This window comes from Propionicicella superfundia DSM 22317 (assembly GCF_000423465.1).
Lineage (GTDB): Bacteria > Actinomycetota > Actinomycetes > Propionibacteriales > Propionibacteriaceae > Propionicicella > Propionicicella superfundia.
Genome location: NZ_AUIA01000017.1, coordinates 1 through 115343, shown reverse-complemented (window position 1 = coordinate 115343; position 115343 = coordinate 1). Strand labels below are relative to the sequence as shown.

At 69.8% G+C, this 115343-nt stretch carries 89 protein-coding genes, 3 tRNA genes and 1 pseudogene; 56 read left to right on the top strand and 37 right to left on the bottom strand.

Annotated elements, in window-relative coordinates; translation table 11 throughout:
• Positions 1-347: 347 nt before the first annotated feature.
• The gene (locus G555_RS22140) at positions 348-863 is read right to left on the bottom strand and encodes a hypothetical protein (protein WP_156887403.1); all 516 of its coding nucleotides are present in this window, start codon (positions 861-863) and stop codon (positions 348-350) included.
• Between the two features lie 285 nt (positions 864-1148).
• Between G555_RS22140 and G555_RS22755 the strand changes: the two genes are divergently transcribed.
• The 8 genes from G555_RS22755 to pglX all read left to right on the top strand — a co-directional run bounded on the left by G555_RS22755 (position 1149) and on the right by pglX (position 17309).
• Entirely contained in the window at positions 1149-1547 is a 399-nt protein-coding gene (locus G555_RS22755; protein WP_156887402.1) for a hypothetical protein, read from the top strand.
• A 30-nt stretch (positions 1548-1577) separates the two neighbouring features.
• The gene (locus G555_RS0102930; RefSeq protein WP_028707706.1) at positions 1578-1874 is read left to right on the top strand and encodes a hypothetical protein; all 297 of its coding nucleotides are present in this window, start codon (positions 1578-1580) and stop codon (positions 1872-1874) included.
• A 16-nt stretch (positions 1875-1890) separates the two neighbouring features.
• Positions 1891-2940, top strand: a complete 1050-nt coding sequence (locus G555_RS21000; RefSeq protein WP_028707705.1) for a zeta toxin family protein — start codon at positions 1891-1893, stop codon at positions 2938-2940.
• A gap of 603 nt (positions 2941-3543) precedes the next feature.
• Positions 3544-9531, top strand: a complete 5988-nt coding sequence (locus tag G555_RS17610; protein ID WP_156887401.1) for a prealbumin-like fold domain-containing protein — start codon at positions 3544-3546, stop codon at positions 9529-9531.
• A 516-nt stretch (positions 9532-10047) separates the two neighbouring features.
• Positions 10048-10656: a DUF1819 family protein gene (locus tag G555_RS0102915; protein WP_028707704.1), complete on the top strand. Its 609-nt coding sequence runs from the start codon at positions 10048-10050 to the stop codon at positions 10654-10656.
• On the top strand, positions 10656-11267 hold the full coding sequence (locus G555_RS0102910; RefSeq protein ID WP_036920888.1) for a DUF1788 domain-containing protein: 612 nt from the start codon (positions 10656-10658) through the stop codon (positions 11265-11267). The genes G555_RS0102915 and G555_RS0102910 overlap by 1 nt, the downstream gene beginning before the upstream one ends.
• 4 nt (positions 11268-11271) lie before the next feature.
• Positions 11272-14751, top strand: coding sequence for a BREX system P-loop protein BrxC (gene brxC, locus G555_RS0102905; protein WP_028707702.1), 3480 nt, complete (start codon positions 11272-11274; stop codon positions 14749-14751).
• On the top strand, positions 14751-17309 hold the full coding sequence (pglX, locus tag G555_RS17605; protein ID WP_036920964.1) for a BREX-1 system adenine-specific DNA-methyltransferase PglX: 2559 nt from the start codon (positions 14751-14753) through the stop codon (positions 17307-17309). The genes brxC and pglX overlap by 1 nt, the downstream gene beginning before the upstream one ends.
• 8 nt (positions 17310-17317) lie before the next feature.
• On the opposite strand, the gene G555_RS0102895 is transcribed toward pglX, so the two are convergent.
• Positions 17318-18106 (bottom strand): hypothetical protein, encoded by a 789-nt coding sequence (locus tag G555_RS0102895; RefSeq protein ID WP_156887400.1) that lies wholly within the window; start codon positions 18104-18106, stop codon positions 17318-17320.
• Entirely contained in the window at positions 18024-18440 is a 417-nt protein-coding gene (locus G555_RS0102890; protein ID WP_028707700.1) for an Eco57I restriction-modification methylase domain-containing protein, read from the bottom strand. The genes G555_RS0102895 and G555_RS0102890 overlap by 83 nt, the downstream gene beginning before the upstream one ends.
• A gap of 144 nt (positions 18441-18584) precedes the next feature.
• Here G555_RS0102890 and G555_RS0102885 point away from each other — a divergent pair, with 144 nt between their 5' ends.
• The 5 genes from G555_RS0102885 to brxL all read left to right on the top strand — a co-directional run bounded on the left by G555_RS0102885 (position 18585) and on the right by brxL (position 27031).
• Complete coding sequence (locus G555_RS0102885; RefSeq protein WP_028707699.1) at positions 18585-19796, top strand: tyrosine-type recombinase/integrase; 1212 nt, start codon at positions 18585-18587, stop codon at positions 19794-19796.
• A gap of 103 nt (positions 19797-19899) precedes the next feature.
• Positions 19900-20844, top strand: a complete 945-nt coding sequence (locus G555_RS0102880) for a BREX-1 system adenine-specific DNA-methyltransferase PglX (RefSeq protein ID WP_028707698.1) — start codon at positions 19900-19902, stop codon at positions 20842-20844.
• Positions 20845-20860: 16 nt separating this feature from the next.
• Positions 20861-22303, top strand: coding sequence for an AlbA family DNA-binding domain-containing protein (locus tag G555_RS0102875; RefSeq protein ID WP_036920885.1), 1443 nt, complete (start codon positions 20861-20863; stop codon positions 22301-22303).
• Complete coding sequence (gene pglZ, locus G555_RS0102870; RefSeq protein WP_028707696.1) at positions 22300-24792, top strand: BREX-1 system phosphatase PglZ type A; 2493 nt, start codon at positions 22300-22302, stop codon at positions 24790-24792. Before G555_RS0102875 ends, pglZ begins: the two co-directional genes overlap by 4 nt.
• Before the next feature lie 7 nt (positions 24793-24799).
• Positions 24800-27031, top strand: coding sequence for a BREX system Lon protease-like protein BrxL (gene brxL, locus G555_RS17600; protein WP_084634624.1), 2232 nt, complete (start codon positions 24800-24802; stop codon positions 27029-27031).
• Positions 27032-27267: 236 nt separating this feature from the next.
• Here brxL and G555_RS0102860 read toward each other — a convergent pair whose 3' ends face one another.
• The 3 genes from G555_RS0102860 to G555_RS17590 are packed head-to-tail and all read right to left on the bottom strand — an operon-like array spanning position 27268 to position 29201.
• Positions 27268-27759, bottom strand: coding sequence for a HEPN domain-containing protein (locus tag G555_RS0102860; RefSeq protein ID WP_028707695.1), 492 nt, complete (start codon positions 27757-27759; stop codon positions 27268-27270).
• Entirely contained in the window at positions 27756-28880 is a 1125-nt protein-coding gene (locus G555_RS17595; RefSeq protein ID WP_028707694.1) for a DUF262 domain-containing protein, read from the bottom strand. The genes G555_RS0102860 and G555_RS17595 overlap by 4 nt, the downstream gene beginning before the upstream one ends.
• 9 nt (positions 28881-28889) lie before the next feature.
• A complete protein-coding gene (locus tag G555_RS17590; RefSeq protein WP_245581180.1) occupies positions 28890-29201 on the bottom strand; it encodes a DUF1275 family protein in 312 nt (103 codons plus the stop codon).
• A gap of 119 nt (positions 29202-29320) precedes the next feature.
• Here G555_RS17590 and G555_RS22525 point away from each other — a divergent pair, with 119 nt between their 5' ends.
• Positions 29321-29710 carry a RipA family octameric membrane protein gene (locus G555_RS22525; RefSeq protein ID WP_028707692.1) on the top strand — a complete coding sequence of 130 codons (390 nt, stop codon included), beginning with the start codon at positions 29321-29323 and terminating at the stop codon, positions 29708-29710.
• Positions 29707-30669 carry an aminoglycoside phosphotransferase family protein gene (locus G555_RS0102840; RefSeq protein WP_028707691.1) on the top strand — a complete coding sequence of 321 codons (963 nt, stop codon included), beginning with the start codon at positions 29707-29709 and terminating at the stop codon, positions 30667-30669. The genes G555_RS22525 and G555_RS0102840 overlap by 4 nt, the downstream gene beginning before the upstream one ends.
• On the opposite strand, the gene G555_RS0102835 is transcribed toward G555_RS0102840, so the two are convergent.
• Positions 30653-31288: an HAD hydrolase-like protein gene (locus G555_RS0102835; RefSeq protein WP_245581181.1), complete on the bottom strand. Its 636-nt coding sequence runs from the start codon at positions 31286-31288 to the stop codon at positions 30653-30655. The two genes, G555_RS0102840 and G555_RS0102835, sit on opposite strands and share 17 nt — an antisense overlap.
• A 268-nt stretch (positions 31289-31556) precedes the next feature.
• Positions 31557-33023, bottom strand: coding sequence for a DHA2 family efflux MFS transporter permease subunit (locus G555_RS17585; RefSeq protein ID WP_051208317.1), 1467 nt, complete (start codon positions 33021-33023; stop codon positions 31557-31559).
• A gap of 91 nt (positions 33024-33114) precedes the next feature.
• On the opposite strand from G555_RS17585, the gene G555_RS0102825 reads away from it, so the two are divergent.
• Both G555_RS0102825 and G555_RS0102820 read left to right on the top strand, forming a co-directional pair.
• Complete coding sequence (locus G555_RS0102825; protein ID WP_028707689.1) at positions 33115-33828, top strand: TetR/AcrR family transcriptional regulator; 714 nt, start codon at positions 33115-33117, stop codon at positions 33826-33828.
• 254 nt (positions 33829-34082) lie between these two features.
• Positions 34083-36911, top strand: coding sequence for a cation-translocating P-type ATPase (locus tag G555_RS0102820; RefSeq protein ID WP_051208315.1), 2829 nt, complete (start codon positions 34083-34085; stop codon positions 36909-36911).
• A gap of 296 nt (positions 36912-37207) precedes the next feature.
• On the opposite strand, the gene G555_RS17580 is transcribed toward G555_RS0102820, so the two are convergent.
• Entirely contained in the window at positions 37208-37489 is a 282-nt protein-coding gene (locus tag G555_RS17580) for a DUF4342 domain-containing protein (RefSeq protein WP_051208313.1), read from the bottom strand.
• A gap of 209 nt (positions 37490-37698) precedes the next feature.
• Here G555_RS17580 and G555_RS23005 point away from each other — a divergent pair, with 209 nt between their 5' ends.
• Both G555_RS23005 and G555_RS17575 read left to right on the top strand, forming a co-directional pair.
• Complete coding sequence (locus G555_RS23005) at positions 37699-37938, top strand: FAD-dependent oxidoreductase (RefSeq protein WP_245581179.1); 240 nt, start codon at positions 37699-37701, stop codon at positions 37936-37938.
• Positions 37939-37956: 18 nt separating this feature from the next.
• Positions 37957-38775: pseudogene (locus G555_RS17575) on the top strand (NAD(P)-binding domain-containing protein); the annotation flags it as partial.
• Here G555_RS17575 and G555_RS0102805 read toward each other — a convergent pair.
• The gene (locus G555_RS0102805) at positions 38770-39975 is read right to left on the bottom strand and encodes an ROK family transcriptional regulator (protein WP_245581177.1); all 1206 of its coding nucleotides are present in this window, start codon (positions 39973-39975) and stop codon (positions 38770-38772) included. The pseudogene G555_RS17575 and the gene G555_RS0102805 overlap by 6 nt on opposite strands.
• 68 nt (positions 39976-40043) lie before the next feature.
• Here G555_RS0102805 and G555_RS0102800 point away from each other — a divergent pair, with 68 nt between their 5' ends.
• Positions 40044-41237, top strand: coding sequence for an MFS transporter (locus tag G555_RS0102800; RefSeq protein WP_028707686.1), 1194 nt, complete (start codon positions 40044-40046; stop codon positions 41235-41237).
• Positions 41238-41265: 28 nt separating this feature from the next.
• Here the strand turns inward: G555_RS0102800 and G555_RS0102795 are convergent, their stop codons facing one another.
• On the bottom strand, positions 41266-41565 hold the full coding sequence (locus G555_RS0102795) for a metal-sensitive transcriptional regulator (protein WP_028707685.1): 300 nt from the start codon (positions 41563-41565) through the stop codon (positions 41266-41268).
• Complete coding sequence (locus G555_RS0102790) at positions 41562-43736, bottom strand: heavy metal translocating P-type ATPase (RefSeq protein ID WP_028707684.1); 2175 nt, start codon at positions 43734-43736, stop codon at positions 41562-41564. Before G555_RS0102790 ends, G555_RS0102795 begins: the two co-directional genes overlap by 4 nt.
• A gap of 193 nt (positions 43737-43929) precedes the next feature.
• On the opposite strand from G555_RS0102790, the gene G555_RS0102785 reads away from it, so the two are divergent.
• The 3 genes from G555_RS0102785 (at position 43930) to G555_RS0102775 (ending at position 46294) form a co-directional block, all read left to right on the top strand.
• The gene (locus G555_RS0102785) at positions 43930-44571 is read left to right on the top strand and encodes a dihydrofolate reductase family protein (protein WP_028707683.1); all 642 of its coding nucleotides are present in this window, start codon (positions 43930-43932) and stop codon (positions 44569-44571) included.
• Positions 44572-44670: 99 nt separating this feature from the next.
• Positions 44671-45165 carry a GNAT family N-acetyltransferase gene (locus G555_RS0102780; protein WP_084634618.1) on the top strand — a complete coding sequence of 165 codons (495 nt, stop codon included), beginning with the start codon at positions 44671-44673 and terminating at the stop codon, positions 45163-45165.
• Positions 45166-45322: 157 nt separating this feature from the next.
• On the top strand, positions 45323-46294 hold the full coding sequence (locus G555_RS0102775; protein ID WP_028707681.1) for an ERCC4 domain-containing protein: 972 nt from the start codon (positions 45323-45325) through the stop codon (positions 46292-46294).
• Between the two features lie 14 nt (positions 46295-46308).
• Here the strand turns inward: G555_RS0102775 and G555_RS0102770 are convergent, their stop codons facing one another.
• Positions 46309-47343 carry an alcohol dehydrogenase catalytic domain-containing protein gene (locus G555_RS0102770; protein WP_028707680.1) on the bottom strand — a complete coding sequence of 345 codons (1035 nt, stop codon included), beginning with the start codon at positions 47341-47343 and terminating at the stop codon, positions 46309-46311.
• Positions 47344-47450: 107 nt separating this feature from the next.
• Positions 47451-49601, bottom strand: a complete 2151-nt coding sequence (helR, locus tag G555_RS0102765; RefSeq protein WP_028707679.1) for an RNA polymerase recycling motor ATPase HelR — start codon at positions 49599-49601, stop codon at positions 47451-47453.
• A gap of 323 nt (positions 49602-49924) precedes the next feature.
• Here helR and G555_RS0102760 point away from each other — a divergent pair, with 323 nt between their 5' ends.
• Positions 49925-50845: a ribokinase gene (locus G555_RS0102760; protein WP_028707678.1), complete on the top strand. Its 921-nt coding sequence runs from the start codon at positions 49925-49927 to the stop codon at positions 50843-50845.
• A gap of 68 nt (positions 50846-50913) precedes the next feature.
• Here the strand turns inward: G555_RS0102760 and G555_RS0102755 are convergent, their stop codons facing one another.
• Positions 50914-53268 (bottom strand): hypothetical protein, encoded by a 2355-nt coding sequence (locus G555_RS0102755; protein ID WP_028707677.1) that lies wholly within the window; start codon positions 53266-53268, stop codon positions 50914-50916.
• Positions 53255-53941 (bottom strand): ABC transporter ATP-binding protein, encoded by a 687-nt coding sequence (locus G555_RS17570; protein ID WP_036920879.1) that lies wholly within the window; start codon positions 53939-53941, stop codon positions 53255-53257. Before G555_RS17570 ends, G555_RS0102755 begins: the two co-directional genes overlap by 14 nt.
• A 607-nt stretch (positions 53942-54548) precedes the next feature.
• On the opposite strand from G555_RS17570, the gene G555_RS17565 reads away from it, so the two are divergent.
• From G555_RS17565 to G555_RS0102720, 6 genes are all read left to right on the top strand, one after another.
• Positions 54549-55874: an efflux RND transporter periplasmic adaptor subunit gene (locus G555_RS17565; RefSeq protein WP_084634616.1), complete on the top strand. Its 1326-nt coding sequence runs from the start codon at positions 54549-54551 to the stop codon at positions 55872-55874.
• Position 55875: 1 nt separating this feature from the next.
• A complete protein-coding gene (locus tag G555_RS17560; protein ID WP_036920876.1) occupies positions 55876-56577 on the top strand; it encodes an ATP-binding cassette domain-containing protein in 702 nt (233 codons plus the stop codon).
• The gene (locus G555_RS0102735; RefSeq protein ID WP_028707676.1) at positions 56574-57836 is read left to right on the top strand and encodes an ABC transporter permease; all 1263 of its coding nucleotides are present in this window, start codon (positions 56574-56576) and stop codon (positions 57834-57836) included. The genes G555_RS17560 and G555_RS0102735 overlap by 4 nt, the downstream gene beginning before the upstream one ends.
• Positions 57837-57838: 2 nt before the next feature.
• Positions 57839-59884: an efflux RND transporter periplasmic adaptor subunit gene (locus G555_RS0102730; protein ID WP_036920873.1), complete on the top strand. Its 2046-nt coding sequence runs from the start codon at positions 57839-57841 to the stop codon at positions 59882-59884.
• A 197-nt stretch (positions 59885-60081) separates the two neighbouring features.
• Positions 60082-61221, top strand: coding sequence for an FAD-dependent oxidoreductase (locus G555_RS0102725; protein ID WP_036920945.1), 1140 nt, complete (start codon positions 60082-60084; stop codon positions 61219-61221).
• A 57-nt stretch (positions 61222-61278) separates the two neighbouring features.
• Entirely contained in the window at positions 61279-62352 is a 1074-nt protein-coding gene (locus tag G555_RS0102720) for a CobW family GTP-binding protein (protein WP_156887398.1), read from the top strand.
• Between the two features lie 40 nt (positions 62353-62392).
• Here G555_RS0102720 and nhaA read toward each other — a convergent pair whose 3' ends face one another.
• On the bottom strand, positions 62393-63757 hold the full coding sequence (nhaA, locus tag G555_RS17555; protein ID WP_156887397.1) for a Na+/H+ antiporter NhaA: 1365 nt from the start codon (positions 63755-63757) through the stop codon (positions 62393-62395).
• A 257-nt stretch (positions 63758-64014) separates the two neighbouring features.
• On the opposite strand from nhaA, the gene G555_RS17550 reads away from it, so the two are divergent.
• The 4 genes from G555_RS17550 (at position 64015) to G555_RS0102695 (ending at position 68660) form a co-directional block, all read left to right on the top strand.
• The gene (locus tag G555_RS17550) at positions 64015-64266 is read left to right on the top strand and encodes a hypothetical protein (protein ID WP_036920871.1); all 252 of its coding nucleotides are present in this window, start codon (positions 64015-64017) and stop codon (positions 64264-64266) included.
• Between the two features lie 148 nt (positions 64267-64414).
• The gene (locus G555_RS0102705; RefSeq protein ID WP_028707671.1) at positions 64415-65269 is read left to right on the top strand and encodes a Cof-type HAD-IIB family hydrolase; all 855 of its coding nucleotides are present in this window, start codon (positions 64415-64417) and stop codon (positions 65267-65269) included.
• Between the two features lie 188 nt (positions 65270-65457).
• Entirely contained in the window at positions 65458-66207 is a 750-nt protein-coding gene (locus tag G555_RS0102700; protein ID WP_028707670.1) for an ABC transporter ATP-binding protein, read from the top strand.
• Positions 66204-68660, top strand: a complete 2457-nt coding sequence (locus tag G555_RS0102695) for an FtsX-like permease family protein (RefSeq protein ID WP_028707669.1) — start codon at positions 66204-66206, stop codon at positions 68658-68660. Before G555_RS0102700 ends, G555_RS0102695 begins: the two co-directional genes overlap by 4 nt.
• A gap of 63 nt (positions 68661-68723) precedes the next feature.
• Here the strand turns inward: G555_RS0102695 and G555_RS0102690 are convergent, their stop codons facing one another.
• Complete coding sequence (locus G555_RS0102690) at positions 68724-70070, bottom strand: chloride channel protein (RefSeq protein WP_028707668.1); 1347 nt, start codon at positions 70068-70070, stop codon at positions 68724-68726.
• A gap of 7 nt (positions 70071-70077) precedes the next feature.
• Positions 70078-71046 (bottom strand): NAD(P)H-quinone oxidoreductase, encoded by a 969-nt coding sequence (locus tag G555_RS0102685; RefSeq protein WP_028707667.1) that lies wholly within the window; start codon positions 71044-71046, stop codon positions 70078-70080.
• 115 nt (positions 71047-71161) lie between these two features.
• Between G555_RS0102685 and G555_RS0102680 the strand changes: the two genes are divergently transcribed.
• Positions 71162-71248 (top strand) — tRNA-Ser (locus tag G555_RS0102680).
• Positions 71249-71275: 27 nt separating this feature from the next.
• On the opposite strand, the gene G555_RS17545 is transcribed toward G555_RS0102680, so the two are convergent.
• The gene (locus G555_RS17545) at positions 71276-72091 is read right to left on the bottom strand and encodes a GNAT family N-acetyltransferase (protein WP_051208305.1); all 816 of its coding nucleotides are present in this window, start codon (positions 72089-72091) and stop codon (positions 71276-71278) included.
• 249 nt (positions 72092-72340) lie between these two features.
• On the opposite strand from G555_RS17545, the gene G555_RS17540 reads away from it, so the two are divergent.
• Together G555_RS17540 and G555_RS17535 are read left to right on the top strand one after the other, a co-directional pair.
• Positions 72341-72724: an ArsR/SmtB family transcription factor gene (locus G555_RS17540; RefSeq protein WP_036920868.1), complete on the top strand. Its 384-nt coding sequence runs from the start codon at positions 72341-72343 to the stop codon at positions 72722-72724.
• Positions 72724-73662: a cation diffusion facilitator family transporter gene (locus G555_RS17535; protein ID WP_051208303.1), complete on the top strand. Its 939-nt coding sequence runs from the start codon at positions 72724-72726 to the stop codon at positions 73660-73662. The genes G555_RS17540 and G555_RS17535 overlap by 1 nt, the downstream gene beginning before the upstream one ends.
• A 33-nt stretch (positions 73663-73695) precedes the next feature.
• On the opposite strand, the gene G555_RS0102660 is transcribed toward G555_RS17535, so the two are convergent.
• The 3 genes from G555_RS0102660 to G555_RS17530 all read right to left on the bottom strand — a co-directional run bounded on the left by G555_RS0102660 (position 73696) and on the right by G555_RS17530 (position 76951).
• Positions 73696-74658, bottom strand: a complete 963-nt coding sequence (locus tag G555_RS0102660) for a Gfo/Idh/MocA family protein (RefSeq protein ID WP_028707666.1) — start codon at positions 74656-74658, stop codon at positions 73696-73698.
• A 140-nt stretch (positions 74659-74798) separates the two neighbouring features.
• On the bottom strand, positions 74799-76145 hold the full coding sequence (locus tag G555_RS0102655; RefSeq protein WP_051208301.1) for a hypothetical protein: 1347 nt from the start codon (positions 76143-76145) through the stop codon (positions 74799-74801).
• The gene (locus tag G555_RS17530; protein ID WP_084634612.1) at positions 76142-76951 is read right to left on the bottom strand and encodes an ABC transporter ATP-binding protein; all 810 of its coding nucleotides are present in this window, start codon (positions 76949-76951) and stop codon (positions 76142-76144) included. Before G555_RS17530 ends, G555_RS0102655 begins: the two co-directional genes overlap by 4 nt.
• A gap of 297 nt (positions 76952-77248) precedes the next feature.
• On the opposite strand from G555_RS17530, the gene G555_RS0102645 reads away from it, so the two are divergent.
• Positions 77249-77707, top strand: coding sequence for a hypothetical protein (locus G555_RS0102645; protein ID WP_156887396.1), 459 nt, complete (start codon positions 77249-77251; stop codon positions 77705-77707).
• Positions 77708-77715: 8 nt separating this feature from the next.
• On the opposite strand, the gene G555_RS17525 is transcribed toward G555_RS0102645, so the two are convergent.
• Positions 77716-79347, bottom strand: coding sequence for an LCP family protein (locus G555_RS17525; protein WP_051208299.1), 1632 nt, complete (start codon positions 79345-79347; stop codon positions 77716-77718).
• 337 nt (positions 79348-79684) lie between these two features.
• On the opposite strand from G555_RS17525, the gene G555_RS0102635 reads away from it, so the two are divergent.
• Positions 79685-79778, top strand: a tRNA-Ser gene (locus tag G555_RS0102635).
• Between the two features lie 164 nt (positions 79779-79942).
• Here G555_RS0102635 and G555_RS0102630 read toward each other — a convergent pair.
• Genes G555_RS0102630 through G555_RS0102620 form a run of 3 tightly spaced genes read right to left on the bottom strand, consistent with a single transcriptional unit; the run spans position 79943 to position 81857 of the window.
• Positions 79943-80545: an energy-coupling factor transporter transmembrane component T family protein gene (locus G555_RS0102630; protein WP_028707663.1), complete on the bottom strand. Its 603-nt coding sequence runs from the start codon at positions 80543-80545 to the stop codon at positions 79943-79945.
• Positions 80542-81246, bottom strand: a complete 705-nt coding sequence (locus G555_RS0102625) for an energy-coupling factor ABC transporter ATP-binding protein (RefSeq protein WP_028707662.1) — start codon at positions 81244-81246, stop codon at positions 80542-80544. Before G555_RS0102625 ends, G555_RS0102630 begins: the two co-directional genes overlap by 4 nt.
• Entirely contained in the window at positions 81243-81857 is a 615-nt protein-coding gene (locus tag G555_RS0102620; RefSeq protein WP_028707661.1) for a biotin transporter BioY, read from the bottom strand. Before G555_RS0102620 ends, G555_RS0102625 begins: the two co-directional genes overlap by 4 nt.
• A gap of 91 nt (positions 81858-81948) precedes the next feature.
• Here G555_RS0102620 and G555_RS0102615 point away from each other — a divergent pair, with 91 nt between their 5' ends.
• The 7 genes from G555_RS0102615 (at position 81949) to G555_RS0102585 (ending at position 91398) form a co-directional block, all read left to right on the top strand.
• Complete coding sequence (locus G555_RS0102615) at positions 81949-82431, top strand: TetR family transcriptional regulator (protein WP_028707660.1); 483 nt, start codon at positions 81949-81951, stop codon at positions 82429-82431.
• Between the two features lie 433 nt (positions 82432-82864).
• Positions 82865-83968 (top strand): ABC transporter permease, encoded by a 1104-nt coding sequence (locus G555_RS17520; protein ID WP_084634610.1) that lies wholly within the window; start codon positions 82865-82867, stop codon positions 83966-83968.
• The gene (locus G555_RS0102605) at positions 83965-84750 is read left to right on the top strand and encodes an ABC transporter ATP-binding protein (RefSeq protein WP_028707659.1); all 786 of its coding nucleotides are present in this window, start codon (positions 83965-83967) and stop codon (positions 84748-84750) included. Before G555_RS17520 ends, G555_RS0102605 begins: the two co-directional genes overlap by 4 nt.
• Positions 84751-84956: 206 nt before the next feature.
• On the top strand, positions 84957-86024 hold the full coding sequence (locus G555_RS17515) for an ABC transporter substrate-binding protein (RefSeq protein ID WP_036920865.1): 1068 nt from the start codon (positions 84957-84959) through the stop codon (positions 86022-86024).
• A gap of 191 nt (positions 86025-86215) precedes the next feature.
• Positions 86216-88711 (top strand): malto-oligosyltrehalose synthase, encoded by a 2496-nt coding sequence (treY, locus tag G555_RS17510; protein ID WP_051208295.1) that lies wholly within the window; start codon positions 86216-86218, stop codon positions 88709-88711.
• A gap of 1 nt (position 88712) precedes the next feature.
• Entirely contained in the window at positions 88713-90440 is a 1728-nt protein-coding gene (gene treZ, locus G555_RS0102590; RefSeq protein WP_028707658.1) for a malto-oligosyltrehalose trehalohydrolase, read from the top strand.
• A gap of 67 nt (positions 90441-90507) precedes the next feature.
• Positions 90508-91398 carry a TIGR01777 family oxidoreductase gene (locus tag G555_RS0102585; protein WP_028707657.1) on the top strand — a complete coding sequence of 297 codons (891 nt, stop codon included), beginning with the start codon at positions 90508-90510 and terminating at the stop codon, positions 91396-91398.
• 877 nt (positions 91399-92275) lie between these two features.
• On the opposite strand, the gene G555_RS20990 is transcribed toward G555_RS0102585, so the two are convergent.
• The 3 genes from G555_RS20990 to G555_RS17495 are packed head-to-tail and all read right to left on the bottom strand — an operon-like array spanning position 92276 to position 94949.
• Entirely contained in the window at positions 92276-93100 is an 825-nt protein-coding gene (locus G555_RS20990; protein ID WP_028707656.1) for an alpha/beta hydrolase, read from the bottom strand.
• Positions 93097-94140, bottom strand: a complete 1044-nt coding sequence (locus tag G555_RS17500; RefSeq protein WP_051208292.1) for a glycosyltransferase family 2 protein — start codon at positions 94138-94140, stop codon at positions 93097-93099. The genes G555_RS20990 and G555_RS17500 overlap by 4 nt, the downstream gene beginning before the upstream one ends.
• The gene (locus tag G555_RS17495) at positions 94137-94949 is read right to left on the bottom strand and encodes a glycosyltransferase family 2 protein (protein WP_281168166.1); all 813 of its coding nucleotides are present in this window, start codon (positions 94947-94949) and stop codon (positions 94137-94139) included. The genes G555_RS17500 and G555_RS17495 overlap by 4 nt, the downstream gene beginning before the upstream one ends.
• 341 nt (positions 94950-95290) lie before the next feature.
• Here G555_RS17495 and G555_RS20985 point away from each other — a divergent pair, with 341 nt between their 5' ends.
• Genes G555_RS20985 through G555_RS0102550 form a run of 4 tightly spaced genes read left to right on the top strand, consistent with a single transcriptional unit; the run spans position 95291 to position 102436 of the window.
• Entirely contained in the window at positions 95291-96427 is a 1137-nt protein-coding gene (locus G555_RS20985; RefSeq protein ID WP_169337848.1) for a glycosyltransferase family 4 protein, read from the top strand.
• A complete protein-coding gene (locus G555_RS0102560) occupies positions 96424-97722 on the top strand; it encodes a lipopolysaccharide biosynthesis protein (protein WP_028707655.1) in 1299 nt (432 codons plus the stop codon). The genes G555_RS20985 and G555_RS0102560 overlap by 4 nt, the downstream gene beginning before the upstream one ends.
• On the top strand, positions 97719-101156 hold the full coding sequence (locus G555_RS21680; protein WP_211223153.1) for a glycosyltransferase: 3438 nt from the start codon (positions 97719-97721) through the stop codon (positions 101154-101156). Before G555_RS0102560 ends, G555_RS21680 begins: the two co-directional genes overlap by 4 nt.
• On the top strand, positions 101153-102436 hold the full coding sequence (locus G555_RS0102550; protein ID WP_028707654.1) for a hypothetical protein: 1284 nt from the start codon (positions 101153-101155) through the stop codon (positions 102434-102436). Before G555_RS21680 ends, G555_RS0102550 begins: the two co-directional genes overlap by 4 nt.
• Positions 102437-102502: 66 nt before the next feature.
• Here the strand turns inward: G555_RS0102550 and G555_RS0102545 are convergent, their stop codons facing one another.
• Both G555_RS0102545 and G555_RS0102540 read right to left on the bottom strand, forming a co-directional pair.
• On the bottom strand, positions 102503-102979 hold the full coding sequence (locus G555_RS0102545) for an aminoacyl-tRNA deacylase (protein WP_028707653.1): 477 nt from the start codon (positions 102977-102979) through the stop codon (positions 102503-102505).
• 92 nt (positions 102980-103071) lie between these two features.
• Positions 103072-103980, bottom strand: a complete 909-nt coding sequence (locus G555_RS0102540; RefSeq protein ID WP_036920861.1) for a DMT family transporter — start codon at positions 103978-103980, stop codon at positions 103072-103074.
• A 91-nt stretch (positions 103981-104071) separates the two neighbouring features.
• Here G555_RS0102540 and G555_RS0102535 point away from each other — a divergent pair.
• A tRNA-Ser gene (locus G555_RS0102535) sits at positions 104072-104159 on the top strand.
• Between the two features lie 161 nt (positions 104160-104320).
• On the top strand, positions 104321-104560 hold the full coding sequence (locus tag G555_RS0102530) for an addiction module protein (protein WP_028707651.1): 240 nt from the start codon (positions 104321-104323) through the stop codon (positions 104558-104560).
• 235 nt (positions 104561-104795) lie between these two features.
• Here G555_RS0102530 and G555_RS0102525 read toward each other — a convergent pair whose 3' ends face one another.
• From G555_RS0102525 to mobF, 4 genes are all read right to left on the bottom strand, one after another.
• Positions 104796-105530 (bottom strand): nucleotidyl transferase AbiEii/AbiGii toxin family protein, encoded by a 735-nt coding sequence (locus G555_RS0102525; protein ID WP_169337847.1) that lies wholly within the window; start codon positions 105528-105530, stop codon positions 104796-104798.
• Positions 105531-105616: 86 nt separating this feature from the next.
• Positions 105617-106252, bottom strand: a complete 636-nt coding sequence (locus tag G555_RS0102520; RefSeq protein ID WP_156887395.1) for a type IV toxin-antitoxin system AbiEi family antitoxin domain-containing protein — start codon at positions 106250-106252, stop codon at positions 105617-105619.
• Positions 106253-106468: 216 nt separating this feature from the next.
• Positions 106469-106726, bottom strand: coding sequence for a helix-turn-helix domain-containing protein (locus tag G555_RS17480; RefSeq protein WP_036920854.1), 258 nt, complete (start codon positions 106724-106726; stop codon positions 106469-106471).
• 60 nt (positions 106727-106786) lie between these two features.
• Positions 106787-110734 carry a MobF family relaxase gene (mobF, locus tag G555_RS17475; RefSeq protein ID WP_051208290.1) on the bottom strand — a complete coding sequence of 1316 codons (3948 nt, stop codon included), beginning with the start codon at positions 110732-110734 and terminating at the stop codon, positions 106787-106789.
• Between the two features lie 654 nt (positions 110735-111388).
• Between mobF and G555_RS0102505 the strand changes: the two genes are divergently transcribed.
• The 4 genes from G555_RS0102505 (at position 111389) to G555_RS17465 (ending at position 114593) form a co-directional block, all read left to right on the top strand.
• The gene (locus tag G555_RS0102505) at positions 111389-112069 is read left to right on the top strand and encodes a hypothetical protein (protein WP_028707648.1); all 681 of its coding nucleotides are present in this window, start codon (positions 111389-111391) and stop codon (positions 112067-112069) included.
• Positions 112051-112809 (top strand): hypothetical protein, encoded by a 759-nt coding sequence (locus G555_RS17470; RefSeq protein WP_156887393.1) that lies wholly within the window; start codon positions 112051-112053, stop codon positions 112807-112809. Before G555_RS0102505 ends, G555_RS17470 begins: the two co-directional genes overlap by 19 nt.
• Positions 112810-112875: 66 nt before the next feature.
• Positions 112876-113700, top strand: a complete 825-nt coding sequence (locus G555_RS0102495) for a hypothetical protein (protein ID WP_028707647.1) — start codon at positions 112876-112878, stop codon at positions 113698-113700.
• Between the two features lie 41 nt (positions 113701-113741).
• The gene (locus tag G555_RS17465) at positions 113742-114593 is read left to right on the top strand and encodes a TIGR02391 family protein (protein ID WP_051208286.1); all 852 of its coding nucleotides are present in this window, start codon (positions 113742-113744) and stop codon (positions 114591-114593) included.
• A 432-nt stretch (positions 114594-115025) separates the two neighbouring features.
• Here G555_RS17465 and G555_RS0102485 read toward each other — a convergent pair.
• Positions 115026-115343 (bottom strand): integrase core domain-containing protein (locus G555_RS0102485; protein WP_028707646.1); only part of this gene is annotated, 318 nt, incomplete at its 5' end.

The window sequence follows — 115343 nt, the reverse complement described above, 5'->3', positions numbered from 1 at the left end:
AGGACAGGACTCGGCCTCAGGTGCCTCAGTCACTGGGTTGAGGCTGTAGCCGTCGATACCTGGGAGGACAGCGCAGCATGTACGCCGCGACCGCGCACAGTGTCGCGCGAAGGGAGGAACATGCTCGACGACGAACAGCTCGCAGCGATCATCGAAGTCGGGTATGAGCAGCGTGGAGTCGAGTTCAAGAGTGCGGGCGATCGCACTGACCGAGCCTTCCTGGCGAACGTTGCACGCGTGTCCTCGCGCGCTCTAACCAGCGTGACGGCGGTCACCTCATCGTCGGCCTCAGCGAGGACGGTATCGACGCCGCCGAAACCGCCGTTTCAGGCGGCGTGCTGCAGGAGCTACCAAAGCTTGATGGGACGATTCTCTGCGGCCGCAGCGAGGTAGTCTCCGCAGGCTCGCACGAGATACTTGAGGTTATGCGGCTGTAAAGCATCCCATCTTCCAACGAGCGGGTCACCTGCACCGGGGCGGCCGTCGAGCGCATGGAGAGCGGCCCTGTGGGGTGACCCCTTGGGCTGTGCCGCGAACTCTTTGAGATACGTACTTGAAAGGGCGCGGCCATCGGTAGTAACCACTTTGGCGAAGCCGAAGCTGGAGTCCTCGTATCTGTGGATCTCAACCAGCCACCCTTGCCCCACAGGCTCAAGCGTTTCCCAGGACTTCGTACGCAAGAGGCCCTCTTTTGCGTGCCCTACCGTTTCAAGTAGTTGGCGTGGAGGAATCTTCTCTTGCGTGACTGCGGCCAGGAACTCTCGACAGAACTCTTGGAGCCTGTTCGACTCCTCGTCAATGGCCTCGGTTCTCGCGCGGTGTTCCGCTTCTGCATTGCGGCGCGCATCGTCGAGTAGTCCCATGCGTTTGATCCTACTCACCGTCGCAGTCGTGTAGCCCGCCTCGTCGACGATGATCAGTCCGTCGCGCCGCAGTCTGGCGAGCTCTTCCGGGAGCCGTCCGGCGCGGTGGTCACAACGACGGCCGCGACGGGGGCTGGCTCCTGATCCAGCACGTCCAGTCGTCCACCCGTGTGCTGTTGCGGCTGCAACGCCAGTACCTGTCCGACATCGAACCCAAGGGCGAGGCGCAAACCACCCGGGATCGTCTACCTGCTCGAGTGGGCGAGTGCCCCGGTGGCAAGCCCCATGCTCCGCAACCTCCCGACCTCGCGGATCGAGGCGGCGATCAACCGCAGCCAGTTCGCCGTCACCGGGGCCACCCGGTTCGAGGGCGGCACGATGACGATGCCCTCCGGGCGTATCCTCCGCTCCGAGGACGTGATGAAGCCGCTGGGGGGCCCGAAGCGCACCCCGGACTTCTACGAGGTCGGCGCCCTCCAACACACCCGCCTCGTGGACGACGGCGACCGAACCCCACCGCGCGAATGGCGGGAATCAGCCGCGTACCCCTCTCGACCGCGCAAGGCTGGGTCGCCCGCGTTCGCAGCAAAGGCGTGCTCCCGCCCGGACGGCGTGGGCGCACCGGATAGCCGTTGGAGACGGCCACGGCTGGCTTCCCGGCCGGTGTCGGAGGTGGCCGGGTAACATGAAGGCTCAGAGCGAGAGGAGCAGGCCATGAGTAACACGATCCTGACCGCTGGCGCTCCGGCGGCGCGGACGAGGCCGGACTTCACACATGTCTCGGATGTGATGCTCTACGACATCGCCCGCCACACCGCCTCGCTGCTGACGTCGATTCTGCTGGGTCGTCAGCGTGCCGCGACTGACGATGCCGACCGAGAGCACTGGGTGGCCCGTGAGCGGTTGGTCATGCAGCAGGTTCGGGCGCTTGACCCCGACGACCGGGCCGGGCTGATCGCGCAGAACGAGGCCTGGGAGGACGAGGCCAGCGCCCTGCGCGACGGGCAGTAGGGCAAGCGGCTCGGGGGTGAGTGACCTGGACGACGAGCCACAGCTCGGCAGCGAGGCGTGGCTCGCTCACGTCTTCACTGACGAGGCCCGCGACCTGCTGTTCGCGGGGCACCGGCCGGATCGTGAGCGCCCGGTGCTGGTGCTCTTGGGTGGTCAGCCCGCGGCGGGCAAGACGCAGGCGCAACGGACGATCCTGGCCGAGCACCCCGATGATGATCTGGTCGAGGTCACCGGGGATGACCTGCGCCGGTACCACCCCGACTATGACCGGCTCGCCCGTGAAGCGCCGTTCCTGATGCCGAACGAGACCGCCCCGGTCTCGGGCGGTCTCGTCCGCCTCGCCGTCGAGCACGCTCATGAGCGCAGGTTCTCGCTGCTTCTGGAGGGCACGTTCCGCGATGCGGCGATGGTCACCGGCACCGCGACCCGGTTCGCCGATGCCGGGTATCGGGTCGAAGTCGTCGCGGTCGCCACCCCGGCGGTCGTGTCACGCCTGTCGGCGGAGATGCGCTCCCTTGCCGGTGGTCTGCCCGCCGTGGGACGGTGGACGCCACCGAGTGCGCACGAGTCCGCACTGAAGCACTCGCCCGGGGTGGTCGCCGCGCTCGAAGCGCTCCCGCACGTCGCCCGGCTGCAGGTGTTCTCCCGTGAACGACGCCTCTACGACAACACCCGCACCGCCACCGGGCAGTGGGAGCACCCGGCGAAAGCAGCGTCGGTGCTGCGCGCCGAACAGCACCGCAGGCTCGCCGACTCGGAAGCGTTCGCGTGGCTGCGCGACTACCAGGGCGTGTTCGCTCTGGCCGCCGCCCGGCCCGGCTACCTTGGCTCCGAGACCGCGCCCGCCTACCTGCGCCTGCAAGCCGACGCGGACACGATGATCCGATCCCTGATGCTCACCCCCGGCGCGCCGGTGGGCGAGCTGCGCGCCGAGCACCGCAAACGCCACACCCACCTACGCCGGGTGCTCCCGCCCGAGGTCATGCCACGCCGCTCCACACCAGCGCCGCTACCGGAGAACCGCCCACAGCCCCCACGCCGGGAACCCCCGACACTCGGACGCTGACCCCGCCCCGACCGCTATTGGATACCGCCCTCGGCACGCTCGTCCTGCTTGCCGAGCACCGTCCGCTATCACACACCTGGGCGGGATCGTCACGGCGATCGCCCGCGCCTGGGGTAGTGACGCCACAGCGTCGAAACGTGCTGGGTCGCCTCGCCGTCGATGCAGCTCACACGGCAGCCCCTGGTGCGCCCGTCGCTCGACAACCCCACCGCGTAGAGCGGGACGTCTACAGGCCACGTGCTGGCCCCTCGCGACCGGTGTTCGAGCCGAGTATGCGGTCGTTGCTGGCGGAGTTCCCGGACATGTCTGCTCGACCCGACCTCTCCAGTGCAGGCGCGCCGCTGTGGTGCACCCGCGCGGGAGGCGGGGCAGACCTGAACACGGCGGTGCTGTCGGCACCTTTCGACGGTGCCTGGGTCCGAGGAGCGCTCCGCCCGTCAACCGGCCATCGACAAGCCAAAGCGATGAGATTTCCGCCGTCGTGACCGGCTCTTTCCTGGGCCAGATCTTGCCCGAGCCAGACGCCGATATCTGAGGTAAGCTCCGGCGCAAAGTAACCCTGCCGCGGGAGGTCTCTGCTCGGGGCTGGTGAGCGGAGGCGGCATGAACCTTCGAAGTACGCGTCGCTGGGTGGCGCTGGTGTGCGTCGGCGCCCTTGTATCAGCGGGCTTGACCCTGGGCACGGTCGTCGAGCCGGCGGCTGCTGCCGGGAACGGAACCCTGTCGCTGTACAAGGCGATCGAGAACCTCGCGACCGGTGCCAGCGAGGGCGATCGCGGCAAGTGGGACGTCCAGGCGGTCAATACCGACACGGCCGAGACCATCCGTGCCAACGGCCTCAACGGTTTCCAGACCAGGGTCATCCCCTCCGGCCAGTATCGGATCTCCGAGCTGGCCACCGCCAACACCCCCGCGGGCTACCGGTTCCGGGACTGGAACTGCGGTGGCACGGTCTACACCGACCCGACCCCGGTCATCACCCTCGCAGAAGGCCAGAGCCTCACCTGCACCATCACCAACGAGGCCGTTCAGTCGACGCTCACACTGCGCAAGGTGGTCGACGGCGGTTCGGCTCCCGCATCCATGTGGACGCTGCAGGCACTGGACGGCCCGACCGGCGTCGGGGGTACCGCAAACACACCGCCGGTCACGAACCAGTCGGTGCGCATCGGCACCTACCGGCTCCAGGAGTCCGGCGGTCCGTCCGGCGGCGGCTACACGGCAGGGCCGTGGCAGTGTACGTATGTCGACCATCTCGGCAATACCGGGGAGGTCGCGGTAAACGGCAACAACCAGATCACGATCGTGCTCGACAGAGCGGTCACCTGCACCATCGTGAACACGGCCGAGGCGAGCGGCGCTCAACTCACATTGGTCAAGCAGATCGAGTCACCGGATGGAGAAGCCCACGCGCCCGAGGACTTCACGCTGACTGCCACGCCGGGCAGCGGTGGCGATGTGATCACCGGAACGACAGGGTCGCCGCAGGTCTCCCACGTCGAGGCGGAGGTCGGCGTCGGCTATACCCTGTCCGAGACCGGCCCGGCCGGATACACGGCCGGTTCCTGGGCCTGCACCGACCCGGCCGGCGCGACGTTCACCCTCACCGGTGACGCGCTCACCCTCCAAGAGGGCGCCGACGTCACCTGCACGATCGTCAACGAGTTCACCGGCGGCTGGCTCACTCTCACCAAGCAAGTGGTGGACAGCGCTCAGCCTGCGTCCGCCTGGACCTTGACCGCAACCGGCACCGGCGCTGCGGCAGGAACCACCGTCGAGGGCACGACCGGCTCGACCGCCGTCACCCGGGTGCCGGTTCCGTCGGGCGACTACGACCTGTCCGAGGACGGGCCGATCGAGGGCTACACCACCGATGGCTTCTCGTGCGACGGCGGCAGCACCCACGTGTCCAGCGTCGAGGTCACGGCAGGTGCCGAGATCACCTGCGCGATCGTGAACGTTCGCAACCGCAACGTCACGCAGTTGACCCTGGTCAAGGAGGTCGACAACGCCGGCGGCGGCACGCTCGATGAGTTGGACTGGGGGCTGCGTGCCCAGGGAGGAAGCCCGCCGCGGGCAATCTCGGGCCGTTCGGGCTTGAACACGGTGACCTACGTGATCGTGAGTCCGGGTGCCTACACCCTCACCGAGGGCCCCTTCGGCGGTGCCGACGTCTCCGGATACCAGTCCGAGGGCTGGACCTGCGTGGACTCGGCGGCGGGAGAGCTGCCCCTCACCGGCGCCGCGCAGAACGTCGTCGACCTCGCCGCGGGCGCGCAGGTCACCTGCACGGTCCGGAACGTCTGGCAGGGTTCGACGATCACCTTCCGCAAACAGGTCATCAACACCCCCTTCGGCAGTCACGCCCCCAGTGAGTGGGACCTCGCCGTCGAGTCGCAGGACGGTGCGACCACCGTGCTCAGCGGCAACGGTGCGAACGGCATCGACCGAGCGTCGATCACGCCAGGCACCTACCGGCTCACCGAGACCGACGGCCCGGGCGGTTACCAGTTCCAGTCCTACCAATGCCTCGGAGACGGCGACTCCGACGCGGACCCGAATGACGACCTGGTCACGATCCCGCCGTCATCGGACGTGGTCTGCACCGTGACGAACCGCTCCGTCCCGCCGACGCTCACGCTCGTCAAGGAGATCGACAACACCGGCGGCGGCACCGCGAGCGTCGCCGACTTCACGCTGAAGGCGCGTGGCCCCGGGAATGCGGCGATCTCCGGCCCCAGCGGCAGTTCGTCTGTCACGCAGGTCGTGCTGCCGCCCGGTGACTATGTGTTCAGCGAGGACGGCCCCGCCGGCTACACAGCCGAGTGGGAATGCACCGGCGGGGAGAGCTGGAACGCGGCCACCGGGGTTGCGGTGCTGGATGTCGGCGACGACATGATCTGTACCGCCGTCAACACCGTCCAGCGTCCCACCCTCACGCTCGTGAAGGACGTCGTCGGCGGGCCGGCGACCGCCGCCGACTGGCAGCTCACCGCCGACGGTCCCGGCGCGCCTCATACGGGCGTCACCGGGGACGCGACCGTGACGGGCGTCGAGGTGGATGCCGGCGCGTACGACCTCAGCGAGGCTGCGGTGGATTCCACCGACCCGCTCGCGGCCGGCTACACCGCCGGCGCCTGGTCGTGTGACGCAGGCGCGCTGACCGGGAGCCGGCTCACCCTCGCGCCAGGCGATGACGTCACCTGCACGATCACGAACACCTGGACGGGCGGCACGCTCACCTTGGTCAAGGTGGTGGACGACGGCCAGGTCTCTCCGCCCGGAGGGGCCACCCCCGGGGCGTGGACGCTGACCGCCGCCGGTCCGGTGTCCGTGACCGGCTCCGGCGGTAGTTCCGCGATCGTCTCGCAGCCCGTGCCGGCCGGCGACTACGACCTGTCCGAGGCGCTCACCGCCGGTCCGGTCGACGACGACTACCACCCGGGCGCATGGGTCTGCACCGGCACCGGCGGCACTCTTGTGCCCGGCGATCCGGGCGAGGGCGTGCTCACCATCGCCGCGGGGGTCGACGCCGACGTCACCTGCACCTTGGTGAACCTCTTCCAGCCCCCGCACCTCACCCTGCGCAAGGTGGTCTCCGGCGGTGGCCCGCTGTCCGACACCGATGACTGGACCCTGGCGTTCACCGGGGGCTCCTCCGGATCCGGCGTCACCGGCGACGACCCGATCACCGCGATCGCCGTCGGCTCGGGCACGTACCAGTTGAGCGAGACACCCAGTGACACCGCGGCAGCCGAGGGCTACGCCACCGGCGCGTGGAGCTGCACGGGCGGTGTCGTGGTGGACGGTGGTGGCGGCACCGCCGAGCTCACGCTGACCTCCGACGACCTCGACGTCGTCTGCACCATCACCAACACGTGGACCGGAAGCAGACTCACCCTGGTCAAACAGGTCGACGACGGCGGCGAAACCTCGAACCCCAGCGGCGAGGCCACCGACTGGACACTGACCGCCCAGAGCGACGACGACGTCCTGCAAGGACTCGGAGGCGGAACCGACTTCGTCCTGCCGGGCGACTACACCCTTTCGGAGGAACTGACCGGCTCGGCCGACGCCGACTACCGACCGGGCAACTGGGAGTGCACGACCGCGACCGGCACCACGTTCACTCCCGGCGACCCCGGGAGGGCGGAGCTGACGATCGACGCGGGCGCGAACGCCGACATCACCTGCACCTTGCGGAACCTGCTGCGTCCGCCGCACCTGACCCTGGTGAAGCACGTGACCGGAGGCCCGCTCGACGCGCTGGCCGACTGGACGCTGACCGCGAACGGTGGGGACGACCCGATCGTCGTGTCCGCTCCCGCGGATGATCCCTCCCTGGTCGGGCGCTCCGTCGGCGGTGGAAGCTTCGCGCTCTCCGAGGTGCCCACCGACTCCACCGCGACCACGGCCGGCTACACCACCACCGGCTGGTCCTGCGACGGCGGTGATCTCACGGCCTCCGGCGACAGCACGGCAACCCTTGTGCTCGACGCCGACAGCGACCTCGACGTCACCTGCGAGATCACGAACACCTGGACCGGCGGCAGTCTCACCCTGGTCAAGCAGGTCGCCGACGGCAGCAACGGCCCGGGGAACACCCCCGCCAACTGGACGCTGACCGCCACCGGCCTCACCACGGTGACCGGCGTGGGCGGCAGCAGTGAAGTCATCGACCAGTTCGTTCCCGCCGGCGACTACACCTTGACCGAGCAGGCCACCGCGGGCGACGGGCCGGATCGAGCCGGCGAGTACCAGGCGTCGGCGTGGTCGTGTGAGGGCGGATCGCTCGTTGGCGGTACCGTCACGGTGGCGTCGGGCGCCGACGTGACCTGCACCATCACCAACCAGTTCCTGCCTCCGCACCTGACCCTGGTCAAACAGGTCACGGGCGGCGGGCCCGCATCCTCACCCGACGACTGGCCGCTGTCGTGGGACAACCCCGATCTGGGCCACCCTGGCCAGGGCACCGGCGTCACCGGCGAACCGGAGGTCACCGACGTCGCCGTCGGCTCCGGCACCGTCACACTGACCGAGCAGCCCGTCGAAGGCTACCGGGCAGGACTCTGGACCTGCGTCGGAGCGCAGGAGGCTCCCGTCCAGGTGGAGGGCACCGGCACGGCGACCCTCACGCTGACCGTGGGGGACGCCAACGTGACCTGCACGATCACCAATGAGTGGACGGGCGCCCAGCTCACCTTGACCAAGGTCGTCGACGACGGCCAGGAGGAGCCCGATATCCCAGGCCGCCCGGTCGACTGGAGACTGAGCGCCATCGGCGGAGACGACCGGCTCGATGTCGACGGCACCGGCAGCGACTACGTGCTGTCCGGAGAATACGCGCTGTCGGAGACCGTCAACACCACGGTCGACCCGGAGTACCGCCCCGGTGAGTGGCGGTGCACGGGGTCGGGCTTCACGTTCACCCCGGGCCAGCCCGGCCTCGGGGTCCTCGACCTGGAACCGGGAGCGGTCGTCACCTGCACCTTGTCGAACCTCTACGACCCGCCGCATCTCACGCTCCGCAAGGTCGTGGACGGCGGACCTTTGCCCGACACCGTCGACTGGACGCTGCAGTTCGTCGAAGACGGCGGCGACGCCGGCTGGGGCCGCACAGGAGACAGCGAGATCACCGGTGTCGCGGTCGGTGCCGGCACCTACACGCTCTCGGAACGGCCCACCGCCGCGTCGGCGTCATCGGACGGGTACGTCAGCTCGGGCTGGTCATGCGACAGCGCGTCGCCTGCGGTGCCCGGCCCGAACGGCACCGCGACGGTCACTCTGAGTGACGACGATCTGGACGTGACGTGCACGATCACCAACACCTGGTCCGGGGGGACCCTGACCCTGGTCAAGCAGGTGGAAGGCGGCACCGCGGCTCCGGGGGACTGGACGCTGTCCGCGACCGACAGCAGTGGCGCGATCGCCGCCGAGGGCACGAGCGGGCAGTCCGCGGTGACGAACCTGCCCGTGCTGGCGGGTGCCTACTCTCTCAGCGAGACGGCGAACTCGACCGCTGCCCCTCTCAACCAGTACGCAGCGGGAACCTGGTCATGCACCGGCGGGGCTCTGAACGGGTCGGTCGTCCAGGTGGGGGTCGGCGCCGATGTGCACTGCACGGTGATCAACGTCTTCGATCCACCTCGACTCACACTGGTGAAAGAGGTGCAGGGCGGATCGGCGAGTCCCACTGACTGGACCCTGACCGCCAGGGGCCCCGTCACGGTCTCGGGCGTGACCGGAGACCCGCTCGTGACTGCCGCGGCGGTGGAGCCCGGCACGTATGTGCTGGCCGAGGAGCCTGTGGCGGGCAGTCCCACCGAGGGCTACGTGGCCGAGGGCTGGAATTGTGGCGATGCGCAGGTCAATGACGGCGTGCTGGTGCTCGGCGTCGGTGACGACGTCACGTGTGTCGCGACCAATCGCATCCAGGATGGAGGCACCGCGCCACCCGACGGCGACAAGGGTGGGAACGAGGACCTCGCCGCGACGGGCGCAGGCTCACTGTGGTGGCTCATCGGTGGCGTCGTCGTCATGGCGGTCGGAACCGTGCTGCTTACCGGAACTGCGCCGAGGAGGCGGCGGTAGCACCCCGCGTTCACCGGATGCGCACGACAACGGAACACGGTCGAGTGCGCCGCGCTGATGGAGAAGCACGTTCGTCGAAGTCGAAGTAGCGCAGGTAGGGGTCGTCGAAATTGCGCGGGAGCGTGCCGACGCCGAGGGGAGTGGAATCCCGGCCCCAGTTGATCGTGCGCAGTTCGAGAAGCGTCCGGGCTCGAGTCGCTGACCGATCAGGCGAGCCCATCGAGTCGAGCGAAGGCTGTCACGCCAGGCCGGCCCAAGCCGACCGGCGGTAGCGTCAAGCACGTCGAGGGCTTCCAGATGGCGAGTGTGAGAACCTCCATCCTCGCAAGACCTCGACACCACGTGCGGGGCTGACGCGCCGGCCCGACTCGCACCCCCGACTGGGAAGAGCGGTGAAACCGCTTCTGACCGGGTGATGCGGAGCGTCACGGGTGACAGCCGGGTTTCGACGCCGATAGGGTGAGATGCGCACGCATCGCGCATCCAAACTCGGAGGTCATCGGCGTGGGTGTCCCCGTGAGCAGCGACTCTGCCGCAGCGCTGCGCTACGCGCTCTCGTTCACGACCGGCGGCCTCCTGGAGCGCGAGGCCACCAACTTGGCGCCTGTCTACGTCGAGTACCGCGACTGGGCGAACGTCCGAGACGTTGCTGTCGGGCAGAACCTCCTGAAGGCGCGCACCCACCAGACGGGCGTGCGGCTCGTTCGTGAGACGGTCCAGAGGATGTCGGCGCTCTCCGACCACGAGGTCGAGATCCTCGCGGACCTCACCGCCTCGGAGCGCGGCCACCTCATGTGGGCGGCCGCATGCCGCCGCTACGACCTCGTCGGGGAGTTCGCCGAAGAGGTGCTCCGTGAGCGCTACCTCACCTTGGCTGGCGCGGTTTCATACGAGGACTATGACTCGTTCTACCGCGCTAAGGCCATGTGGCACGACGAGCTCGACGCCGTCTCGCCCGCAACCTACAAGAAGCTCCGGCAGGTGCTCTTCAAGATGATGGTCGAGGCAGAGTTGCTGACGCCGCAGGGTGCGATCGAGCCCGCTCTCCTCTCGGCTCGCGTCACCGATTGCCTTGCCCAGCGCACGCCGAGCGACATCCGCTTCTTTCCGACGAGGGTGGCCTGATGCCCCTACAGCCCAAGCCCACACTGGCTCAGCAAGAGGAGCACCTGTTCAAGGTCCTCAGTAGCCAGCGCTTCCTGAAGATGGAGGGCCTCGGCAACGAGGTCGCCCACTTCATCTACGACTACGACCCGACGTGGGCGCTCGATGTCGCCCAAGCCAAGAAGCGCATCAAGACGAAGCTCGACACCGAGTTGGGTATCAAGGTCTTCGAGGTCAACCTCTACGACCTGTGCGTCGAACTGCTCAAGAGGCGCAACGTATGGGAGCGCGTCCTCGCCGCCGAGCCGACGATGGACAAGCCTGACTTTCTCAAGACGCTGCAGAACATGCTCGACCCCCAGATGCACCTCGCCCCAGCCATTAGGGAGCGCATTGCAGCCGAGTCGTTCCAGATCCTCTTCCTCACCGGCATCGGCGAAGTGTTTCCGTTCGTGCGCTCCCACACAGTGCTCAACAACCTTCAAACCGTCGTCTCCGACAAGCCGATGCTGATGTTCTTCCCCGGGCGGTACGAGGTGTCGGCTACGCAAGGCTCAGCGCTGGTCCTGTTCGGTCAACTCAAGGACGACTCTTTCTACCGCGCCAAGCGCATCCTCGACCAGGAAGCATGATCCGATGAAACTCAGCGAGATCTTCCTCAAGGACGTCACCCGCTCGATCGAGGGCGTCGTCAAGGCCGACGACGTCGACCACCTTGGCATCGAGGTCGAGGAGTACGTCTTCACCAATGACGCCGCGAAGGGCGTCGCGCCGCTGCTGGAGGAGTACACCAACTACGCGAACGCCAACGGCGTGTGGATATCCGGTTTCTTCGGCTCTGGTAAGTCCCACCTACTCAAGATGCTCGCGCACCTCCTCGGTGATGTCGAGGGCCAGGCGTTCCCCCGCGAGAAGGTCAGCGAGAGCTTCCTCAGCAAGACCGACGACGCGATGCTCATCGCCTCGCTCAAGAAAGCCGCCTCGATTCCGGCGAAGAGTCTGCTGTTCAATATCGACCAGAAGGCGACCCTCATCGTCAAGGACCAGACCGATGCCCTGCTCAAGGTCTTCGTCAAGGTCTTCGACGAGAGCCGCGGCTACTTCGGCAATGACGGCGCCGTCGCCCGCTTCGAGGAGGACCTCGACAAACGCGGTCAGTACGAGGCGTTCAAGGCCGCCTTCGCCAAGCACGCCGGCATCGACTGGTCGCAAGGGCGCGAGCAGACCGCACTCGAAGGTCACAACATCGACAAGGCGTTCACTGAGGTCAACGGTGAGGCGAACTCCGGGATCATCGCCCAGTACCAGAAGTCCTATGCCGTCTCGATCGAGGACTTCGCTGCATCGGTCAAGGCGTGGATCGACCAGCAGGAGCCTGGATTCCGGCTCAATTTCTTCGTCGACGAGGTCGGGCAGTTCATCGCCGACGACGTCAAGCTGATGCTCAACCTCCAGACCATCGCCGAGTCCCTCAACACCAAGTGCAAGGGACATTCGTGGGTGTTCGTCACCTCGCAAGAGGACATGGACAAGGTCATCGGCGACCGCTCCAGGCAGCAGGGCAACGACTTCTCCAAGATCCAGGCGCGGTTCAGCGCCAAGGTGAAGCTCACCAGTCAGGACGTCGAAGAGGTCATCAGCAAGCGCCTGCTGGAGAAGAACGCCGCGGGCACTGCCGCACTCGCGTTGATCTACTCCACGGAAGCGGGCAACTTCCCGACGATCTTCAACTTCGTCGACGGCGCGAAAACCTACCGCAACTACATCGACGAAGCCCGGTTCATCAACACCTACCCGTTCGTCACCTACCAGATCCCGATGTTCCAGGCCGCCATCGAGGGTCTGTCGGACCACAACATGTTCGAGGGCAAGAACAGCTCGGTCGGCGAACGTTCCATGCTCGGCGTGGTCCAGGAGGTCGCCAAGCGTATCGGCACCGAACAGGTCGGCGGCCTCGCAACCTTCGACCAGATGTTCGCGGGCATCAGCGCCGCGCTGAAGTCGGCCGCCCAGAGCGCCATCCTTCAGGCCGAGAGGCACCTGCCCGACCCCGGCTCCGATGTCACGATCGTCGCTAACCGCCTGCTCAAGGCGCTGTTCCTGGTCAAGTACGTCGACACCTTCAAGGCCACGCCCCGCAACCTCACCGTGCTCGTCTACGACCGCTTCGGCCTCGACCTCACAGGCCTGGGCAAGCAGGTGCAGGAGGCACTCAACCTGCTGGAGACCCAGTCGTACGTCCAGCGCAACGGCAACGTCTACGAGTACCTCACCAACGAGGAACAAGAGATCGAGAAGGAGATCAAGGCGGTCGACATCGACTCGTCCGAGGTCTCCAGCAAGCTCTTCCGCTACCTCTCGTCCGACATCCTGAAGACCAACAAGCTCAAGTACCTCAAGAACGGCCAGGACTTTTCATTCGGTTACAAGCTCGACGACATCGTCCAGGGAAACCAGCGTGAGTTGACCATCCACTTCATCACGCCCGAGACGAGCTACAGCGACTCCGAGATCGCGACTCAGAGCATGGGCCGAGACGAACTGCGGGTCTTCCTCGGCCGCGACAAGCGCCTGCTCGCAGACCTGCGCCTGCTCCTCAAGACCGAGAAGTACACCAAGCAGCGCACCAATTCCGGCGCCACCCCCTCGACGCAGGCGATCCTGCAGTCCAAGCAGATCCTCAACGCCGACCGCGAGAAGGAACTCGTCGAGCGCCTGCGCCAGGCCGTTGGCAAGGCGCAGTTGATCATCAACGCCGCGGAGATCCCCTCCAGCTCTCAGGATGCAGTGACTCGGCTGACGGACGGGTTCCAGGAACTGGTGAGCCGGACTTACACGAACCTCGGCCTGCTCGGCGGCAAGGTGTACCCCGAACAGCAGGTCGCCGGAGCGGTGCAGAACGACCATGGGCTGTTCAGCGCTGGAAGCTCTAGTGTCCTCGTCTCTCCGGGCGCCGAGGTGGAGTCCTGGATCATCACCCAGACGGGCCTGGGCGAACAGGTGACCATCAAGAAGATCGTGAACCGCTTCGAGACCAAGCCTTACGGCTGGGATCTCGGCTCCATCGAGGTTGTCCTGGGCTGGCTCGTCGGCAACGGGAAGGTCTCGCTGAGCGTCGACTCCAACCCGGTCGTTCGAACCGAGGCGGTGGCCCTCATCCGGAACACGACCAAGCAGCAACACGTCGTCGTCGCCCCGCAGAAGGCCTATGACCAGGCGAAGGTCTCCTCTTTCAAGAGATTCTGCGCCGACTTCTTCGATGAGGGCGCCGTGCCGAGCGACCCTGCCGAGCTGGCCAGGTTCGGCAAGGACCAGCTCACGTCCCGGCGTGACGAGCTCAACGGCCTCGTGAGCAGCAGCCGGTACCCGTTCGTCGCCCAGCTCTCCGGCGTCGTCGCCGTGCTCGACGAGGTCGTCGGCAAGCAGGTCGACTGGTACCTCACCGACTTCGACAAGGCCGACGAACTGCTCGAAGCCAAGGAAGACCTCGTCGACCCGATCAAGTCCTTCCTCCACGGCCAGCAAGCCAAGATCTTCGATGACGCGCAAACCCTGCTGAACGCCAACACCGGGAACCTCAGCTACCTCCCCGCAGGCAGCGCCGACGCCATCAAGACCCTGCTCGGCGACGCCAACGCCTTCCGCGGCAACAAGATGAACCAGCTCAAGGCCTCGGCCGACGCGTTGCGGGGTCAGATCGACGACGTCATCGCCGACAAGCGCTCCGACGTGACCGACGCGATCGAGGGACGCAAGGCTGAGATCCTCGGCAGCGCGTACTACGCCAACGCCACCCCCGCCGCGCAGAGCACTGTGATTCGCAGTATCGACGCGATTCTCGCGCGGCTCGACGGTGAGAGCCAGATCGCGCTCGTCCTCCAGGCAGGGGCGACCTTCGAGCAGAACGACTACCCGGAGCTCCTGAGCCAGCTCGTTGCGTCGCAGCAGAGCGGTGGAGATGACGCTCCGTCGCCGTCGATGGTCTCGGTCAAGACGATCCAGGTCACGGGCGTCTCCGGCGTCCTCGAATCCGAGAACGACGTCGACAACTACCTCGCCGCGCTGCGCAACGCGCTCGTCGAGACCCTCAACGACGGCAAGCGAATAACGCTCTGATGGATACCGCACCGCTCAGGTCCTTCGCCACGTGGGCGCGCACGGAACTCATCCGCGAGGTGGGCGCGCGCATTACCGCCGTACTTGCTCAGGCGTCACCCGAGCGCGTCGAGCAGTCGCGAGCCGTATCCGCTCTGGAACGGGCCATCGCCGCCGGGGGAGGGGGCGTCAAAGGCAGGGCGCATGTCGCCGACAAGGTCGCCTACACCTGGTTCAACCGCATCATCGCCCTGCGCTTCATGGACGCCAACGGCTACACCAGTATCGGCGTCGTCTCACCCGCGGCTGACCAGGTCGGCCAGCCCGAGGCACTGGCCGCGGCCAAGCGCGGACAGCTCGACGGCGATGTGGTCAAGGGCGCGAGCGCCGCGACCGTCACAGGACTGCTCAACGGCACCCGCAAGCCCCGGCCGGGTGTCGACGCCCAGGCCGAGGCATACGCGCTCCTCCTCGCGGACTACTGCCGCTTCTGGAACAGAGCCATGCCCTTCATGTTCGAACGCGAAGGCGACTTCACGGAACTGCTCATCCCGGCCAACGTGCTCGCCGAGGACTCCGTCCTGAGCCGCTCCGTCAGGGTGCTCACCGAGGAGGTCTGCCAGGACGTCGAGGCCATCGGTTGGCTCTACCAGTTCTACGTCGCCGAGCGGAAGGACGAGGTCTTCGCCGGGTTCAAGAAGAACAAGAAGGCCGGTGCCGACGAGATCCCCGCAGCCACCCAGCTCTTCACCCCGCACTGGATCGTTCGCTACCTCGTCGAGAACTCCCTGGGGCGACTGTGGATGCTCAACCACCCAGAGTCCAGTCTGGTCGACCGCATGGACTACTACATCGCCCCGGTCGACGAGGAGACCGACTTCCTCACGATCACCAAGCCCGAGGAACTCACGGTGATCGACCCGGCGTGCGGTTCGGGTCACATGCTCACCTACGCGTTCGATCTCCTTTACGCGATCTACGAGGAGGAGGGCTACACCCCCTCGCAGATCCCCGGACTGATCCTCACGAACAACCTCTACGGCACAGAGATCGACCCCCGTGCCGGAGTGCTCGCGGCATTCGCCCTCACGATGAAAGCTGCGGCCAAGCGCAAGCTCTTCCTCAAGAACCCGGTCGAGCCGAACGTCTGCGTGCTCGACCCGATCTCCTTCAGCGCCGACGAGCTGAGCTACCTCGTCACCAAGGACGGCGACCGGCACGCGGAGGAAGCGTTCTGGAACCAGTTCGTGAACGCCGACACATTCGGCTCCCTCATCCAGCCGGATCCCGCGCTGACCGCCCGTCTTGCAGACCACCTCGCGACGCTCGACGCGGACGGCGACATCCTCCGCGCTGATGCACTCGACTGGGCTCAGCGCGTCATCGACCAAGCCACGTACCTGACGGGCGGCTACGCGGTCGTGGTGGCAAACCCGCCCTACATGGGCAGCAAGCAGATGAACGCCCTGCTTTCACAGTTCATGAAGGACGAGTACCCGACCGGCAAGTCCGATCTCATGACGGCGTTCATGGTTCGGGCTCAGGTGTTGTCAGCACCCCGCGGCGTCTGGGCGATGATCAACCTCCCGTCGTGGATGTCGCTGAAGTCGTTCGAAGACCTCCGGCACGACCTGCTCCAGGACCAGCGGATCGCGTCAATGGCACACCTAGGACGCGGGATCTTTGGATCGGACTTCGGCACTGTCGCGTTCGTCGTTGACAACGTGCGCCCTGCGACGGCGCGGGGCGTCTACCGACGGCTCTTCGAACAGCACGTCGATGTCAGGTCCGTGGCCGCGATCGAGGCGCTGTTCCGTGACAGCACGTACAACCGATACGAGGTGTCGCAGGCTGACTTTTCGGCCATCCCCGGCTCGCCGATCGTTTACTGGCTCAGTGAAAAGATGCGCGCGGCCTTCTCGACGGGGAAGCCTTTGAGCGAGGTCGCGAACCTTCGCCAGGGGCTGGCGACTGCCGACAACGGCCAGTTCCTGCGCCAGTGGTGGGAGGTCTCGGGGAGCCGTGCGGCGTTCGCTTGCACGTCGCGTGAAGAGGCCGCAGCCAGCGGTGTGCGTTGGTTTCCGTACAACAAGGGAGGTGACTTCCGGAAGTGGTACGGGAACCAGGCACACGTCGTCAACTGGGAGAACGACGGCGCAGAGATCCGGGTGTTCGGAGCGGGGCGCGGCGGGCGCCCCCGATCAAGGGCGCAGAACACGGACACCTACTTTTCACCGTCCGTGTCATGGTCCGACATCTCATCCGGGGAGGCCGCGTTCCGCCGCTACCCGTCGGGATACATCTACGCGAACACAGGGCATTCCGGGTTTGGCGAGGAGGCGCTTCTTGACCGGCTAGCACTTCTTCTGAACTCGACGCTTGTCACGCGGATGCTACGGGTGCTCGCCCCGACCATGCACTTCGATATCGGGTATGTCGGGTTGGTACCGGTCGCGCCTGGGGTTGAGGATTTCCCAGCGGACCTTCTTGCTGACCTCGCTGAGTCGGCACAAGCAGACTGGGATATCGCCGAGACGTCGTGGGGGTTCACGAAGAACCCTCTGGTCTCAGGTACATGACGCTTGGATCAAGTCAACGTCGACAACTCGACCAGCGAGTTCTTCGTGAACCCCCACGACGTCTCCGCAACGTTCCAGTCCTCTCGCGAAGTCTCAACGAGGCGGTTGATACTGTCCGTCGGAAGTTCTCTGATCTCCTCGGCGACCGGGACGAGCCCCACATACCCGATGTGGAAGTGAAGCGTGGGTGCCACCACCTTCATGACGCCCATCACGAAACTGGAGTTCAGCAGCAGGGTGATCTGGTCCAGCATCGTCGGATCACCAAAACCCGAGTGACCTGTCGAGTCATGGATGAAGCCCTGGGGGTAGCGGCGGAACGCGGCCTCCCCGGATGAGATGTCGGACCATGACACGGACGGTGAAAAGTACCGGTCACGGCCTTGCCCCCGGACCAGCTTCTTGCCCTTCGGCACCATGTACGGGTATCGCTCGGCGAGCCCCTCCTCGATCTCCCGGCCATCGTGCTCCCAGTTGATGACGTGTTCCTGGTTGCCGTACCACCTCCGGAACGCGCCGCCCTTGTTGTAGGGGAACCAACGCCGCCCACTTGAACCGGCACTCTCCAGCGACTCGCAGTCGAACATCGTGCGATCCTGCGACACCTCCCACCACTGCCGCATGAAGCGGCCGTTGTCGCCCGTCCGTAGACCCACCAACAGCTCAGCGAGCTCGCCAAGCGGCTTCCCGACCTTGAACGCGGTCCGCATCTTTTCACTGAGCCAGTAAACGATCGGCGAGCCGGGGATGGCCGTTTTTTTTGTAGAAGAACCCTGCTTGCCCGGTTCGTTCAGCAAGAGCGACGCGCAGGTCCTTGTCCTTGGGCTCGGACCCGAGGGGTGTGAGGCGGACGAACGGCGCGTGCCGGCTGCGGTTTCCGGTCATCGACAGCACGAAGGCGGTGTTCGCGCCGAAGGTATCCGCGTGGTAGGCGGTATCCCGGAGGTGCAGGAAAGACTCGAAGGAGTGACCGTCCAGCAGCCGCCGCCGTAGCTCCTCGAATGACTTGAGGGACATCCAAGCGTCCCCGACCACGATGGCGAGCAACGCGGCGCCATCGGCGAGTTCGATGCCGCGCAGGATAAAGGCGCCGTAGAGATCCTGCTTGGCGTCCGGGTACTCGTCCTTCATGAACTGTGTTGCGGTCAGTGGGCTTCTCGGCCGCAGACGGTCTCTCGCGGCCCAACGCCGGTACCGGTGCCGCCGGGAGCTCTGCGACGGATGGCTACCCCGATGGCTACCCTCCTGGTCCGGCCGAGACTGTGACGATTGGGGATGTCCAGGTCGAAGCAGCGCAGCAAAGGATCAGGTTCTGTCTACCAGAACTCGCGGGGGCAGTGGGTCGCGGTCATCGAGGCCGGCTGGACGGCGCACGGAACCCGGCATCGGCTCACGCTCAAGGCGCGGACCGAAGCCGAGGTACGTGCCCGGCTGGCCGAGGCTCAGCGACGCATCGCGACCGAGGGGCCCGCCGCACCATTCGCCACCGTCACGATGAAGCGCTGGGCCGACCAGTGGCTCGCCCAACGCCAGCGCATCGTGCGCCCCGGCACGTTCGTCTCGGACCGCTCAGCGGTCCGCCGGTGGATCGTCCCGACCATTGGGCACCTGCGGCTCGACTCCCTGACGCCATCGGATATCCGCAAGGTGGCCGCCTCGCAAGAGGACGCAGGGCTGGCTCTCGCCACGATGCAGCGCACCCACGCTGTACTGGGCAAGCTCCTCGCCGACGCGGTCGCTGACGGGTACCAGGTCTGCCAACGCGCACGGGAGACGGCAAGCCCCGGCCTCGGGCCCTCGCCGAGGCAGTCGCTCACCATCGCCGACGCGATGAAGATCCTCGCCGTGGCGGCCGACCGGCCCGACGCGTCGCGCTGGGTAGCAGCGCTCGTAGAAGGTCTCCGCCCTGCCGAGGCGCTCGGCTTGACCTGGGAGATGGTTGACCTTGACAGCGAGACGATGACGCTCGCCTGGCAACTCAAAGCGCTCCCGTACGTCGAGCACCGCAATCCTGACAGCGGCTTCCGCGTTCCGCGCGGCTTCGAGTCTCGCCACCTGCAAGGCGCCTACCATCTCGTGCGTCCCAAGACCCGCGCAGGCAGCCGAGTCATCCCGCTCGTCCCTTGGCTGGCCCACGCCCTCAAGTCGTGGCGTGGGCAGGCGCCCTCTCTTCACGGGCTGGTCTGGCCACGGGACGACGGCGCTCCGCGATCGGCCGAGCTCGACCGGCGTCAGTGGTGCGAGATCGCCGACCAGGCGCAGGTCACCGTGACGCTCCCCGACGGCCGGACGCGACGCCCCTTGCTGTACGAGGCGCGGCACACCGCCGCCACCCTGCTGCTCGCCAACGGTATCGACGAGACCACCATCAAAGCGATCCTCGGGCACTCCTCGGTGCTGAGCACCCAGTCCTACCTGCACACAGACCGGACGCGAACCCGCGCTGCGCTCGTGGCGTCCGCGGACTTGCTGGGCTTGGGCCGGTAGCCTTGACACGAGCACATCGGCTACCCCAATGGCTACCCCTCCGTGCCCGGGCCGTGGCCCACAGGGGAGGTCGAGACCCGGCAATCCCTCGTGAGGCACCCAGTTGAAGACTCTTGAAGAGACCGTTGCACAGCACCGCGACGAGTGGGCGGCGCGCTCGCTTGCCCAGCAGCAACTGGAGATCGCGAACAACGAGGCTGTTGCGAAGCTGTACGGGCTCGAGGACGAGGTGCCGTCGTACGTGCCTCTCGAACGAGTGTCACTGACGAACAACTCCGCGTTCCGGTGGCCGAACAGGACGCCCGAAGAGCGCGACGCCCTGTTCGCGCAGTCCGCCATCGTCGACCTCATCTCCTACGCCGTCGGCTGCATGTTCGGCCGCTACAGTGTGGACGAGACAGGGCTCATCCTCGGCGACCAGGGATCCACGCTCGACGACTACCTCGCCAGAGTCCCGAACCCCACGTTCATGCCGGACAAGGACAACGTCGTCCCGATCGTCGACAGCGACTGGTTCGAGGACGACATCGTCGAGCGGTTCCGCTTGTTCCTCCGGACGGTCTTCGGCGCGCAGTACTTCGAGGAGAACCTGCGGTTCGTCAACGAGACGCTCGGGGTGAAGAGCCTTCGCGACTACTTCATCAGGACCACGGCGCGCGGCTCGTCCTCGAAGTTCTACGACGATCACGTCCAGCGCTACAAGAAGCGGCCGATCTACTGGCTGTTCTCCAGCCCCAAGGGGACGTTCAACGCGCTCATCTACATGCACCGCTACACGCCCTCGACCGTCTCGACGGTGTTGACCTACCTGCGCGAGTACGTGACCAAGCTGGAGTCGGCCCTCCAGCAGGCCGAGCGTGCCGGGAACGCGCCCGAGTCCGACCGGCTCCGCCGCATCCTCGTCGAGCTCAACGAGTACGAGCACGAGACCCTGTATCCGAAGGCCTCGGAGAACGTCACCATCGATCTTGACGACGGGGTCAGGACGAACTACCCGAAGTTCGGTGCCGCACTCCGCAAGATCGCGGGCCTGGAAGCGTCCGAGTGACCGATGGGAGATCGTGATGGCTGATCTCTGGGCGCTGCATGCGGATGGCCGGGTTGCCGCGCTCGAAGGAAAGACCCGTGAGTACAAGCGCGATCTGTCCTCACCGACCAAGCCACTTCGCACCATCGTGGCCTTCGCGAACTCCGCCGGCGGGCAGCTCGTGGTCGGCGTCGCGGACGACGGCACCGTCGTCGGGGTGGCCGACCCTCTCGCCGAGGAGGAGCGGCTCGCAAGCCTGATCGCGGACAGCATCGAGCCGCAGCTCGTTCCGGCGATCGACCTCGCCACCGTCGCTGGCGAGACCGTGCTGGTAGTCGAGGTGCCCCTGAGCACGCGACGCCCGCACTACATGAAGGCGCAGGGCATCGACGGCGGTGTCTATGTGCGCCTCGGGTCGACGACCCGTCAGGCCGACCCGGCGCTGGTGGCCGAGTTGGAGCGCACCGCGAGGGGCGTGGCATTCGAGGACTTGCCCGAGCCGCGCGCGTCGCTCGCAGACCTCGATCTCGCACAGCTCGGCAACCTCCGGGGGCGTGCCACGACCGCCAAGGATCTCGTCGCTCTCGGTCTCGCGGTGAAGCATGGGACGCAGGTCGTGCCGACCAATGCCGGGATCCTCGCCGCCTGTGCTGAACCGACCCTGTTCCTCCCCTCAGCGTGGGTTCAGTGCGGGCGGCTTCGCGGCCCAGAGGGCATCGACATCTTCGACCAGGCCGAGATTCACAAGCCCCTCCCGCAGGCGGTTGATGACGTGATGGCCTTCTTGACCAAGCACGCCTACAAGACGGGCGTGTTCGGTGAGGCGCGTCGCAAAGATGTCTACTCGATCCCCGTCGAGGCGATCCGTGAGGTGATCATCAATGCGCTCGTTCATGCGAGCTATGCGGAGCGCGGTACGCCCATCCGTGTCGGCTTCTACGACAACCGCATCGTGGTCGAGAGTCCCGGCGGCCTCGTGTCCGGCATGACGGTGGAGACGATGCGCGGGGTGTCGCGGCTGCGTAACCCGTCCCTCGCCCGCATCTTCCGAGACGCCGGGCTCATCGAACAGTGGGGTAGCGGCGTCAACCGCGTCTATAGCGAGATCGCGAAGGCCGGCCTCCCCGCCCCTGACATCGAGGAGATCGTCGACCGGGTCCGCGTCACGATCCACGTGGCCGACCACTCGGCGACACCCAGGTCGGCCGAGCAAGATACCTACGCGCGTAGCAATGAGGGTAGGCATGTCGGTAGGTATGATGTGGGCATGTTGAGCGCGGCAGTCGAAGGTCCCGTCCACCGCAACATCCTCCTCGAAGCAGTCGGCCTCAAGCCGCTGTCGCAGAACTACACACGCCACGTCGCCCCGCTCATCGAAGCGGGCCTGCTCGCGATGACGGTGCCTGACAAGCCGCGCAGCAAGGCTCAGCGGTATCGAATCACCGACGCTGGACGCGCGTTCTTGGAGGCTACCAAGTGACTGATCTGACCTCCATCCAAGACGCCCTGCAGAGCCGACTCGTCTCGCAGCGGGTCGTGTTCTGGCATGACCCTGCCGGTGAGTACGCTGCCGACCTCGACGCGCTGGACCTTGACGCGGTCAACATCATCCGTGTCGAGGACAACGAGTTCGGCGTGAAGAACACCCTCCTCGCCGACCATGTCAGCAAGCACCTCGTCTACCGTTCCGGTGACCTGCCGCGCGGCACCGCAAACTGGCTGCTCGACCTGGAGCTCGCCTACGGCGTCTTCACCGCCGACAAGACCTCGATGCTTCAGCAGGAGCTTGGGCTCAACGATCCGGCGCTGGTGTCGGTGATCGAGCAGCACCAGAAGTTCTTCGCAGCGAACAGTCGCAAGCAGGCGCTGCTGAGGCTCCTGGACGACGGGGACGACACCGCCCGCCTGCGCGCCAAGATGTGCCAGGTGCTCGTCAAGGCATCGGGCCACAAGCTCACCGACATCGTGCGCGAGGTTCTCGTCGAGAACGCCGCCGGGAGAACCGCCAAATTCGAGGAACTCGTCACCTACGGCCTCGACCAGTTCTTCTGGGACGGGCTTGCCAACATCTACAGGTACCCGAGCAAGACCCCGACGATCGACGACTTCGTCCTGTGGATGTTCGGTCGCGCCATCGAAGACTTCGCCTCGACCACACCCGACGAGTTCCGCAACATCCGCAGCGACTTCAACGCTTTGCGCTACGACGTCCGCACCCAGGACGTGATGACGGCGCTGGCCTCCCGCGCGGCCGACGCGCTAGACGTGAAGTCCAAGATCGAGCACCGCGACTTCCGTGAGTTGGCCAAGGTCACGATCTTCGAGGACGTTGACCGCAAGGTCATCGTCGATCTCGCCGCCGCTGTCGCCACCCAGTCGGTGACGCCGCGTGAAGTCGCAGACCTCGTCCGACAGCGCCAGGAAAGCCTGTGGAAGGCCAAGTACGCCAAGCTCTACCAGGCCATCCAGAGTGCATCCGAGCTGCTCGCAGCGATCGCCGGCCTGCCGCACACCATCGCCTCAGCCGCGCTGGGCCTGGAGAAATACCAGTCCGACTGGTACCGCATCGACCAGCAGTACCGGTGGTTCACCTACGCCCACCAGACGGCCGACTTCCAGAAGCCGCTCGAAGCACTCAAGACCGAGGTCGACAAGCAGTACGCCAACAAGTACCTCTACGACTTCGGCGGGCTGTGGCAGCAGGCCATCGAGCCGATGGGCGAGTGGAAGTCTGCCGTGCTCGCGCCGCAGGCGAGGTTCTTCGACCGCGATGTCGCACCCGTCGTCAAGGACGGCCGCACCAAGGCGGTCGTCATCATCTCCGACGGCATGCGCTACGAGGTTGCCGAGGAACTGGCATCCATGATCCGGGGTGAGGACCGCTTCGACGCCTCGCTCTCGGCTGTGCTCGGCTCGCTGCCGAGCTACACGCAACTCGGCATGGCGTCGCTGCTCCCGCAGTCGAGCCTGGAGCTCGACCCCGAAGGTCTGCCGGTGCTGGCGGACGGGAAGCCGACGAACGGCACCGCGAACCGCGACAAGATCCTCCAGGCGGTCAGAGGGCACGCCATCACGGCCGCCGAGGTACTGGCCATGCCGGGAATCGAGCTTCGTGAGCTGTATACGAAGCACCAGATCTTCTACGTCTACCACGACCGCATCGATGCGGCGGGCGACAAGGCCTCGACAGAGCGAACCGTCTTCGAGGCGACCGAGGAGTCCCTCCGTGAGTTGCTTCTTCTCGTGAAGAAGTGGACCAACGCGAACGCGACGAACATCCTGATCACCGCGGACCACGGGTTCCTCTATCAGGACACTCCGCTGGAGCAGTCGTGCTATGTCTCGCGGACCCCCCAGGGCGATGCCGTGACGAAGACCAACCGTCGCTACGTCCTGGGCCGCTCGCTGAAGCCGTCTCCATCGTTCATGACGTTCACCTCGGCGCAGGCCGGGCTCGCGGGCGACCTGGACATCCAGATCCCCAAGTCGATCCACCGCATCCCGCAGCCCGGCGCTGGCACTCGCTACGTCCACGGCGGCGCGGCCCTCCAGGAGATCGTCGTCCCGGTGATCACGGTCAACAAGAAGCGCAAGAGCGACATCCGCCCGGTCAACGTCGACCTCATGCCGGAGACCGACAAGATCACCACGGGCCAGATCGCGGTCAAGCTGCTCCAGCGCGAGGCCGTCACGGACAAGATCCAACCGCGCCAGGTCCGGCTCGGCCTGTACGTTGGGGAGACCCCGATCTCCGACCAGCCCGTCCTGACCTTCGACAGCGCATCCGAGGATCAGCGCGATCGGTACCAGAAGGCCGTCCTGTACCTGACCCAGGACGCCGACGAATACAACAACAGGCCCGTCGAGTTGCGGCTCGAAGAGCCGATCCCAAACACGACGCAGTGGAAGACATTCTCCAAGGGGAACTACACGATCAGGCGGTCGTTCACGACGGACTTCGACTTCTAGGAGAGCCATGACGAACCTTGAAGAGGCTCTCGGCGAGTTCGATGTCCTCGCCGTGAACGCGGCCGACACCACCCCGGCGAAGTCCGCGCTCGACGACAAGATCAACGAGCAGTTCGCCGGTGCCGTCGTTCGCAAGGACCTCGTCAAAGCGGTCCGAGGGAACGCCGTCGTGCCGTCGTACGTCCTGGAGTACCTGCTGGGCCAGTACGCGGCGTCAGACGACGAAGCGACGATCCAGGCTGGGATCGACAGCGTCCGCCAGATCCTTGCGACCCACTACGTGAACCGCAACGAGCACATGCTCGTGAAGTCCGAGATCCGCCGCAAAGGCCTCCTCCGCGTGATCGACAGGGTCACCGTCACTCTCAACGAGAAGAACGACGTCCACGAGGCCGAGTTCGAGAACCTCCAGGTCAAGGGCGTCATCATCGACGACGTCACGGTCAAGCAGAACCCCAAGCTCCTCGTCGGCGGGGTCTGGTGTATCTCCGAGATCGAGTACTTCCACTCCGACGACCAGCGTGTCGTGCCGTGGATCCTCGGCAGCCTGAAGCCCATCCAGGTCGCCGGCGTCGACATCGACCACTACAACGAGGCGCGCAAGGCGTTCACCACAGAGGAGTGGATCGACCTGCTCATGCAGTCGATCGGCCTCAACCCCGAGCAGTTCAACGAGCGAGGCAAGCTTATTGCCCTGACCCGCCTCATTCCCTTCGTCGAGCGCAACTACAACGTCGTTGAACTCGGCCCCAAGGGTACCGGTAAGTCCCACACGTTCAGCGAGTTCTCCCCGAACGGCATCCTCATCTCCGGCGGCGAAGTCACGGTCGCCAAGCTCTTCGTCAACAACGCGAGCGGACGCATCGGCCTGGTGGGGTATTGGGACTGCGTCGCGTTCGATGAGTTCGCCGCGAACCGGCGGACCGACCAGAACCTCGTCAACGTGATGAAGAACTACCTCGCGAACAAGTCGTTCTCGCGAGGTACGAGCATTTACGGCGCTGAGGCGTCGATGGCATTCATCGGCAACACCACGCACACGGTGCCGTACATGCTCAAGAACACCGACCTGTTCGACGAGTTGCCCGACGCGTACCGCGACCCGGCATGGCTCGACCGCATCCACCACTATGTGCCGGGGTGGGAGGTCGCCCCGATTCGCGCGGAGATGTTCTCCGCGGGCTACGGCTTCGTCGTCGACTATCTCGCCGAGATCCTGCGGGCGAAGCGCACCGAGGACTTCTCGGACAAGTACAAGGACTACTTCACGCTCGACACCTCGATCTCGACGCGCGACCAGGACGGGGTCCGCAAGACCTTCTCTGGGCTGATGAAGCTCGTACACCCAACGGGCGAGGCCACCGAGGACGAGGTCTGCGCGCTCCTTGAGTTCGCGATCGAGGGTCGCAAGCGCGTCAAGGATTCGATCCTTCGGATCGACGCCACGATGCGCGACACCCCCGTCAACTTCCGGTACGCCGACAAGACGGGCACGTGGCACGAGGTCACGACCCTTGAAGAGAGCCAGTACCCGCAGCTGTACCGGCGCAGCTACGACGCGACACCTTACGGTGACGGAGGGCCTGGCGGGGGCGTGGCCGAGGCGGCTGAACCGGTGCCAACCAGCGGCCCGGCGACCGCCGCCGCCTCATCGACGCCGGAGGTTGCTGCTGAGGCCGTCTCCCCGCTGACCGAGGGGCACCGGGACTTCACGGCCGGCCAGAAGGGCGTCTCCTACGGGACCCTCCTGCTGCCCTACCTTCACGGCGCGACCAAGATCACGATCACGGACCCGTACATCCGCATGCCGCACCAGGGGCGCAACCTCGCCGATCTGCTCAGCCTGCTCGCCGCGGCCAAGGACGACGCCGACGAGATCGACGTCGACCTCATCACGACGGAGGAGCCCAAGGCCGAGTTCAAGCGCAACCAGTTGCTCATGCTCAAGTCGATCAAGGACGCGTCCGACGCGGTTGGTGTTCGCCTCAGGGTCCGGCTCGACGACACGATCCACGACCGCCGCATCGAGACCAACCACGGTTGGCGCATCGACCTCGGCAAGGGCCTCGACATCTGGCAGAAGCCGAGCGACAACCCCTTCGACTTCGGCCGCAACCACCAGGAGTTCCGCCTCATCGGCTCGGCGTTCAGCGTCCACTACGTGAAGATCCCGGTGGTCGACGGCGGGGAGGACGCGCAGCGATCGAGTCGATCTCGATCGAGCTGTTCAGTCGATTGAGAGTACTCAGATCTCACTCGGGCGCGTGACCGCGCTGGTTGGGTCAAACAAAGTTCGGTGTTGAAGGAGTATGCGTCGCGCTCGTCCATCCTCCCGTCCGTGGCGAGCCAGTCGATTGTCCGGCGGAGGACGCCCACGACCGCGACGCCAAGCGTTTCCGCGACGCCGACGGGCGCCCACGCCTCGGCCGTGTCGACGGGTGCGCCGCCGGTCGGAACTCGTGACGACTAGGGCGGTCAGTTCCGAGGCAACGGAAGGAAGCGGCCGAGGAGGAACTTCACAACCTCCTCGGTCAGCCTGTGATACGTGTGCATGTTTGCGGTCGAGATCGCCTGACTCCCGCCATGCGCCAGCTTGTGTCGGGCCCCGATCAGGTTCCCAAGGCTTTGGCGACGCTCGTCCTGCGCGAGGAAATCCGTCAGCTCGGCGCGCCACTGGGCATCGAAGTTCCCCACGAGCCGTTCGAGATTCGTCGGATTGAGGTTCGTCTGCTTGCCAACCTGCGTCTGAGCGAAAGCGAGCACTCGGTGCGACGAGTGCTCTTCGAGGTACGCGTTCGCCATGTGCTGGACAGCAGACTCGATGAACCCGCTCATACGAATGACCGCGAGACGTGCGAGGTGGCCTCGCACTGCGAGTTCTTCAGCGGCGTCCGCGAGAAGGACGAGTTCGTCGATCTCGCGGAGCTCTGCCTTGATAGCGGAGCGCCGATCGACGTAGGCGGTCATACGTCGGCGAACGCGGCTCGCGCGAGACGCAGGCGGGTGGCCACCGACTCCTCGTTGGCAGTCGCCTTCGTGACGGCGTCAAGGAACTCGGGAGCTGCCACGAGAGCGTCGTACGCCGACAACCATTGTTCAGTGGCGACGTCCGCGGAGGAATCACTCGCCAGCCGGTGCATCAGACCTACGAAGACCGAGTCGAGGATGGCCGCGTTCACCTGGGTGCGGAGTCGGAAAATCCGGTCTCGGGAAGAGAGAATCGCCGTCGCTCGCGTGAACAGGCTGCCAAGGCCGTCAAGATCAACGTCCACACCGTTCCGGTGACTGGCGAGGAAGTTGTTGAGGAACGTCTTCAAGGGGGCTTCGTAATTCCCGCTGTCGGCGTACAGTGCCAGGACGCGCAGGATCAACTCTTGATCTTTGAGTCGATCGCTGCGCTTCCCGAAGATCTTGCGCCAGTTCGTGTCGTTGTTGAGCGCGCGGATCGCCTCGACCGCCTTGCCGCCGTATAGGGCGACGCGAATCTCGTGTGGTTGAAGGTTGGTTCCACCGGAGTTCAGGCGCTCGAAAATCTGGTAAACGCTCTCGTACTCCTCAACTGACTGCGGAGAGCGGATGATGATCGCCTGGATGAAGGTGTCGTCAAGACCGCGGCGGGCCTCGTCGCTGAGCGTTCCGTACGTCTTTGACTTGAACGCGTCGTCGACCGCATCAAGCCGGAACTGACTGGTGTAGAACGCTGCGAGTGTCGTCAGACGCTGCTGTCCGTCTAGAACTAGGTACTTCTTGCCGGGCTGTTCGACAAGGAAGATTCCAGGTACTGGATAGCCGAGGAGGAGCGACTCGATGAAGCGGTCCTGCTGGGGCCGTCGCCAGACCCGGCCGCGCTGGAAGCCCGTAGCGTTCGGGTCGGGCAGTTCTACTGTCGGGTCGAAGGTTGGGACGACGATCGAGCGCTCGTTGTAGCGCCGAACGAGACCGTGGATGTCGAACTCGGTCCCGAAGTAGGAGATCGGTACCGCCTTAGATGCGACCTCGTCGGACTCGTCGACGTCGTCGACCTCAGTCGATCCAAGGTCGAGCAAGTCCCTGACGGTATCGGGTCCTGCGTCGGGCTGCTCACTCATGTCCGTACTCTATCGGCGGCCTCGGCGCGGATTCGGCCGCGCGGCTCTACGGGGCCGGAAGGGCGAAACGTCGAAGGAGCCAGGCGCCGCTCTATGCACGTGCCGCCTGCGGTGGGCGCCATGGGCCGTCCTGATTCGTCCGCCGACGAACGCACTGATCATGAACGTCAGGACACCCAGAACCGATGCCCACCAGACGAAACCCGAGGTGCCCCCGAGCGCGAACGACAGGAAGACGACGTCGCCGGGCATGTTGACGACGGAGACGCGACCGAGTTCGAGGTAGCTGAAAGCGTCGACGAGTCCGGCACCGACGGTCACCAGCGCCAGCGGCAGCGGCCCGTCCGGGTACCACCTCGGCGGCACGATGGGGCCCAGGCATGCGCTGCGTCCGCAGGACGTTTGCCCGCCTGCGTGCGGGCCATGGTAAGAAGTCGGTCGTGGACGACGCGGCGAGACAGCGCCTGTGGGAGCACCGGCAGACGACGAACGAGGACTTCAACAGCATCTCGAACTATTTCCTGCTGGCGCAGTCCTTCCTGCTCCTGGCCGCGGTCGACGGAATGGGCACCCCCGATGTCGCCCGGCTGGCGGTGTCGATCCTGGGACTGCTTCTGACCGTCCTGTGGTGCTATGTCCAGGCGAAGCAGCGATATCTGCTCAACCAGTTGAAGGCGGAATGCGCGGAGGAGTTCCCCGAGTACAACTCCACGCGCGCATCGCGGACCCATCGCATCTGGCGCTTCTCCAACACGGCCGTCATGGCCTACGTCATTCCCGGGCTGTTCGCTGTGACGTGGCTCGTCGTCCTCCTGGCGCGTGTCGTGTGACCGACGGCTCCGAGGGGTCGTCGGACGCCCGGCGACGCGTGTCCAACGGTGCCGTCGTCGACCGTGGACTCATGGACCAGGTGGCCACGGAGCTGAGCGCACTCACCGGCGCGGCGGCGCAGGTCGAGCCGCTCGCGTCGGGGGTCTCCTCCGCGAACCTGTACTGCAGGTCGGGCGGGCATGAGTTCGTCGCGCGGATCGAGCTCTTCCGCTCGCTCGCCGATCTCGAATGCGACTTCGCGTACGCGGAGAGCGCCGCGCGCCACGGGGTGAACGCCATCCCGCTGCCCGTCTGGATCGGTCACGTGGGGCGCGCACCCGTGTCGATCCGGCCGTGGATCACCGGGGCGCAGGCCGACGTGGCGGAGATGACGCCCGCGCTCGCGTACCTCGCGGGCCGGCAGCTCGCGTTCGTCCACGGAGCCCGGGTGCCGACCGGGCGGGCGTGGTTCTACGAGGAGCCGCTCGCGGACCCGACCGGTCTGCGGCTTCCCGACCGCCCGCTCGTCGAGACAGCGCTGCGGAACTGCGTCGCGCTCCCGCGCGAGGGCGTCATGGTTCACACCGACTACCGAGCGTCGAACTGGGTGGTCTCCGAATCCGGGCTCCACGTGCTCGACTGGGAGAAGGCGGCCCCCGGGCCGAGGCTGTTCGATCTCGGGCTTGCGGCGTTCCACTTCGCGGCGTGGCCGGGGCCGGCCTGGCGGGACCTCGTCCAGCGCTTTCTCGACGGCTACACCTCCGTGTACGGAGCCCAGCGGTTCGGCGAGGTCGTGGACGCGATCCGGACGGCCGGCTCGGTCTTCTACCTCGTGGACGCGGAGATCTTCGGGCGAACCCGGGACGCGGAGGTCGCCTCGCCGATCGACAGACGGCACGCGGAGTACTTCCTGCGGTACTGCGAGCCGGCGATGAACTGCCTCGTGGAGCGTCTTCCGGCTCTCACGCGACGAGCGTGAAAGGCCAGTCGCCCGAGTCGATGTCGTTCAACCCGTGGCTCACGGCCACCGGCAGCCAGCCTGCGGTGTCGGCGTATCGCAGGTACTCCGGCCGGTCCTCGACCAGGCACGCGTCGCGACCCCAGGAGCGTTGAGTGAAGTCCAGCCGCCCGCGTTTGCCGTCGACCTCCGGGTCGTCCGGCGAGCCCTCGCAGAGCACGGCGTCGAACCGCTTCCGCAGGTCCAGAAGGTCGAGGAGCGCACCGATGTGCTTGTAGCTGCCCGAGCTCACGATCCAACTCGGGATGCCGCGCGCTGCCAGGTGGTCCAGCAAAGGGGTCACGAACCAGTTCGGACGCAGGTCTCGGCATCGCGCCAGATAGTCGGCCGACCGCTCGGTCTTGAGTTCGGCGATGTCCGTGCTGATTCCGCACCGTTCGCGAAGCGTCGCCCAGATCCGGGCCTCCGGTTCGCCGATGAACTCCGCGAGCGACTCCGGGGACACGTCCACACCGTGCCGGCGGAGGATGTCGGCGAAGGCGGCCATCTGGCGGGGCTCGGTGTCTGCGACGACGCCGTCGAAATCCCACAGCACCGCCGAGACGTCATCGAGGCGGGGCAGGAGCCCGTCCGGGAGCATCACGACAGTCACCCTAGCCAACCGCCTGCCGCCCGCGACAGGTCGCGCCCACGGGGACGGGGCTTGGCTGAGTGGCCGGGCCTGTGCCTGGGTCCGGGCCCTGCCTGTCGGTAGGGCGGGGAGATTCTCGCGTAGCTACGTTCCGGCCGGGAAGCTACGGGGGGACCGGTAGCGTCGCGGCTTTGGCGTAGCGTCCTGGCCCGGAGGGTAGCTACGACCAGCCCGCCCACGATCGCGGCGGCCGGCGCGTCCCGGTCTCGATCAGCCCCTATCCCGTCGCCGCGTGTCCGGCGGGCCGATCCCGTCCGACGAGCCCGAGGGCGATCACCACGGACACCGCACAGGCGCCCGCGACCACCAGGTAGATCAACCCGAGCGCACCCCCCATCGCCGCGAGCAGGGCCTCGGGACCGGCGGTGGCCGCACCGCCGACACCGGCGGTGTAGATCGCCCCCAGCAGGACGGTTCCCAGCGAGGCCCCGATCGGGTAGAAGCTGTTGATCAGCCCCGTCGCCATGCCTACCCGGTCCACGGCGACCGCGCTCGTCGCGACACTCATCAACGGGGTGTTGGCCAGCGAGTTGCCGAAGCCCCAGACCATCGTCGAGGGAATGAACCACCAGGGATCGACGAGTGTGGACGCCTGCCAGGCGATCACCGCGGCGCTTGCGCCCAGCAGGGCGAAGCCGACGGCGAGGACGGTGCGGGGGGCGAGACGGGACTGCAGTGCGCCGGCGACGATCGAACCGATCAGCGCGCACACTCCCAGCGGCAGGATCAGCAGTCCGGTCTGGGTGGGCGTGAGCCCGTGACCGGACTGCAGGTACAGCATGATGTAGACGGTCGCCCCCGACGTGCCGACCCGGTTGAGGACCGCCAGCAGGGACACCCCCAGGAAGGTGCGTTGGCTGAGCAGCCGGACGTCCAGCACCGGGTGGGCGATCCGCAGCGCCCGGGCGACCAGCAGCGTCCCGGCCACGACCGCGCCGGCCAGCCAGGCCAGCACGCGCGGCCCCGTCCAGCCGTCGTCCTGGGCCAGTGTCAGACCGTAGTTGAGCGCGCCCAGGGAGCCGGCCAGCAGCACGGCTCCGACCCAGTCGAAGCGCCCCGGGACCGGCGTGCGCTCCCGGTCGGAGGGCAGGACGCGCAGGCTGATGACGACCGACACGATGCCGAGCGGGACGTTGATCAGGAACATCGATCGCCACCCGGCGGCGTCCACCAGCAGCCCGCCGAGGCTGGGGGAGGCGATGGACGTCAGCCCGACCGCAGCCGACCAGATGGCGATGGCCATCGCGCGTCGCCGCTCGTCGAAGGTGCGCGCGAGGATGGGCATGACGGAGGCGAACATGGTGGCCGCCGCCGCGCCCTTGACGAGCCGGAACGCGACCAGCATGCCGCCGCTGGGGGCCAGCCCGCAGGCCAGGGACGCCGCGGTGAACAGGGCCATGCCCCCGATGAACATGCGTTTGGTGCCGATCCGGTCGTTCAGCGATCCGGCCGGCTGGATCAGCGCACCGAACGCGACGGCGTACCCGACCACGACCCATTGCAGCGAGCTGAGGGTCGCGCCGGGCAGGTCCGTGCCGATCTGCGGCAGCGCCACGGTGACGATGAGCATGTCGATGGACATCAGCGTCGAGGCCAGCACGACCACCGTGAGGATCAGCCGCTCGGCGGTGGTGTAGCGAGGCTTGGCGTCCGATGCCGGGGTCGTGGTCTCGGCGGTGCTCATCGAGGCTCCTCAGGTCGCGGTCGGGGCAATAAGCGATACGGTATGGCAAGCGAATCCACGAGCGCAATAGGCTATTGCAAAAGGAGGGGCGATGGAGGGCACCCGCAGCGGACCCGGACGTCCGGCCAGGATCAGCCGGGAACGCGTCGAGCAGGCCGTCATCGCGGTCGGGTTCGACGCGGCGACCACCACGAGCGTCGCCAGGCACCTGGGAGTGGAACAGTCCTCGCTGTACCGGCACATCGGCTCGCGCGAGCAGATGGTCCTCGGAGCGGTCGAGCGGGTCTTCGCGGCCTGCGACTGGGATCCGCCGGCCACCGACTGGCAGGCCTACCTGCGGGCGGTGGCCGCCACGATCTGGCGGGTGCTCCGGGAGAACCGGGGACTGGCCGCCACCCTGTACGAACTCGAACAGGTCACCGAGTCGGCGCGCGCGGTGATGACCCGCGGCGTCGCGCGGCTGGTCGGGTACGGCTGGCAGGTACCCGAGGCGGTCCTCGTCCTGGACAGCATCTCGGACATGACCGGGGACACCGTCAACCAGATCGAGCTCGCGGAACGGTCCACCGGGCCCAGTCGCGAGGAGTTGGCCGAACGCTACTTGGCGAGCGCGCGGGCGACCGGCGCCGAGCATCCCTCCGCGGACGACGCCCTGGCCGAGCAGACCGGACGATTCATCATCGAGATGCTCCACGAGGACCCGCAGGAGTGGTGGCGGCGCAAACTGGACCTGCTGATCGCCGGCGCCGAGCACCTTCGCGCCTCCCAGCCGCCGGCCGGGACAGTGACGGACGCGTACTCCTGAGAGAGACCAGGGCAGGAGGGGAGATCGCGGGCTGCGCCTTCGTCCGGCGTGCAGAGCGTCGCCGCCCGCCCCGCGTCGTCGTGTGCTGCATCCCGCCGCCCGCCGGCATCGCCGAACAGATCGGGCTGCAGATGGCCCGTGCGCGACAGTCCCGTCGTCGCCGAGCCCCCGTGATCGGCAGCGGGCGGCGGCCCGTGCCCCGCACGCGCCCGAGGCGGGCCTGAGCGCTTTCGCCTCCGAGGCACCATGGAAGAGTGACGTCTGCCGTCAACACCGATTCGACCGCACAGTCTCTGCCCTTCGACCCCACCATCACCGACGCCGACGAGGTCGCGCGAGCCCTCGGCGTCGACCCCGCCGGCGGGCTGAGCTCCGCCGAGGCCGCGCGCCGGCTCGCTGCCGACGGGCCCAACGAGTTGCGCGCCGCACGGAGCGTGCCGTGGTGGCGCAAGCTGCTCCGGCAGTTCCAGAATCCGCTCGTCTACCTGCTGCTGGTCGCGGTGGCCGTCGCGGTCGCGGCGTGGATGGTCGAGGGCGCGCAGGGCGTCCCGGTCGACCCGATCGTCATCGTGGCGGTCCTGATGCTCAATGCGATCGTCGGCCTGGTCCAGGAGCGTCGCGCGGACAGCGCCGTCGCCGCGCTGAGTTCGATGACGGCTTCGACGTCGACCGTGCTGCGCGACGGTCGCCTGCACACCGTCCCGTCGTCGGAGCTGGTGCGAGGAGACGTCCTGGTACTGGCCGAGGGCGATGCGGTGGGGGCGGACGGTCGCCTGCTGTCGGCCGGCCGGCTGCGGGTGCAGGAGTCCTCGCTGACCGGCGAGAGCGTGCCGGTGGCCAAGCAGGTCGACACGCTGGGCGGACCGGTTCCGCTGGGGGACCGGGCGAACATGGTCTACAAGGGCACGGTCGTTCCGCTGGGAGTCGGCCGCGCGGTGGTGACCGCCACAGGGATGGCGACCGAGGTGGGAGGCATCGCCGAGCAGCTCGCGCAGACACGAGAGGAGCCCACCCCGCTCGACCGGGAGATCGCCGGCGTCTCCCGGCTGCTCGGGATCAGCGTCGTCGCCATCGCGATCGTCGTCATGATCGTCACGGCCCTGGTCAACGAGATCTCGACGGCCGGCGAACTGGTCACGGTCCTGCTGCTGGGCGTGTCGCTGGCCGTCGCGGCCGTGCCCGAGGGGCTGCCGGCGATCCTGTCGGTCGTGCTGGCGATCGGCGCGCAGCAGATGGCCCGCAGGAAGGCGGTCGTCCGGCAACTGAGCTCGGTCGAGACGCTCGGTTCGGCGTCGGTGGTGTGCACCGACAAGACCGGCACGCTCACCCGCAACGAGATGACGATCGAGCGGGTGCTGACGGCCGGGGGAGTGACCGAGCTGACCGGCGTCGGCTACGCCCCGGTGGGCGACCTGGTTCGCGACGGTCGCCCGGTGCCGGACGGTGCGCTGCGCGGTGAGGCGCTGATGACCCTGGTCCACGGCGCGCTGGCGAGCAACGCCGAATTGCACGAACAGGACGGTCGGTGGCAGATCGAGGGTGATCCGACCGAGGCGGCGTTCCTCGTCGCGGCCGGCAAACTCGACGAGGCAGCGGCGACGATCGAGAGCCACAGCCGCGAGGGCGAGGTGCCGTTCAGTTCGGACCGCAAGATGATGTCGGTGCTCGTCGCGGGCGACCAGCGGCTGCTGGTGAGCAAAGGCGCACCGGACGTCCTCGCGGGACGCTGCACGCGGCTGGTGCGTGGCGGCGAGGTCGTCGCGCTCGCGGACGACGACCGCACCCGCCTCCTCGACGGCGCGGCCGGGATGGCCGGGGAGGCGTTGCGCACGCTGGCGGTCGCGTATCGACCGCTGGCCGACGACGAACGACTGACCGAGGACGACGACGGCATGGATCTGGAAAGAGACCTCGTCCTCGTCGGCGTCGTCGGCATGATCGACCCGCCGCGCCCCGAGGTGGCCGGCGCCGTCGCCGAGGCCCGACGCGCGGGAATCTGCACGGTCATGATCACCGGCGACCATCCGGCCACGGCGGTTCGGATCGCGACCGACCTCGGCATCGCCGCCCCCGACGGCCCCGCGCTGACCGGTGCCGAGCTGGATCGACTCGACGACGAGACGCTCGCCGAGGAGGCCCGGCACGTCAGCGTGTACGCACGGGTGACGTCCGCGCACAAGAACCGGATCGTGGACGCGCTGCAGTCCCGCGGCCTCGTGGTCGCCATGACCGGCGACGGGGTCAACGACGCGCCCGCGCTGAAGTCGGCCGACATCGGCGTCGCCATGGGGATCACCGGGACCGAGGTGACCAAGCAGGCGGGCCGGATGGTGCTCGCCGACGACAACTTCGCCACGATCATCGTCGCGATCCGTCTGGGGCGGGTGATCTTCGACAACATCAAGAAGTTCCTGCGCTACCTGCTGTCGTCGAACATGGGCGAGGTCCTCACCGTCTTTCTCGGGGTCGTCCTGGCCGGGGCCATCGGCTTGGCGGACGGCGGGGGCGGGGTCGTGGTCCCGTTGCTCGCGGTCCAGATCCTGTGGATCAATCTCGTCACCGACTCCCTGCCCGCCCTGGCGATGGGTGTGGATCCTGAGATCGACGACGTGATGGCCCGTCCGCCGCGTTCCCCGTCCGACCGGCTGATCGACGGCCGAATGTGGGGAGGCATCCTGTACGTGGGGCTCGTGATGGCCGTCGCCTCGCTCCTGGCCATCGACGTGTTCCTGCCGGGCGGTCTGATCGAGGGCACCGACACGCTCGCGGTCGCCCGCACCGCCGGGTTCACGACCCTCGTGCTCGCCCAGCTCTTCAATGCGCTCAACTCGCGATCCGAGACGGCCAGCGCCGCCCGCCGTCTCTTCGGGAACGGCTGGTTGTGGGGCGCGCTGGCGGTCGCGCTGGCGCTGCAGATCGCCGTCGTCGAGGTGCCGGTGCTCCAGACGGCCTTCGGCACCGCCTCACTCGATCTCAGGCATTGGGCGGTCGTCGTCGCGCTGGCATCGACCGTGCTGTGGGCCGACGAATTGCGCAAACTGGTGCTGCGCGCAGCGCAGCGGCGGCGCGCGGAGGCGTCCTGACCCGGGGCGAGCTCGTGGACCGAAGGGCCGAGGGAATCCCCGGCCTGTGGCGTGGCGCTGGCTGCCAGGTTGTGCGGCATACCTGCTCCGATGGCCGGACCCACAAGAGGTGGCCGCCACGTTGTATGGCATACGACGGTGAAGCGAGGCGGCATAGCCGGTACAACCTGGCGGTCGGCGCGCGGCGGCCTGACGACCCGGTCGGCAACGCCTCGCAACCTGGCGGTCAGCCCGCCCGCACCCAGCCCGAGCCGAGGGGCTGCGCGGCCCGTCGGCGAAACCGGCCGTTTCGCCGGTCAGGCGGGATGCTCCGCGCTCGATTCGCTCCGCTCGACGCCGACGGTGACCTGGGCGAGGAGGGCGGCGACCACCCCGACGGCGACGAGTGCCGGGGCGAATGCCGCGGTGAGCACGGTGACGGCGAGGCCGGCGGTCAGCGGGATCTCCAGAAGCGTGGTCCCGGCCTCGTCCTTCAGGAAGACGCGTCGGACGTTGCCTTCGCGGATGAGTCCTCGCACCCTGCCCAGGAGGTCGTTCCCGGAGACCGTGAACTCTTCGTCGTGGGTCTTGTCGGTCATTGCCGTGGCTCCTTCTCCGGTCCGTCGCGGACCGATGGATCCTCATCGCAGCTTCTCGGTGTCGTCCGATGAGGTGACGTCTCCAGGTTCTCTCGACGAGCGCGTCCGCGAGTCCTCCGCCTGCGGTGTTCCGGAGTACGTCACCCGCAGTAGCTCGGGCGGAACCAGTCCGCCCGAGATATGGTTGACATGTCAACTAGGAGGTTCGGGTGATCGACGTCGTCGTCATCGGAGCGGGTCAGGCCGGGCTGTCGTCGTCCTACTACCTGCGGCGCGAGGGCGTGGAGCACGTCGTCCTCGACGCGAACCCGGGGCCGGGCGGCGCGTGGCGGCACCGGTGGCCGTCCCTCACCTTCGGCGGCGCGCACGCCATCCACGACCTGCCCGGCTTGAAACTGGGCACCCCCGACCCGCACGAGCCCGCGTCGCAGGTGGTCGCGCGGTACTAAGGCGAGTACGAGCAGCGCTTCGCCCTGCCGGTGCGCCGTCCGGTCCGGGTCGACGCCGTGACGTCCGACCACGGCCCCGACGGCCCCCTGACCGTGCGGACCGACACGGCGACCTACCGTGCGCGGGTGGTGATCAACGCCACCGGCACGTGGGACCGGCCGTACTGGCCGCACATACCCGGCCGCGAGACGTTCGCGGGCCGCCAGCTCCACACCCATGACTTCCGCTCCGCCGACGAGCTGCGCGGCCTGGACGTGGTCGTCGTCGGGGGCGGGACGTCGGCCGTGCAGTTCCTCCTGCAGCTCGACGGCGTCGCCGCGAGGACGACCTGGGCGACCCGCCGCCCGCCGCAGTGGACCGACGCGCCGTTCGACACCGAATGGGGGGCGGACGTCGAGCGCCGGGTCCGCGAGCGCACCCTCGCGGGCCTGCCCACGCTCAGCGTGGTCGCGGCGACCGGGCTGCCGCTCACCCAGGAGTACCGGCGGGGGATCGCCTCCGGGCTCCTGGTCTCGCGGGGAATGTTCACCCGGATCACACCCGACGGCGTCGTGTTCCCGCCCGGGACCGGCGCGTCCCCGGGGTCGACGGCCGAGACGGTCCACGCCGACGTGATCCTGTGGGCCACGGGGTTCCGTCCCTCCGTCGACCACCTCGCACCCCTGCACCTCCACGAACCCGGCGGCGGCATCCGCACCGACGGCACCCTCGTCGCGAGAGAGCCGCGGCTGCTGCTCGCCGGTTACGGCGCGTCGGCGTCGACCCTCGGCGCCACGCGGGCCGGACGTCGCGCCGCCCGCGCGGCCGCGAGAAGGGTGGCGAAGCCGGCCCTATGAGGTGACGGAACCCCACTCGGCGAGGGCCGCGGGGCTCGTGATCTCCTCGACGCCGAGACCGATCGCTCCACGGACCGGGCCGTTGCGGCTGTACAGGCCGTCCCGCACCAGGGGCGGGCTGTCGCGCCGGAAGCGCATCAGCCCCTCGTCGAAGCCGCGGGCGAACGCCACGGGCGCCGCCGCGCGGAGGTCGGTCGCCACGCCGGCGAGCGTCACCACCTCGGGCCCGTGCAGGTTCACGAGTCCCGCGATCCCCGCCCCCAGGGCATGCGCGGTCAGGTCGACGGCGCGCCGCTGCGCGGAGTCCCCGGCCCGGCCGGACCGGACGTCGTCCAGCAGGCCCTGGGCGTACGCCACGGGATCGTCGGGAACCGGCGCCCCGAGGTGGCGTGCGAGGGCTCGGCCGTCGACGGTGAGATCCCAGCACCCCCTCGCCCCGCAGGGGCAGCGAAGCTCCGGATCCCCGAACGGCAGGTGGCCGTACTCGCCGTCGGCCCCCTGGACTCCGGTGACCGGACGTCCGTCGACCAGCAGCACCCCGCCGACCCCCACCGCGACCAGGACGTGCAGGGCCACCCGCGCGTCGCGCGCCGCTCCGGTGCGGGCCTCGGCGAGGCCGCCGAGGGTCGCGTCGTTGCCGGCCAGCAGGCGCACCCGGCCCGGTGGCTCGATCCGGCCGGTCAGGACGCCGAGGTCGGCCTCGCCCCAGCCGCGCGTCGAGAACTGCAGGAGCCTGGAGCCGCTGACCGTGCCTGCCACGGCCGCGACGACCGCGCGGATGCGCCCGGCATGGGCGGACACCGCGCGCGCCATCTCGCCGGCGATCGCGGGCAGTCGCCCGGCGAGGTCCTCGTCGCCCCACACTCCCGAGGCGACCTCGGTGATCCCGCCGGTCAGGTCGCTCAGGACGATCCGCCACCCGCCGGAACGCAGGTCGACCACCGCGACGAGCGGACCCCGCGGGTGGGCGCCCAGCGTCGTCGTCGGCCGTCCGGGGCCCGCGGGGGGCGCCCGGTGCTCGGCGAGCAACCCGGCCCCCCGCAGCCGCTCGATGAGCTCCGCGGCCGCACCGCTGGACAGCCCGAGGCGTGCGCGGGCCTCGGTGCGGGTGATCCGCGGCTCGGAGTGGACGAGCCGGAGAAGCTCCGAGGCCGTCGTCCAGCGCAACCGGGCCGACCTCGGCCGGGAACGACCGGTCACGGCTGGCATCGTCTCACCCCCAGGAATATGCTCGTAGAACGAGTAAACCACGGGAAGGGGTCGAACCGATGGCGCAGGGGGTCTCCCACGACGGCGGGACGACGCTCCGCGGCGCCCGGGCGGGCCTCTTGAGCCTGTCGGCCTCCGCCTTCGCCGCGGTGACGACCGAGATGGTGCCCGTCGGGCTCCTCCCGCAGATCGGCGCGGGATTCGGCGTCGGCGAGTCCACCACCGGGCTGCTGGTCAGCCTCTACGCGGTGATGGTCGCGGTCCTGTCCGTCCCGCTGACCTTCCTCACCCGGCACGTGCGTCGCAAGCCGTTGCTGCTCCTCACTCTCGGCAGCTACCTGCTGAGCAATCTGATCGTCGTGCTGGCGCCATCCCTCCTGGTCGTCGGCATCGGCCGCGCCCTGGGCGGCGCGACGCATGCGCTCTTCTTCTCCGTGTGCATCGGCTACGCCGCCCGGCTGGTCCCGCCGTCGCTGACCGGCCGCGCGATGGCCCTGTCCTCGGCGGGCGGATCGGCCGGCTTCATCCTGGGCGTCCCCCTGACGACGGCCCTGGGCAACGCGGCCGGGTGGAGGACGGCCTTCGTCGCCCTGGTCGTGCTGCTCGCGGTCGTCCTCGTGCTGGTCGTGCTCGTGCTCCCGTCGGTGGAGGCGCCCGTCGAGCACCGCAGCGCCTACACGGGCCACCTGCGCCAGTTCGTCGCGGTCGTCGGCGCCAACGGGCTCACCTTCCTCGGCCAGTACGTGCTCTACACCTTCGTCAGCGTCGTGCTTCTCCGGTCGGGCGCCGCCCCGGAGTGGGTGGGCCCCGTCCTGCTGGTCTTCGGCGTCTGCGGGCTCATCGGCCTGGCCATCGCGGGACCGCGACTCGATCTGCACACCCGTGCCAGCGCGCTGGTGATGACCGGCACACTCGTCCTCGGCATCGTCGGAGTGGGCATCGCGTACCCCGTGCTCGCCGGCGTCGTGGTCGCGGGGGCGGTGTGGGCGATGGCGTTCGGCCCGATCCCCTCGCTGTATCAGACCGTGGCGGTCCGCACGCGGGCGACGTCGCCCGAGATCGCCGGGGCATGGATCAACGGCACCGCCAACCTCGGGATCGCCGTCGGAGCGGCGATCGGCGGGCGCGTCCTGGTCCTGACGGGCGTCGAAGGACTCGCGTGGGTGGCGGCGGTCCTGATGGCGTCGGCGGCGCTCCTCATCCTGCTCGCCCGGCGGGCCTTCCCGAAGGCGCCGTTCTCGCGCGAGCCCTGAGAGCGCCGGAGCGGTGTTCGGTCGCCGGTCAGGAGCGGACGAGGCGCGCGATCGCGGCGCTCGCCTCGGCGAGTTTCGCCTCGGCTTCCGGCCCTCCCTGCCTCGCCGCGTCCACGACGCAGTGCCGTAGATGGTCGTCGAGCAGGGCGAGCGCGACGTTCTCCAGGGCGCTGGTGAGGGCCGAGATCTGGGTGAGGATGTCGATGCAGTACTGCTCCTCGTCGACCATGCGGTGGATGCCGCGGGCCTGGCCTTCGATGCGTTTGAGGCGCTGCAGATAGCGCGTCTTGTCGGACAGGTAGCCGTGGTGGCCGGTCTCGGTGCTCATCGGTGCTCGTCTCCTTCGTGGTGCCTCGGCGGGAGGATCTGGTCGGCGCCGGCCTCGGGTCGCAGGTCGAGGCGCCGCAGCACCTGGGCGTTGGCCGCGACGACGATGGTGGACAGCGACATCAGGATGGCGCCCACCGACATCGGCAGGGTGAACCCGACGGGGGCGAGCACCCCGGCCGCGAGGGGGACGGCGAGGAGGTTGTACCCGGCGGCCCACCACAGGTTCTGCGTCATCTTCCGGTAGGCGGCGCGGGAGAGCTGGACGACCGAGAGCACCGAGCGCGGGTCGGACCCGGCGAGGATGACCCCCGCTGACGCGATCGCGACGTCGGTGCCCGCGCCGATGGCGATGCCGACATCGGCCTGGGCCAGCGCCGGGGCATCGTTCACGCCGTCGCCGACCATGGCGACGGTGCGTCCCTCGCCCTGCAGCTCGCGGACGGTGGAGGCCTTGTCGGCGGGCAGGACCCCCGCGTACACGCGGTCGATGCCGAGGGCCGACGCGACCGTGCGGGCGACCGGTTCGGCGTCCCCGGTGACCATGACGACCTGGATGCCGAGGGCGTGCAGGGCCGCCACGGCGCGCTCCGACTCGTCGCGCACGGCGTCGCTGAGGCGGAGGGCGCCGATGACCCGGCCGTCCGCCAGGATGTGCAGGACGGTGGCACCCTCCGCGTCCCAGGAGGCCGCGATCGGGAGACCGTCCACCTCCGCGTCGGCCAGCAGCCGCGGCCCGCCGACCCGGACGCCGATCCCGTCGACCGCTGCGCTGACTCCCAGTGACGGGGTCGACGCGAAGCCGGTCGCGGCGGGGATCCCGAGTCCCTGCCGCTCGGCGGCGGCGACGATGGCCCGGGCGAGCGGGTGCTCGGACATCGCCTCGGCGCCGGCGGCGAGCGCCAGGACGCGTTCGGCGGTGTATCCGGGGCCGGGCTCGATGGCGGTGAGTGCGGGCTCGCCACGCGTGAGCGTGCCGGTCTTGTCGAAGAGCACAGTGTCGACGGTGCGCATGCGCTCCAGCGCGAGCCGGTCCTTCACGAGGACGCCGCCGCGCGCGGCCCGCTCGGTCGCGATCGACACGACGAGCGGGATGGCCAGCCCCAGGGCATGCGGGCAGGCGATGACCAGGACGGTGATGGTGCGCACGAGCCCGTCGTCGGGCAGCCCGAACAGCGTCCACGCGGTCATGGTGAGAGCCGCGGCGACCAGGGCGTACCAGAAGAGCCAGGCGGCGGCGCGGTCGGCGATCCGCTGTGCTCGGGACGAGGAGTTCTGGGCCTCGTCCACCAGTCGCCGGATGCCGGCCAGGGCGGTGTCCTCGCCGACGGCGGTCACCTCGACCCGGACGGCCGAATCGGTCGCGATCGTGCCCGCCACCACGAGGTCCCCGGCGCCGCGACGGACCGCCCGGGACTCCCCGGTGATCATCGACTCGTCCATGCTGGCCGCCCCCGAGGCGATCCGTCCGTCGGCCGGGACGCGACCGCCCGGCCGCACCACCACGAGGTCGCCCACCTGCAGGTCGGCCGGATCGACGAGCCGTGTGGCGGCGCCGTCGACGACCTCGGCCCGGTCGGGCAGCAGCGCCGCGAGCGAGTCGAGCGCCGAGGTGGTCTGGGCGAGGGAGCGCATCTCCAGCCAATGGCCGAGCAGCATGATCACGATGAGCAGGGCCAGTTCCCACCAGAAGTCCAGCGCGTGGTCCAGCAGGCCGACGACGGCACCCCAGGAGGCGAGGAACGCCACGGTGATCGCCAGCGCGATGAGCAGCATCATGCCGGGACGGCGGGAGCGGATCTCCGCCCACGCGCCGGTGAGGAACGGGGAGCCTCCCCAGCAGAACATGACCGTGCCCAGCAGCGGTGAGACCCACGTGGTCCACCCCGTCGCGGGCAGGGCGTACCCGAGCAGGTCCGCGAACATCGCCGAGAAGGCCACGACCGGGATCGCGAGCGCGAGCATGATCCAGAACAGGCGCCGGAAGCGGGCCACGTGGTCGCCGTGGCCGGTGTGGTCGCCGTGGCCGGTGTGGGCCGCGTGGCTGTCGTGGGACGCGTGGCTGGTGTCGGTGCGGCCGGGATCGACGTCCATGGCATGCATGTGCGTCGTTCCGAGGTCGTCGTGGTCGTGCTCGTGGTGCTGGTGGTGATCGTGCCCCGCATGCGACATATCGCCAGTATACCCTAGGGGGGTAGGGTAGCAAGTCCGCGGTCGTCGACACTCTCGGTGGCGACCCGGGCGCCGGGATCCCCACCGCGCAGGGGACATCGTCCGGTTTGTGGCCTCGCCGGTCAGTGACTGATCGGTAGCGTCGTGGCCATCCGTGTCGGCCGGAAGGCCCGCGCCGACAGAGAGGAAGGCGATGAAACTTGTCGTACACGAGTTGCTGACGCTGGACGGCGTCATGCAGGGGCCGTGGTCGCCCGAGGAGGACTCCTCGGGCGACTTCGCGCACGGTGGCTGGATGGCCCCGTTCGCCGAGCTTCCAGGCTGGCGACGGGTCGTCGGCGAGTGGTTCGCGCGCACGTCCGCGGTGCTCATGGGGCGCACGACCTACGGTCTCATGCACCCCTACTGGAGCCGGCTCGCCGACACGGAGGACACCGTGGCCGCAGTCCTCAACTCGGCTCCGAAGTACGTGGTCAGCTCGACTCTCACCTGCCTGGACTGGGCCAATGCCCAAGCCCTGCGGGGAGGATGGTCCGACCAGATCGCGCTTCTGAAGAGGGTCGGGGACGGCGAGTTGCAGGTGCACGGAAGCTGGCAGCTCGCCAGCGCCCTGCACGCGACGGGCCTGGTGGACGAGTACCGGCTGATCGTGTTCCCCGTCGCGGTCGGCACCGGCAAACGACTCTTCGCCGACGGCACCCCGCCGAACGGCTTCGAAGTGCTCCGGGCCGAGGTTCTCGACGGCACCGTGGGGTACCTGGTGCTGCGCCCGGCGCCGTTCGCGAAGAGCGGGCTCGCGCTGGACCAGGTCACGGGGGTCGCGCGTCCGGCCTGACGGACGCGACGGGCCCGGCAGCCGTGCACCCGAGCGAGCCCCGGCACAGTGAGAAAAGCGGATGCGGCACGGGTGCCGACGCGCCACGATAGCGGCGTGATGAGCTCTGTCGTGACGGTACGGCCGACCCTCGCCGACGAGCTGGACGCGTCCGCCGAGGTCGTACGGCGTGCCTTCGCCACGGTGGCCGAGCGCTTCGGTCTGACTCCCGCCACCTGCCCGACGAACGCGGCTTTCCTGTCGGTGTCGCGGCTGGCGCGGGAGCGTGACCGGGGCGACCTCCACCTGGGCGCGTACCTGACGGACGGGACACTCGTCGGCTTCGCCGCCGTGCGCCGTCCCGACCGGAACGCCTGCGAGATGGAGAAGCTCGCCGTCCTCCCGGAGCACCGGCATCACGGTGCCGGAGCGGCACTGGTCGCCGCCGCCGCGGATGCCGCCCGCACCCGCGGCGCCGCTCGCCTCACCATCGGCATCATCGAGGAGAACACCGTGCTCAAACAGTGGTACGCGGCCCTCGGCTTCGTCCACACCGGCACCGCGACGTTCCCCCACCTTCCCTTCACGGTCGGCTATCTGGAGCGGGCGGTCTGACGGGCGGACCGGTCGGCCGGCGAGGACGCGACCTGTGGCTCGCACCGGGTCTGCGACCGCCGCGGGCGCGCGCTTCGGCAAGCACGTGAGCTGGATCTCGGGCGACGGGTCGCAGATCGCTGCGCGACGGCGTTCTCGTCCGGCTAGCCTCACTGCCATGCCGGACGATTTCCTCGTGGTCAAGAACCCCGAGCCAGGATCGACTCTGCCGTATCTCGTCCGCCTCCCCCTTGGTGAGGAGGGCGTCGTGCTCAAGACACGCGAGGTGTGGCCCCGCACGGCCAAGGTGTACTGCCATCGCACCGACGCCTGGCCTGCCGACCCCGAGGTGGTCGACCGGGCGGCCACGGTCGCGTGCGTGCGACGCGGCGCCGCCATCGATCTCGTCCTCGAGCGGGGCCGCGAGAACCGCTCACAGTTCATCCTCACCTCCGCCAAGGGGCGCGAGGTGATCTTCTGGCAGACGGCCCGGACGTCCCGAAAGGCCAGGCCGGATGTACGGACGCCGTCGGCCCGTGCCGCCGGAACTGCTCGGCTGGAGATCGTGATGGACGTCCACGAGCGATACGGCTGGACGTTCGCGAAGGAGGACGTCCAGGTCACGAAACGACCTCTTGCCGCGGGCGACTACGCGGTCGAGGCCGACGGGTCGGTCGTTGCCGTCGTGGAGCGGAAGTCGCTGGACGACCTCGTGTCGACCCTGACCTCGGACAGGGTGTGGACGATGCTCGCCGGGCTCGCGGCCGTCCCGCGGGCGGCGGTCGTCGTGGAGGAGCGGTACTCGCGGATCTTCGGCCTGACCCACGTGCGTCCCGCTGCGGTGGCGGACCGGCTGGGTGAGTGTCAGGCCAGGTTCCCGGCCGTGCCGATCGTCTTCGCGGAGACACGGCCGTTGGCCCAGCAGTGGGCATACCGGTTCCTGGCGGCCTGCCTCGCCGAGCGGCGCCAGGAGGCCGAGGTCGAGCGCAGGCTCGGGCAGCTCGGTGGTGCGCCGCCGCCGGAGCCGCTGCCCGCGACCGCCGCGGAGGTGCGGTCCTGGGCCCGGGCAGCGGGTATCGAGGTGTCGGCGAAGGGCCGGGTCCCGGCCCAGGTGCTCGCGGCGTATGCGCGAGCGCATCCGGAGCGCTGAGCCCCGCCTCCGGGTCAGCGCGTCACAGTCGCCACGGTCAGCCCCGCCTCGGCCCCCGCGGGCGCGTCCATCGCCATGAGGGCGTCGCCCGCTCCGGCCAGGTCGATGACGCGCCCGACGAGGCGGTGCGGATCCAGCCGCCCGCCCGCGATCAGCTCCAGCAGCCCCGGGTAGTCGGACGCGGCCATGCCGTGGCTGCCGACGATCTCCAGCTCGCGCGAGACGAGGTCACCCCAGGCGAGGGGGGCGACGGCGTCCTCGGCGAGCATCAGCCCCACCTGGACGTGCCGGCCGCGGCGGCGCAGCGAGCCGACACAGGCTGCGGCGGTCGCGGGCGAGCCGACGGCGTCCAGCGAGACGTGGACGCCGCCGCCGGTCAGGTCGGCGAGGACGTCCGGGTCGGCGACGGGCAGCACGGTCGTCGCGCCGAGGTCGAGTGCGCGGGCGCGGGCGGCGGGCGACGGGTCGGCCGCGACGATCCGCGCGCCCAGGGCCGCGGCGATGAGGATCGCGGACAGTCCCACTCCACCGCACCCGACGACGAGCAGCCATTCGCCGGCGGCGAGCCTGCTCTGCGCGGTGAGAGCGTGATAGGCCGTCGCGAACCGGCACCCGAGGGACGCCGCCGCGACATCGTCCACCGCGTCGGGAAGCTGCACGAGGTTGAAGTCGGCGGCTCGCACGGCGACCTGTTCCGCGTACGACCCGGGGTGGGTGAAGCCGGGCTGCGTCTGCTGCGGGCACACCTGCGCCTGCCCGGCGAGGCACCACGCGCACCGCCCGCAGGCGTTCACGAACGGGGCGGTCACCCTGTCGCCGGGGGCGAAGCGGGTCACGCCCTCGCCGACGGCGGCGACGACGCCGGCGAACTCGTGGCCGGGGATCATCGGCAGCGGCACGGGGTCGTGGCCGCGCCAGGCGTGCCAGTCGGAGCGGCAGATGCCGGTCGCCGTGACGTCGATCACCGCTCCGCCGGGCGCGCACACGGGCGCGGGCATCTCGGTGAGCCGCGGCGGCTCCCCGACGGCGTCGTAGACGATGGCGCGCATGCGTTCCTTCCGGCCGGTGCCCGAGCGTCCCCGGCGTTTCAGACCTTAGTGTGGGAGGGCGCCTCGCCGCGGGTGCACCGGGCAGCGGGACACGGCCCGACCCGGGATCAGTCGCCGGTGAGGACGACGAGCCGCTGCGTGGCGCGGCTCATGGCGACGTACCGGTCGACGGCGCCCTCGATGCCCGCGCCGAACCGGTCGGGGTTCACGAGGACGACGAGGTCGAACTCGAGTCCCTTCGCGAGCTCGGGGGTGAGCGACCGGACGCGTGGCGTCCCCGCGAACGTCGGGTCGCCGATGACGCACGCGACGCCCTCGGCGTGGGCGGCGAGCCAGTCGTCGAGCACCGCGCCCAGCTCGGCGGCGTGTCCGTGGACGACCGGGACACCGGTGGAACGGACCGAGACGGGCACGTTGGCGTCGGGCAGCACCGAGCGGATGACGGGACCTGCCTCCGCCATGACCTCGGCGGGCGTGCGGTAGTTGATGCCGAGCGTGGCGAGCCCGATGCGGTCGAAGCCGATCCGCTCGAGGCGCTCCTGCCAGGACTCCGCGAAGCCGTGCCGGGCCTGGGCGCGGTCGCCGACGACGGTGAAGCTGCGCGACGGGCAGCGGCGCAGCAGCATCTGCCACTCCGCGTCGGACAGCTCCTGGGCCTCGTCCACGATGATGTGTGCGAACGGCCCGGCGAGCACGTCGGGGTCGGCGGCCGGCTCCGCGTCCTCGTCGAGGAGCGCCTGCCGCAGGTCGTCGCCGCGCAGCATCATCAGGCTGCTCTCGGGGTCGTCGTCGGTCTCGATCAGGTAGTCGACGACCCGGTCCATGTACTCGCGCTGCTCCGCGAGAGCGGCTTCGCGGCGGCGCGCGCGGGCGGGCGCCTCGGGGTCGCCGACTCGCAGCCGGGCGGCGTCGAGCAGCGGCAGGTCGGACGTCGTCCACGCCTGCGGTTCGGTGCGCTGCAGACGGCGCACCTCGTCGGGGGAGAGCCAGGGGGCGCACATCCGCAGGTACGCGGGGACCGTCCACAGATCGCCGACGGTCTCGCGCGGATCCAGGATCGGCCACGCTCGGCGGAAGGCCGTGCGCAGGTCGGCGTTCCGCAGCAGCGACGCGCGGAGCGTCGCGGGCGGCGTGTCCTCGTCTCCGAGCCGGTCGGCGAGGATGGTGAGGAGCTCCTCCCGGACCTCCTGCTGCGCCTCGTTGTGCGGCGTGGCGGGATCGGCCGCGGCGAACGCCTCGGCCCAGTCCGCGGCGGTGAGGACGACATCGCCCCGGTCGGTCTCGACGACCAGGTCGTCGGTCGGCGGCTCCTCGTACAGCCGGACGGCCGGCTCGATCGCCGTCGACAGGTCGGCGGACGCCTTGAGCCGCGCCACCTCCGGGTCGGTCTCGGGGACCGCCGCGGCGCCTTCGGGGAGCAGGTCCCGCAGGGTGCAGGTCCGGACGCCCTCCTCGCCGAGCGCGGGGAGGACGTCGGCGACGTAGGCCAGGTAGGGCCGGTGCGGGCCGACCACCAGGACGCCGCCCCGGCCCTCGCCCATGCGGGGGTCGGAGTACAGCAGGTACGCGGCGCGGTGCAGCGCCACGACCGTCTTGCCCGTGCCGGGGCCGCCGTCCACGACGAGCGCGCCGCGGGAGTCCGCGCGGATGATGGCGTCCTGGTCGGCCGCGATGGTGCCGAGGACGTCTCGCATCCGGGCCGAGCGGACGGCGCCGAGGCTGGCGATGAACGCCGACTCGTCGTCCAGCGCGGCGTGTCCCTCCAGGCCGTCGGGGGTGAATGCCTCGTCCCAGTAGTCGGTGATCCGGCCGCGTGCCCAGCGGTAGCGGCGGCGCCCGGCCAGGCCCTGCGGGTTGGCCCGGGTCGCGGCGAAGAACGGTTCGGCGGCGGGGGTGCGCCAGTCGATCAGCAGCGGCTCGCCCGTGCTGTCGGTGAGGCCGACCCGTCCGATGTAGACGGGCTCCGGATCGTCCACGCGGACGATCCGGCCGAGGCACAGGTCGAGACCGGACCGCCGCAGGATGCGCAGCCGGGCTGTGAGGCGATGGATCTCCAGGTCGCGGTCGAGCGCCTGCCTGCCTTTTCCGCCGGGGTCACGCCGCAGCGCGTCGAGCTGTCGGGTCAGCTCGGCGACCTGTCGCGCGAGGGTCGCCGAGATGAGGGCGAGGTGCCGCGCATCGCGGGCGATCAACGCCGGGTCGGCCTTGGCCGACAGGTGCTCGGGAAGGGCGAAAACGCCGGTTGCCGGTGGGGTCACGTCATCAGCTCCCAGATTGGATCGGACGTCGATTCTGCGCCTCCCCCCGGGCCTTGCGGCAAGCCCCCCTGTGCGTTGTACGTTGGAAGTGGAAAGAGCCGCTCGGCTCGTTCGCGTGGCCGTCGGCGCTGGTCGCGAACCCCTCTCCCCCTTTCGCTCCCCGGTCACGTTTCCGCTTCTGAGGGCCATGTTCGCGGGCGTGGCACGCGGTCTGCCGCGAAGCGGTGGAGTGTGGCAGAGTTGAGACGCAGCGTGCGTGACGGGCACGGACATCGGCGTTCGGCCGAGCCGCTGAGGTGGTTCCCAACGGAGGGGTTTGGACGATGGCAGCGAAGATTCTCCTTGTCGGTAGCGTGATGATGGACCTCATCCTGCGGTGCGAGCGCGCACCGGAGCCGAGTGAGAGTGTCCTCGGGCACGACTACCGCAATGCTCCCGGCGGCAAGGGCAGCAACGCCGCCGTGGCGGCCGCGCGTGCGGGAGCGAAGGTCGTCGCGTACGCGACGGTGGGCAACGACTCGAACGGCGACTACCTGCTGGACCGCTGGAAGGACGAGGGCGTCGACACGACCCACGTGCTGCGCCGCGACGGCAACACCGGATTCGTGGCGATCACGCTGGAGGACAGCGGCCAGAACCGGCTCATCATCTTCCCGGGTGTGAACATGGAGACCCCGCCCGACGAGTTGGAGAAGGCGTTCGACGACGGCTGCGACGCGGTCCTGCTGCAGTTCGAGATCCCGTCCGAGACCAACAAGCGGGCGATCGAGCTGGCCAACGAGCGCGGGATCATCACGGTCCTCGACGCCGGCCCGGTGCGGGCGAACGCCCTGGACGGCCTGCCGCCGGTCACGATCCTGTCGCCGAACGAGACGGAGACGAAGGCGCTCGTGGGCGTGTACCCGGGGGATGACGCGACGTGCCGCGAGGCGGCGCAGAAGCTGATGGAGATCAACCATCCGACGTACGTCGTCCTCAAGCTGGGCGATCGCGGTTCGTACATCTACGGCCAGGGCATCGACACCCTCGTCCCGACGAACAAGGTCGACGCGGTCGATCCGACGGCGGCCGGTGACGCGTTCACCGGAACGCTGGCCAAGGCCTACGTCGAGCTGAACGGCGACATCGTCGCGGCGGCGACGTACGCCAATGCGTCCGGCGCCCTGACCTGCACGAAGCTCGGCGCTCAGCCGTCGTTGCCGACGGCCGCCGAGATCGACGCCTTCCTGGCGGCGCACGCCTGATCGTCGTCAGCGTGGAGGGTTGTTGTTGGTAGTCCAACATCAACCCTCCACGTTGTGTGTCCGGCCCGTCAGGCCTGGAGTTCGCGCGCCTGGGAGCGCACCTGTCGAAGAGCCCAGAGCGCCCCGCCGGCCGCCCCCAGCGTCACGGCCGAACAGGTCGCGAGCAGAGCGGCCCAGGGCACTCCCGCGGGGTCGTACCACCCCGGGAGTGCGAAGAGGATCAGCGGCACGGGGACGACCGCCCCGACGGCGGCGGCCACGAGCGCGGGGACGACGACGAGCCCGGTGATCCACAGGGCGACGTGCGTGATCCAGGCCCGCGACAGCCCGAGTGCCCGGAGCCCGGAGAGGGCGGGCGCGAGAACCTGGAGTTCCAGCCGCAGGGACAACGCGGCGAACAGCGCGAAGCCGAACCCGAAGGCGACGGCCGCGAGCTGGAGCCACAGCGGGATCCCCCACGGCTGCACCGGGCGGTGGTAGTCGAAGTCCGCGGCGAGCCCGGTGGTGTCGACGTAGTGCTCGGCAGCCGCCAGTTGCTCGTCGGACAGGCCGTAGAAGACCTTGTACACCTGGACCCCGTCGCGCGGGGCGGCCACCTTGTCGGTGAGGACGATCCCCGAGAAGAGGACGGATCTCTGCCACGCCGGCAGCGGGTGGGCGAACGCGGTGGCCTGCGCGGTCGTCTTCCCGTCGTTGAAGCTCAGCTCGACGGGGCCGCTCACGTCCTGGACGAACACGATCTCGCCGCGCGCCAGCGCCTCCTGCCCCTGCGTGCTGAGCTGAGGGAGGAGCCGCCGGGCCTCCTCGACCGAGGCGACGGACACGACCGGTCCGTGACCCTGGACGTAACCGACGTGCGTCAGCTCGATGGACGGCGGGTCGCCCATCGCGGCCATGAACGCCGACACCGCGTCGGCGGGGATCGTCGTGCCGTCGACACGCGTGACGGTGGCGACGGCGGTGCCCGCCGGAACAGCCGGTTCGTTGATCGCGTCGACGCCGGCGGCGGCGGCGGAGCTCATGGTCAGCATGGCCGCGATGAGCCCGACGCCGAGGGCGAGGCTGCCGGTGAGGGCGTCGGTCCGGGCTCGCTGCTCGCCGATGATGCGCGCGGCCAGCGCCCGGGGGCGCACACCGCGCCGCAGTCGCGGCAGCGCACGGCTCAGGAGCCACGGCAGGCACAGTGTCGCGGAGACCACGGCGAGGGCGGAACCGAGCGCGAGCAGCAGGCTGGAGCGCGAGAACATGCCGATCGCGAGGAACGCCAGGAATGCCGCTCCGGCGAGCGTGAGCGCCGTCTCGTCGCTGAGTCGCTGCCGCCTGGCCCTCGCCCGTGCCGCAGCTCGCCCGGACAGGGCGCGAACCGGCAGCAGCAGCCCGAGCGCCACCCCCACCGCGGCCATCGCCCCCATCGCCGCGAGCACCCCCGTCGGGATTTCCAGCGGGGCGATCGGCTTGCCGCCGTTCAGCTCGACCAGACCGGGACGAGCGGCGAAGGCGATCCCGACGCCGACGACCACGCCTGCGGCGCACGCGAGCGCGGCCGCCGCCACGAGGGCGAGAGCCAGGCTCGCGGCGACCGGGCGGCGCGGCACGCCCACCTGCCACAGGATCGTCGTCTGACGCGCGAGCCAGCGCCGCAGCCGCACGACGGCGGCGAGGTTCACTCCGAGCACGACGACGAAGGACGGCCAGGACGAGGTGGCGTTCTGCTGATCCACCTCGAAGGCGTCATCGAGGATCTGATCGCGCGACAGCGAATAGACGACACCCTCTTGGGCGAGCGCGGCGGCCGTCTCGGCCGGGTGAGGGGACATCCATAGGTAGGCGGTGGAAGCCCTCAGGCCATCCGCCAGATAATCGGGCACGCTCCACGAAGCCCAGGTCCCGGGGGCGCACAGCACCATGGCGTCGCGCGGGTCGAAGACATCGCGAACCCGGCCCACGAGAGTGAGTGCGAAATCGCCCGGAACCAGCCGCACCTCGGTCAGGGAGCCGCTCGCGATGCATTCACCCGCCTGCTGCGGCCACCGGCCCTCCAGGAGCTCGTACCGCCCCTCGATCGTGATCGACGGTGGGGCGGTCTCGATGAAGAAGAGCTGGGTGGGCCCGTCCGACGTGATCGCATCGAGGCGTGTCACGAGTTCGGGAACGACGGTGGTCGCCCCGTGCTCGCGCGCGGCGCGTTCCCACTCGGTGGACCCGGTTGATCCGGGGGCGACGCGGTGGATGGGAGACGTTGTCTGGCCGTCAGCGCCGCCCAGAGTCTGCGTCGCCTGCTGCTCGGGGCTGAGAGGCAGGCTGAGCAGCGCCGTCGTGATGGCGCACAGCACGCCCGTGACGAGCGCGAGCCCGACCACCGTGGAGCGCAGCAGGGACGATCGCGTCAGCAGGCGGGCAATGAATCCGCTAGTGCGCCACATGGGGAACCAGCCGTCCGTCGGCAAGATCGAAGGACTGATCGGCGACGTCGGCCGCGCCGGGATCGTGGGTGCCCAGCAGCACCGTGATCCCGTGCTCGCCAGCCAGGCTCCGCAGCGTCGCGAACAGGGCTCGCGTTGTCGTCTGGTCCAGCGATCCGGTCGGCTCGTCGGCCAGCAGCAGGCTCTTGTGGCCGGCGATGGCCCGGGCCACGCCCACCCGTTGCCGCTGCCCGCCCGACATCTCGGCGGGCATCCGGTTCGCCAGTTCGCCCAGCGAGACCAGCTCCAGACATCGCATCGCCTCGGTGTCCGCCTCGGCCGGCGTGAGACCCTGCGCCACCAGCGGCAGCGCGATGTTCTCCTTGGCCGTGAACTGCATGATCAGGTTGTGGTCCTGGAACACCACGCCGATCCGGGTGAGTCGCAGGTGTGCGTACTCGGCGTCCTTCAGGGTCGTGCAGTCGGCCCCCAGAAGCTCGACCGATCCGCCGTCGGCGGTCAGCAGGCCCGCCAGGATCGAGATCAGCGTCGTCTTGCCCGACCCGCTCGCACCGAACAGGCACGTCAGCGTGCCGGGTGCGGCGAGGAGGTCCGCGCCCCGCAGGACGTGGACCTCCTCGGCCGGTGTCGCGAAGGTCTTGACCAGGCCCCGCGCTACCACAGCGTCAGTCATCCGCTCAGCACCTCGTGGTCGTGCCGAGAGCGAACGAACTCGTTGTCACCAGGCGCGAAGAACGCCGAGTCGGGGCGGGTGTTCGTCCTGTGATATCTGCCCGTGTCGGCGGTGTCGTCCCACCGGGTTTCACCGGTACCGTCCTCATCGGGAACTCCTTTACGGGGTCGGGGGTGAAGAATTCCTCGCTGCGATGTGCGGCCGTGACGTGAAGCTAACATGCGCCATGAGGGGCGTCAAACGCCAAGTTCTGTGGGCTTTACGATGCGGCCGGACGTGAATGCCGGGCTCTCCGCCCGGCGTTTGTTTCTTTTCGCTCTGACTAGGGCGAGCGTTTTGTTCCGGCGCTGAACGACCTCCCGAGGCGGGTTTATGGCGCATCGAGAAAAAGAGTGAGTGAGGCGTCCGATGCGTGCTGAAGGCACCCCGCGTCCGCAAGGTCCGGTCGCAGGAGGGTCGCCGACGCGTCCATGGCCAACTCATAGGCGCCCGACAGCCCAGACCCCGGGTTTCACAGGGATGCCCCGTCATCATCGAGGAGGGAGTGCTGCGCCGTCGACCGCGGATCCGGCAGTGCCCTGTGGACACATCGCAGGAGGGCGTTTACATGGCAGGGTTCTGGCGGGGCCGGTCCTCGAAGAAGGGGGCGTCACGCGGGCCATCGCCCGACAGTGCGGCGGCCGCCGACACGGCGGCCGCGGACGGCACGACGGACGCGGACGCGACCCGGACACGGCGCTGGCCGCCGTCGAGGTGGTCGCGCCGCACGAAGATCCTCGCCGGCGTCACGGCCGGCGTCCTCGTCCTGGCCGCCGGGGGAACGACCGCCTGGGCGCTGACCCGCCCGAAGGCCGAGGAGACCACGACGACCGAGGTGACCGCCACGGCCGAGAAGACCACCCACGAGACCACCGTCACGGCGACCGGCACCCTCGCGGCCCAGAACGAGAGCTACCTCTCGTTCCCGTCGCAGGGCACCGTCACAGCCGTCAAGGTGTCGGTCGGGGACAAGGTCACCAAGGGACAGGTCCTCGCGACGCAGGACACCACGAGCCTCGAATCGGCAGTGACCGAGGCCCAGGCCGCCGTCGACTCCGCCGACTCCACCCTGGAGGCGTTGGAGGACGACTCCGACTCCACCGACGAACAGATCGCCGCCGCCGAGGCGACACTCGCCGCGGCGAAGACGAAGCTCGTCTCGGCCGAGGAGAGCCTCGACGGCGCGACGATGACCTCACCCATCGCCGGCGTCGTCGCCGAGCTCAACATCACCGCCGGCGAGACGTCGTCCGGCGGCACCTCGACCACGTCCGGTCCCGGCGAGACGTCCGGCTCGTCGTCGACCGGCGACGTCATCGTCGTGGACACCACGAAATGGCAGGTCGAGGCGAGCGTGAGCATGTCGGACGTCGCCGAGCTCAGCAAGGGACTGTCCGCAGAGATCGTCCCCGACGGGTCCAGCGAGACCCTCGACGGGACGCTGAAGACGATCGACGTGGTCGGCTCCAGCTCCACCTCGGGAACAGCGACCTTCCCGATCGTCGTCGTCATCGACGGGACGCCGAGCGGCCTGTACATCGGAGGCTCCGCCGACGTGACCGTCGTGCTCACCTCGGTCGAGGCGCTCACCGTGCCCACCGCCGCCGTCACCACCGAGGACGGGCAGGCCTACGTGACGGTCCGCGCCGACGGCACCGACACGAAGACGGCGGTCACCGTGGGCCGCACCTTCGGGACGAGCACCGAGATCACCGAAGGGCTGAACGACGGCGACGAGGTCGTGTACACGAGCACGTCCGGCGCCCGCGGCGGCGGGCAGATGCCCAGCGGCAGCCAGACCGGAGGCTTCCCCAACGGGGGAATGGCGAGCGGCGGCGGCATGCCGGCGGGCAACGGCGGCTACGCGCAGCCCCAGTCCGAACAGAGCCGGTGACATGGCAGCCATCGTCGAACTCGCCGGCGTGCGCAAGACCTACACCTCGGGCACGCTCAGCGTGGACGCGCTGCGCGGCATCACCGCGACCATCGACCAGGGCGAGTACGTCGCCATCATGGGCCCGTCCGGCTCGGGGAAGTCGACCCTGATGCACATCCTCGGCTGCCTCGACGTGCCCACGGCGGGCACCTACCACCTGGCCGGCGAGGACGTGTCCGAGATGACGGAGACCGAGCTGGCCGACGTCCGCAACCGTCGCATCGGCTTCGTGTTCCAGCAGTTCAACCTGCTGGCCGGGATGTCCGCCTGGCACAACGTCGAACTGCCCCTGCTCTACGCCGGCGTGCATCGCACCGAGCGCCGGGACCGCGCACTGGCCGCCCTGGAACGGGTCGGGCTCGCCGACCGCAGCGCCCACCGACCCGGAGAACTGTCCGGCGGACAGCAGCAGCGCGTGTCCATCGCCCGGGCACTGGTCACGAACCCCGACATCATCCTGGCCGACGAGCCCACCGGCAACCTGGACTCGGTATCGACCCGGGACGTGCTCGGGCTGCTGGACGACCTCCACCGGCAGGGGCGCACGATCATCCTCATCACGCACGAGTACGACGTCGCCGAGGTCGCCGAACGGCGACTCGTCATCCGTGACGGGCTGCTCTCCGATCAGCCGGTCACCGCCGCGGGGGTGACGCCGTGAACCTCGCGGAGACCTTCCGGACGGCGTTCAACGCCATCGCACACCGCAAGCTGCGATCCGCCCTCACGATGCTCGGCATCCTCATCGGCATCGCGTCGGTCATGCTGACCGTGGGCCTGGGCACGGGCGCGCAGCAGTCCGTCACCGACCAGGTCAACAAACTCGGCTCGAACCTGCTTCTGGTCACCCAGGGCACCGGCACGGGCCTGTCGACGAGCGGCACCCAGACCCGCACGATGCAACGGTCGAGCGAGTCCGTGTCGCTGACGCTCGCCGACGCCGACGCGCTCGCCGACCAGACCGCGAACCCCGACATCGCACGCGTCGCCCCCGTGTCGACATCGTCCACCACCGTGACGGCGACCTACCGCGACACGACGAACTCGTCCACCGTGTCGGTCGTCGGCACCACGACCGACTGGCAGGTCATCCGCAACAGGACCCTGGCCTACGGGCGGTTCTTCACCGCCAACGAGTCGACGATCCAGTCCCGCGTCGCGGTGCTCGGCCCGACGACGGCCGAGACGCTCTTCGGCAGCGGCGTGGACCCGGTCGGGCAGTCCGTCACGATCAACAGCCAGTCCTACGCCGTCATCGGCGTGCTCGACGCCATCGGGACGACCCTGTCGGGTGACGAGGACGACCTCGTGGTGATCCCGGCCGGGACGTACGCCGCGAACCTGACCTCGTCGTCCAACATGAACAACGTCACCACGATCTACCTGGAGGCCACGAGCAGCGAGACGCTGAGCGCGGCGTACCAGCAGGCGACCAACACGATGATGTCGCAGCGTGGGGTGAACGCCGCGACGCAGAACTTCACGGTGTCGAGCCAGCAGGCCCTCGTGGACACGCTCAGCTCGCTGACGGCCATCCTCAGCGCCGTGCTGGGAGGCATCGCGGCGATCTCGCTGCTCGTGGGCGGCATCGGGGTCATGAACATCATGCTCGTGAGCGTCACCGAACGCGTCCGGGAGATCGGCCTCCGCAAGGCGCTGGGGGCGACGCCCCGGTCGATCCGGTGGCAGTTCCTGGTGGAGGCGAGCCTGCTCGGGCTGATGGGCGGCGGGCTGGGCGTCGCGCTCGGCTTCCTCGGCGCCTACGTCATCCCGAAGGTCATCAGCCAGCCCGTCGTCATCTCCCCCTGGGCCACCGTCCTGGCCCTCGGCGTGTCCCTGCTGATCGGGGTCGTCGCCGGTGTGTACCCGGCAGCGCGCGCGGCGCGTCTTGCCCCCATCGATGCCCTGAGGAACGAGTGACCATGGCACGTCGCAAGAACAAAGGAATCGCCGTCTGGTCGGCGCTCGGCGTCGCGCTCCTGGTGAGCGGCGTCGTCGGGTACCAGGCGCTCGCCGTCGGGACCGGCGCCGCGTCCTACTCGGTCGTGACCGTCGGGTCCCATGCGATCGAGCAGACGCTGACCGCGACGGGGACGGTGCACCACACGAACCAGGTGGCGCTGTCCTTCCCGACGTCGGGGACGGTCAAGACGGTCTCCGTCTCGGCCGGCGACACCGTCACGGCGGGGCAGACCATCGCGACGATGGACACGACGAGCCTCGAAGCGGCCGTCACCTCGGCGCAGGCCGACTATCTCTCGGCGGTCGCGACGCTGGCCGTCAACGAGGCGACCTACGAGGGGACGTCCAGCAGCACGTCCTCCAGCGCCACGGCGTCCAGTTCGGCCTCGACCTCCGGCGGTTCGGGATCCTCCGGCTCCGGCTCCTCGTCCGGGACGCAGGCGTCGGCTCCCTCCTCGTCGGGGACGGGCGGGTCCTCCTCCGGCTCCGGGACGCGTCCCTCGTCCGCGTCGAGCAGTACAGGGACGAGTGGCGGCACCTCCTCGGTCGACGTGGATCTGACCGACGTCACCGAGCCGCTGCTGACGGCGCTCGACACCATCTCGCAGCAGGTCACCGACGTCGTCGGCGCGTGCACCGCGGCCGGTGCGACCGTCACGGTCACGGTCACGCAGACCGTCACCGTCACCGTCACGGAGACGTCCTCGCCGACGGCGACCGCGACCGACTCGCAGACGTCGGCGTCACCGTCCGCGACGTCCACCGCGTCGGGCTCCGCCTCACCGACGGCGACGGCGACCGGGTCCGGCTCCGCCACCCCCACCTCGACCGCCACATCGGGCGCCTCCCAGGAGTGCACCACGGCGGTGGCCGCGCTGAACGCCTCCACGCAGGCGCTCCCGGCGAAGCTCGCCGCGGTGCAGACCGCGATGAAGACCGCGCAGACCGCGCTGGAGAAGCAGGCCGCGGCGCTGCGCACGCAGGCGGCGGCCGTGTCGTCGCAGGCCGCCGAGCTGACCGCCAAGGCGGCCGAGCTGGAGCAGCAGGCCGCCCAGCTCCAGAGCCAGTCGGCGTCCCTGCAGTCCCAGACGCAGCAGACCGCCACCAGCGTCGGCTCCGCGGTGAGCGCGGCCGGCTCGGCGCTGGGCGGCTCCTCGGACTCGTCGTCGGCCGGGGGCGCCGGCGGCCAGAGCCAGGAGGTGACGGAGGCGACGCTCATCACCAACAGGGCGTCGGTGGAGACGACGCGGGTCGCGCTCCAGCAGGCGAAGGACAATCTGTCCGCGGCGACGATCACCGCGCCGATCGCGGGGCGCATCGCCAGCATCCCGTTCGTCGCGGGCAAGAACACGAGCACGTCGGACCAGGTCGTCCTCATCGGCGACGGCGCGATCGAGGTGTCCGTCCCCATCTCCTACAGCGACATCGCCACCGTGACCGTGGGGCAGACGGCCCGGGTGACCAATCCGTCGACGTCGGAGACGCTGGAGGGTCAGGTGACCCGGATCGGGCTCCTGCCGAGTTCGACGTCGAGCGGGACGTCCACCGGCAGCGGGACGTCGACGTCGTCCTCCACGACCTCGTCGACGACGTACCCGGTGACGGTCCTCGTCGCGACGGGCGGATCGTCGCTGGCGGAGTCGACCCGGGTGTCCACGTCGATCGTGACCGCGTCGGTGACGGCCGACGTCGCGATCCCCGCGTCGGCGTTCACCCCGTCGACGACCGAGACGAACAGCGGAACCGTCTCGGTCGTCAGCGGCGGGACCGCCACGGAGAAGACGATCACGGTCGGCGCCCAGGGCGACGGCTGGATCGAGGTCGTCGAGGGCCTGTCGGCCGGTGACGAGGTGTCGGTGGCCGACCGGAACGAACCGCTGCCCGAGGCGTCGGTGTCGAGTTCGACGCCGAATGCCGAGCAGGAGGGCCCCGGCGACATGAGCGGTCAGAGCGGGGGCGGCGCTCCTCCCGGTGGCGGGATGGGCGGCGGTCAGCCTCCGCGGTGAGCGGCGCGGCGTCCCGGCGCCGCGCCCGCCCCGGGGGAGACGGGCCCGGCGATCTCGTGTCGCCCGCGTTACGGCTCGGCTCGGATCGCGTTACACCTCGACCTGGAGGCGTCCAGAATCGCGGGGTCCCGCGGACGCCGTGACATGGTCGGCTCAGGAGGACGTACCCGACGGGGAAGGGGCGAAGCGTGGAGCGCGTGGACGTTGTTGTCGTGGGGCTCGGCTCGATGGGGTCGATGGCGTTGTGGCGGCTGGCGGCCGCCCGGCCCGATCTGAGGCTGCTGGGGATCGAACAGTACGGCGGCGTCCACTTCCACGGGGCCTACGCGGGCGAGTCGCGGCTGTTCCGTGTGGCCGCGAAGGAGGGCCGCATCTACACCCCGCTGCTGGTGCGCTCCCGTGAGCTGTGGACCGAGCTGGAGCAGGCGTCCGGCCGCGAGATCCTGCTGAAGGTGGGGGCGCTGAGCGTCGGCCCCGCCGGTCATCCCGACCTCGATGCCACCCTGCAGTCGATCTCCGACCACGACCTGCCGCACGAGACGATGGACGCGGCGGAGTTGCGCGCCCGGTACCCGCAGTTCCACATCGAGGCGGACGATGTCGGTGTCCTGGACGTCCTCGGTGGCGGTACCCGCTCCGAGGTGGGAGTGCTGGCGGCCACGGGCGAGGCGATCCGGCTGGGTGCGGCCGCCCGGTTCGGCGTCCAGGTGGACGGGATCGACGTCACATCCGACGGGGTGCGCGTCGCGACGAGCGAGGGGGACGTCCTGGCCGACCGGGTGGTCGTGACGGCCGGGCCGTGGACGACGCGTGTCCTGCCCGACCTCGCGGACCTGCTGACGGTGTCCACGTATGCCCTCACGTGGTTCATGCCCCGCCACATCGAGCGGTTCACGCCGGACCGCTTCCCGGGGTTCATGCGGGATCTCGGAGGCGTCCACGCGTTCGGGGTGCCCACGCTGGACGGCTACAGCATCAAGATGTGTCCGCAGGTGGATCTCGACGAGGTCGCCGACATCGCGGCCCGCCCGCCGGGCCTGGTCCGCGAGCAGTTGGTGTGGGTCGGCGAGCAGGCGGTGCGGATGATCCCCGATCTCGTGCCCGAGGCCGTCCGGTGGTCGGTGCACTCCGACTCGAAGACGGCGGCGCGGATGCCGGTGATCGACACCGTCGCCGACGGGCGGATCGTCGTCGCCGCGGGCATGAGCGGCAACGGGTTCAAGTTCGCTCCTGTCTACGGGCAGGCGCTCGCCGAGGTGATCCTCACCGGCGACAGCGAGTGGACGCGGCCGCAGTTCACGGCCGCGTCCCATCGGGAGGCCGCCGTCCCGGTGTGAGGTCGAAGCCTGGCGAGCGGTGCGCCCTCTCTTGTTGAGAACCGTTATCATTAGCGTGTGATCGGATCGTCACCGGGCAGCAGGCCGCGTACGCCACGCATCGCACCCGTTCCCGTGATCGGCCTGACGGGCTACCTCGGAGCGGGCAAGACCAGCGTGCTCAACCACCTGCTGCGATCGGCCGCGCGCATCGGGGTCGTCATCAACGACGTCGGTGCCGAGAACGTCGACGCCGCGCTCGTGTCCGGCTACGTCGGCGAACCGGGAGCCGTGGCCGGCGGGTGCCTGTGCTGCGCACCCGACTCCACCGCCCTCGCGGACGCCCTTGATCGGCTCTCCGATCCGCGGACGGCCCTCGATGCCATCGTCGTGGAGGCCAGCGGCGTCGCCGAACCGGGTGCACTCGCCCGCGTCGTCGGGGCGGCCTGCGGCCCGCGCGCCCGCCCGGCGGGCATCGTGGACGTCGTGGACGCGGTCGAGCACTTCGACACGGTGGACCGGTTCACCGCGCCGCCGCGGCGGCATGCCGCCACCTCGCTGGTGATCGTCAACAAACTCGACCGGGTTCCGCCGTCCCTGCGGCGCGACGTCCTCGACCGCATCGAGGGCCGAGTGCAGGCGCGCAACCCGCGAGCCGTCGTCGTCGGAGCGATCCGCGGGAGGGTCGACCCCGCGCTCCTGCTGGACACGGCGGACATCGTCGTCGCGCAGCCGTTCCTGTGGGAGGCCGAGGACGTCGCCCCGCCCGGCGCGGAGCCGGTGGACTGGCACGGGCACAGCCGGGCCGATGTGGTGACCGAATCCCCGCCGGGGCCGGTCGACCCCGGTCGACTCGCGCGCCTGCTGGAGACGCCGCCCGCGGGCGTGTACCGGCTGAAGGGGATCCTGCACGTCCGCGCCCCCGCCCGGCCGACCCGCTTCGCGGTGAACGTCGTCGGCACGAACGTCCAACTCGCCGCGCTGCGCGGGCGCGAGGCGGCCTGTCCCGACACCCTCGTCGCCATCGGGCCCCGGCTCGACGCGTCGGCGGTGCGCAGCAGCATGCGGGCGGCGCTCCGGGCCTCCGCCGACCGGGCGTCGGCAGGGCAGTGGGCACGGCTCCGGCGCTACGTCGAGCGCGTCCCCGCCTGACGGAGGACCTCCTCGGCGGGGTCGCGGCGCCCGGGCGTCGTCAGGCTCCGCCCGTGCCGGTGTCGCCGCCGGGCCCCTCCGCCTCGCCCTCGCTCGCATCGGCCTGGTACACGTCGGGGATGCCGTCCGCGTCGGCGTCGACCGACTCCTCCTGCTCGATCACGCGGTAGCGGCGGTTCCGGACGGTCAGCAGGACCGACGCCAGGCCCGCGGAGACGACCGAGGCGAGCAGGATCGCGACCTTGGCATAGCCGTGCTCGGGGGACGACGCGTCGAAGCTCAGGTCCGCCACGAGCAGCGAGACCGTGAAGCCGATGCCGCCCAGCATGCCCACGCCGAGCAGGTCGACCCAGCGCAGCGACGGATCGAGGCGGATGCGGGACAGCCGCGTCGTGACCCACACACCCGCGACGATGCCGATCGGCTTCCCGACGACCAGCCCGGCCACGATGCCGAGCGTCACCGGACTGGACAGGGCCGAGACGAAGCCGCCCCAGCCGCCCAGCGCCACCCCCGCGGAGAAGAAGGCGAACAAGGGCACGGCGACCGCGGTGGATAGAGGACGGAAACGGTGTTCGAACTCGCCCGCGAGCCCTCGGCTGTCGCCGCCGTCGGGGTGGCGCACGGGAACGGTGAACCCGAGAGCCACCCCCGCGAGGGTCGCGTGGATACCCGAGGCGTGCAGCGCCGCCCACGCGACGATGCCGATCGGCAGCAGGACGACCCACGCCGCCCAGGTCGCGCGCAGGAACCATCGACGGCCGCGCTGCACGACCACGGCGAAGACGGCGACGGCCGCGAGAGCGCCGGCGAGCGGCAGCGGGGAAAGATGATCCGTGTAGAACACCGCGATGATGACGATGGCGATGAGATCGTCCACGACCGCCAGCGTGAGCAGGAAGAGGCGCAACTGCCGCGGCAGATGGGAGCCGATGATCGCGAGCACCGCCACGGCGAACGCGATATCGGTCGCGGTGGGGATGGCCCAGCCGTGACGGTAGGCCGGGTCGGCCCCGGCGACGGCCAGGTAGAGCAGCGCCGGGACGGCCACGCCGGTCGCGGCCGCGGTCACCGGGACGAGGGCGGCGGCAGGGCGGCGGAGGTCGCCGGCGACGAACTCGCTCTTCAACTCCAGCCCGACCATGAAGAAGAACACCGCGAGCAGCCCGTCGGCGGCCCAGCCGCCCAGCGTGAGGTCGAGGTGGAGCCCCGCGGGACCGAAGGTCACATCGCGCAACGCGAAGTACGACGCCGCGAACGGGCTGTTCGCCCACACGATCGCTGCGGCGGCGAAGGCCACCAGGAGCGCCCCGCCCACGGTCTCCCGTCGCAGCAGGTCGCCGATGCGCAGCGCTTCGGCATAGCTCCCCCGGCGCGGAAAGCGCGAGGCGCGGGACACGGGCACGGGGAGCTTCTTCCTCTGGACGTGCGCACGGTCGGAGCCCGGCGCGAAGCCGTCCTCCAACCTACCAAGCCGGCTGCCTGACCCCGCGGGCGGGGGAGACCCACCCGCGTCCACTCGGTGGCCGGGACCGTGCGGGCAGGGACGGCCCCGCGAACCCCGTCCGAGGTGACCGGCCGCCCCCGACCGGCGACGTTCCTCTTCCCTGCCGGGTCGTCTGCTGGCTACCGTATGGACGTACCCGCAGTCGAGGAGGCGGCATGGGAATCGAAGACAACATCGACGAGACGGTCCAGCAGGTGTCCGACACCGTCGGCGACGTGACGGGCGACGGGTCCGCCGTGGCCGACGCGGCCGAGCGGATCGAGGGCGAGGCCAGTGAGGCGGCCGGCGATCTCGGCGACAAGCTCGCCGACGTGGCCGACGACGTGGCCGACGCTCTCGAGGACGTCGGCGAGAAGATCTCCGACGCGTTCGAGGGCCTGAAGGGGAAACTGTTCGGCAACGACTGATGGTCGCCGCGCCAGGCGCGGCGGCGAGACGAGGAGGGCGGGACGAGCAGTCGTCCCGCCCTCCCGCCGTGCGAGGGCCCAGCCGATAAGCTGACGTGAGGTTGGCCGACCCGCGCGCCCCGGGTCCTCTCAGCGCGAAGGAGTCTCCGTGTCCACCCGCAGTCCGCAGGATCGCGTCGTCCCCACCGAGCCGCCGACGGAGGTGGACGTCCGGCTCGTCGTGACCGACATGGACGGCACCCTGCTCGACGGTGCGGGCCACCTCCCCGAGGGATTCTGGCCGCTCCTGGCCGAACTGCACGAGCGGGGGATCGTGTTCGCGGCCGCGAGCGGACGACAGTACGCGACCCTCACGCAGCAGTTCGCACACGAGGCGGATCGGCTGGCCTACATCGCCGAGAACGGGACGATGGTCGTTCTCGACGGCGAGGTCGTGAGCCTTCACCCGATGGATCCCGACGACGTCCGGCGGCTCGTCGCGAAGACGCGGGAGATGCGCCGCGACGGGTACCGGGTCGGCGGGATCCGGTGCGGTCGCCGCTCCGCCTACATCGAGGCGTCCGATCCCGAGTTCGTCCGGCAGGTCGCGGTGTACTACGCCAAGAAGAAGATCGTCCCCGATGTCCTGGAGCCCGTCGACGACACCTTGAAGTACGCGGTCTTCGACGCCGACGACGCCGAGACCGGAAGCGGCCCCGTGCTGCGCGCGTTCGGGGCTCCGAACCAGGTCGTGGTGTCCACGGGGCACTGGCTCGACATCATGGCGCCCGGGGTCAACAAGGGAACCGCCGTGCGCGATCTCCAGCAGGCGCTGGACGTGACTCCGGCCCAGACCGTCGTCTTCGGCGACTACCTCAACGACCTCGAGATGATGTCCGCCGCCGACCACTCGTTCGCGATGGCGAACGCCCATCCGGCGATCATCGCCGCGGCGGGGCACGTCGCGCCGTCCAACGAGGACCTCGGCGTCGTCACCACGTTGCGGACGATGCTCGGCGGCTGACCCGCCGCCGGGTGCACCCTCAGGGGGACACAGCCTGCTGACAGGCAGGACCACAGTCGTTCCCGGGTGGGACGCCGGTACCCGAAACATCCCCACGGAGCGGATCAGGAGCCGATCCGCCTGACCCGCCGTCATCACTAGCGTGCTGGGCATACCGCCTCCGCTCCTCCGATCCGAAAGGCACCGACATGACCCTGTCCGCAGCAGTCGTCGAACTCGCCGCCTATGCGCGCGACCTCACGAAGGTGTACGGCTCCGGCCCCAACGCCGTCCATGCCCTCGCCGGGGTGGACCTCGAGATCGCGAGGGGATCGTTCACGGCGGTGATGGGGCCATCGGGCAGCGGGAAGTCGACCTTGATGCACTGCCTGGCGGGGCTCGACCGGGTCACCACAGGGCATGTGTACATCGGCGACTCCGACATCACGACGTTGCCCGACCGCGATCTGACACGACTGCGGCGCGACCGGATCGGGTTCATCTTCCAGGCGTTCAACCTGTTGCCCACGATGACCGGCCTGCAGAACATCGTGCTCCCGCTGGAGCTCGCCGGGCGCCGCGTCGACCTCGCCGCCGTCCACGTCATCACCGACTCGCTCGGGATCACCGACCGGCTCGGGCATCTGCCGAGCCAGTTGTCGGGCGGCGAGCAGCAGCGGGTGGCCGTCGCGCGCGCCCTCGTGTCCGAGCCAGATCTGATCTTCGCCGACGAGCCGACCGGGGCGCTCGACACGCGGACGGGCCGTGCGCTGCTGGAGTACCTGGCGCACGCGAGCTCGTCCCTGGGGCACACCATCGTCATGGTCACCCACGACCCGATCGCCGCCGCGTACGCCGAGCGAGCGATCATCCTGTCCGACGGCCGCATCGTGCAGGACATCCCCCACCCCACCAGCCAGGACGCCCTCGCGGCGCTGAACGATGCGGACGTCGCATGATCTCCGTCGCGCTCCGTGAGATCCGTCACCGCCCGCGCCGGCTCCTCGCGACCTGGGCCGGCATCGCCCTGTCGGTCGCGTTCCTCGTGGCGACGCAGATCCTCGCCCACACGGAGTTGGCGGCGCTGGCCAAGGTCGACCTGATCGAGGTGCTGGCGGCGGACTTCGTCGTGGCCGTCCCGCCGGACGCCGACCCCGACGCGGCGGCGGACCCGTCGAAGGCCCCCGCCGCCCTCGCGACCCTCACCGGGGCCGAGGTCGCGCCGGTCCTCAGCACCCTGACGTCGGTCGGGGAGGGCGGCGACTCCCAGTACGCGACCGTGACCGCGATCCCCGACAGCGAGGCACTGCGGTCCGGCCGTATCGTGTCGGGACGCTGGCCGACCGGAGCGACCGAGTTCGTGACCTCGCAGCGCGATGCCGAGGCCCTCCATCTGAACGTCGGCCAGTCCATCGCCGCCGGAGACCAGCGGTACACGCTGGTCGGTCTCACGGACGACCCGCACAGCGTGATCGGCGGGAGCGTGCATCTGCGCGTCCCGATGGCCGCGTTCAGCGACGTCTCCGCCTCGCAGTGGATCGTGAAGGTGCCCGACGGCATGTCGGTCACGGCCGCCATCGAGACCGTCAACAACGAGCTGGCCCGTCAGGGCGCCGGCGCGGTGAAGGCGATGCCGACGCCGCAGTACATCGATGCGGTCGTCGCGAGCCTGGCGCCCGGCGTGAACCCGCTCGAGATCATCGCGAACGCGTTCGGCGTCCTGTCGCTCGTCGTGGGCACGATCATGATCTCCACGACCTTCGCGATCCTGCTGGCCCAGCGGCGCCGGCAGATCGCCCTCATGCGGATGATCGGCGCGAGCACCGCCCAGGTGCGTCGCAGCCTGCTGGTCGAGGCGACCCTCGTCGGCGTCGTCGGGTCGCTGCTCGGGGTCGGGCTCGGGTTCGGGGCGGCTACCGGCGTCAGCGCGTGGAGCGGGTCGCTCGGCTTCGGTCTCGTGGTCCCGTGGATGTCGGTCGTGGTGTCGTTCCTCGCCGGCGTCCTGGCGGCCGTCGTCGCCGCGTGGGTGCCGGTGCGCCGCACGATGCGCGTCGCGCCCATGGAGGCGATCCGCGAGCAGGTCACCTTGCAGACCAGGTCGTTCTCCGTCGTGCGACTGGTGCTGTGCTCGGTCCTGACCCTCGGTGGCGTGGCGCTCGCGGTGGTCACGTTCCAGGCGGGAACCTACGCATTCTTCGTCGCCTTGGCCTCGGGCGCGTTGCTGGCGATCGGCATCCTGGCGGGGTCGCCGCTGTTCGTCCCGCCGTTGCTGCGCGGGCTGGGGGCGCTGGTCCGGCCGCTCGGGCCGGTGCCGCGCCTGGCGGCCGACAACGCGTCGCGGAACGCAACGCGGAGCGCGGCGACCGCGACGGCGCTCATGCTCGCCGTCGGGCTGGTCGTGACGCTCCAGGTCGCGACCGCCACCACCAAGGCGACCATGATCGACGAGATCGCCGCCGCCAACCCCCTCGACGTCTCGGTCTCCAGCGCGGGCCCGGCGATCCCCACGGCGACCGTGACGAAGCTGCAGGCCGTGCCCGGTGTCGCCGCCTCCGCGGTGTTGCACGGCGGTATCGCCGAGGCGCGGTCGAGCGACGGGGATTCGCTGTCGTCGATGCGCGTGTACCGCTACGACCCCGCGGTGGCCGACGTCCTCGCCGTGAAGGTCGACGTCGGTCCCGGCCGAGCCGTCGTCGGGTCCGGTGTCCTTCCCCCAGGCCAGAAGGAGGGAAACCTCACGCTGACCGGCGCGAGCGGGGCGGCGGTCGTCGTCCATGTCGTGACGGCCGACTACCTCGGGTACGACGAGCTGCTGGCCGACGCGGCGACGTTCTCCTCGCTGACCGCCGACGTCGGGCCGATGGCGGTGTGGCTGAAGGCGAACGACAAGAACGAGGCGGCGCCGCTCTACTCGGCGGTGCAGGACATCGTCGGCGAGGGGAGCGGACTGCAGGTCAGCGGCAGCCTCGTGTACGCGGCTCTCATCACGCAGGTGCTCGACGCCCTGCTGCTCGTCGCGACGATCCTGTCCGGGGTGGCCGTCGTGATCGCGCTGATCGGCGTCGGCAACACGCTCGGCCTGTCGGTGCTGGAGAGGACGCGCGAGTCGGCGCTGCTGCGGGCGCTCGGGTTGCAGAAGCGCGGGCTCCGCGCGTCGCTCACCGTCGAGGCGCTGCTCATCGGCGTCGTCGGCGTCGCGGTCGGGACGGCGGCGGGCATCTGGTTCGGCTGGTTCGCCAGCGCGGCGCTGATGGTGACCGGGGACTTCGCGGCCCCGGGCCTGACGGTCGACCTGACGACGACCGGCATCCTCGTGCTCATCGCCCTCGCGGCGGCCGTCGGATCCTCGGTGCTGCCGGGGCGGCGGGCCGCGCTGGCGACGCCCGTGGAGGCGCTGGCCGACGTCGACTGACCCGCCGGGACATTGCGTGGAGGGTTGTTGTTGGACTACCAACAACAACCCTCCACGCTGTCGTCAGTCAGCGGCCGCGCGGGGAGCCAGCGCGTCCATGGCCGCCGCGACGAGACGTCCCACGACGGCGGCGGCCACGAGGCACAGACCCAGGTGCCAGGGTGCGCGTGTCATCTCCCAGGTGATGGCGGCCGCGAAGATCCAGGCGCGTTCGGACGCCGCGAGGCAGGCGGCCGCGCCGATCACGCCGAAGGCGGCGGCGGACGGCTGCCCGGTGAGCAGGGCGGCTGCGGCGCCCACCGCCGCACCCGTGGACAGTGCCGGCATGAGCACGCCGCCGACGGCACCGCTGCGCAGGTAGGCGCTGGTGAGCAGCGGCTTCGCCACGATGTACGCCAGCAGGACGGGCAGCGTCTCGGCGTCTCGCAGGGCCGGCTCCAGAAGCGCCAGTCCGTTCCCGCCGACCGGAAGCCAGAAGGACGCCAGGCCGACGACGAGCCCGACGGCCGCGACACCCAGCACGAGCCGCACGCCCGGTCCGATCGCCGACCGCCGCGCCCGTCCGGACACGGCGGCGAAGCCATGCCCGGCGAGGCCCGCCACGACGCCGCCGCCGAGGGCGAACGCGACGTCCGTCCAGCTCGGGTCGAGGGGCGGGAGGGGCAGCCGGGGTCCGGAGCCGATCACCGTCCAGGCGAGGACGGATGCGATCGCCGACATCGGCGCGGCGCACAGGACGGCCCGCCACGACCATCCCGATCCCACCGCGCGGCGCAGCAGGCGCCGGGCCGCCCCGGGCCGCTCGCGCGTCTCGCCGTCCCGAGCGGGAGCGCCGGCCAGCACGATCGTCGTGGTGAAGAGGACGCCGGTGATCGGCACGTTGTACACCGCCGCCAGGCCGGCGCCCGCCGCGGCCCCGATGAGCACCCGGCGGAGGTCGCTCGACAGGGGCGCGCGGGCGGTCAGGTCGCTGACCAGCCCGGCCGCCGCGAGGCGAGGTGCGGCCTCCCGGCCGATCGACCCGCCCGTCGCGACGACGAGGATCTGCGTGGCGGCGTCGGCCACCGTCCGCAGCCAGACGCGGGGCCGGCCGGCCGGGTGACGCGCGTCGCCGGCGGCTCGCACGAGGGCGTTGACCGTCGGGGCCGGGCCGTGGCGGCGCAACGCCCACCACGCGAGACCGGCGATCAGCCCGCCCGCGACGGGCGGCACGAGGCGCCGCGCCCACGAAAGCGGATCGCCGCCTGCCGAGGCTCCGGTGAGGTCGGGTTCGGCCGCCGACCCGAACGCGAGCAGGGAGATGCCGCGCAGCAGCAGGATCAGGCCGATGGCGGCACCGCCGGTGAGGACGCCGCCGAGCACCACGAGGCCCACGACGGCCGCGCCGCGGCGGAACGCTCCCGCCCTCATGGCGAGGTCAGAATTCGAGGACGATCTTGCCGATGTTCGAACCTGATTCGAGGAGTTCGTGCGCTCGCGCGACGTCCTCGAACGGGATCCTCGTCTCATGCGGATGCCGGATCGCGCCCGACTCGTACAACGGCCAGACGCGTTCGGCCACCTGGCAGCAGATGGCCGCCTTCTGCACGGGCGGGCGGCCGCGGAGGCTCGTCGCCGTCACCGTGCCCCGCTTGACGAGGAGCGCGTTCAGGTCGAGGGTTCCCTTCCGCCCGCCCTGGAGACCGATGACGACGAGCCGGCCATCGGGGGACAGTGCCGTCACGTTGGCCTCGAGGTATTTGGCGCCCATGACGTCGAGGATCACGTCGGCCCCGGGGCCCGCCGCTTCCTTCACGGCGGCCACCCAGTCGTCGTGGTAGTCGATCGCGACGTCGGCTCCGAGATCGCGGCAGATCTGCAGCTTCTCGGGTGAGCCGGCCGTGGCGATCACCCGCGCGCCGAGCGCCTTCGCGTACTGGATCGCGAACGTCCCGATGCCGCCCGCGCCGCCGTGGACGAGGAAGGTCTCGCCCGCGGACAGGTGGACGTGGTCGAGGTTGGAGACGACCGTGGCCGCCACCTCGATGATCCCAGCCGCCGACACGAGGTCGAACCCGCCGGGAGGGGTGATGACCTGCCCGGCGTCGACGGCGACGTACTCGGCGTACCCGCCTCCGGCGAGCAGCGCCACGCACGGCTCGCCCACCTTTCGCGCCGTGACCTCGGAGCCGGCCTCCTCGATGATCCCGGACACCTCCAGGCCGATGGTGTCGCTCTCTCCGGGCGGCGGGGGGTAGAAGCCGCGGCGCTGCAGGAGGTCGGCACGGTTGACGCCGGCGGCGACGGACCGGATGAGCACCTGGCCGGGTCGGAGGACCGGCCGTTCCACCTCGGCGATCCGGAGAGACTCGGGCCCACCGGGTTCGGTGACGATGACTGCGCGCATGGTGTCAGCTTGCCATGGACGTCCGCCAGGCGGGCGAAACGAGTTCCGTGGCGTCCCTTCGGCGACGTCCGGGGCGATCGTCGCCAGGGGTACGATGAGGCGTCCTTCCGGGGACGGCGAGATCGCATAGTGGACTAGTGCAGCCGCCTTGAAAGCGGCCGAGCGGGTGACCGTTCCGTGGGTTCGAATCCCACTCTCGCCGCGGGCCCCGCCCGCCACGTTCCGGTTGTCAGAGGGCCGGGGAGACGGCCGCCGGCGGCGGCTTCCGATACGCCTCCGCCCCGCCCGGCACGGCGCGGAAGCCGGCGGCTCGGTAGACACGGCCGGCCGCGTTCGTCGGTTCGGTGACGATGACCCACTCGGCGCAGCCGCGCCGGGCCGCCCACTGCCCGGCGACGCCCAGGAGATGGGATGCCAGTCCGCGCCGGCGGTGCTCGGGATCGGTGCTGACGTCCTGATAGCGGGCGCGGTGGCCGCACAGGACGATGCCCAGGTCGGCGAGGAGCCGGGATTTCGAGAATGCTCCGAACCACGCCGCGACGCCGCGGTCCATCAGCCGTCGCCGCTGCCGGGCCTGGGCGGTGACGAAGGCTGCAAACTCGGCGGGATCCTGCGCCCGGGTGGCGGCGTTCTCGGCGATCGCCCGCTCGACGTCGTGAGCCCAGTCGTCGGGGGTGAAGGGCCGGATCTCGTAGCCCGGCACGGGCGGGGTCTCGTGCGGGGCTGCCATCGCGGCCAGCGTGTCGAGGGGCTGGATGTCGATGCCGTGACGGGCCCAGCCCGTGGCGTCCGGCGTCGTGGGCAGACCGACGGCAACCCACCCGGCGTCGGGGAACTCCTCGGCGAACGCCGCCGTCCAGCGGTCGGCGTCGGACACGGTCGCCGGATCGGTGACCAGGAGGAAGTTCGCCCAGTGCGCCCATCGGTTCTGCGGCGTCCGCACGATCAGGTGGTCGTCGCGCCGTGCGATGCGGGCGCCGGCGAGTTCCAGGATCGCGAGGTCGGTCGTCCAGTTCGCCGGAAGGGCTGCTGTGCGTGAGTTCATGACACCACCTCGGGGACCGCGCGGAGAGCCTCCCCAGGATCGCACACCGCAGTGGCCCTCACGTGGGCCCGACGTCCCGAAGCTGACGGCGCATCGCGTTGTGGGGCCGCGCGATCCGGCGCCCGGACGCGGACTCCTGCCGGGGCGGATCGCGTGTCGTCCGGCTCGTCACGCGGCCTGGGAGTCGGGTCGGGGTCCGGGAATGTGGACGTGCACCGCGACGACGCCGGGAGGCGATATCATCGCCGCATGACGATCAATCAGGTGGCGGGAGTCGCGCTCGACCACACCGCGACGGAGCGGTTCTCCGATCTGTTCGACGCGTTGTCCGACTCCACGCGGCTGGCGATCCTGCAGCACCTGTCCGCCGGGCCGCACCGGGTCCGCGACCTCGTGGGGCACCTCGGGTTCGCCCAGTCGACGGTCAGCGCCCACCTGGCCTGCCTGCGCGAGTGCGGCCTCGTGGAGTCGCGCACCGAAGGACGCGCGTCCTGGTTCAGCCTCGCCTCGCCGGATCTGCTCGCCAGGCTGCTGGGTGCCGCGGAAGACCTGCTGGCCGCGACGGGCGGCCGGGTGACGTTGTGCACCCACCTCATGCACCCGCACGGGCAGCACGAGCGGGAGGTGTCGTGATGGGCGGCCATTCCCACTCCCACACCCACGGCGCGGTGGACGAGGCCCACCTCGGCGCTCATCGGCAGCGGCTCGCGATCGCCTTCGGGATCACCGCGTCGCTGCTCGTCGCCCAGGCCGTCGGCGCTGTGTGGACCGGCAGCCTCGCCCTGCTCACCGACACCGCGCACATGCTCACCGACACCGCGGGGCTGGCCGTCGCGCTCGGCGCGTCCGTGCTCGCCGGACGTCCGCCGTCGCCGTCCCGCACGTGGGGCTTCCGGCGCGTCGAGGTGCTGGCCGCCCTCGCCCAGGCGAGCATCCTGTTGGCCGTCGGCATCTTCGCGGCCATCGAGGGCGCGCGCCGCCTGTGGGAGCCGCCCGAGATGGCGTCGGCCGAACTCCTCCTCTTCGGCGTCCTCGGGCTGATCGGCAATGTCGTGTCGATGTGGGTGCTGGCCGGCGGGCGGAAGGCGAACCTCGCGACGCGAGGAGCGTTCCTCGAGGTGGTCAACGACGCCCTGGGCTCGATCGGGGTCATCGTGGCGGCGGTCGTCATCGCCCTCACCGGATGGCAGCAGGCCGACGCCGTCGCGGGTCTCGTGATCGCCGGGCTGATCGTGCCCCGTGCGCTCGTCCTGCTGCGCGACGCCACCCACATCCTGATGGAGTTCACGCCGCGCGGCCTCGACCTGGACGAGGTGCGCACGCACCTGCTGGACGTGAGGCACGTGCGCGGCGTCCACGACCTGCATGCGTCCACGGTCGCCAGCGGCCTGCCTGTCCTCACCGCCCACGTGGTGGTCGACGGGGAGTGCTTCACCGACGGGCACGCTCCCGAGATCCTGCGTGAGCTGCAGACGTGCGTGGCCGAGCATTTCCCGGTCACGGTGTCCCACTCGACGTTCCAGGTCGAGTCGGCCGGGTGCGAGACGTGGGAGGAGAGAGGTCTCGACTGATGGGCGGCGCCGCGTCTGGCGATGGCGGACCGGTCAGTCGGCGCAGGCCAGGCGGATGGCGTCCATCGTGCGCAGCGTCCGCAGGGTGCGTGTCTGGTCGGGAGAGGGATCGTCGCCGGATGCGACGAGGTGGGCGAACCGGCGTGCGTGGTACCTGAGGTTCGGCCTCGGGATGCCCAGTTCGTGGTGCTCCTCGGTGCCGTCCAGGAGTGTGAGGTGGAGCGTCCGCGGGGCGGCGATGTGGTCGATCGTGAGCGTGCCGAGCTCGCCTTGGATCTCGCTCGGCCGGTGGGAGAACGTGATCTTCGACCAGCTCGCATCGGCGATGAACCCGGGGTAGGACGCCAGCACAGCCCCCGCGCCGTCGGCGGCGCCGGGCAGAGGGATGCTGCGCGCGACGAGCGACGGCGGCTCGCCGAACAGGTCCACGAGCGGCGCGATGCAGTAGACGCCGAGGTCGAGGAGGGCGCCTCCGGCCATCGCGGGGTCGAAGATGTTGACCTGTTCCCCGGCGAGCACGATGTCGTACCGGGCGGAGCGCTGCTGGTAGCCGAAGGAGACCCGGCGGATCGTCCCGAGGCGTGGCAGCAGGTCGCGGACGGCGGCGAAGCCGGGGTCGTACACGTTGCGCATCCCCTCGAGAAGCACGACCCCGCGTGCGTGGGCCGCGGCGACGAGGTCGGCGAACTCCGCGGCGGTCGGTGTCGCGGGCTTCTCGACGAGGACGTGCTTTCCGGCCGCGATGGCGGCCTGTGCCTGGCGGTGGTGAAGGGCGTTGGGCGACGCGATGTAGACGGCGTCGATCGCGTCGGAGGCGAGCAGGTCGTCGAGGGGGCCCGCCGCCCATCCCGGAACCCCGTTGGCGGCGGCGAACGTCTGCGCCCGCTCCGCGGTCCGCGAGTACGCGACGGTGACGTCGATCTCGGGCACCTCCGCGGTCTCGGCGATGAAGGTGTGGGTGATCGTGCTCGTGCCGATCGTGGCCATCCGGATCATGCCCCCAGTCTTCCCGAACCCCCGCCGAACGCTCCCAAACTCCCGAAAACGAGCCGAATTCCGGCAGTTCCGGAGCGCTCGGCGAGGGGCGGCGGGAGAAAGAGAGCGTTCGGTCAGGGGGAACGGGGGCGGGAGCGCGGTCAGGCCGGGACGGCGACCATGCGGCGCGCGATGAGTCCGGACGCGGCGGCGCCCAGCAGCACCAGCGCCCCGGCGCCGAGCACGCCGATCAGGAAGCGCAGCAGGACCATCGGCTGCGCGAAGGCGCCCGCGCCGATGATGGGGACGCTGAACAGCAGCATGAAGCCGGTGGAGGTGCTCATGCCCGCCACGAGCGGGATGAGGGTCTCCCGAAGGCGTGCCCGATCCAGCGTCCGGCGATCGGTCCCGGCGAGGACGAGCGAGCGATATTCCTGACGCTGGTCGATGACACGTCCCGCCTGCAGGACGCCGGTCGAGACGGCGGCGAGGACCCCCGCGATGGCGAGCGCCAGCAGCCCGCCCGTGCTGAGATCGGTCGCGAAGATGCGCTGTCCCTCGTCGAGGCTGTCGGGCGACACGAGACCGGCGACCGCGGTGATGCCGGCGATGAACGTCGCCAGGGCCACGCCGCCGACGCTGCGCCACGCGGTCCGCGGGTCGTCGGCGATGCGGCGTCCGGCAAGCAGGGTCGCGACATTCCTGGACGTGCCGGCGGCGATGCGGCCGACGATGCCGAGGATGAACGGTCCCACGATGTTGAGGGTCGCCATGCCGGCGGCGATGACCGCCATCAGGAGGACGACCACGAGCATCCCGGCCTGACCCGAGAGGGCATTGGCCGCGAGCAGGGCGACGAACGCGACGACCACCGACAGGACGCGGACGGCCCGCAGCGCAGGCGGCGTGACCCGGGTCGCGACGCCCAGCGGGGTGATCGTCACCCGGCCGAGGCTGCTGAGCGCCGACACGAGCGCGACGACGACCACACCGGCGAACGCGCCCAGCAGCACCGGGACCCCGACCCACAACTCGGCGATGTCGAACGTCCTCCCCTGGAAGTTCAGGTGCGCGACGACCGGGAGGAGGGCGACATAGCCGGCGATGCCGAGGAGGCCGCCGAGCACCGACTGGAGCGTGGCGTCCAACACCGTGAGGGCGGACACCTGCGCCGTCGTGCCGCCCGCGAGGCGAAGCGCGGCGAGCCGGGCGTCCCGCCGCGCGACGGCGAGCCGGGCGGCTGCCGCTCCGAGCGTCGTGAGCGGAACCAGCAGCAGCAGGACGGCGAAGCCGGCGAGGAACACGTACGAGCCGCCGTCGTAGTCGCCGACCGACGTCCCGGCGTCGGCGCGGCGCCAGAACGCGAGGAAGCCGCCCCCGACGACGAGCGCCATCGCCGTCGTCACGGCGAACGCGATGACGGCGAGGACGCCGGTCAGCCGGGCCGGGTCGGAGGTGTCCACCTGACGGCGGCGACGCAGCAGCCACCACAGGCGCAGGGTGCTCACCGGCTCACCGCCATGGGATCGTACGCGGGCGGGAGGAACGGTGCACGGCCGGGGGTCGCGGGTCCGGCGCCGGTGGAGACGGTGCTTCCGAGTGCGGTCGGCGGCGGAGACGGCATCTGGCGCGCCTCGCGAGCGATCACGCCGTCACGCATATGGACGGTGCGTGAGCACCACCGGGCGACCTCCGCGTCGTGGGTGACGACGACGAGAGCGGCCCCCTGCTCGGACGCGGCCGCGGTGAGGAGCCGCATCATGTCCCAGCCCGTCTGCCGGTCGAGGGCGCCGGTGGGCTCGTCGGCGAAGATGACGCCGGGGTCGCTCGCGAGGGCGCGGGCGATGGCGACGCGCTGGGCCTGCCCGCCCGACAGTTCGCCGGGACGCCGCGACTCCATGCCGGAGAGCCCCAGCCGTCCCAGCCACTCCCGCGCCCGTGCGGTGGCCTCGGCTCGTGACGTCCCCGCCAGCAGCAGCGGCAGGGCGGCGTTCTCGTCGGCCGGAAGCTCCGGAAGGAGCTGTCCCGACTGGAACACGAACCCGAACTCGGACCGACGCAGCCTCGTGCGTTCGCGCTCGGAGAGGCCCGAAAGATCCCGCCCCCGCCACCGGACCTCGCCCGAGGTCGGCGCCAGGATGCCTGCCAGGACGTGCAGGAGAGTGGTCTTCCCCGATCCGGACGGCCCCATCACCGCGAGGGACTCGCCGCGGGAGAGGGTGAGGTCCACCCCGGCGAGAGCACGGGTGTGGACGGTTCCGGTGTCGTAGGTCTTCGTGAGGCCGCGCGCCTCCAGGGAGTCGGATCCAGTCATGGCTCCAGCCTTTCGCCCGGACGTCGGCGGACGCGTCCCGCTGTGGTCGCCGGCGGCGGTGTCCGTGAGCGTCCCCGTGCCGCGGCGACGTGTTCCCGCAGGGGGGCCGGCGGTAGTCCCGGGGGCGGATCTCAACGCTCACCGAGCGCTCCGAAGCTGTCGGATTCCGGCGGATTTCCGCCAGTTCCGGAGCGTTCGGCGACGTGGGGCCCCAGGGCTCGGAATCGGCGGGGACTCGCCGAGCGCCACGAGGCCGATGGTGGCCGTACCCGGGGGCTGTCCGGGCAGAATGAAGCCGTGGACGTCATAACGCTCCGGCCTCGCCCACCGATCCGGGCGTTGGCCATTGTCGCGGCCGCAACGATCGTCGGGGTGGTCGCGTACGTGGCGGCCGACGCCGTCTCGTGGGGAATCGTGCTGCGCATCGCCGGGATCGTCTGCTTCGTCGTGGCCGGCCTGCTGCTGCTCGCGGCGATCGGGGCGGTACGCCGCAGCCGGGTTCGCGTCGAGATCGACGACGTGGGGTTCCTCGTGCTCGGCCCGGGAGGTCCGCAGCGCGGCCGATGGGAGGACATCACCAGGGTCAGCCAGTCGCCGTCGGGGCGGCGAATCACGCTGCACCGGCGTGACGGGGCCGTCATCCACCTCGTCGGTCAGGTCGAGGGCGTCGAACTGGCGAGGCTCAAGGCGTCCATCGTCGAGCACCTCGACGCGAACCGCGGGTACGGGCTGACGGACGGCACGAACAAGGGCTGACCGAGACGTTACGTCTTCGGGTTGTACGCGCAGGCGTCAGCGGTGTCCTCGGCGGCCTGGGTCGACGCGCTGGCCGTGCCGGCGGAACTCGTCGTCTTCGTGGCCGTGGGTGTCGAAGTGCCGGTGGTACTCGTTCCCGGTGCCGAGCTGGACGAGGTGGGCGAGGCCTGCGCGGTGGAGGTCGCAGACGCCTGCGTGAGCGCCGTCGCCACCCGGGTACGGACCATGTCCCAGTCGGGGTAGCGGCTGGAGAAGCCGTCGACGCCGTGCTTGAACACGATCGACTTGAGGTTGTTCTTCTCCTTCACCTTGGTCGCGACGGTGAGGATGTCGGGCAGGATGTCGGATTGGATGTCCGTGCGGATGATCTGCTTGCCGGCTTTCGTGATCGCCTCGTACCGGGTGAGGACGTTGACCGGATCGGCCTGCCGGACGACGGCGGAGATCACGCAGCGCTGGCGCTCCATGCGGCTGTAGTCGTCCAGCCCGTAGCGACCCCGCGCGTACCACAGCGCGTCGGTGCCGCCGAGGTGCTGGTTCGGGCCGGGCTCCAGCCATTCCTCGGGCGGGATGCCCTTGTCGGTGCTGCCGCCCTTCGGGATCCGGTAGTTGATGTTGACGGTGATCCCGCCGAGGGCGTCGATGAGGTCCTTGAACCCGTCGAGGTTGATCATCGCGTAGTAGTCGATGTCCAGCCCGAGCGCATATCCGACGGAGATCTTCATGATGTCGGCGCCGACGTTGTCGGTCTCTCCGAGGATGTCGGTGCCGACGGTGGCCGGGACATTGTCGTACATCGCGTTGAGCATGTACTCGGCGTTGTCGGGGTCGTACCCGTCGTAGAAGCCCTCCGGGTAGTACTCGTACAGCGGCGACGACGTCGGGAACGGCATCTTCGCCGTGTTGCGTGGCAGCGAGATGAGGACGGTGTCGCCCGTCACGGTGTCGATGCTCGCGACGATGACGGTGTCGGTGCGGGCGCCCAGCGACTCGTCGCGGTCGAATCCGTTGTCGCCACCGAGAAGGAGGACGTTGAGCCGCCCGTTGAACGGGGCGGCGCTGGTGGTCGTCGGCTTCGTCGTCGAGCGCGTCGCCGACTTGGTATTGGTGAACACCGTGCCGAGGAGGGACGCGGTGTCGTAGATGTACCGGACGGCCACGGCGGCAGGGGCGGCGACGACGAAGGAGAGGAGCCCGACGAGGATGGCGCCGGCGGCGCGCTGCCCGAGGCTGGGATTGGCCGGACGCGTCCGCAGGTGGGTGTAGCCGACGACCATGACCCACAGAAGGCCCCCGACGGCGATCGCGGCCCCGGCGAAGGCGAGGGTGTTCACACTGATGTACGACGCGACTGCGGACACGGCGTCCGCCCGGTAGCGGATCAGGACGTATCCGAGACCGGCGACCGCCCCGGCCATCACGCCGAGCAGCGACCAGCCGAGGACCTTGCGGCCCGACCGGATGAGCCCGACGGGCGGGACGACGGCCGCCAGGACGGTCCAGCCGGCAGAGGCGGCGAAACCGGTGCGGAGATCCGGCACAGCGGCCCGTTGCGGAGACCCGGAGGCGGCAGCGGGCGGCTCGTCGCCGTCGTCGAGGATCCGCCGTGGCTCGGAGTCGTCCGGCGTCCAACTGCTCATGCCCCTCCTGGGGTCGCGCTAGTAACCCGTCAGGTTATCAACCTCCCCAATGGTAACTATCCGGGCAACGCGGTGTGCGTCCGCCCCCCATTTCGGGGTCCGCCGCCTGACTAGGAGTTTCCTGTGAGCGTGCGCATTCGGCGGCTCTTCGGCATCGATCGCGCGCGGTCAGCGGACGACGCGACCGGCCCCTCCACGACGGTGCGGCAGGTCCTTTGCGACGCGGTGCCCTCCTCACCGCGAGGTGCGGGTCGGCGACGTCTGTGCGCGTCCGATGGGCCGCTCGGGAAAGCGCTTTGCCCATCGCGCCGACCCACCTGTAGCATTGGCGCGGCCGGGAGGTGTCGCCTAGTCCGGTCTATGGCGCCCGCCTGCTAAGCGGGTTGAGGGCTTCAACCCTCTCGCGGGTTCAAATCCCGCCACCTCCGCCAGTTGGACGCGCGTCTTGCGCGTCGTCACCCGGGGAAGGCGATTCCGGGCGAGGGTTGGTTCTGGCGAACCGGTTCAGGTTCCTCACTCCCAGATCGGCGAGGACAAGGCTCGCGCCGTGCAGCGGACCACCACGAGGCTTCGAAGTGGACCCGGCCAGGGGCAGTCAGTCCCCGAGGCCGCGGGCGGCGAGGGCGTCCCCGGTCTGCTGGGCGCGGGCGACGACCCGCACCACGTAGGGGGCGAGGTAGTGGCGCGGGTTGCGCCCCAGCCCGCGGGCGGCGACGGCGTCCCGGGTCTCCTGGGCCAGCTCGACGCTCTCGGGCAGCGCGTGCATGGACAGCGCGAACAGCAGCGCGACCCGGTCGGCGTCGACGAACGGCACACGGCGAAGGCCGCGGGTCACGGCGTCGAGCAGGGCGTTCACCTCGGTCGTGGTCATCACGACCAGCGCGAGGAGGGCCAGGCTCACCAGGTCGGCCAGCGATTCGACGGCGCGTGCCGCCCCGAACAGCCACCACTGGAACCCGGCGACGGCGACGGCGACGATGAGCACCCCGCGCACCTGGCGCGCCGCGGATCGCCACCGCAGCCGCGCGACACCCGTGAGGACGAGCGCGAAAAGGAGGCACGCGAGAGCCCACGGCAGGTTCCGGATGCTGACGATCGCGATGCTCCAGATCCCCAGCCCGGCGATCTTGATCCACACGGGCATCCGGTGCAGGAGTGTGTCGCCGGGTTGGTACTGGCCGACGAGCGGGGACGTCACGAGGCGGCCTCGGCGAGGGCCAGTTCCGTGTAGTGCTCGACGGCGGCCTCGGCCGGGCCGTCGAAGACCACCCGGGCGTGATCGACGACCAGCACCCGGTCGCAGCGCCGGACGAGGTCGAGGTCGTGGCTGACCAGGACGAGTTGCGGCTCCAGCTCGAACAGTCTTTGTGCCACCCGGCGCGAGTTCGCCAGGTCGAGCAGGGTGGTGGGCTCGTCGGCGACGACGACCGCGGGCCGGGTGGCCAGGACGCCGGCCAGGGCCAGGAGCTGCCGCTGGCCGCCGGAGAGGGCATGGACGCTGGTCCGGGCGCGGTCGGCGAGGCCGAACTCGGCCAGGATGTCGAGCGCCGCCGCTCTCCGGCGGGCCGGGTCGGGAAGTCCGCGCCGGAGGGACAGCTCCACGTCCTCGACGCAGGTCGGCATGATGAGCTGAGCGGCGGGATCGGTGAAGCAGAACCCGACGCGGCGTCGCACGGCCGCCGGATCCTTCGCGGGGTCGAGGCCGTCGACGAGGACCCGGCCGGTCGTCGCCGTGGTGAGTCCGTTGAACAGCCGGACCAGCGTGGACTTGCCCGACCCGTTGCCGCCGATCACCCCGATGCGGCGCTCGGTGAGCCGCAACGAGGTCGGTTCGAGGATCAGCAGGTCGTCGTCGGGGACCCGGACGGCGGCGTCCTGCAGTTCGATGGTCGCCGTCACGAGCGGGCGAGCAGCTTCGGGAAGGCCCGGTGCACCTCGGCGGCGATCAGCGACACGAGCGTGATCTTGATGACGTCGCCCAGCCAGAACGGGATGTCCCACGAGAGGGCGACCTCGAACGGGACGCCCTGGTGGATCATCATGCCGGCGATGCCGAGGGGGTGGACCACCAGGATGCTGCCGGCCGCGACGGCGGGCAGGACGAGGAGCGCCCGGATACGACGCGGGCCCACCACGTATTTCACCAGGAAGCCGATGAGGGCCGCCGCGATCGGGAACGAGATGAGGTAGCCGGCGCTCACGCCGGTGAAGACACCGAGCCCCGAGGAGTGCTCGGCGAACACCGGCAGGCCGATCGCGCCCAGTCCGAGGTAGAGGCTCACGGCGAGGAAGCCGCGCAGCGGGCCGAGGATCGCGCCGGCGAGTGCGACACCGAGGGTCTGCAGGGTGATCGGCACGCCGGCACCGCCGACGGGGATGGCGCCCAGGTAGGCCAGCGCACCGATGAGCGCGGCGAAGGCGGCGACGAGTGCGAGATCGGTGGTGGTGAGGCGGGCGCGGGTGCGGGCGGCCGGCTCCGCGATGACATCGGTGGCGACGGGATCGGTCATGACTCTCCTGGGACGGCCCGGGTGACGCGGGACGATGGCGACTGAATGGTGTTCAGGTGAACGGTGTTCAGGCTACCGATAGGCTGCCGAAATGGCCAACAGTCTCGACGACGTCGTCCAGGCGGCGATGCGGGTCCTGGACGCCTGGGGGCTGGAGTTCTTCTCGATGCGGCGGCTGGCGGGGGAACTCGGCGTCCAGCCCAGCGCGCTGTATCACCACGTCCGCGACAAGCAGACCCTGCTCGGGCTCATGGCCGACCGGATCGTCGCCGGGGTGCGGATCGACGAGGACCTGGTGGCCTCCTGCCGGCGGCTGCGCGACGCCATGCTCGCCGTCCGCGACGGGGCAGAGGTCGTCGCGACCGCGTCGGCGTTCCGGTTCGACCTGACCGGGCTGGAGAGCCGGTTCGCCGCGTTCACGTCGGCGGACGTGGCCCGCACGCTGCTGATCTACGTGATGGGACACACGCAGGCATCCCAGCTCCACCGACAGGCGGCCGACCTGGGCCTCATCGCGCCCGACCCGGATCTGGACGCGTCCTTCGAGCGCGGCCTGCGGATCATCCTCCGCTAGCCGGCCCGCGCCCGAGGGCCCCCTTCCCGCGAGCATTGACGAAACGCCCACCTCGGCACCGCGCACCGGACCGTTCGCCCGCGATTTCCGACGCACGATCTCGGCCGAGGGAGGGACGTGTTAGTGTGCGCGCATGACCACGCATGGACGTCCCGCATCTTCGGCCCTCCGGTGCCTGCGGTCCATGTGTATGCCGTCCATGTGTATGGGTTGTTGATTCCTCCGACCCGCTCCTCCTGACCGGGCTCCGCGCACCGGACGTCCCGCGCCCTCCTCGGGCCATCCCCGCACCCGCCTTCGCGGGCTGACACCGTGCGCACGCGGCGGACCTCACCGGTCCCCGCCCGAGCCGTCCGGTCGACGCACCGGCAGCGTCCCCGCCGCTCGCCGCTGACGATCCGCTCGCCACGACCAGCCGTGAAGAAGACCGCTCATGAACACACTCGCACTCGCGGAAACCGCCTCGTCCTCGCCGGGGACGGCACAGACCCCGTCCTCGCCGCCCCGCGGATGTGCCGAGCCGCGGCAGGCCCCCGTGGACCCGCGCTACTGGAAGGCCGGGTCCCGTGGGTGGTACGCGGTCGCGATCCTCGGCTTCGTGGCCTCGCTCACGGCGAGCCTGGCCGTGCCGGGCAACCTCCCCGGCCTGAAACCCGGCAAGGACTTCTCCCCGGACTATCCGCTCGACCCCACCAACTACCGCATCCTCCTGGCTGCCTGCGCCGGGGCGCTCGTGCTGCTGTACCCGATCCTGCGACGCGTCCCGCGATGGGGCGATCGCGTCTTCCACAAGGCGCAGTTCATCTTCGCCGGGGCGCTGGCGCTCGGCGTCTGGGATCTCCTGACGTCCAAGCTCTTCTGGATGCGTCCGCCCTACTTCCCCGGACCGGTGACGATCCTCGCGTACCTGCCGACCAACGCGGTGAACCTGCTCGGTCACATCGTCGCCTCCAGCCGCCTGTTCGCCATCGGCCTGCTGCTCGGCATCGTCGCGGGGGTGGGGACCGGCATCCTCATCGGCTGGTACCGGCAGTGGTTCTACTGGCTGTACCCGGTCCTCAAGTTCACGGGGGTCGTGCCGGCCACGGCCTGGATGCCCATCGCGACCGTCCTCCTGAAGCCGCCGCCGGTGGCCATGACCTTCCTGCTGGTGATCGCCTCCTGGTTCATCATCGCGTTCATGATGTGCCAGGGCATCGTGTCCACCCCCAAGGTCCTCTACGAGGTCAGCCGGACGCTCGGCGCCACGCGCAGCTACCTGCTGTTCCACGTGGCGATCCCGCACGCGACCCCGAGCATCTTCACGGGCATCAGCATGGCGACGAGCATGTCGTTCCTGACGCTCGTCGCCGCCGAGATGATGGGCGCCACGGCGGGCCTGGGGTACTTCATCAACTACTCGAAGACGTTCAGCAAGTACTACCAGGTGTACGCCGCGATCATCATCATGTTCATCGTCTTCAGCGTGATCCTCGCGCTCATCGACCTCGTCAAGAAGCGGGTGCTGCGCTGGCAGGAGGGGCTGGTGGAGCAATGAGCCCGCTGGTCGACATCGCTCACGTCACGCGCGTCTACGGCAACGGCAAGGACGAGACCCACGCGCTGCAGGACGTGTCCCTGCAGGTCGCGCAGGGGGAGTTCGTCAGCCTCATCGGCCCGTCGGGGTGCGGCAAGACCACGCTGCTGCGCCTGATCGCCGGTCTCGACGTCCCGCAGGGCGGCACGCTGCACGTGGCCGGCGAGCAGATCTCCGGCCCCAGCCACGAGCGGGGGTACGTCTTCCAGCAGGGGGCGTTGTTCCCCTGGGCGACCGTGGCGCAGAACATCGCCACCGGCCTCAAGGCCCGAGGCGTGTACCGGCAGCAGCAGCACCGTGTGCCGGAGTACGTCGAACTGGTCGGGCTGGACGGTTTCGCCGAGGCCTACCCGCACCAGCTCTCCGGCGGCATGGCGCAGCGCGTGGCGATCGCCCGCGCGCTGATCAACGAGCCGCGGGTGCTGCTGCTCGACGAGCCGATGGGGGCACTCGACTCGTTCACCCGCGTCGAGGTCCAGGACAAGCTCCTGGACCTGTGGCAGCGCCTGGGCTCGACCATGATCCTGGTGACCCACGACGTCGACGAGGCCATCTACCTGAGCGATCGCATCGTCGTCATGACGCCCCGCCCGGGCAGGATCAGCGAGATCATCGACGTCTCGCTCGACCGCCCCCGTGCCCGCGACGACGACGGGTTCCTCCGCCTGCGTTCGCGCATCCTCGACAAGCTGAACCTGGCCGGTTCGAGGCCGGGCGCCCACCCGGAACGGGCATCCCGATGAGCCGCCGGACGATTCCCGAGGGAGGTGCCAGGCAGATGCGATGTCCGTCCCGCCACGTCGCCGGAAGAACACCCGCCGCCCCCGCCGCCTCGCGGGGCTGAGTCCGCGGCGACCGGCCAATCCGGGCCAGAACACCGGCCGAACGTCCCGCAAAACGTCGTGGCGTCGGCCGCATCGAGTCGTGAACCACTGTCAGGAGAAACGAAATGAGTCAGATCAATCTCGATCGGAGGAGGTTCTTCCTCCTCGGGGGGACGGCGGCCCTGGCCATCGGCGTGCCGTCGCTGCTGTCGGCGTGCGGTGCGCCCGCCACGAGCGGGGCGACCGGGGGGACGTCCGGCGCCGCCTCGCTGGGCAAGACGCAGGTGCAGGCGCTGGGCGGGGGCCTGTGCGGCTCTCCGAGCTACATCGCCCAGGAAAAGGGCTTCTGGGCCGAGCAGGGCATCGACGTCGAGTTGGTGAGCGGCACCTTCCAGCAGCAGAAGGACGGCCTGGCCAGTGGCCAGTACCTCGTGGCCAACGGAGATTTCCAGTTCTTCCCCGCGGTCGAGCAGGGGCTGGACCTCAAGATCATCGGCGGCATGCACACCGGCTGCATCAAGCTGCTCGTCCCCGGCGACTCGCCGATCACCTCGGTGGCGGGGCTGAAGGGCAAGAAGATCGGCGTGGACGAGATCGGCGGCACTCCGTGGGCCGTCGCGTCGGTGGCCCTGGGGGATGCGGGGATCGACCCGTCGGAGTCCGCGGGCCAGGTGACGTTCGCGCCCTACGACCTGACCACGCTGGAGGAGGTCGCGAAACGGGGCGAGGTCGACGCCATCGCCGCCTGGGATCCGCAGGCGACCATCGCGGAGAACAACGGGTTCCGCGTGTTGGTCGACATCAGCTCGCATCCCCTGTTCGCGGGCAGGTTCTGCTGCTTCCTGTACGCCTCGGGCGCGGCGGTCAACGACAAGCCCGAGACCGTCGCCGCGCTGCTGCGCGGCTGGTACAAGGCGATCGAGTGGATCGCCGAGAACCCCGAGGAGACGGCCAGGATCGTCACCGACAGCAGCCAGCACGAGGCATACGTCCCGTCCGAGGACCAGGAACTCCTCGTCACGTTGCTGAAGAGCTACCACTACAAGAACCACGCGTCCTCCGCGTCCTCGGACTCCCAAGCGCGGGACGATGCGCTCTTCTTCGTCGGCAAGCTGAAGGACGTCGGCTACCTGTCCAGCAGCATCGACACCGAGCAGTTCGTGGACAACCTGGTGGTGCAGGTCGACCTCTGAGACGCCACGACGGCCGGATCCTTCGCCGAACGCTCTGCTTCCGCCGGATTTCCTCCGATTTCCGTGGGTTTGGGAGCGTTCGGCGAGCCCGGTCGTCGTTTTCGCGGCGGGATTCGGGCTCCGGGCGGGGCATTCGGCGGCGCTTTGTTACTCTGGCGGGGATCTGCCGGCAGCGCGAGAGGTCGTGATCGATGCCATCCGAAACCGAGCATGCCGACCGTCTCCGGCCGCATCTCCCCTCCCCGGGGCGGCGGGTTCCGGTCACGACGTACCGGCTGCAGCTCGGCCCGAACCTCACGTTCGCGCAGGCCGCCGACCGGCTCGACTACCTGCAGCGGCTCGGGATCACCGACCTGTACCTGTCACCGATCCTCGCGGCCTCGCCCGGCTCGACCCACGGGTACGACGTGGTCGACCACAGCCGCATCTCGGAGGCACTCGGCGGCCGGGAGGGATTCGAGGCGCTCGCCCGCGCCGCGCACGAGCGGGACATGGGCGTCATCGTGGACGTCGTCCCGAACCACATGTCGTTCCCCACACCGCTGTACGCCAACAGGGCGCTCTGGTCGGTCCTGAAGGAGGGGCCGCAGTCGCCGTACGCGAACTGGTTCGACGGCATCGACACGAGCGACGGACTGCTCATGCCGGTCCTCGGCGCACGGATCGGGACGGTGATCGCCACGGACCAGATCTCTCTCACCTGGAAGGTCATCCCGGGCTTCGAGGACGAGGGCGAACAGGGCGTCCTGGAGTACTACGACCGTGTGTTCCCCGTCCGCGCCGGGACCGAGACGCTGCCGCTGGCCGAGTGCGTCCAGCAGCAGTTCTACCGGCTGGCGTACTGGAAGGTCGCCGACGAGGAACTCAACTACCGCCGCTTCTTCGACGTGGACACGCTCGCGGCGATCCGGGTCGAGGACCCGGAGGTGTTCGAGGCGACCCACGCCCTGCTGCTCGAGCTCTACCACGCCGGCTACATCGACGGGTTCCGGATCGACCATCCCGACGGGCTGGCCGATCCCCGCGGGTACCTGCGGCGGCTGTCCATCGCGACCGGCGGCGCCTGGATCGTGGCCGAGAAGATCCTGAGCGGCGGCGAGATGCTGCCCGACGACTGGCCGGTGTCCGGCACGACCGGGTACGACGCGTCCTGGCGCATCGGCGCGCTCCAGGTCGACAGCGCCGGCGGCGTGAACCTCACGATGGCCGCCGAGGGCCTGGGCGAGTCCCAGCCGTCGCAGTTGCACGACGTCGTGGACGCGTCCAAGCGAGAGATCATCGCGACGTCCCTGTCGGCCGAGGTGCACCGGCTCGCGTCCCTCGCCCAGGAGATCGTCAAGGACGACATCTACCTGCGCGACCACACCTTCCGCTGGCTGCGCCGGTGCCTCATCGAGCTCATCGTCGCGTTCGACCGTTACCGCGCGTACATCGTCCCGGGCCAGGACGTTCACCCCGACTCGCGCGCGGCCATCGAGCGCGCCGCCGAGATCGCCCGCCGGCGTCTCGACGAGGACCTGCTCGACACGCTCGACGTCGTCGTCGACCTGGTCACCGGGGTCGAGGTCGGCAGCGCCGGCCACCGCCAGCAGGACCTGCGGGACGAACTGGTCGTGAGATTCCAGCAGGTCTGCGGAGCGGTCGAGGCCAAGGGGGTCGAGGACACGGCGTTCTACCGCTGGACGCCCCTGGTCAGCCTGAACGAGGTCGGCGGCTCCCCGACCGCGTGGAGCTACGGCCCCGACCAGTTCCACGCCTGGTGTTCGGAGATGTCGCAGCGCTGGCCGGCGACGATGACCGTGGGAACCACGCACGACACCAAGCGCGGCGAGGACGTCCGGGCCCGCATCAACGTCATCAGCCAGTTCTCGGTCGACTGGCTGACGCTGCTGGAGAAGGTCCATCCGCTGGTGGCGGGGCTCGACGGGGCGACGGAGAACCTGCTGTGGCAGACCCTGGCGGGCACCTGGACCGACGAGGGGCCGATCTCGGCCGACCGCTTGAAGCAGTACATGCTGAAGGCGTCGCGCGAGATGAAGACGTGGACGACCTGGACGAGTCCCGACACCGAGGCCGAGGACCAGGTCCTCGAACTCATCGACGCGCTGCTCACCGACGACCACGTCATGGACGCGTTCGGACGCTGGGCGCAACTCACCCACGACGCCAACCGCACCGCGGTCCTGTCGCGCAAGATCATCCAGCTCACCTGCCTCGGCGTCGGCGACATCTACCAGGGGACCGAGACGACGCAGACGCATCTCGTCGACCCCGACAACCGGCGTCCCGTGGACGTCGCCGCCCTGTCGCGGCTGCTGACGTCGGTCCAGGAGCGGCCGCCGTCCACCCTCGCCGAGGAGAAACTGTTCATCACGCACCGGATCTGCGACCTGCGTCGCCGCCGGCCGCAGGCGTTCGTCGGCGAGGCCGCGTGCTACCGCCCGCTCGCGACGACCACGGGGCATCTCATCGCGTACGAACGCGGCGCGGAGGTCGTCGTCCTCGCCACCCGGCTCTCGGGCGCGTTGACCGCACTCGGCGGATTCCAGGAGCACACCGTGGCCCTGCCCGAGGGGCGCTGGACCGACATCTTCACCGGGCTCACGGTGAGCGGGGGGCTGGTTCGGCTGGCCGACGTGCTCGGCCCGTATCCCAGTGCGGTGTTCGAGCGGCTCGAGGAGGCGTGACGTGGAGCTGTCCGTGTGGGCTCCCGCCGCGGGATCGGTGGACCTGCTGATCAACGACGCCGTCGAGCCGCTGACCCGCGGCGACGGGGGGTACTGGCGGGGCGAGGTGTGGCCCGGCCTGGACTATCTGCTGTCGGTGGACGGTGGCCCGGGACGTCCCGACCCCCGGTCGCGCTGGCAGCCGCACGGCGTCCACGGGCCGACGCGGGCGTTCGACGTCGGCGCCCACCCCTGGGGCGACGCGGCCTGGGCCGGGGCGGACGCTCTCGGACAGGTGATCTACGAGCTCCATGTCGGCACGTTCACCCCGCGGGGGACGTTGGATGCCGCGATCGAGCGACTGCCCGTCCTCGCCGAGCTGGGGATCGGCCTCGTCGAGGTGATGCCCGTGGCGGCGTTCCCCGGCGACCGGGGCTGGGGGTACGACGGGGTCGACCTGTACGCCGTCCATGACGCCTACGGGGGCCCGGCGGCGCTGCAGCGGTTCGTCGACGCGGCGCACGGGCACGGGCTGGGCGTCGTCCTCGACGTCGTGTACAACCATCTCGGGCCGGCGGGCAACTATCTCTCGCAGTTCGGCCCGTACTTCACCGACGCGCATCACACTCCGTGGGGGTGGGCGGTCAACCTCGACCAGGAGGGCAACGAGGGCGTCCGCCGATACCTCATCGACAACGCGCTCGGGTGGTTCCGCGACTTCCACGTGGACGCGCTCCGGCTGGACGCGATCCAGACGCTCGCCGACGGTTCGGAGAAGCGGTTCCTCGCGCAGTTGAGCGACGAGACGCGGTCGCTGGCCGACCGTCTGGGACGTCCGTTGCGCATCATCGGCGAGACGGACACGAACGAGGTGCGGCTGATCACGCCGACCGCCGAGGGCGGGGACGGGCTGGACGGGATCTGGTCCGACGACTTCCACCACGCGCTGCACGCCTACTACACCGGTGAGCGCTTCGGGTACTACGTGGACTTCGGTGGCTCGGAGCCCCTCGTGACGGTGGTCGAGAAGGGGTTCTGGTGGGACGGTCGATACTCGCCGTACCACGGCGGTCCCTGGGGCGAGCCGCTGCCGGAGGATGTCGATCGGCGCCGCCTCGTCGCGTGCTCGGAGAACCACGACCAGGTCGGCAACCGCGCGGCGGGGGACAGGCCTGCGGCCGCGCTCGCTCCCGGCGCCCTGGCCGGCCAGGCGGCCGTGCTGCTCGTCAATCCCGGAACGCCTTTGCTGTTCCAGGGCCAGGAATGGGGTTCGCCGCGGCCTTTCCAGTACTTCACCGACCACGAGCCCGAGTTGGGCCGGGCGGTGTCGGAGGGACGTCGGCAGGAGTTCGCCGCGTTCGACTGGGGGGCTCGCGTGCCGGGTGGCGACGTCCCCGACCCCCAGGATCGGGCGACGTTCGAGCGCTCCAAGCTGGACTGGAGCGACCTCCGCGTGCCGGAACACCGCGAACTGTGGGAGTGGTACCGGACGCTGATCGCTCTCCGCCGCGAGACGTTCGGTGACGGGGCCTGTGAGCAGGTGGTCGACGCCGAGGCAGGCGACGGGTGGTTCCGGATGGAGCGAGGGCCGCTCACGGTCGTCCTGACGTCCGGTCCGTCCGCGGTGTCTGTGCCTGTGGGAGGCGAGATCGTCGCCCGGTTCGGTCGGGTGGACCTCGTCGTGGACGAGACGACCGGGACGACGGAGCTCGAGGTGGGCCCTCTCTCGGTGGCTGTGCTGCGGCACTGATCGGCCGTCGCCCGCGCGCCCGGCGGTCGCTCTGGAGACCGGGGGCCGTCTTTCCTACGATGCGGGCATGACGAACGTTCTCGTCGCCGGATCTTCGGGCCTGATCGGGACGGCGCTGTGTCGCGAGTTGCGTACTCGCGGGCATGTCGCCCGGCGCCTCCTCCGCCGCGCACCTGTGGATCGTGACGACCTTCGCTGGGAGCCCGGGACGCCGCTCAGTCCCGCCCACCTCTCAGGGGTGGATGCGGTGGTGAACCTCGCGGGCGCGGGGATCGGCGACCGTCGCTGGACGGCCGAGTACAAGGAGGTCATCCGGGCGTCGCGGGTGACGGCGACCCGGACGCTCGCCGAGGCCGTCGCGGCCGCGGACCATCCGGTGCGCCTGGTGCAGGCGAGCGCGGTGGGCTACTACGGCGACCGCGGGGACGAGCCGCTCGACGAGGTCAGCGCCCGCGGCCGGGGGTTCCTGGCCGAGGTCGTGACGGACTGGGAGCGCTCCGCCGCCCCGGCGGTCGACGCCGGAGCGTCCGTGGCCTATCTGCGAACCGGCATCGTCCTCGCCCCGGGGGGAGGCGCGGCCGCCCCGCTCGTCCGTCTCGGCCGGCTCGGGCTCCTGGGGCCGATGGGCACGGGCGACCAGTGGTGGCCGTGGATCACGCTCGCCGACGAGGTCGCGGCGATCATCCACCTGATCGAGCGTCCGCGGATCGTGGGTCCTGTCAACGCCGTCGGGCCGGAACCGGCTCGGCAGCGGGATGTCGCCGGGGCGCTGGCCGCGGCGTTGCACCGGCCGGCGCTGGTGCCGACGCCGGCCTTCGCTCTCAGGGCGGTGATGGGTGAGTTCGCCTCCGACATCCTCGGGAGCCAGCGCATCGTCGGGTCGGTGCTCGTCGACAGCGGCTTCGTCCATGTCCATGGCGATCTCGTCGCTGCGGCGACCTACGTGACGGGTCGCTGACGGTCGGGTCTGGCTCGTTCCTGTGGCCCGGTTCGGTTCGGGTCGGCCCGGGCCCCGCGCTCGACCCGCCGAACGCTCCCAAACCGCCGGAATTCGCGCAGAATCCGGCGGTTTGGGAGCGTTCGGCGTTGGGTGGTCCTGTTCGGTCCGGGTCGGTCCGGGTCGGTCCTGTGGTCCTGGGGTCCGGGGGACGGCGCCGTTCGCAACCACCCGCCTCGCAGGCTCGGCGGGGGCCAGTCCCGTCCACGCTCACGGCGCCGTTCCTCCGGACCCCCGGACCTGTGTGCGGTTGGTGGGGGCCAGTCCGGTTCACGCTCACGGCGCCGCTCCCCCGGACCACGGGACCAACGTGTGGGTGGGGATGGGGGTCGTCTGCGTTCTCGGTGGTGACCGCCAGGTTGTGCGGCATACCGGCGCCGGTGTCGCGGGTGCGGAGAGGTGACCGCCAGGTTGTGCGGCATACGGCTCGGATTCGAGGGGTTGTAGCCCGTGCAACCTGGCGGTGAGTCTGCTCCGGCCCGGCAGCCCGGTCTCGTATGCCTCGCAACGTGGCGGTCGGCGTGAGGTCGACGGGTGGTCCGCATGGCGGCGGGGTCGTGCCGCCGGGGGTTGGTCTGGTCTGCGCTCGTTGGGGGAGCGTGCCGCTGCGCTCGCTTCGCGGATGTGGTGGGGGTCGGTCTTGGCCACGGCGTCGTGCTCCTGGCCCGCGGGACCAACGTGTGGGTGGGGGTGGGGGTCGTCTGCGTTCTCGGTGGTGACCGCCAGGTTGTGCGGCATACCGGCGTCGGTGTCGCGGTGTGGTGGGGGCCGGTCCGGTCGCGCACGACCCCGTTCCGGGGCGGAGAATCGTGGCCCGGCGGACGGGGGTCGAACGCCGTCAGAGCCGTTCGGCGAGGAAGCGCAACTGTGCCGGCGCCACCGACTCCCAGAAGGTCTGCGAGTGGTCTCCCGCGGCGAACAGGGTCGTCGGCTCGGGGACGCCGGGCGTGGCACGCAGAACCTCGGCGAAGGACTCGTTGCCCGGGAAGAAGGTGTCGCTCCTTCCGCACGCCAGGAGGATCGGCAGATCGGCCAGTCTCTCCGGGTGCGGGACGAAGTTGTTGGCGTCGAACTGAGCGCGCGTGACCGCCTCTTGCGTCGGCAGGCTGTCGAATCGCTCGTAGCAGGGGGTGCTCAGCGCCGCCACGGCACGCAGCCTGCCCTGCAGATCCTGGGAGGCGAGCCGCAGCGTCCCCCAGCCGCCCATCGACCATCCGGTGAGCCCCAGCCGCGAGGTGTCCAGCCCCTGCGTCGCCAGCAACGCCACGAACTCCTCGGCCACCAGGGCGCCGGCATCCTGGCTTCCGATCTTCTGCCAGTACAGGCTGCCTCCGTCGATCGCCGCGAGTGCGAACGGGGCGGCTCCGTCGCGGACGACGTCGGCGAGGTGCTCGGGGTAGTGCATCCGATCCGCCGTGTGGATGGAGTCGCCGAGGCCGTGCAGGACGATCGCGACGGGCAGGTCCGCGCCGGTAGGCGTCCCCGCCGGATACCACACGACCCAGTCGTGCCTGCTGCCGGTGAATCGCGACGACAGCCGGCCGGTGAGCGTCGGGACCGCAGGACTCGGGGAGCTGCAGGCCGTGATGAGCGGTGTCGCGGCGAGCGTGCCCAGGAACCGGCGCCGCGAAAGCGGACGAGCGCCGGACCGGGCACGGGTCACGGCCGTCGCCTGTCCTGACCGGGGTGGAGAACACTCACGGTGGACGACCGAGGCCCGCTCGTGGCCTCGGCGGAGGTCGCGTCTTCGAGGCCCTGGCGGGGCGGGATGCCGGTCCGCCGGATGGAGACGCGACCGCGAACGTACCCGGCGACCGTCCACAGCAGGCACGTCACGACGGCTGCGGCACCCGCGGCGTTCGCCCGTCGCACCTGACGCCAGAACGCCCCCGGGATCACCCGCAACGCATAGGACCTCTCGGAGCTCAGTGCGGCACCGGGGGTCGAAAGCGCCGTGACCATGGCCTTCGACACGCCCTCGGCGAAGCTGCGTCGCCGCAGATAGCGCCACGTCAGCCGGTCCTCGCTCACGTGGTGATGAACGCGTGCCCCGGGCTCGAACATGAAGCGGCCCTGCGGGTTGAACCGGACGGCACGGATGCACAGCTCGGTCTCTTCGCACCCCAGCGGGGTCTTCCCGACCCGCCCGAGGCTCTCCGCGAAGCCGCCGGCCTGCACCGCGACCTCGCGCCGGACCGCCATATTGCAGCCCATCAGGTTGCGGATGGGGCCGGTGCTGGCGGGCTGCCCGCTGAACGAGCAGCCCACAACCCAGTCCAGCACCCCGCGTTCGCCGTCGGCGGCAAGCGGCAGCGTGCCCGGACGCCCGAGACCGGTGGGCCAGCGCGGGACGGCTGTTCCGCCCACCCCCAGCACCTTCGGGTCGGCGAACGGACCCAGCAGGGCATCCAGCCAACCCGGCTCCGCCGAGGCGTCGTCGTCGAGGAAGACCAGGATCTCGCCGCGAGCTGCGAGGACCGCGGTGTTCCGGGCCCCCGACAGCCCTTGCCGCAGCGCGTTCGGCATGATCCGGGTCGCCGGGAGCTCGCGCCGGGCGCGGGCGAGCAGCTCCTCGTTGTGGTCGATGACGAGGAGGACCTCGGCCGGGCGCTCGGCCAGCGCGGACGCGATCGCCTCCGCCAACTGGCCCCAGCGCCTCATCGTGTACGCGCACACGATGACCGTCGCCTGTGCAGTGGTCATGCGGCTTTCTGCGACGCCTCGCGGGAGAGGGCGGTGACGCGCCGCATCCAGCGCATCCCGACGTTGGCGACCTCGGGGCGGCGACGAAGAGTCCGCTGCCGCTCGGTGATCAGCGTCCGCAGGACGCGCGTGCCGTCGGAGATGGCGTTGAGGTTGCTGACGCCGAAGGTCCGCTCGCGCTCGACGCTCGGAACCTCGGTCGTGACCACCCCGGCGGCCGACATGCGGCAGAAGATCAGACTCTCGATCTCGAACCCGTCGCCCCAGAGCATGGTGCCCTCCTCGGCGCGGGCGTCGACCGGGGGCAGGTCCAGCACCGGAAGGAGGTCCCGCCAGAACGCGTTGTAGCCGTAGCACAAGTCGGTGAAATGCGTACGGTACGCAAGATTCCCGACGAGGTTCAGGCCACGGTTGCCCAGGTCACGGATCCGGGTGATGTCGTGGCTCCCGCCGCCTTCGACGAAGCGGCTTCCCTTCGCGAAGTCGGCTCCGGCCAGGAGAGCGTCGACGAAGCGCGGGATCTCTGCCGGATCGGCGGAGCCGTCGGCGTCGAACATCACGAGGATGTCGCCGGTGGCGGCGGCGAACCCGCAAGCCAGAGCGTTGCCCTTGCCTCGGCGTGTCTGCTTCACGACCGTGATGTCGGGCATCACCTCACGGGCGACGTCGACCGTGCCGTCCGTCGAGTTCCCGTCGATGAGAACCACCTCGTGAACCTCAGGAAGGGTCGGAAGCAATTGGCGGAGATTATCCGCCTCGTTCATGGCAGGAATGATGATGCTGACATTTGGGGTCGGACGGAAGAACACTTACTGCACCTCCCAGTGCGAGACATCGGAGGGAGGCAGGAAAATGTATATGACAGCGCTCCACCCCCCGCTGGAGGATTTCACTTCATCACGGACCGGGGTCACTGGGAGCCCTTCTGTGGAAGGGATGTCACCTACCTGGGGGACAAGGGATGCGTTTGCGCTTGTGGTTCCAGGAATGCAGTCGTAGTTTTTCCCTCGGAGACGAGGCGATTACGATGACGGCTCGGAAGAATCATGGTCGCTCGCCGAGGCGCGCGGTGATGCCGGGGGGCAGCCGCGTTCATGCAGGGGTGGGCGACTGCTTACGGGGGGAGCTTATGACGGGGGACGGATTGACCTTGCTCCTTGTCGACCAGGGCCGGGGCATGTTCGGAGCCCAGCGGGTGCTCCTGCGGCTCGCTCCGCTGCTGGTGGCGCGGGGTATCACGCCTGTTCTCGGATCTCCGCCGGGGCTCGACCTCGCGCTCCAATGGCAGGCCGCCGGCTTCGGCTTCCACGAGCTCGACATCCCCCTGGACCACTCGATCCGGACGCAGGGCGACACCGGGCCCATCAGCGTCGCCCGCCTTGCCCGCGAGGCGGCCGGCGTGCCGCGCGCCGTCGGGGCCATCGCACGGGGCGCGGCCGAGACCGGCGCCGACGTCGTGCTGGCCAACGCCCACTGGACACATCTCGACGCGGCGCTCGCAGGACTGTCGGGCAGGGTGCCCACCCTGCTGTACCTGCACGAACAGAGCGTCCCCGGATTCGGCACGAGGCTGCGCCGGCTCGCCTGCACGCTCGCCCGCGGCGCCATCGCGGTCAGCGCCGACGTCGCCGAGCAGGTGAAAGGAGGGCCGCGGACCACCGTCGTCCCCAACGGCGTCGACATCGGCATGTTCCACCCCACCGGCGCCGATCCGGCGACCCGGCGGGAACTCGGAGCGCAGCCGGGCGACATCCTCGTCACAGCGCTCACCCGGCTCGACCCGGTGAAGCGGATCGAGGATCTGATCGACGCCGTCGCCGGCATCTCCGACCCGCGCGTCAGACTGGCCGTCGCGGGGGCGACCAGCCAGTATCCCGACTACGCCGCCGAGGTCACGGCCCGCGCGGAGCGGATGCTCGGCGGCCGGGTGCGATTCGTGGGGGAGCGGTCGGACGTGCCCGCGGTGCTGAACGCGAGCGACGTCGTCGCTCACTGCGGCACCGTCGAAGGCATGCCCCTGGGCCTCCTCGAGGCACAGGCGTGCGGCATCCCGGTCGTCGCCTACCGGGCGGCCGGAGTACCGCAGATCGTCGCCGACGGGGAGACGGGATTCGTCGTCCCCGCCCTCGACGTCGGAACCCTACGCGCGGCGTTGGCGCGCCTGACCCAGGACGCGACGCTCCGCGAGCGTCTCGGCGCACAGGGACGCCGCCGCGTCGTGGACGGCTTCTCCCTGACCGCGCAGGCCGACCGCGTCGCCGCGCGCGTCCGTGCGGAGGTCGCGTGACGATCGCACCCGAGAAACGACCGCACGACAGCCTGATCCGCCACATCGTGGGGGACTCCGTGTTCCTCTTCATCGCGTCGGGCTCCACGGCGCTCGTCGGTGTCGCGTTCTGGGTCGTCGCAGCCAGGCTCATGCCGGCCGAGGCGCTGGGGAACGACTCGGCGGTCGTCTCCGCGATCACGGCGGCGGCCGCCATCGCAGCGACGGGAGTCGGGAACGCCTTCGTCGTCTGCATCCCCGGCAGCGGAGTCGGGCGGGCGAGACTGATCCAGTTCGGGCTCAGGATCGTCCTCTGCGCATCCCTCGTCACCGGCCTGATCGTCGGGGTCCTCGTCATGCTCCTCGTCCCGGGCAACGAATCGCCGCTCACGGTGCTGCTCGTCACCGCCGCGACGATGGTGTGGGCGCTGTTCGTCGTACAGGATCCGGTCCTCACCGCCACGGGCCGGGCACGCTGGCTCGTCTGGGAGAACCTTCCGGTCAACATCGCGAAACTGGCGCTCCTGCTGGTGCTGGCCCCGCTCGTCCCCCATCCGGCGAGCGTGTCCATGGTGCTGCCGGCCATCGTCGCCGTCGTCGTCGTGCTCGGCCTGATCCGGACGCGGGTCGCACCGCCGACCGCCGCCGAATGCGCCGGGATCGCCGATCCCCCCGCGGAGGGACGCGCGTGGCTGCGCGAGAGCCGACGCCGGGTCGTCCTCTTCGTCCTGCGCGACGGGACCGGTTCCGCGCTCGGCCTCGGGGTCTTCATGGGTCTCCCGTTCGTCGTCACGGCCGTGGCCGGGGGCAGTCAGGGCGCGGTGTTCATGCTCTGCCTGCAGGTGAGCCTGGGCTTCGACCTGATCACGAGCGCGATCACGGTCTCGCTGACGACCAACGGAGCCGCTCATCCCGAACGCGTGGGGGATCTCGCCCGACGGGTCTGGTTGCGGCTGCTCCTGATCGCCGGCGTCTTCCTCGCAGGCCTGCTGGTCCTCGGGCGATGGGCGCTGGGAGTCTTCGGGCCGGAGTATCAGACGACGGCCGCCTACCTGACGCTGATCGTGCTCGCGGTCGGCTCGGCGCTGCGAACGGCCTTCGAGGTGTGGACCGCCCTCATGCGGATCCACCACCGCACCACCGAATTGCTGATCGTCAACATCCTCGGAGCGACCGTCACCGTGTCACTCGCCCTGGTGGGCGCAGGCATGGCCGGTGCCCCGGGAGCCGCGTGCGGCGTCCTCGCCGGAACACTCGTGACGAGCGTGCCGGGCGCGATCGGGCTCGTGCGCACCGGCCCGGGAGTGGCGCGATGAACGACTCGGCCCCGGCCCTGCGGGAGATCTTCCCGGCCATGTCCACCGACGTCCCCGAGCAGGTCGACGACCTGCCGTGGCGCGGGGCGACCTGGGTCGCGGGGGTGGACCTCACCCGTCTCGACGGAGCCGCCGACTGGCTGCCCCTGCGGGGTTCGCGGGGGTACAACCGTGCCCAGGTGCTGATCCGCGAGGGGATGCGGGTCCGCGGCTTCGTCGTGCTGCCGATCTACGCCTCGCAGACGGACGACGGCTGGATCGAGACCGCCGAGCTGAGCCGCGCGGCGGCCGGCCTGCCGCATGGCGACGAGGTGCCGAGCCCTGCGACGTCCCCGTCGATCACCGTGATCATCTGCACCCGCGACCGTGTCGACTCCCTGGCCTCCGCGCTGGCCTCCGTCCGCGATCTCGACTACGAGGACTACGACATCGTCGTCGTGGACAACGCGTCCCCGACCCCCGCGACAGCCGACTACGTCCGGAGCCTCGGCGATCCGCGGATCCGGCTGGTGTCCGAACCCGTCCCGGGCCTCTCCCGCGCCCGCAACACCGGGCTGCGGGCGGCACGCGGCGAGATCGTCGCGTACACCGACGACGACGTGGTCGTCGACCGGCTGTGGCTGCGGGGGCTCGTCGCGGGATTCGACCGTGGCGACGTCGAGTGCGTCAGCGGGCTGGTGCCGACCGGCGAACTGCGCACCCGCACCCAGATGTGGTTCGACCGCCGCGTCAGTTGGTCCGACGCCACGAGCGTGCGGATGTTCCGGCTCGACGAGCCCCCGGCGGACAACCCCCTGTTCCCGTTCCGCGTGGGCGACTTCGGCACCGGCGCGAGCTTCGCGGTGCGGCGCGAGACCCTGCAGCGGCTCGGCGGCTTCGACGAGGCCCTCGGCGTCGGGACGCCGACCGGCGGCGGCGAGGACATCGACATGTTCGTCCGGATCCTGCTGGACGGCGGCGGTCTCGTCGTCGAGCCGTCCGCCGTCGTGTGGCACCGGCACCGCGACGACATCCCCGCCCTGCGCAAACAGGCGGTCGGGTACGGTCTCGGGCTCGGCGCGTGGCTGACCAAGGTCGCGCTCCAGCCCCGCACGGCATGGATGCTCGCCCGGCGCGTCCCGGGAGGGATCCGCCGCGCCGCGAGGATGGCTCGCGGAGAGGCCGCCCCGGAACGGGAGGGCAGGGCGATCTCCGATGCGGATCTGCCTGCCGAGTACACGCAGGACCTCGGTGCCCTCGAAGTGAGGTCGGCGCTACGAGGTCCGTGGCGGCTGGTGCGGTCGCGCATGATGGGCGGACGCCCGGCACCGCTGCGCATGGATGCCGAACCCGCGGGCCACGAGTCGCTGCCGCTGTCCGGCGGGCTCGGCCGGACCGGTCGCGCGGCCTGGCTGCGCGTCGCGGCGCTGGTCGCGGCGGCCTGCGGTCTTCTGGGCCAGATCGCCGCATTGCCCTCCGACCTGCGGCTCGCCGGGATCGTCGTCTTCCTCCTCGTCGGGCCCGGAGCCGTCATCGCGGCGCGGCTCGCCCTGCCGACCAGCACGGCAGCGGTGGTGACGATGACCGTCGGGCTCTCCCTCCTCACCGGAGTGGGGTATCTGATGCTCGTCCTCGGGTCCTGGTACCCCGGCACGGTCACCTGGGTGCTCCTGGCCATAACGGTCGTCGGAGGTGTGCAGGGATTGCGGCCCGGCGTCCTGCGTTCGTCGTGGCCGCGGTGGCTGAAGATCGCCCACGGTCGTCGTCTGCGCGTCGGGGACCGGCTGGGCCTCCTGGGGCCGGTGGTGGTGACCGTGGGCGGTCTCCTCGTCTGGGTCGTCTCGCTTCTGACGGCGGACGGGACTCCCACCAGCAACTTCGGGCTGCTCTTCCAGGTGCCGGGCCTGATCGTGGCGACCGTTCTCGTCCTGCTGGGATTCGTCCTGCTCCTGATGCAGGATCGGCTCGTGGGCGCGGCCGGCGCCCTGCTGGCGCTCATCGCCGTCACCCGGGCCAGCGTGCCGCTGCTCAGCCCTTTGCCCATCTACACCTGGGCGTACAAGCACATGGGTGTCGTCGACTGGATCCTGCAGACCGGCACGCTCGCACCGGACGTCGACATCTACAACATGTGGCCGGGGATGTTCGCCGGCTCCGCCTGGCTCATGTCGGTCAGCGGAGCGGGTCAACTCGGCTTCGCCCACTGGTTCGCCGTCGGAATCCACATCGGGCTGGCGACCGCGGTCTACGACCTGGCGCGCGCGTTCGGGCGGACGCGGCGCGTGGCGCTGATGGCCGTGCTCGTCGTCGAGACGCTCAACTGGGTGGGACAGGACTACTACGCGCCCCAGTCCGTCGCGTACCTCATGGCCGTGGGCCTGATCGGACTGCTCCTCCGCACGAAGACCATGCCGCGGCTGGGGTGGCTCATCGTGCCGTCGTTCGTCGCCCTCACCGTCACGCATCAGTTGACACCGATCTGGGTCGCCGGGATCGCCCTCGTCCTGGGCGTCACCCGGCGGGTCAGGCCGTGGTGGCTCGGGATCGTCCTCGCCCTCGTCGCCGGCTCGTTCGTGGCTGCGAACTCCTCGATCGTGGCCGACTACGGGTTCGTGTCGGGGTTCTCGCCGCTGACGAACGCGCAGTCCAACATCCCGACGGTCGGCTCGGCCGGGAGACAGTTCACCATGTTCGTCGACCGTCTTCCCCCGCTCGTGCTGTGGGCCGGGGCGGCCGTCCTCGCGGTGAACAGATGGCTCACCGGGCGGCCGGTGTGGGTCCCGCTCATCCTGGGGTTCTCCTCCTTCGGGCTGCTCCTCGGGCAGTCCTACGGCGGCGAGGCGATCTTCCGGGTGTTTCTGTACTCCTTGCCGGGCTGCGCCCTGCTCGTGTCGGGGTGGCTGGTCAACGGCCTCGCGCGCCTGCCCGTCCGAGGCGTCCAGGCGAAAGCGCACGGGATCCTGACCAGCGTGCTCGTGATCGTGATGTCCCTGTGCTCCCTGCAGGGCTACCTGGGCACCTGGCCTGCGAGCTATGTCTCCACGGAGCAGTTCGCTCACGCGAAGTCGCTGTACGCACGGATCGATCCGCCGGCGCTCATCCTCGGAATGGCGACCGGGCTGCCCGATCGTCCCGTCGCGGAGTACGTCGCGTTCGCCCGTGCCTACGCGAACTACGACCTCCCCCTCGTGCCCAACCTGGAGGTCTCCACACTGGCCTTCACCTCGCAGGCGGACGTCGCCGTGCTGGAGGCCGCGATCGGGCAGCAGGGGATCCCGACCTACGTGGTCGTGAGCCGGCAGATGGTCGTCGTCTCGGACTACTACGGCCTGTACCCCGATGGCGGGTTGGAGCGGCTCCCGGCGCTGCTGCAGGAGAACCCGAGATGGACCCTGGTGATCCACGACGAAGACCTGTGGGTGTTCCGGGCCACCGTTCAGAAAGGCGAGTCATGACATCCGGCAGCGCTCGGTGCATACCCATCAGCGGTCTCGACAGACAGTGGGTCGGCCAGCAGACCACGGCCGTGATCGGCCCGCTGGATCTGCCCCCGGTCTCGGATCTGCGCGCAGCCTTCGTCGAGCTGGCGGAACTGGACGGCAGGACGCGCGCCGGCTGGACCATCGATGCCCGTCGAAGACGCTGGTGTTTCGACCCCGGTCGGCTTGCGGAACTGGCCGAGGAGGTCGTGCACGCCGGGGAGCCCGCTCTGCCCGAGGGCGAGCCGGCTCCTGCGGAGATCCTTGCCGCGATCGAGCGGCTCTCGGCCGGGCGCAACCGCGAACGGCTGCCGCTGTCGATCACCCGAGCCGGCGATCTGCTCCTGTGGGACCAGAGCCACGCCCTCGGGGACGCTCAGCTTCTCCTCGGCATGACGAGTGCGCTCGTCGGGGTGGCCACGACGGGTCTGCTTCCGAAATGGGTCGCCGCGGAGCCGAGCAGGCACCCGCTCCTGCTGGCGGTGCGACACGCGTTCGGCCAGCGTAGCGGGCGGTTCTCGGGGTTGATCCGCGACCGCCTGTCCGCCGTCCGTCCGTTCGGGCGGCGGTCCGAACCGGCGGCCACGGCGACGGAGCCGTGGGAGCCCGCCATGGCCAGCGTCTTCACGGTGTTCGACCGTTCCTCGTGGGAGAGCGTGCAGCGCTGGCGGCGCGCTCAGGCCCCCGACGCGTCCATGGCGAGTGTCTACCTCGTCCTGATGCGGCTCGCCTTGAGGGAGGCCGGAGTCCCGGTGTCCCCCGACACGCTCGTCCTGTACGACTGCCGCAGGCATCTTCCGCGCGGGGCCTGCGCACGGGGGAACTTCGTGGTCGGGATCCGGCAGCGTTTCGCCGACGACCCGATCGAGGTGGGCGACACTCTCAGCCGCACCTTCGTGTCGGGTCGCCCGCTGGCGACGATGGCGGTCTCGACGGCGAAGAGGCGCTTCGCCCGACAGGGACCGCCGAGGTCGGTGTCCTCGTCGCCCGTCATCGTTCCGGCTTTCGCCTTCGCCCCGCGCAGCCGCGACGTCGAACTGATGCCGTGGCGACGGAAGGACCTGCGCTGCTACAGCGCGAGCACCACTCCGGCCGCCCCCGATGCCGTGACGTTGGCCACGATGCTCGTGGGCGGGCGGCTGAGCGCCACGTGGTCGTTCCACCGCAATGTGATCCCCGAGAAGGCGATGCGACGCGCGCTGCAGGTGATCGGGGACGATCCTGTCGCCTTGCTGGAGGCGTCGCGGCCTGTGTAGCGGGCCGATGAGCTGGTCGCTTCCCGCGACGGTTCCGGTCGTTCTCGACGAGCGTCGGGCGCTCCGCTAGGCGGGTTCCGACACGTCGACGGACTCGGCGCCGAGGACGCGGATGAGGTCGTCGGCGTCCACGAGTGCGGCGACGCCGTGGCCGCCCGCACCGATGGACACCCGTCGTCCGGCCACCGTCGCATCGGCGACGACCGGCCAGGGGTGGATCGATCCGAAGGGGGTGATGGTGCCTCGTTCGTAGCCCGTGGCGTCCCGCGCGGTGGCGGCGTCGGGCATGGACACCCTGTTCACGCCGAGGTGGGTGCGCAGCTTCGGCCAACTGATCTGGCGATCGCCGGGCACGAGCACGAACAGGTACTCGCCTTCGGACCTCCGCACCACGAGGGTCTTCACGATGTCGCCCGGGGTCACGCCGCGCGCCGCGGCGGCCTCCTCCAGCGAGGAGACCGGGCCGTGCCGGGTGATCTCGAACGCGATCCCGGACGCTGTCAGCGCGGCTTCGGCGCGCTCGATCCCCGTGAGTTCGGCCACGCGCCGAGTCTAGATCGTGTGCACGAACCGACCACGTGACCGAGCGGGCCTCGACTCGCCGCAGAAGACGGGCGGGGCGGGCGCCGGCATCCTCAGGGCGCTGTCGGGTGGATCGCCTCGGCGGGTGGGGCGCGGCGCGACCCGAGTTCGACCACGTACATGGCCGACACGATCAGCAACCCGCCGACGACGACCCGCAGGGTGAACGGCTCGCCGCCGATGCCGATGGCGAACAACGCGGCGAACAGGGGCTCGGTCGTCATCAGGACGGCGGCGCGGGCCGGAGCGATGCGGGCCTGTGCCCATGTCTGCGCCCACACGGCGCCCGCGCCGGCGATGAGCGCCATGTAGGCGATGACGATCCAGTGCGTCGAGGACGTCGGCAGGATGTACCCGTCGGGCGCCGCGACCACCGTCGTCATGGCGGCGATGGTCATCGTCTGGACCACGGCGAGCCCGGTCGCGTTCGAGACGGTGGACCACCGTCCGGTCGCGAGGATCTGGGCGGCGTAGACGATGGCCGAGGCGAGCGTGAGCCATTCCCCGGGGCCGAACTGCAGCCCGCCGGGCTGGAGGGACAGCGTTGCGAGGCCTGCCAGCGACAGGGCCACCGCCGTCCACACGGCCCCTCCCAGCCGGTCGCGGAACACGAGTGCGGCGAGGATCGGGGTGAACACGACGTACAGCCCGGTGACGAAGCCCGACATGGTCGCCGAGGTGCGTTCCAGCCCGAAGGTCTGGAGGATCTGGGCGGCGCCGTACAGGCCGCCGATGAGGGCACCGGCGAGCCAGTCGCGGCGAGTGAGGCGGCGCAGGTGGCGCCAGAAGAGCGCGACCATGACGACCGCGGCGATGGTGAAGCGCACCGACAGGAAGTCCAGGGTCGGCATGATCTTCACGAGATCGCGGATGAGGAAGAACGTGGAACCCCAGACCGCGGTCATGGCGAGGATGAGCAGCGTCGGCAGGACGCCGCCGCGATGCTTGCCTGCCTGGACCACCCTCGGACTCTACGGGGTGGTCGGTCGGCGACAGACGGGTGTCCAACGGGCCGGTTCGAGCGAACGGGACGAGTCCTGTACGCTACCTGGCGGAGGATTCGCCTAGAGGCCTATGGCGCTCGCTTGGAAAGCGGGTTGGGTTCACACCCTCACGAGTTCGAATCTCGTATCCTCCGCCACTCCGATTCCCGCCCTGACTAGGGCGGGAATCGTCGTTTCTGAGTCAGTTGACCAGTCAAAGCCGAGGTTGTGCGCTATCTTTGCGCTAAATTTCCGCGGGGCGCTTCCAGGGGACGTCAACTCTCGTCTCAACGTCGGATGCGGGTCGTACGCTCAAGCCATGACGTCGGAACTCGCGGACTACATCGAGGCGGGTAAGCACCTGTCTCCCGATGAGCGTGAGATCGCCGCGCTCGCGCTGCAGCGGGTTGACGAGGCCGAGCAGGCCGAGGTCGATGCTGCTTGGGACGAGGAGATTGACCGGCGGGTCGACGAGATCATGACCGGCAAGGTGGAGCTTGTCGACGGCGAGGAGACGATCGCCATCGCGCGGGCACGCCTGGCCGAGCGTCGTAAGTAATGCTGGGTTGGCGCGAGCACCCTGCGGCTCGCGAGGAGTTTCTGGACGCCGTCGATTGGTACGAGGACCAGGCGCCTGGCTTGGGCAGTCGCCTCGTGGACGAGGCTGATGCTGACCTAGCATGCAAATTGAACCTGGAAGTTCTTACCCGTCCGCCCTACCACGCCGACTGTTGCTTCAGTGTGCCAACAATTCGTTTGCCCTAGTCAGCGTCTGGTCGCAGCCTGCCGACGAATCAGATCGATGCGAGGCGCGCGATGTAGGTGTTGAGCCAGTCGACGGCGGACTCGGCGGTGGGCAGCACGTCGAGGCCCTCGGCGGCGATGGCGTAGAGGCTCTCCCACTCGGGGTCGGCAACCGCCGTCGGCGGCCAGGGGTGCTCATTGCGGTAGGCGAACGTCCGTCGTGCTGCTGTCGCGACCAGGGTTTCGTCGGTGAGCGGGACGGTCAGTTGCAGGTCGACCAGGTCGTGGGCTCGGTCGCTGCCGGGTGCGGTGGCCGCATGGATCTTCTGGGCGACCTGGTGATGCAGGGGCTGCACCCGCACCGGCGCGGGGGCAGGCAAGCCGAGAGCGGCGAAGAGGTCCACCACCTCCGCTGACATGCGGAGTTCAGCTGGCTCGGCGGTCGCCTCGAGTTCGTCGTAGCCAACCTCAAGGTCGATCGCCTTGAACACCTTGCCCTGGTAGCGCAGCGTGACGCGGAAGGGCTGCATCGCGTAGGCCGCAGGGACGGTCGCTGGAGCGCGCTTGGCTCCCATCGTCACGGTGCCCGTGAAGCCGCCCCAGCCGGCTGCAAGCCGGGCCGCGAGTTCGTCGCGGAAGGCATCGAGGTCGCCGCGGTAGGCCGTGTCGAGGTCGGGAGTCTCGCGGGTGAGGCGCTCGCCCAGGCGGAGCTTCAGCCCGGTACCGCCCTTGATGGCCGAGTCGGGCAACATCTGCGCCAGCACCATGTTGCCGAACAGCGCCATCAGGCGCCGTTCAGTCGTTCCCATGTCACGAGCCAGACCGGCGATCTGGCGTCGCAGATCGCTCACGCGGCGCGGGGCTTCCATGGTCATGCATTCTCCAGTTCGGCGATGACGGATTGGGCCTCGGCGTCGTCCATGAGGCCTCGTGCGGCGGCGAGACGCGCAGCGTCAACGAGCCGAGAGGTCATCACGCGGCCGCGGCTGGCAAGCAAGGCGGTTCCGAGCCGCATCGCCGGCACGCCGTCGATGTCGTCGCGGTCCTCGGCGGGTACGTCCAGGCGGACCAACTCGACAGAAGGCGGGAGGCGTTTGCGGACGCGGTCGCCGGTGGCGACCCGGATGCGGCGGAGGTTCACCTGGGCGAGGTCGTGCGCGGCGAGCACCGCGTCGTCGGCCAGCACCGCATCCTCACCCGCCAGAGCGACCGCGATCGCGAACTCGGTCAGGCCGTCCTTGGGAGCCTCATTCATCAGGTACACGCCGTGGCCGACCCGGGTGAGAGCGCCGCGGGTCGCAAGCTTGCGGACCTCGACCGCAGGCACGCCAGCTGCCTCGGCGTCCCGGACGGTGACGACGCCGTGGGTGTCGAATGCGAGTTCGCGCAGGGTCTGCCTGTGGGTCATCGTTCCTCCTGCCAATAGCGTACCAATATTGGTACGGTATTGGCGCGTGTCCGCCAGATCAAGGCGGGCGGTGGGCTGGCGCGCGGCGGAACCTTCCAAGTTTGGGGCCCCTTCACTTGGAGGTTCGGGGTGGCTTGTCAACTGAACTTGGAAGGTCCGCCGGTTCGCGGCTGGCGCCCCGAATTGTTGCCACAGTGGGGCACATATTCGTTTGCCGTAGTCAGCAGCCAGCCACAGCCGCCGGCGTGCGCCCGAGGGACGCACCCGCAGCTGCGACCGGCACTTGCCCTCACGAGATTCCGCTTCGTGAGGGGATCACTGCGACCGACGCCGGCGAACGATCCGGTCGCCGATCGGGATGGGGTGGAACAGCGCCTCGACGTCCTCGATGCGGACCCGGATGGGTCGGCCTTCGAAGCGGTAGCCGGGGAGCCGTCCCTTGCGGATGCGGCGACGGAGGGTGTCGACGCTGAGTCCGAAGCGCAGGGACGCCTGCTGCAGCGACAGCCACTCCCGGCTCTCGGGCAGCGGCTCGGAGTTGGAGAGCGGACGTACCGCGGCGAGGGAGCTCATGATGGGCGTTCCTTTCGTGGGGATGGGTTTTCTTGTCCGGCTGGGCCGGGGGTCTGTGGGTCAGCGGCCGATGCTGTAGCCGCCGGGGTCCTGGCGGTGCGGGCCGCCGGGGAACGGGTCAGGGCTGCGGACGAGGTGCTCGTCGGGGCGCAGGCTGGGCCCGGTGTGGGTGGGCCGCGGGCTTGGGCGGCGGGGCGGCACGACGGTCTCCCAGATGACGGGACGGTCGGGGCGCAGGTCGTAGTCGAGTCGCAGTCGGAGCGCGGCGGCGGGCTGGTCGACGGGCAGGGGGCGCCGGTTGATTGCTGCCACCACGTCCTTCTCAAGCCCGTCGAGGGTGGCTGAGCGGTGGGCGAGTTCCTGGGCGAGCAGAGCCGTGCCGGGATCATCGGCGAGCACGGGTGCCCAGGCGGTGAGCAGCCGGTTCCAGAGCTGGACGGCGGGCCGGTCGGTCAGCGTGAGGTCGTTCAGCTGCTCCTGGACGCGGACCTCGGCAGGATGGTGGGTCATCGGGCCGGTAGGTCGCAGGTCGGTGTCGGGGATGCCGTGGGCGGCGCGCCACTGGGCGATGTCGGCGACCACCTCGTCGGGCAGGTCGATGTGCAATCTGTGCAGCCAGGCAGGCTCGGTGGTAGCTGCGAGGGCCTCGTCGCGGACCTCGCGGCCAAGCCGCGTGACCAACTGCGCCCGTTGGGTGAGGTAGCCGGCCCAGTAGCGGTCGGCGGCAAGCCGGGCGGGGACGCCGGGCAGCCACGGCAGCGGCCTGCGCCCGGCGTCCGGGTCGAGCCGGTCGAGGCGGTGGTCGAGGACGGCCGCTGCGTCGCGGGCGTCGTCCACGGGTCCTTCCTCGACGACAGCGCGGAAGGCTCCCAGCGGGTTGCGTCCGTCGGCTGCGATCACGAACAGGTGGGCGCGCAGGGTCGGCCAGGCGGGCGCGTCCTCCAGCATGGTGAACGCGGACGGCAGCCGATCGATCGCATCCTTCAGGCCCGGCTCCGCGATCTGCTCAGCGGCGTAGGTGATGGCGTCGAGGTAGCAGGCGACGGCGTGCGCCAGTGGCTCGGCGGGTCGGGCGAGTTCGCGGCGCAGGGTTGTGGCCGAGACCGGGCCGTCGTCCCGGGCGAGGATGGCCTCCAGCAGCTCGGCTGCCGACGGCGGCTCGAGCACCCGGGCATCGTTGGCGGAATGCTCGTCGACCGGCCCGGTCACCTGGAGGTAGAGGTGGTTGGCCTGCCGTCCGCGGCTGGCCATCGTGTAGAACAGCTGACGGGCTTCGGCACCGGTGAGAATGCCGTGGCAGGTGTCGGCGGTGGTGCCCTGGGCGGTGTGGATGGTCGTGGCGTAGCCGAGGTCGACCGAGGCGGCGACGTAGTCGGCCGGCAGCACAGTGGTCTTGCCGGTGCGCAGGTGCTTCACGGTCATCGCACCACTCGCGCGGGCACGGGTGACCAGCCAGCGGTCGCCGTTACGCACCCAGTCGGACGCCCCGACGCGCAGCCGCCGGTCGTTGGTGCGGGTGATCACCACGTCTCCCTTCGACGCAGCGTTCCCGTCGCGCAGCGGAACCTCCCAGCGCGCCAGGTGCCCACCGAGCCGGGCGTCCCGGGCCAGCGCGTTGAGCTGGGCGACCTGCTCGCGGGTGGGGGCGAGCATGATCGCGTCGAGTCCGTTCTGCCGGTCGAAGGCCCAGGCGTCGAGCACCTGGTCGAGGACGGTGTCGGAGTCGCCCACATGGACGCGGTCGTGGTCGAAGTAGTACCCGAGCCCGGACAGGTTCCCGTCCCGCAGCTCAAGCGACGCGGTTGCCTCCGCGGGATCGGTGAACCGGACGACCTCCTCCAACCGGATCGCACTCCATGTGGCGTCGATGTCGCGCAACACGCCGCCGGCACCGACCGCCCCAAGCTGCGCGGTGTCGCCGACCAGCCGAACGGCTGCGCTCCGTCCGATTGCCCAGGTCACGACGGCGTGCAGGGTGAGGGTGTCCGCCATGCCGGCCTCGTCGATCACGAGCATGGACGCCGGCCCGACCCGCCCGGCCCACTCGGGCAACGGTTCCTCGGGTCGGGCAAGGTGCCAGGCGAGCTTGTGGAGCGTCTCGGTGCGCCCGCCGAGTTGCTCCTGCAACTGGTCGGCGGCCGCCGCGGACGGCGCAAGCCCGAGCACATGACCGCGGCTGTTGCGCCAGGCGGCGGCGAGGGTGCGCAGGGCGGTGGTCTTGCCGGTACCGGCCGGGGCGATCGCCACCATCAGCCGCCGGTCAGAGGTGGCCATCGCGGTAACGAGGTCCCGCTGGCCAGGGTTGAGGGGCGCGCGGTTGGCCAGGGACTGCAGCAGGGCGAGGTGGAGCGAGTTCGGGTCGACGACCCGCCCGCCACGCGCGCCGGCGGCGTTCACGAGGTCGGCCTCGGCAGCCAGGATCCGGGCCGAGCTGTACCGGGCCGAGAACGCCCGCACGTAGACCGACGTGCCGTCCGGACGGCGCAGTCCGGCGGGTTCGACGATCCCGTCGTCCGACGCGTCCAGCGGGACGCTGTGCCGAGAGAGGGCGGTGGCGACCAACCGGTCCACGGCAGCGTCCAGCTGGTCGAGGCCGACGTTGTGGGTGCGGGCCTGTCGGGAGGCTTCGGCACGGACATGGGTGGGTCCCCACTCGGCACGGTCCCGTTCGATGGTCTCGACGACAACCTGGGCGACGCGGTCGAACCAGGCGTCGTCCAGCACCGGCGCCGGGGCGGGCGGGGCGCCGAACAGGGTGTCGCGCATCCGGGCGTACGCGACTGGCCCGAGCACCCCGAGGGCCTCGTGCTGCCAGCGGGCGCGCTGGGTGGCCTCGCTGATGGGGGCGTGCTTGTGCTCGCGGGTGGCCAGGGTGGCCTGCTGCGCCAGCTCGATCCGCTCGATCGGGGTGGGTGGACGTCCGTGCTCGTCCTGGAAGCGCCGGGCGAGTTCCTTCTCCTTGACCCGGATCGTGCGGGCCCGGACCGACCACGCGTCCAGCAGTTCGCTGGGAACCCCGACAATCTCGCGGACGGGCCGCCGTCCCGGCTCGATGGTCGGCCGCGGGGCGAACCGCAGTCCCAACTCCTTGAGCCGGGTCTCCAGGTGGGTGTTGTACTCCTCCGAGGCATCCACGCGCGCCTTGTAGAGCGTGTCCCCGTCGAGGGCGAGCCAGGTGCCGTCCTCGGCCTGCACCTTGTTCGCGACGGCGACGTGGGTGTGCAGGTCAGGATTGCCGGCGCGGGAGTCGCGGTGGGTGAACGCGGCGGCGATCAGCCCGCGCGTGGTGACCTGTCGGACGCCGCCAGCGCCTCGGCGGGTGAAGACGGCGCTGCTCTCCAGCCAGTCGAGGGTGTGGGCGACCGAATCGTCATGGGCCTGGCGGATGAGGGCGGCGAGCTTCGGGTCGGCCAGCGCCCACAGCGTCGACACGCTCTTCACCGGGGAGAAGGTCAGGTCGAATCCGGAGACGGCTTTCGGCGGGGCGGACACCTTCGCGATGAACCCGTACAGCTCGTTGCGGGTCAGTGGCTCGCGACCGTGTTTGGCGAGGAACAGCTCGGCGCCGACCTCGCTGCGCAGCCGGGCTCGGAGGTTCCGTCCGTCCGTCGCCGAGAGCGAACGTCCCCGGGTGGCCTCGTCGTAGCGGCGAGCGAGCTCGAGCTGGAACGGGGTCGCCTTGTCGAACTCGGGGAACTTCTGGCCCAGCCGGATCGCTCTGGCCTTGTCGCGATCGGACGCATCCGGGCCGAGCGCCTCGATGAGCTGGTCGCTGAGCGGGTGGCGGCCTTGCTCGAACAGGTACTTCATCTGCTCGGCGGTCACCTCGTCCCCGGGCTTCATGCCCAGTCCAGTCAGGCCCGAACCCATCCACCGGCCGGGTGACTCGCCGGCCACCTGGTAGTAGTCGGCGAGCTTCGTCCGTCCCAGCTCGGTGGAGTCCAGGGCAGCGACGTGGCGGGTCAGGTAGTCGCCCACCGTCCCCGGAGTCAGCTTCACGATCGACATCACGGACGAACACCTCCTACTTTCATAAGCAGATGAGCCGACCCTGATTCGGACACCCGCGTCGATGTGTTTGTTGAGCACCCACTCACTACAGGCAGATGAGCGGGCCTTCGCCGGACAGACCTGGAGAACTTGGCGCGTCTCACCCCCTACAGGCTGCTGCTAGTTCGATTGACGTCAGATCGGGCCTCGGCCGAGGCTTCGGTTCAGGTGCCCGGGGTGGTCGCTCACTAACAGGCTGTCCACGTTGTGTGACTCTCAACTGGCGTGTGTTGCCCCGGGCACCGCCAGTTGGGAACGCCTCTCGCCGGACAACTCGCCTCCTTTCGCCCACCCGAAGCAGCTCCTCGCCCCTGTACGGACACCCCCGCCGTGGAAGATGCCGCCCGCAGCGTCGAGTTCACCTATGAAGAAGGCACCGACCTGCCCTCGGTGGCCACCGAGAGGGCCATGAATCTGCTGAGACCTCGTTCCTCACCTCCCCAGAAGGAACCGAGACCCCTCTCTGTGACCACCTCTTTGGGCGGGGAACCGCGCCTCGTGGCCGAGGATCGCTGCAACGTGTGGCCTTGTACGACCGCAATCTGTGGCCCGCTCTCCTGTCAGACCGTGCTAGGTATGGCAGAATAGTTCCGAGATAGGAAGTTTTCTGACATGGCTGAGTTGACCGTCACCGAACTCGCCGACCGCCTCGGCGTGACGACGCGGCGTGCGCGCGACCTGCTCGACACCGGCGACATCGCGGGGCGCCAGCTGGCCAACAGGACGTGGCTGGCCGACAGCGACTCGGTGCTTCGCTACGAGACGTCGGCGCGGCGAGGCAAGGGCCGCGGCCTGGATGCGGCCTCGGCCTGGGGTCTGCTGTGGGAGCTCTCCGGCCTAGACGCCGGTTGGCTCACGCCCAGCACCCGGGCTCGCGTCCGCCGGCGTATCCGGGAGTCGAGCGCCGAGAAGATCGTTAAGGCAGTCGGCAAGCGGACAGTCGCCCGTCGCTACACGGCTGCCAATGTTGAGCGCGCGTCCCAGCGCCTCATCGCGACCGGACGCGCAGCAGCAAGGGTCCTGGGCACCGACCTGATCGACGACCGTCGCCGCGTCTCCGGCTACGTCCGTGAGGGCTCCGTGGACGACTATGCCGAGCAGCACTTCATGGTTGCCGAACTCGCCGGCCAGGACGTCCTCTACGAGAACACCCTGCCAATCCGGTTCGATGGTGACGTGATGCCGGCGGCGGTTGTGGCCGCTGACCTGGCCTTGAGTACGGATACCCGGGAGCGCAGTGCCGGGTTGGGGGCGATCGAGGAGTTGAGGCAGGCATGGCTGGCCGCGCACTAACCGTCGACATGCAGGATGACGACCGCCTCCCCGCCTGGCAAACCGTCATCGAACTCGCCGAGTCCGGCACCGGTTCGAACTGGACGCTCGTCGGCGGGCTCATGGTCGCCGCCCACGCGAGGCGCGCCGGCGTGTTGATGGGCCGTCCGACCGACGACGTCGACGCCCTTGTCGATTACGCGGCGAACCGTGCGAGCCTCATCGAGGCTCGCACGGTGCTCGCGAGGCTTGGCTTTGGGCTCAGCCGTGGCGACACGTTCGCCTACCGTTTCGTGCACGCCGACGGCCGGAAGATCGACGTCATGATCGCCGACCACCTGCCGTCCCGGATGAAGCCGAGACTCGCGCAAATGCCGGCGTTCGCCGCGCCAGCCGGTGAACAGGCCATCCGTCGGCGCGACATCTACCGGCTCGAATTCCGAGGCGGAAAGCATGTCGAGATCGGCGTCCCCGACGAACTCGGGGCGCTGGTCGCCAAGAGTGCGGCCTTCCTTGTCGACAATCGCGACCGCGGACGGCACCTCGACGACTCAGCGGTCCTGCTCGCCTGCATTGAGGATGCCTCGACACTCGACTACGCGTCGGCGAGTTCGAACGATCGCAAGCGGATCAAGGCCACCACTGACCTGCTTGCTGACGAGACTCACCCGTCCTGGGCGAACCTCGACGAGCCCGACCGGCGCCGCGGTCGGTTGAATGTCATCCTTGTTCGACGGGCGCTTGGCATCTCAACAGGTTGATGGCCAACTTCCGATGTACCCGGTTCTTGTCCGGGGTGCGGCGCGTGCTGGCAATACGCTTCAGGAATGACGGATGAATGGTCGGAGATTGAGGCCATCGTGGCCACCACCCACAGGGTCGAGAAGTACGGTGGCATCAGGTTGAGCGACAGCGCCCTTGCTGACATCGCGGATGGGCTCAACTCCGGCGGAGTGCCGTTTCAGGGTCACCATGACCCACTTCAACCGATCCGCACCCGTGATCTTCACGCAGAGATCGTGACGCTGAGTGATGGTGAGCGTGCGGTAAGGCTGACCGGCTTCGTCCACACTGACGACTGGGCCGAAGTCGGCGATGTGCATGGCATGTCGTTCGCAACCATCGAACCCCTGGGCAGAGCAGACGGCATCAACCCCGACGCAGAATCAATCGAACTTTCCGCCGACGCCGCATGGTTCGATGACGACACGATTGCCGCTGCGTGCTCGATCATGAGCGCGGTGGCCACGACCAACGGGAACCGTCTCTACCAGTTCTCCGTGGTGGACGACGCGAGGATGGTTCTCGAACTGGGCATGAACTTCGTCATCGCGCTCGGTCCGGACCTTGCGGCCAGTGCAGTCTGGGATGGAGTGAAGCTGATGCTGATGGCTGTGCTTCCGAAGCGGCGGAAACTCGACCCGGCCGCAACGACCCGGATCGAGCTGCGAACCCCACTCCCTGGCGGCGAGGTCGTCGCTGTCATCGATACTCCGGACATCGAGACGGCGAAGCAGGCGATCAGCGCGTACTCGCAGGCGGTTGAGGCAGCCGCCAAGGCTGCCAAGGCAGAGCGCGAGGTTGTTGCTTGGTCACAGTCTCCGAGCAGCGGCGGGTGGGTGTCGGGGAAGGCCAAGCGCAAGCGAGACTGAGCGCCGCCAGGGCTGTCGTCGGGCTCTGACACGATGGATCCGTGGATCCGAAGACGAACCTGGAGTACCTCGACTTTCTCTCTCGCCACCTACAGGAGTTCATCGCTGTGTTCGATGAGTTCATGACGCTGCACGTTGAGAACACCGGCCCGAACGCGTTGGCACTCGGGATTGCGCCCGCAGTGTTTGAGAGGGATGGCGCAGATGCGGGGCGCGTCAAGGAACTGACTGCCGAGCTACACCGCCTGTCCGGCACTCTGATGGACCTCAGCGAGGTCACCAGCATCTACATGACTGTCCAGGGCGCTGGGACGATCGATCCCTTCATGAACTGGGCGACCATGCTCCAGCCCAAACCGCTGCTGGAGGCGTCGAACGTGCGAGGCTGCGCAGTCCAGGCAGCAGGCCGACTGCAAGGGCTGAGGGCGAAGGCAGAGGCGCTTGCCGCCCCTTCGCTCGACCCGGTCCGACTGCATCCTCTGGTTTGGGCGGCGGCGTGCCGGCTCTGGAACGACGGCCACCTCAGGCAGGCAGTCGCCGCAGCTGGCGAAGCAGTCACCGGCCAGATGAAGCAGCTAACCGGGCGCAACGACTCAGCCGACACCTCCCTCTGGCAGCAAGCCTTCTCGGCGAGCTCACCCGAAGCCGGGAAGCCCCGTCTCCGATGGCCGGGAGACCCGGTCGACCAGGACGTGCGCACGATGAACGACGGGCTCCGGCAGTTCGCGCCCGGCGCCAACATGGTGATCCGGAACCCTGCCACCCACGTCGACGAGGCGCTGACCGAGCAGGATGCCCTGGAACGGTTGGCAACGCTGAGTGTGCTCGCACGGCTTATCGACTCCTGCGCCGTGGTGTCGGTCTCTGCAGGAGAGCGCACGTCAGCCGTCTGAGGGTCTTGATCTATTCCGAAGTGCACAGGGTGTATCAGGGAATCCGGGTCTGGGGACCCGATCTGGGGACGTGGGGGGGCGAAGCCCAGATCGCTCTCTGGATTGGACAGTGCAGGCGGTAATCATGGCTTTGGCTAGGTGTTATGGTCCGATCAAGGGCTGAGCCGGTGGGCTTCGCCCCAGGGATGGCAGGCGGAGGGAATCGTGGCAGCGCCGAAACCATCACCTATGCACACTCCTGCCGAGTGCTGCATACGTTCCCCCAACCTGTTCAGGCTGGAGATCCACCCTGCTGTCGGTCGTCGCGGATAGTGTTTCAGCCAGCGATGGAGCGGGGGATCGAGAGGGGCACGCGTGGCACGCGTAGCGAAGAAGACGGCACCAGCCAAGTCACTTGAGGGGTCTGCTGCACGATCAGGTGACAGTGGTTAGTCACGCAGCCTGAGTGGCTGTCGTGGTCATGATGGTCTCGTACTCGATGGGGGTCAATCGGCCCAGCCCGTCTTGGCGCCGGCGTCGGTGGTAGGTGCGTTCGATCCAGGTCACGATGGCGATCCGGAGTTCCTCGCGGGTGGTCCAGGCGTGCCGGTTGAGGACGTTCTTCTGGAGCAGGGAGAAGAAGCTCTCCATGGCGGCGTTGTCGCCGCAGGCACCGACCCTGCCCATCGATCCGACCATCGAGTGGCGGTGGAGCGCACCGACGAATTTTCTGCTGCGGAATTGCGACCCTCTGTCGGTGTGCACCGTACA

What these genes read in the sequence shown, in the direction of transcription:
- G555_RS0102910 (WP_036920888.1), top strand. Translation starts at nt 10,656, where the DNA reads ATGCCCCTACAGCCCAAGCCCACACTGGCTCAGCAAGAGGAGCACCTG.
- pglX (WP_036920964.1), top strand. Translation starts at nt 14,751, where the DNA reads ATGGATACCGCACCGCTCAGGTCCTTCGCCACGTGGGCGCGCACGGAA.
- G555_RS0102730 (WP_036920873.1), top strand. Translation starts at nt 57,839, where the DNA reads ATGGCACGTCGCAAGAACAAAGGAATCGCCGTCTGGTCGGCGCTCGGC.
- G555_RS0102550 (WP_028707654.1), top strand. Translation starts at nt 101,153, where the DNA reads ATGACATCCGGCAGCGCTCGGTGCATACCCATCAGCGGTCTCGACAGA.
- G555_RS0102790 (WP_028707684.1), bottom strand. Translation starts at nt 43,736, where the DNA reads ATGTCGCATGCGGGGCACGATCACCACCAGCACCACGAGCACGACCAC.
- G555_RS0102695 (WP_028707669.1), top strand. Translation starts at nt 66,204, where the DNA reads ATGATCTCCGTCGCGCTCCGTGAGATCCGTCACCGCCCGCGCCGGCTC.
- G555_RS0102660 (WP_028707666.1), bottom strand. Translation starts at nt 74,658, where the DNA reads ATGATCCGGATGGCCACGATCGGCACGAGCACGATCACCCACACCTTC.
- G555_RS0102530 (WP_028707651.1), top strand. Translation starts at nt 104,321, where the DNA reads ATGACGTCGGAACTCGCGGACTACATCGAGGCGGGTAAGCACCTGTCT.
- G555_RS17565 (WP_084634616.1), top strand. Translation starts at nt 54,549, where the DNA reads ATGGCAGGGTTCTGGCGGGGCCGGTCCTCGAAGAAGGGGGCGTCACGC.
- G555_RS0102800 (WP_028707686.1), top strand. Translation starts at nt 40,044, where the DNA reads ATGGCGCAGGGGGTCTCCCACGACGGCGGGACGACGCTCCGCGGCGCC.
- G555_RS0102700 (WP_028707670.1), top strand. Translation starts at nt 65,458, where the DNA reads ATGACCCTGTCCGCAGCAGTCGTCGAACTCGCCGCCTATGCGCGCGAC.
- G555_RS0102585 (WP_028707657.1), top strand. Translation starts at nt 90,508, where the DNA reads ATGACGAACGTTCTCGTCGCCGGATCTTCGGGCCTGATCGGGACGGCG.
- G555_RS0102930 (WP_028707706.1), top strand. Translation starts at nt 1,578, where the DNA reads ATGAGTAACACGATCCTGACCGCTGGCGCTCCGGCGGCGCGGACGAGG.
- G555_RS0102775 (WP_028707681.1), top strand. Translation starts at nt 45,323, where the DNA reads ATGCCGGACGATTTCCTCGTGGTCAAGAACCCCGAGCCAGGATCGACT.
- G555_RS0102605 (WP_028707659.1), top strand. Translation starts at nt 83,965, where the DNA reads ATGAGCCCGCTGGTCGACATCGCTCACGTCACGCGCGTCTACGGCAAC.
- G555_RS17515 (WP_036920865.1), top strand. Translation starts at nt 84,957, where the DNA reads ATGAGTCAGATCAATCTCGATCGGAGGAGGTTCTTCCTCCTCGGGGGG.
- treY (WP_051208295.1), top strand. Translation starts at nt 86,216, where the DNA reads ATGCCATCCGAAACCGAGCATGCCGACCGTCTCCGGCCGCATCTCCCC.
- G555_RS17530 (WP_084634612.1), bottom strand. Translation starts at nt 76,951, where the DNA reads ATGACTGGATCCGACTCCCTGGAGGCGCGCGGCCTCACGAAGACCTAC.
- G555_RS0102620 (WP_028707661.1), bottom strand. Translation starts at nt 81,857, where the DNA reads ATGACCGATCCCGTCGCCACCGATGTCATCGCGGAGCCGGCCGCCCGC.
- G555_RS17535 (WP_051208303.1), top strand. Translation starts at nt 72,724, where the DNA reads ATGGGCGGCCATTCCCACTCCCACACCCACGGCGCGGTGGACGAGGCC.
- G555_RS17610 (WP_156887401.1), top strand. Translation starts at nt 3,544, where the DNA reads ATGAACCTTCGAAGTACGCGTCGCTGGGTGGCGCTGGTGTGCGTCGGC.
- G555_RS0102770 (WP_028707680.1), bottom strand. Translation starts at nt 47,343, where the DNA reads ATGCGCGCCATCGTCTACGACGCCGTCGGGGAGCCGCCGCGGCTCACC.
- G555_RS0102690 (WP_028707668.1), bottom strand. Translation starts at nt 70,070, where the DNA reads ATGAGGGCGGGAGCGTTCCGCCGCGGCGCGGCCGTCGTGGGCCTCGTG.
- G555_RS0102615 (WP_028707660.1), top strand. Translation starts at nt 81,949, where the DNA reads ATGGCCAACAGTCTCGACGACGTCGTCCAGGCGGCGATGCGGGTCCTG.
- G555_RS22140 (WP_156887403.1), bottom strand. Translation starts at nt 863, where the DNA reads ATGGGACTACTCGACGATGCGCGCCGCAATGCAGAAGCGGAACACCGC.
- G555_RS0102795 (WP_028707685.1), bottom strand. Translation starts at nt 41,565, where the DNA reads ATGAGCACCGAGACCGGCCACCACGGCTACCTGTCCGACAAGACGCGC.
- brxC (WP_028707702.1), top strand. Translation starts at nt 11,272, where the DNA reads ATGAAACTCAGCGAGATCTTCCTCAAGGACGTCACCCGCTCGATCGAG.
- G555_RS0102885 (WP_028707699.1), top strand. Translation starts at nt 18,585, where the DNA reads ATGTCCAGGTCGAAGCAGCGCAGCAAAGGATCAGGTTCTGTCTACCAG.
- brxL (WP_084634624.1), top strand. Translation starts at nt 24,800, where the DNA reads ATGACGAACCTTGAAGAGGCTCTCGGCGAGTTCGATGTCCTCGCCGTG.
- G555_RS17550 (WP_036920871.1), top strand. Translation starts at nt 64,015, where the DNA reads ATGGGAATCGAAGACAACATCGACGAGACGGTCCAGCAGGTGTCCGAC.
- G555_RS17570 (WP_036920879.1), bottom strand. Translation starts at nt 53,941, where the DNA reads ATGACTGACGCTGTGGTAGCGCGGGGCCTGGTCAAGACCTTCGCGACA.
- G555_RS21680 (WP_211223153.1), top strand. Translation starts at nt 97,719, where the DNA reads ATGAACGACTCGGCCCCGGCCCTGCGGGAGATCTTCCCGGCCATGTCC.
- G555_RS17520 (WP_084634610.1), top strand. Translation starts at nt 82,865, where the DNA reads ATGAACACACTCGCACTCGCGGAAACCGCCTCGTCCTCGCCGGGGACG.
- G555_RS0102495 (WP_028707647.1), top strand. Translation starts at nt 112,876, where the DNA reads ATGACGGATGAATGGTCGGAGATTGAGGCCATCGTGGCCACCACCCAC.
- G555_RS17545 (WP_051208305.1), bottom strand. Translation starts at nt 72,091, where the DNA reads ATGAACTCACGCACAGCAGCCCTTCCGGCGAACTGGACGACCGACCTC.
- mobF (WP_051208290.1), bottom strand. Translation starts at nt 110,734, where the DNA reads ATGTCGATCGTGAAGCTGACTCCGGGGACGGTGGGCGACTACCTGACC.
- G555_RS0102825 (WP_028707689.1), top strand. Translation starts at nt 33,115, where the DNA reads ATGGAGGGCACCCGCAGCGGACCCGGACGTCCGGCCAGGATCAGCCGG.
- G555_RS17540 (WP_036920868.1), top strand. Translation starts at nt 72,341, where the DNA reads ATGACGATCAATCAGGTGGCGGGAGTCGCGCTCGACCACACCGCGACG.
- G555_RS17470 (WP_156887393.1), top strand. Translation starts at nt 112,051, where the DNA reads ATGGCTGGCCGCGCACTAACCGTCGACATGCAGGATGACGACCGCCTC.
- G555_RS17580 (WP_051208313.1), bottom strand. Translation starts at nt 37,489, where the DNA reads ATGACCGACAAGACCCACGACGAAGAGTTCACGGTCTCCGGGAACGAC.
- G555_RS17525 (WP_051208299.1), bottom strand. Translation starts at nt 79,347, where the DNA reads ATGAGCAGTTGGACGCCGGACGACTCCGAGCCACGGCGGATCCTCGAC.
- G555_RS17595 (WP_028707694.1), bottom strand. Translation starts at nt 28,880, where the DNA reads ATGAGTGAGCAGCCCGACGCAGGACCCGATACCGTCAGGGACTTGCTC.
- G555_RS17560 (WP_036920876.1), top strand. Translation starts at nt 55,876, where the DNA reads ATGGCAGCCATCGTCGAACTCGCCGGCGTGCGCAAGACCTACACCTCG.
- G555_RS17480 (WP_036920854.1), bottom strand. Translation starts at nt 106,726, where the DNA reads ATGAGCTCCCTCGCCGCGGTACGTCCGCTCTCCAACTCCGAGCCGCTG.
- G555_RS0102890 (WP_028707700.1), bottom strand. Translation starts at nt 18,440, where the DNA reads ATGAAGGACGAGTACCCGGACGCCAAGCAGGATCTCTACGGCGCCTTT.
- G555_RS0102505 (WP_028707648.1), top strand. Translation starts at nt 111,389, where the DNA reads ATGGCTGAGTTGACCGTCACCGAACTCGCCGACCGCCTCGGCGTGACG.
- G555_RS0102780 (WP_084634618.1), top strand. Translation starts at nt 44,671, where the DNA reads ATGAGCTCTGTCGTGACGGTACGGCCGACCCTCGCCGACGAGCTGGAC.
- G555_RS0102525 (WP_169337847.1), bottom strand. Translation starts at nt 105,530, where the DNA reads ATGGCGCTGTTCGGCAACATGGTGCTGGCGCAGATGTTGCCCGACTCG.
- G555_RS0102760 (WP_028707678.1), top strand. Translation starts at nt 49,925, where the DNA reads ATGGCAGCGAAGATTCTCCTTGTCGGTAGCGTGATGATGGACCTCATC.
- G555_RS17500 (WP_051208292.1), bottom strand. Translation starts at nt 94,140, where the DNA reads ATGACCACTGCACAGGCGACGGTCATCGTGTGCGCGTACACGATGAGG.
- G555_RS0102685 (WP_028707667.1), bottom strand. Translation starts at nt 71,046, where the DNA reads ATGCGCGCAGTCATCGTCACCGAACCCGGTGGGCCCGAGTCTCTCCGG.
- G555_RS22755 (WP_156887402.1), top strand. Translation starts at nt 1,149, where the DNA reads ATGCTCCGCAACCTCCCGACCTCGCGGATCGAGGCGGCGATCAACCGC.
- G555_RS0102860 (WP_028707695.1), bottom strand. Translation starts at nt 27,759, where the DNA reads ATGACCGCCTACGTCGATCGGCGCTCCGCTATCAAGGCAGAGCTCCGC.
- G555_RS0102755 (WP_028707677.1), bottom strand. Translation starts at nt 53,268, where the DNA reads ATGTGGCGCACTAGCGGATTCATTGCCCGCCTGCTGACGCGATCGTCC.
- G555_RS0102835 (WP_245581181.1), bottom strand. Translation starts at nt 31,288, where the DNA reads ATGCTCCCGGACGGGCTCCTGCCCCGCCTCGATGACGTCTCGGCGGTG.
- G555_RS17585 (WP_051208317.1), bottom strand. Translation starts at nt 33,023, where the DNA reads ATGAGCACCGCCGAGACCACGACCCCGGCATCGGACGCCAAGCCTCGC.
- G555_RS0102875 (WP_036920885.1), top strand. Translation starts at nt 20,861, where the DNA reads ATGGCTGATCTCTGGGCGCTGCATGCGGATGGCCGGGTTGCCGCGCTC.
- G555_RS0102785 (WP_028707683.1), top strand. Translation starts at nt 43,930, where the DNA reads ATGAAACTTGTCGTACACGAGTTGCTGACGCTGGACGGCGTCATGCAG.